Annotated in this window: 97 protein-coding genes, 1 tRNA gene, 3 rRNA genes and 1 pseudogene (1 of these 102 only partly in view); 23 read left to right on the top strand and 79 right to left on the bottom strand. The window is 55.0% G+C overall.

Annotated features, from left to right (window positions below):
* Nucleotides 1-200, top strand: partial view of a helix-turn-helix domain-containing protein gene (locus L384_RS00490; protein WP_022651570.1) — the 3' portion only. 154 nt of this gene lie to the left of the window's left edge; the window shows 200 of its 354 coding nt (coding positions 155-354); its start codon lies off the left edge, out of view; the stop codon is at nucleotides 198-200.
* A gap of 102 nt (nucleotides 201-302) precedes the next feature.
* Here L384_RS00490 and guaA read toward each other — a convergent pair whose 3' ends face one another.
* Complete coding sequence (gene guaA / locus L384_RS00485; protein WP_003860599.1) at nucleotides 303-1,880, bottom strand: glutamine-hydrolyzing GMP synthase; 1,578 nt, start codon at nucleotides 1,878-1,880, stop codon at nucleotides 303-305.
* Between the two features lie 67 nt (nucleotides 1,881-1,947).
* Nucleotides 1,948-3,414 carry an IMP dehydrogenase gene (gene guaB, locus L384_RS00480; protein WP_003860601.1) on the bottom strand — a complete coding sequence of 489 codons (1,467 nt, stop codon included), beginning with the start codon at nucleotides 3,412-3,414 and terminating at the stop codon, nucleotides 1,948-1,950.
* Nucleotides 3,415-3,573: 159 nt separating this feature from the next.
* Between guaB and xseA the strand changes: the two genes are divergently transcribed.
* From xseA to L384_RS00465, 3 genes are read left to right on the top strand one after another with little or no spacing between them, the layout of a single operon-like run.
* Nucleotides 3,574-4,947: an exodeoxyribonuclease VII large subunit gene (xseA, locus tag L384_RS00475; RefSeq protein ID WP_023325045.1), complete on the top strand. Its 1,374-nt coding sequence runs from the start codon at nucleotides 3,574-3,576 to the stop codon at nucleotides 4,945-4,947.
* 58 nt (nucleotides 4,948-5,005) lie between these two features.
* A complete protein-coding gene (locus tag L384_RS00470) occupies nucleotides 5,006-6,025 on the top strand; it encodes a M4 family metallopeptidase (protein ID WP_023325046.1) in 1,020 nt (339 codons plus the stop codon).
* Nucleotides 6,025-6,375: a protealysin inhibitor emfourin gene (locus L384_RS00465; protein WP_003860606.1), complete on the top strand. Its 351-nt coding sequence runs from the start codon at nucleotides 6,025-6,027 to the stop codon at nucleotides 6,373-6,375. Before L384_RS00470 ends, L384_RS00465 begins: the two co-directional genes overlap by 1 nt.
* Here the strand turns inward: L384_RS00465 and L384_RS00460 are convergent.
* The 33 genes and pseudogenes from L384_RS00460 to L384_RS00320 all read right to left on the bottom strand — a co-directional run bounded on the left by L384_RS00460 (nucleotide 6,372) and on the right by L384_RS00320 (nucleotide 42,679).
* Nucleotides 6,372-6,593, bottom strand: a complete 222-nt coding sequence (locus tag L384_RS00460; RefSeq protein ID WP_003860607.1) for a zinc ribbon domain-containing protein — start codon at nucleotides 6,591-6,593, stop codon at nucleotides 6,372-6,374. The two genes, L384_RS00465 and L384_RS00460, sit on opposite strands and share 4 nt — an antisense overlap.
* A gap of 58 nt (nucleotides 6,594-6,651) precedes the next feature.
* Nucleotides 6,652-8,193, bottom strand: coding sequence for a peptide MFS transporter (locus L384_RS00455; protein ID WP_023314644.1), 1,542 nt, complete (start codon nucleotides 8,191-8,193; stop codon nucleotides 6,652-6,654).
* 471 nt (nucleotides 8,194-8,664) lie between these two features.
* The gene (locus L384_RS00450) at nucleotides 8,665-9,192 is read right to left on the bottom strand and encodes a hypothetical protein (RefSeq protein ID WP_023325047.1); all 528 of its coding nucleotides are present in this window, start codon (nucleotides 9,190-9,192) and stop codon (nucleotides 8,665-8,667) included.
* Nucleotides 9,193-9,571: 379 nt separating this feature from the next.
* Complete coding sequence (locus L384_RS21565) at nucleotides 9,572-10,132, bottom strand: hypothetical protein (protein WP_023325048.1); 561 nt, start codon at nucleotides 10,130-10,132, stop codon at nucleotides 9,572-9,574.
* Nucleotides 10,133-10,151: 19 nt separating this feature from the next.
* Nucleotides 10,152-10,487, bottom strand: coding sequence for an STAS-like domain-containing protein (locus L384_RS00445; RefSeq protein ID WP_023325049.1), 336 nt, complete (start codon nucleotides 10,485-10,487; stop codon nucleotides 10,152-10,154).
* Between the two features lies 1 nt (nucleotide 10,488).
* The gene (locus L384_RS00440; RefSeq protein ID WP_023325050.1) at nucleotides 10,489-11,418 is read right to left on the bottom strand and encodes a hypothetical protein; all 930 of its coding nucleotides are present in this window, start codon (nucleotides 11,416-11,418) and stop codon (nucleotides 10,489-10,491) included.
* 601 nt (nucleotides 11,419-12,019) lie between these two features.
* Nucleotides 12,020-12,346 carry a hypothetical protein gene (locus L384_RS0121450; protein WP_023325051.1) on the bottom strand — a complete coding sequence of 109 codons (327 nt, stop codon included), beginning with the start codon at nucleotides 12,344-12,346 and terminating at the stop codon, nucleotides 12,020-12,022.
* 235 nt (nucleotides 12,347-12,581) lie between these two features.
* Nucleotides 12,582-13,367: a hypothetical protein gene (locus tag L384_RS00435; RefSeq protein WP_023325053.1), complete on the bottom strand. Its 786-nt coding sequence runs from the start codon at nucleotides 13,365-13,367 to the stop codon at nucleotides 12,582-12,584.
* Entirely contained in the window at nucleotides 13,364-13,537 is a 174-nt protein-coding gene (locus L384_RS22675; protein ID WP_014830800.1) for a hypothetical protein, read from the bottom strand. Before L384_RS22675 ends, L384_RS00435 begins: the two co-directional genes overlap by 4 nt.
* Nucleotides 13,538-13,949: 412 nt before the next feature.
* Nucleotides 13,950-15,713 carry a DNA primase family protein gene (locus tag L384_RS00430; RefSeq protein ID WP_023325054.1) on the bottom strand — a complete coding sequence of 588 codons (1,764 nt, stop codon included), beginning with the start codon at nucleotides 15,711-15,713 and terminating at the stop codon, nucleotides 13,950-13,952.
* Nucleotides 15,710-16,024: a DUF4222 domain-containing protein gene (locus L384_RS00425; protein WP_023325055.1), complete on the bottom strand. Its 315-nt coding sequence runs from the start codon at nucleotides 16,022-16,024 to the stop codon at nucleotides 15,710-15,712. Before L384_RS00425 ends, L384_RS00430 begins: the two co-directional genes overlap by 4 nt.
* Before the next feature lie 10 nt (nucleotides 16,025-16,034).
* Nucleotides 16,035-16,238 carry a hypothetical protein gene (locus L384_RS00420; protein WP_023325056.1) on the bottom strand — a complete coding sequence of 68 codons (204 nt, stop codon included), beginning with the start codon at nucleotides 16,236-16,238 and terminating at the stop codon, nucleotides 16,035-16,037.
* Between the two features lie 115 nt (nucleotides 16,239-16,353).
* Complete coding sequence (locus tag L384_RS00415; protein ID WP_023299399.1) at nucleotides 16,354-17,229, bottom strand: tyrosine-type recombinase/integrase; 876 nt, start codon at nucleotides 17,227-17,229, stop codon at nucleotides 16,354-16,356.
* Nucleotides 17,222-17,467 (bottom strand): host cell division inhibitor Icd-like protein, encoded by a 246-nt coding sequence (locus L384_RS22720; RefSeq protein WP_020802552.1) that lies wholly within the window; start codon nucleotides 17,465-17,467, stop codon nucleotides 17,222-17,224. Before L384_RS22720 ends, L384_RS00415 begins: the two co-directional genes overlap by 8 nt.
* Nucleotides 17,468-17,514: 47 nt before the next feature.
* Nucleotides 17,515-17,826: pseudogene (locus tag L384_RS22680) on the bottom strand (ash family protein); the annotation flags it as partial.
* Nucleotides 17,827-17,906: 80 nt separating this feature from the next.
* Complete coding sequence (locus tag L384_RS00405) at nucleotides 17,907-18,533, bottom strand: BRO-N domain-containing protein (RefSeq protein WP_023325058.1); 627 nt, start codon at nucleotides 18,531-18,533, stop codon at nucleotides 17,907-17,909.
* Nucleotides 18,534-18,573: 40 nt separating this feature from the next.
* The gene (locus L384_RS00400) at nucleotides 18,574-18,789 is read right to left on the bottom strand and encodes a helix-turn-helix transcriptional regulator (protein ID WP_023325059.1); all 216 of its coding nucleotides are present in this window, start codon (nucleotides 18,787-18,789) and stop codon (nucleotides 18,574-18,576) included.
* A gap of 667 nt (nucleotides 18,790-19,456) precedes the next feature.
* Complete coding sequence (locus L384_RS00395; protein WP_023325060.1) at nucleotides 19,457-20,107, bottom strand: hypothetical protein; 651 nt, start codon at nucleotides 20,105-20,107, stop codon at nucleotides 19,457-19,459.
* Nucleotides 20,108-20,142: 35 nt separating this feature from the next.
* On the bottom strand, nucleotides 20,143-21,366 hold the full coding sequence (locus L384_RS00390) for a tyrosine-type recombinase/integrase (RefSeq protein WP_023325061.1): 1,224 nt from the start codon (nucleotides 21,364-21,366) through the stop codon (nucleotides 20,143-20,145).
* Nucleotides 21,367-21,579: 213 nt separating this feature from the next.
* Nucleotides 21,580-23,052: a ribosome biogenesis GTPase Der gene (gene der / locus L384_RS00385; RefSeq protein ID WP_003860611.1), complete on the bottom strand. Its 1,473-nt coding sequence runs from the start codon at nucleotides 23,050-23,052 to the stop codon at nucleotides 21,580-21,582.
* A 112-nt stretch (nucleotides 23,053-23,164) separates the two neighbouring features.
* Nucleotides 23,165-24,343 (bottom strand): outer membrane protein assembly factor BamB, encoded by a 1,179-nt coding sequence (gene bamB / locus L384_RS00380; protein ID WP_003860612.1) that lies wholly within the window; start codon nucleotides 24,341-24,343, stop codon nucleotides 23,165-23,167.
* A gap of 10 nt (nucleotides 24,344-24,353) precedes the next feature.
* The gene (locus tag L384_RS00375; protein WP_003860614.1) at nucleotides 24,354-24,974 is read right to left on the bottom strand and encodes a YfgM family protein; all 621 of its coding nucleotides are present in this window, start codon (nucleotides 24,972-24,974) and stop codon (nucleotides 24,354-24,356) included.
* 13 nt (nucleotides 24,975-24,987) lie between these two features.
* Nucleotides 24,988-26,262, bottom strand: coding sequence for a histidine--tRNA ligase (gene hisS, locus L384_RS00370; protein WP_022649001.1), 1,275 nt, complete (start codon nucleotides 26,260-26,262; stop codon nucleotides 24,988-24,990).
* 81 nt (nucleotides 26,263-26,343) lie between these two features.
* Complete coding sequence (gene ispG, locus L384_RS00365; RefSeq protein WP_003860619.1) at nucleotides 26,344-27,462, bottom strand: flavodoxin-dependent (E)-4-hydroxy-3-methylbut-2-enyl-diphosphate synthase; 1,119 nt, start codon at nucleotides 27,460-27,462, stop codon at nucleotides 26,344-26,346.
* Nucleotides 27,463-27,488: 26 nt separating this feature from the next.
* Nucleotides 27,489-28,496, bottom strand: coding sequence for a cytoskeleton protein RodZ (gene rodZ / locus L384_RS00360; RefSeq protein WP_023325062.1), 1,008 nt, complete (start codon nucleotides 28,494-28,496; stop codon nucleotides 27,489-27,491).
* Nucleotides 28,497-28,787: 291 nt separating this feature from the next.
* Complete coding sequence (locus L384_RS00355; RefSeq protein ID WP_003860623.1) at nucleotides 28,788-29,954, bottom strand: dual-specificity RNA methyltransferase RlmN; 1,167 nt, start codon at nucleotides 29,952-29,954, stop codon at nucleotides 28,788-28,790.
* A 147-nt stretch (nucleotides 29,955-30,101) separates the two neighbouring features.
* Complete coding sequence (gene ndk / locus L384_RS00350; RefSeq protein ID WP_003860625.1) at nucleotides 30,102-30,533, bottom strand: nucleoside-diphosphate kinase; 432 nt, start codon at nucleotides 30,531-30,533, stop codon at nucleotides 30,102-30,104.
* 124 nt (nucleotides 30,534-30,657) lie between these two features.
* Nucleotides 30,658-31,533 (bottom strand): 4Fe-4S binding protein, encoded by an 876-nt coding sequence (locus L384_RS00345; protein WP_023325063.1) that lies wholly within the window; start codon nucleotides 31,531-31,533, stop codon nucleotides 30,658-30,660.
* Nucleotides 31,533-32,312 carry a dimethyl sulfoxide reductase anchor subunit family protein gene (locus L384_RS00340; RefSeq protein ID WP_023325064.1) on the bottom strand — a complete coding sequence of 260 codons (780 nt, stop codon included), beginning with the start codon at nucleotides 32,310-32,312 and terminating at the stop codon, nucleotides 31,533-31,535. Before L384_RS00340 ends, L384_RS00345 begins: the two co-directional genes overlap by 1 nt.
* Nucleotides 32,305-32,934, bottom strand: a complete 630-nt coding sequence (locus L384_RS00335) for a DMSO/selenate family reductase complex B subunit (RefSeq protein WP_003860631.1) — start codon at nucleotides 32,932-32,934, stop codon at nucleotides 32,305-32,307. Before L384_RS00335 ends, L384_RS00340 begins: the two co-directional genes overlap by 8 nt.
* Nucleotides 32,931-35,309 (bottom strand): DMSO/selenate family reductase complex A subunit, encoded by a 2,379-nt coding sequence (locus tag L384_RS00330; RefSeq protein ID WP_023325065.1) that lies wholly within the window; start codon nucleotides 35,307-35,309, stop codon nucleotides 32,931-32,933. Before L384_RS00330 ends, L384_RS00335 begins: the two co-directional genes overlap by 4 nt.
* Before the next feature lie 88 nt (nucleotides 35,310-35,397).
* The gene (gene pbpC / locus L384_RS00325; RefSeq protein ID WP_023325066.1) at nucleotides 35,398-37,725 is read right to left on the bottom strand and encodes a peptidoglycan glycosyltransferase PbpC; all 2,328 of its coding nucleotides are present in this window, start codon (nucleotides 37,723-37,725) and stop codon (nucleotides 35,398-35,400) included.
* Between the two features lies 1 nt (nucleotide 37,726).
* On the bottom strand, nucleotides 37,727-42,679 hold the full coding sequence (locus L384_RS00320; protein WP_023325067.1) for an alpha-2-macroglobulin family protein: 4,953 nt from the start codon (nucleotides 42,677-42,679) through the stop codon (nucleotides 37,727-37,729).
* A gap of 286 nt (nucleotides 42,680-42,965) precedes the next feature.
* Between L384_RS00320 and L384_RS00315 the strand changes: the two genes are divergently transcribed.
* The 4 genes from L384_RS00315 to L384_RS00300 all read left to right on the top strand — a co-directional run bounded on the left by L384_RS00315 (nucleotide 42,966) and on the right by L384_RS00300 (nucleotide 47,595).
* Nucleotides 42,966-44,510 (top strand): PTS transporter subunit EIIC, encoded by a 1,545-nt coding sequence (locus L384_RS00315; RefSeq protein WP_003860637.1) that lies wholly within the window; start codon nucleotides 42,966-42,968, stop codon nucleotides 44,508-44,510.
* Nucleotides 44,511-44,522: 12 nt separating this feature from the next.
* Nucleotides 44,523-45,890 carry a 6-phospho-alpha-glucosidase gene (locus L384_RS00310; RefSeq protein WP_023325068.1) on the top strand — a complete coding sequence of 456 codons (1,368 nt, stop codon included), beginning with the start codon at nucleotides 44,523-44,525 and terminating at the stop codon, nucleotides 45,888-45,890.
* Between the two features lie 89 nt (nucleotides 45,891-45,979).
* The gene (gene sseA, locus L384_RS00305; RefSeq protein ID WP_003860641.1) at nucleotides 45,980-46,825 is read left to right on the top strand and encodes a 3-mercaptopyruvate sulfurtransferase; all 846 of its coding nucleotides are present in this window, start codon (nucleotides 45,980-45,982) and stop codon (nucleotides 46,823-46,825) included.
* Nucleotides 46,825-47,595: a MurR/RpiR family transcriptional regulator gene (locus tag L384_RS00300; protein ID WP_003860643.1), complete on the top strand. Its 771-nt coding sequence runs from the start codon at nucleotides 46,825-46,827 to the stop codon at nucleotides 47,593-47,595. Before sseA ends, L384_RS00300 begins: the two co-directional genes overlap by 1 nt.
* 17 nt (nucleotides 47,596-47,612) lie before the next feature.
* On the opposite strand, the gene sseB is transcribed toward L384_RS00300, so the two are convergent.
* The 11 genes from sseB to trmJ form a co-directional block, all read right to left on the bottom strand.
* Complete coding sequence (sseB, locus tag L384_RS00295) at nucleotides 47,613-48,389, bottom strand: enhanced serine sensitivity protein SseB (RefSeq protein WP_023325069.1); 777 nt, start codon at nucleotides 48,387-48,389, stop codon at nucleotides 47,613-47,615.
* A 78-nt stretch (nucleotides 48,390-48,467) separates the two neighbouring features.
* Complete coding sequence (gene pepB / locus L384_RS00290; RefSeq protein ID WP_023325070.1) at nucleotides 48,468-49,754, bottom strand: aminopeptidase PepB; 1,287 nt, start codon at nucleotides 49,752-49,754, stop codon at nucleotides 48,468-48,470.
* 60 nt (nucleotides 49,755-49,814) lie between these two features.
* Nucleotides 49,815-50,015, bottom strand: coding sequence for a Fe-S cluster assembly protein IscX (iscX, locus tag L384_RS00285; protein WP_003860650.1), 201 nt, complete (start codon nucleotides 50,013-50,015; stop codon nucleotides 49,815-49,817).
* A 1-nt stretch (nucleotide 50,016) separates the two neighbouring features.
* A complete protein-coding gene (gene fdx / locus L384_RS00280) occupies nucleotides 50,017-50,352 on the bottom strand; it encodes an ISC system 2Fe-2S type ferredoxin (protein WP_003860652.1) in 336 nt (111 codons plus the stop codon).
* A 1-nt stretch (nucleotide 50,353) separates the two neighbouring features.
* Complete coding sequence (gene hscA, locus L384_RS00275; RefSeq protein WP_023325071.1) at nucleotides 50,354-52,204, bottom strand: Fe-S protein assembly chaperone HscA; 1,851 nt, start codon at nucleotides 52,202-52,204, stop codon at nucleotides 50,354-50,356.
* Nucleotides 52,205-52,218: 14 nt separating this feature from the next.
* On the bottom strand, nucleotides 52,219-52,734 hold the full coding sequence (gene hscB, locus L384_RS00270; RefSeq protein WP_023325072.1) for a co-chaperone HscB: 516 nt from the start codon (nucleotides 52,732-52,734) through the stop codon (nucleotides 52,219-52,221).
* A gap of 76 nt (nucleotides 52,735-52,810) precedes the next feature.
* Nucleotides 52,811-53,134, bottom strand: a complete 324-nt coding sequence (iscA, locus tag L384_RS00265; RefSeq protein WP_003860659.1) for an iron-sulfur cluster assembly protein IscA — start codon at nucleotides 53,132-53,134, stop codon at nucleotides 52,811-52,813.
* Nucleotides 53,135-53,147: 13 nt separating this feature from the next.
* Nucleotides 53,148-53,534: a Fe-S cluster assembly scaffold IscU gene (gene iscU, locus L384_RS00260; protein WP_003860661.1), complete on the bottom strand. Its 387-nt coding sequence runs from the start codon at nucleotides 53,532-53,534 to the stop codon at nucleotides 53,148-53,150.
* Nucleotides 53,535-53,558: 24 nt separating this feature from the next.
* Nucleotides 53,559-54,773, bottom strand: coding sequence for a cysteine desulfurase (gene iscS, locus L384_RS00255; protein ID WP_003860663.1), 1,215 nt, complete (start codon nucleotides 54,771-54,773; stop codon nucleotides 53,559-53,561).
* A 117-nt stretch (nucleotides 54,774-54,890) separates the two neighbouring features.
* Complete coding sequence (gene iscR, locus L384_RS00250; RefSeq protein WP_003860665.1) at nucleotides 54,891-55,382, bottom strand: Fe-S cluster assembly transcriptional regulator IscR; 492 nt, start codon at nucleotides 55,380-55,382, stop codon at nucleotides 54,891-54,893.
* Nucleotides 55,383-55,598: 216 nt separating this feature from the next.
* Nucleotides 55,599-56,324: a tRNA (cytosine(32)/uridine(32)-2'-O)-methyltransferase TrmJ gene (gene trmJ, locus L384_RS00245; protein ID WP_003860666.1), complete on the bottom strand. Its 726-nt coding sequence runs from the start codon at nucleotides 56,322-56,324 to the stop codon at nucleotides 55,599-55,601.
* 132 nt (nucleotides 56,325-56,456) lie between these two features.
* Between trmJ and suhB the strand changes: the two genes are divergently transcribed.
* Nucleotides 56,457-57,260, top strand: a complete 804-nt coding sequence (suhB, locus tag L384_RS00240; protein ID WP_003860668.1) for an inositol-1-monophosphatase — start codon at nucleotides 56,457-56,459, stop codon at nucleotides 57,258-57,260.
* A gap of 61 nt (nucleotides 57,261-57,321) precedes the next feature.
* Here suhB and L384_RS00235 read toward each other — a convergent pair whose 3' ends face one another.
* A complete protein-coding gene (locus L384_RS00235; RefSeq protein ID WP_023314655.1) occupies nucleotides 57,322-58,302 on the bottom strand; it encodes a nickel/cobalt transporter in 981 nt (326 codons plus the stop codon).
* Complete coding sequence (locus tag L384_RS00230) at nucleotides 58,293-58,931, bottom strand: DUF1007 family protein (protein ID WP_022651599.1); 639 nt, start codon at nucleotides 58,929-58,931, stop codon at nucleotides 58,293-58,295. Before L384_RS00230 ends, L384_RS00235 begins: the two co-directional genes overlap by 10 nt.
* Nucleotides 58,932-59,056: 125 nt before the next feature.
* Here L384_RS00230 and csiE point away from each other — a divergent pair, with 125 nt between their 5' ends.
* Complete coding sequence (csiE, locus tag L384_RS00225; protein ID WP_023325073.1) at nucleotides 59,057-60,334, top strand: stationary phase inducible protein CsiE; 1,278 nt, start codon at nucleotides 59,057-59,059, stop codon at nucleotides 60,332-60,334.
* Here csiE and L384_RS00220 read toward each other — a convergent pair whose 3' ends face one another.
* A complete protein-coding gene (locus L384_RS00220; protein WP_003860673.1) occupies nucleotides 60,335-61,474 on the bottom strand; it encodes a 3-phenylpropionate MFS transporter in 1,140 nt (379 codons plus the stop codon).
* A gap of 172 nt (nucleotides 61,475-61,646) precedes the next feature.
* Between L384_RS00220 and L384_RS00215 the strand changes: the two genes are divergently transcribed.
* Nucleotides 61,647-62,069 (top strand): DoxX family protein, encoded by a 423-nt coding sequence (locus L384_RS00215; RefSeq protein ID WP_003860675.1) that lies wholly within the window; start codon nucleotides 61,647-61,649, stop codon nucleotides 62,067-62,069.
* Between the two features lie 53 nt (nucleotides 62,070-62,122).
* Here L384_RS00215 and glyA read toward each other — a convergent pair whose 3' ends face one another.
* Nucleotides 62,123-63,376, bottom strand: coding sequence for a serine hydroxymethyltransferase (glyA, locus tag L384_RS00210; RefSeq protein WP_003860678.1), 1,254 nt, complete (start codon nucleotides 63,374-63,376; stop codon nucleotides 62,123-62,125).
* Nucleotides 63,377-63,680: 304 nt separating this feature from the next.
* Here glyA and hmpA point away from each other — a divergent pair, with 304 nt between their 5' ends.
* On the top strand, nucleotides 63,681-64,871 hold the full coding sequence (hmpA, locus tag L384_RS00205; RefSeq protein ID WP_023325074.1) for an NO-inducible flavohemoprotein: 1,191 nt from the start codon (nucleotides 63,681-63,683) through the stop codon (nucleotides 64,869-64,871).
* Between the two features lie 76 nt (nucleotides 64,872-64,947).
* On the opposite strand, the gene glnB is transcribed toward hmpA, so the two are convergent.
* The 5 genes from glnB to purL all read right to left on the bottom strand — a co-directional run bounded on the left by glnB (nucleotide 64,948) and on the right by purL (nucleotide 73,303).
* On the bottom strand, nucleotides 64,948-65,286 hold the full coding sequence (glnB, locus tag L384_RS00200; RefSeq protein ID WP_003860685.1) for a nitrogen regulatory protein P-II: 339 nt from the start codon (nucleotides 65,284-65,286) through the stop codon (nucleotides 64,948-64,950).
* An 80-nt stretch (nucleotides 65,287-65,366) separates the two neighbouring features.
* Entirely contained in the window at nucleotides 65,367-66,704 is a 1,338-nt protein-coding gene (glrR, locus tag L384_RS00195) for a two-component system response regulator GlrR (RefSeq protein WP_003860687.1), read from the bottom strand.
* Nucleotides 66,701-67,453, bottom strand: coding sequence for a two-component system QseEF-associated lipoprotein QseG (gene qseG / locus L384_RS00190; protein ID WP_003860689.1), 753 nt, complete (start codon nucleotides 67,451-67,453; stop codon nucleotides 66,701-66,703). The genes glrR and qseG overlap by 4 nt, the downstream gene beginning before the upstream one ends.
* The gene (qseE, locus tag L384_RS00185) at nucleotides 67,450-68,883 is read right to left on the bottom strand and encodes a two component system sensor histidine kinase QseE/GlrK (RefSeq protein ID WP_032610263.1); all 1,434 of its coding nucleotides are present in this window, start codon (nucleotides 68,881-68,883) and stop codon (nucleotides 67,450-67,452) included. Before qseE ends, qseG begins: the two co-directional genes overlap by 4 nt.
* Before the next feature lie 532 nt (nucleotides 68,884-69,415).
* The gene (gene purL / locus L384_RS00180; RefSeq protein WP_023325076.1) at nucleotides 69,416-73,303 is read right to left on the bottom strand and encodes a phosphoribosylformylglycinamidine synthase; all 3,888 of its coding nucleotides are present in this window, start codon (nucleotides 73,301-73,303) and stop codon (nucleotides 69,416-69,418) included.
* 267 nt (nucleotides 73,304-73,570) lie between these two features.
* On the opposite strand from purL, the gene mltF reads away from it, so the two are divergent.
* Nucleotides 73,571-75,121, top strand: coding sequence for a membrane-bound lytic murein transglycosylase MltF (gene mltF, locus L384_RS00175; RefSeq protein WP_023325077.1), 1,551 nt, complete (start codon nucleotides 73,571-73,573; stop codon nucleotides 75,119-75,121).
* On the opposite strand, the gene tadA is transcribed toward mltF, so the two are convergent.
* The 4 genes from tadA to murQ are packed head-to-tail and all read right to left on the bottom strand — an operon-like array spanning nucleotide 75,009 to nucleotide 78,482.
* The gene (gene tadA, locus L384_RS00170) at nucleotides 75,009-75,548 is read right to left on the bottom strand and encodes a tRNA adenosine(34) deaminase TadA (RefSeq protein ID WP_022651606.1); all 540 of its coding nucleotides are present in this window, start codon (nucleotides 75,546-75,548) and stop codon (nucleotides 75,009-75,011) included. The genes mltF and tadA overlap by 113 nt on opposite strands.
* A 24-nt stretch (nucleotides 75,549-75,572) precedes the next feature.
* Complete coding sequence (gene yfhb / locus L384_RS00165; protein ID WP_003860696.1) at nucleotides 75,573-76,208, bottom strand: phosphatidylglycerophosphatase C; 636 nt, start codon at nucleotides 76,206-76,208, stop codon at nucleotides 75,573-75,575.
* A 3-nt stretch (nucleotides 76,209-76,211) separates the two neighbouring features.
* The gene (locus L384_RS00160; RefSeq protein ID WP_023325078.1) at nucleotides 76,212-77,576 is read right to left on the bottom strand and encodes a PTS transporter subunit EIIC; all 1,365 of its coding nucleotides are present in this window, start codon (nucleotides 77,574-77,576) and stop codon (nucleotides 76,212-76,214) included.
* 9 nt (nucleotides 77,577-77,585) lie between these two features.
* Nucleotides 77,586-78,482: an N-acetylmuramic acid 6-phosphate etherase gene (gene murQ, locus L384_RS00155; RefSeq protein ID WP_003860700.1), complete on the bottom strand. Its 897-nt coding sequence runs from the start codon at nucleotides 78,480-78,482 to the stop codon at nucleotides 77,586-77,588.
* A 118-nt stretch (nucleotides 78,483-78,600) separates the two neighbouring features.
* On the opposite strand from murQ, the gene L384_RS00150 reads away from it, so the two are divergent.
* Complete coding sequence (locus L384_RS00150; protein WP_003860702.1) at nucleotides 78,601-79,449, top strand: MurR/RpiR family transcriptional regulator; 849 nt, start codon at nucleotides 78,601-78,603, stop codon at nucleotides 79,447-79,449.
* 56 nt (nucleotides 79,450-79,505) lie between these two features.
* Nucleotides 79,506-79,766, top strand: coding sequence for a YfhL family 4Fe-4S dicluster ferredoxin (locus tag L384_RS00145; RefSeq protein ID WP_003860704.1), 261 nt, complete (start codon nucleotides 79,506-79,508; stop codon nucleotides 79,764-79,766).
* Here the strand turns inward: L384_RS00145 and acpS are convergent.
* From acpS to rpoE, 11 genes are all read right to left on the bottom strand, one after another.
* Nucleotides 79,763-80,143 carry a holo-ACP synthase gene (gene acpS / locus L384_RS00140; RefSeq protein WP_003860706.1) on the bottom strand — a complete coding sequence of 127 codons (381 nt, stop codon included), beginning with the start codon at nucleotides 80,141-80,143 and terminating at the stop codon, nucleotides 79,763-79,765. The genes L384_RS00145 and acpS overlap by 4 nt on opposite strands.
* A complete protein-coding gene (pdxJ, locus tag L384_RS00135; protein ID WP_003860707.1) occupies nucleotides 80,143-80,874 on the bottom strand; it encodes a pyridoxine 5'-phosphate synthase in 732 nt (243 codons plus the stop codon). Before pdxJ ends, acpS begins: the two co-directional genes overlap by 1 nt.
* Before the next feature lie 75 nt (nucleotides 80,875-80,949).
* Nucleotides 80,950-81,657, bottom strand: coding sequence for a DNA repair protein RecO (gene recO, locus L384_RS00130; RefSeq protein ID WP_003860708.1), 708 nt, complete (start codon nucleotides 81,655-81,657; stop codon nucleotides 80,950-80,952).
* Between the two features lie 17 nt (nucleotides 81,658-81,674).
* Complete coding sequence (gene era, locus L384_RS00125; protein WP_003860709.1) at nucleotides 81,675-82,580, bottom strand: GTPase Era; 906 nt, start codon at nucleotides 82,578-82,580, stop codon at nucleotides 81,675-81,677.
* Nucleotides 82,577-83,257 (bottom strand): ribonuclease III, encoded by a 681-nt coding sequence (gene rnc, locus L384_RS00120; protein ID WP_003860711.1) that lies wholly within the window; start codon nucleotides 83,255-83,257, stop codon nucleotides 82,577-82,579. Before rnc ends, era begins: the two co-directional genes overlap by 4 nt.
* Nucleotides 83,258-83,480: 223 nt before the next feature.
* Nucleotides 83,481-84,455: a signal peptidase I gene (gene lepB, locus L384_RS00115; RefSeq protein WP_003860712.1), complete on the bottom strand. Its 975-nt coding sequence runs from the start codon at nucleotides 84,453-84,455 to the stop codon at nucleotides 83,481-83,483.
* Nucleotides 84,456-84,470: 15 nt separating this feature from the next.
* Nucleotides 84,471-86,276 carry a translation elongation factor 4 gene (gene lepA / locus L384_RS00110; protein ID WP_003860714.1) on the bottom strand — a complete coding sequence of 602 codons (1,806 nt, stop codon included), beginning with the start codon at nucleotides 86,274-86,276 and terminating at the stop codon, nucleotides 84,471-84,473.
* Between the two features lie 185 nt (nucleotides 86,277-86,461).
* Nucleotides 86,462-86,938 carry a SoxR-reducing system protein RseC gene (rseC, locus tag L384_RS00105; RefSeq protein WP_023325079.1) on the bottom strand — a complete coding sequence of 159 codons (477 nt, stop codon included), beginning with the start codon at nucleotides 86,936-86,938 and terminating at the stop codon, nucleotides 86,462-86,464.
* Nucleotides 86,935-87,888, bottom strand: coding sequence for a sigma-E factor regulatory protein RseB (gene rseB, locus L384_RS00100; protein WP_003860717.1), 954 nt, complete (start codon nucleotides 87,886-87,888; stop codon nucleotides 86,935-86,937). The genes rseC and rseB overlap by 4 nt, the downstream gene beginning before the upstream one ends.
* Nucleotides 87,888-88,538, bottom strand: a complete 651-nt coding sequence (rseA, locus tag L384_RS00095) for an anti-sigma-E factor RseA (RefSeq protein WP_003860719.1) — start codon at nucleotides 88,536-88,538, stop codon at nucleotides 87,888-87,890. Before rseA ends, rseB begins: the two co-directional genes overlap by 1 nt.
* A gap of 31 nt (nucleotides 88,539-88,569) precedes the next feature.
* A complete protein-coding gene (rpoE, locus tag L384_RS00090; RefSeq protein ID WP_006176728.1) occupies nucleotides 88,570-89,145 on the bottom strand; it encodes an RNA polymerase sigma factor RpoE in 576 nt (191 codons plus the stop codon).
* Between the two features lie 425 nt (nucleotides 89,146-89,570).
* On the opposite strand from rpoE, the gene nadB reads away from it, so the two are divergent.
* Nucleotides 89,571-91,190 carry an L-aspartate oxidase gene (gene nadB / locus L384_RS00085; protein WP_022651669.1) on the top strand — a complete coding sequence of 540 codons (1,620 nt, stop codon included), beginning with the start codon at nucleotides 89,571-89,573 and terminating at the stop codon, nucleotides 91,188-91,190.
* On the opposite strand, the gene L384_RS00080 is transcribed toward nadB, so the two are convergent.
* Nucleotides 91,175-91,912 (bottom strand): tRNA(1)(Val) (adenine(37)-N(6))-methyltransferase TrmN, encoded by a 738-nt coding sequence (locus L384_RS00080; protein ID WP_003860724.1) that lies wholly within the window; start codon nucleotides 91,910-91,912, stop codon nucleotides 91,175-91,177. The two genes, nadB and L384_RS00080, sit on opposite strands and share 16 nt — an antisense overlap.
* A 132-nt stretch (nucleotides 91,913-92,044) precedes the next feature.
* Here L384_RS00080 and srmB point away from each other — a divergent pair, with 132 nt between their 5' ends.
* Nucleotides 92,045-93,373 (top strand): ATP-dependent RNA helicase SrmB, encoded by a 1,329-nt coding sequence (gene srmB, locus L384_RS00075; RefSeq protein ID WP_003860725.1) that lies wholly within the window; start codon nucleotides 92,045-92,047, stop codon nucleotides 93,371-93,373.
* A 52-nt stretch (nucleotides 93,374-93,425) separates the two neighbouring features.
* Here srmB and grcA read toward each other — a convergent pair whose 3' ends face one another.
* Nucleotides 93,426-93,809, bottom strand: a complete 384-nt coding sequence (gene grcA, locus L384_RS00070) for an autonomous glycyl radical cofactor GrcA (protein WP_003860727.1) — start codon at nucleotides 93,807-93,809, stop codon at nucleotides 93,426-93,428.
* A 315-nt stretch (nucleotides 93,810-94,124) separates the two neighbouring features.
* Between grcA and ung the strand changes: the two genes are divergently transcribed.
* A complete protein-coding gene (gene ung, locus L384_RS00065) occupies nucleotides 94,125-94,814 on the top strand; it encodes a uracil-DNA glycosylase (RefSeq protein ID WP_003860729.1) in 690 nt (229 codons plus the stop codon).
* A 39-nt stretch (nucleotides 94,815-94,853) separates the two neighbouring features.
* Here the strand turns inward: ung and L384_RS00060 are convergent, their stop codons facing one another.
* Nucleotides 94,854-95,939, bottom strand: coding sequence for a tRNA/rRNA methyltransferase (locus L384_RS00060; protein WP_022651671.1), 1,086 nt, complete (start codon nucleotides 95,937-95,939; stop codon nucleotides 94,854-94,856).
* Nucleotides 95,940-96,143: 204 nt separating this feature from the next.
* Here L384_RS00060 and trxC point away from each other — a divergent pair, with 204 nt between their 5' ends.
* The 5 genes from trxC to L384_RS00035 all read left to right on the top strand — a co-directional run bounded on the left by trxC (nucleotide 96,144) and on the right by L384_RS00035 (nucleotide 101,866).
* Complete coding sequence (gene trxC / locus L384_RS00055; RefSeq protein WP_003860733.1) at nucleotides 96,144-96,563, top strand: thioredoxin TrxC; 420 nt, start codon at nucleotides 96,144-96,146, stop codon at nucleotides 96,561-96,563.
* A gap of 70 nt (nucleotides 96,564-96,633) precedes the next feature.
* On the top strand, nucleotides 96,634-97,332 hold the full coding sequence (gene tapT / locus L384_RS00050) for a tRNA-uridine aminocarboxypropyltransferase (RefSeq protein ID WP_003860734.1): 699 nt from the start codon (nucleotides 96,634-96,636) through the stop codon (nucleotides 97,330-97,332).
* A 35-nt stretch (nucleotides 97,333-97,367) separates the two neighbouring features.
* Nucleotides 97,368-100,031, top strand: a complete 2,664-nt coding sequence (gene pat, locus L384_RS00045) for a bifunctional acetate--CoA ligase family protein/GNAT family N-acetyltransferase (protein WP_023325080.1) — start codon at nucleotides 97,368-97,370, stop codon at nucleotides 100,029-100,031.
* Between the two features lie 109 nt (nucleotides 100,032-100,140).
* Complete coding sequence (gene pssA / locus L384_RS00040; RefSeq protein WP_023325081.1) at nucleotides 100,141-101,496, top strand: CDP-diacylglycerol--serine O-phosphatidyltransferase; 1,356 nt, start codon at nucleotides 100,141-100,143, stop codon at nucleotides 101,494-101,496.
* A 46-nt stretch (nucleotides 101,497-101,542) separates the two neighbouring features.
* Entirely contained in the window at nucleotides 101,543-101,866 is a 324-nt protein-coding gene (locus L384_RS00035; protein WP_003860739.1) for a YfiM family lipoprotein, read from the top strand.
* Here L384_RS00035 and L384_RS00030 read toward each other — a convergent pair.
* The 6 genes from L384_RS00030 to L384_RS00010 form a co-directional block, all read right to left on the bottom strand.
* Nucleotides 101,863-103,170 carry an MFS family transporter gene (locus L384_RS00030; RefSeq protein ID WP_023325082.1) on the bottom strand — a complete coding sequence of 436 codons (1,308 nt, stop codon included), beginning with the start codon at nucleotides 103,168-103,170 and terminating at the stop codon, nucleotides 101,863-101,865. The two genes, L384_RS00035 and L384_RS00030, sit on opposite strands and share 4 nt — an antisense overlap.
* A 151-nt stretch (nucleotides 103,171-103,321) precedes the next feature.
* Nucleotides 103,322-103,774 (bottom strand): DUF4385 domain-containing protein, encoded by a 453-nt coding sequence (locus L384_RS0121465; RefSeq protein WP_006811623.1) that lies wholly within the window; start codon nucleotides 103,772-103,774, stop codon nucleotides 103,322-103,324.
* 128 nt (nucleotides 103,775-103,902) lie between these two features.
* Nucleotides 103,903-104,018 (bottom strand): 5S ribosomal RNA (gene rrf, locus L384_RS00025).
* Between the two features lie 188 nt (nucleotides 104,019-104,206).
* Nucleotides 104,207-107,110 (bottom strand): 23S ribosomal RNA (locus L384_RS00020).
* 182 nt (nucleotides 107,111-107,292) lie between these two features.
* Nucleotides 107,293-107,368: transfer RNA gene (locus L384_RS00015), tRNA-Glu, on the bottom strand.
* An 84-nt stretch (nucleotides 107,369-107,452) separates the two neighbouring features.
* Nucleotides 107,453-108,901 (bottom strand): 16S ribosomal RNA (locus tag L384_RS00010); the annotation flags it as partial.

Raw genomic sequence — 108,901 nt, forward strand, 5'->3', positions numbered from 1 at the left:
AATATATTCGCGCGCAAAAGCTGCAAAAATCGGTTGAGCGCTTAGCCCACAGCGATGAACCGATTCTGAACGTGGCGATCGCGCTGGGCTTTGACTCTCAGCAGTCCTTCAATCGCAGCTTTAAGCGTCAGTATGGTCAGGCGCCAGGGGCATGGCGACGCAGTATCGGCTGCCGTGGATCCCGGCAGATGAGCCAGTAGCTCACGTCCCGTTCGGATATCAGCTACAAAAGAAAAACCCTCTGTAAACAGAGGGTTTTATCAGTTTTACCTGCTTATAACTTCGCAGGAAAGGTTATGGGCTTACTCCCACTCGATCGTCGCCGGTGGCTTGCCGCTGATGTCATACACGACACGCGATATGCCATTGACTTCATTGATTATTCTGTTAGACACGCGGCCTAAGAAGTCATACGGCAGGTGCGCCCAGTGCGCGGTCATGAAGTCGATGGTTTCCACCGCACGCAGGGAAACAACCCAGTCGTACTTACGGCCATCGCCCATCACGCCGACGGAGCGTACCGGCAGGAACACGGTGAACGCCTGGCTCACTTTGTTGTACAGGTCAGCTTTGTGCAGCTCTTCGATGAAGATCGCGTCCGCGCGACGCAGCAGGTCGCAGTACTCTTTCTTCACTTCGCCCAGCACGCGTACGCCGAGGCCCGGGCCCGGGAATGGGTGACGGTAGAGCATGTCGTACGGCAGCCCCAGCTCCAGACCGATTTTACGCACTTCGTCTTTGAACAGCTCACGCAGCGGTTCCACCAGACCCATCTTCATCTCTTTCGGCAGGCCGCCCACGTTGTGGTGAGATTTGATAACGTGCGCTTTACCGGTTGCGGAGGCCGCAGACTCGATCACGTCAGGGTAGATAGTGCCCTGCGCCAGCCATTTCACGTCTTCCAGCTTCAGCGCTTCTTCGTCGAACACTTCCACGAACACGCGACCGATGATCTTACGTTTCGCTTCCGGATCGTTCTCGCCTTTCAGCGCGTCCAGGAAACGCTGCTCGCCTTCCACGTGAACGATGTTCAGACCGAAGTGGTCGCCAAACATGTCCATAACCTGCTTCGCTTCGTTCAGGCGCAGCAGGCCGTTATCCACGAAGACACAGGTCAGGTTTTTGCCGATGGCGCGGTGCAGCAGCATCGCGGTCACAGAGGAGTCCACGCCACCGGAGAGGCCGAGGATCACTTTGTCATCGCCAACCTGCTGGCGGATACGCTCCACGGCGTCGTCGATGATTTTTGCCGGGGTCCACAGGGCTTCACACTGGCAGATGTCACGCACGAAGCGCTCCAGCATGCGCATACCCTGACGGGTATGGGTCACTTCCGGGTGGAACTGCACGCCGTAGAAACGTTTTTCTTCGTTCGCCATGATGGCGAACGGGCAGCTTTCGGTGCTGGCAACGGTCACGAAGTCGGACGGGATAGCGGTGACTTTGTCGCCGTGGCTCATCCACACGTCCAGCAGCGGCTTGCCGTCTGCGGTCAGGGAGTCTTCGATACCGCGCACCAGCGCGCTGTCGGTGACAACTTCAACCTGTGCGTAGCCGAACTCACGCTCGTTAGAGCCTTCTACGTGGCCGCCCAGCTGCATCGCCATGGTCTGCATACCGTAGCAAACGCCGAACACCGGTACGCCCGCTTCGAACACGTACTGCGGCGCGCGCGGGCTGTTCTCCTCGGTGGTGCTTTCCGGGCCGCCGGACAGGATGATGCCGCTTGGATTGAATTCGCGAATCTGTGCTTCCGTGACATCCCACGCCCACAGCTCACAGTAAACGCCCAGCTCACGCACGCGGCGCGCCACCAGCTGAGTGTACTGAGAACCAAAGTCCAGGATGAGAATGCGATGTTTATGAATGTTTTCCGTCATTGACGCTAATTCCGAGGCAAGTGAAACAAAACAAAGCGCCCGGCATTGAGCCGGGCGCGGAAATTTATCAGGAGCCCAGACGGTAGTTCGGGGACTCTTTGGTGATCGTCACGTCGTGAACGTGGCTCTCCTGGATACCCGCACCGCTGATGCGTACGAATTCCGCTTTGGTACGCAGCAGGTCAATGGTACCACAGCCGGTCAGACCCATACAGGAGCGCAGGCCGCCCATCTGCTGGTGAATGATCTCTTTCAGGCGGCCTTTATACGCCACGCGACCTTCGATACCTTCCGGTACCAGTTTGTCAGCAGCGTTATCGGTCTGGAAGTAACGGTCGGAGGAACCTTTGGACATCGCGCCCAGGGAGCCCATACCGCGGTAGGATTTATAAGAACGCCCCTGGTAGAGTTCGATTTCACCCGGAGATTCTTCGGTACCGGCCAGCATGGAGCCCACCATCACGGCTGCGGCACCTGCGGCGATCGCTTTGGCGATGTCGCCAGAGAAGCGGATACCGCCGTCCGCGATAACCGGAATACCGGTGCCTTCCAGCGCTTCAACCGCGTCAGAAACCGCCGTGATCTGTGGCACGCCTACGCCAGTGACGATACGGGTGGTACAGATAGAGCCAGGGCCGATACCCACTTTCACCGCGCTGCAACCCGCTTCCGCCAGCGCGCGAGCGCCTGCGCCTGTTGCCACGTTACCGCCGATAATCTGGAGATCCGGGTATTTAGCACGGGTTTCACGAATACGTTGCAGAACGCCTTCGGAGTGGCCGTGGGAGGAGTCAATCAGCAGCACGTCAACGCCCGCGGCAACCAGCGCGTCAACGCGCTCTTCGTTACCTGCGCCCGCGCCAACCGCAGCGCCGACGCGCAGACGGCCATGCTCGTCTTTACAGGCGTTCGGTTTACGTTCTGCTTTCTGGAAATCTTTAACGGTGATCATGCCGCGCAGGTGGAAGTTCGCGTCCACAACCAGCGCTTTCTCAACGCGTTTTTCGTGCATTTTCGCCAGCACCACGTCGCGGGTTTCGCCTTCACGCACGGTCACCAGACGCTCTTTTGGCGTCATGTAGACGCTTACAGGCTGGTTCAGGTCAGTCACGAAACGCACGTCACGACCGGTAATGATGCCGACCAGTTCGTTGTCTTCAGTGACTACCGGGTAGCCTGCAAAGCCGTTACGCTCGGTCAGGGCTTTCACTTCGTGCAGCGTGGTGGTTGGCAGAACGGTCTGAGGATCGGACACGATACCGGATTCATGCTTCTTCACGCGGCGAACTTCTTCCGCCTGACGCTCGATAGACATGTTTTTGTGGATAAAGCCAATGCCGCCTTCCTGTGCCAGGGCGATAGCCAGACGCGCTTCAGTCACGGTGTCCATTGCTGCGGAGAGCATAGGAATGTTCAGACGAATGGTTTTCGTCAACTGCGTGCTGAGGTCGGCAGTATTCGGCAGAACGGTGGAGTGAGCGGGAACGAGGAGGACGTCGTCAAACGTCAGTGCTTCTTTAGCAATACGTAGCATGGGCAATATCTCTGACCTGGGTGGTTAAATATTGCCGTGGCATTATACAGAGCGTAACCGATTGCATCCACACTTTTTTGAAAAAAATGCTTGCGCTCACCTCTCAGCAGGTTACTATCGACTGAATAACTTGCTGATTTAGAATTTGATCCCGCTCACATGTTATCCTCTCAATCCCCCTCAATCTATACTGTCAGCCGCCTTAATCAGACGGTGCGTTTGCTTCTTGAGCAGGAAATGGGACAGGTCTGGATCAGCGGTGAAATCTCTAACTTCACGCAGCCTGCTTCCGGCCACTGGTACTTTACGCTGAAAGACGACACCGCTCAGGTGCGCTGCGCGATGTTCCGCAACAGCAACCGTCGCGTGACGTTCCGTCCTCAGCATGGCCAGCAGGTTCTGGTTCGCGCCATCATTACCCTGTATGAGCCGCGCGGCGATTATCAGATTATCGTCGAGAGCATGCAGCCCGCCGGTGAAGGCTTGCTGCAACAGAAGTACGAGCAGCTAAAAGCCATGCTTTCGGCTGAGGGATTGTTCGACCAGCAGTTTAAAAAACCCCTTCCCTCACCAGCCCACTGCGTTGGGGTTATCACGTCGAAAACCGGTGCGGCCCTGCACGATATTTTGCACGTCCTTAAGCGCCGTGACCCTTCCCTGCCCGTCATTATCTACCCGACTGCCGTTCAGGGTGACGATGCGCCGGGGCAGATCGTGCGCGCCATTGAGCTGGCGAATGCGCGTCAGGAGTGTGATGTCCTGATCGTCGGGCGCGGCGGCGGCTCGCTGGAAGACCTGTGGAGCTTTAACGACGAGCGCGTGGCGCGGGCAATCTTTGCCAGCCTTATCCCGGTGGTAAGCGCCGTCGGCCATGAAACGGATGTGACGATAGCGGATTTTGTCGCGGATTTACGCGCGCCCACGCCGTCCGCGGCGGCAGAGGTAGTCAGTCGTAACCAGCAGGAGCTGCTGCGTCAGATCCAGAACGGGCAGCAGCGCCTGGAGATGGCGATGGACTACTTCCTCGCCAACCGTACCCGCCGCTTTACCCAGCTTCACCATCGTCTGCAACAGCAGCATCCGCAATTGCGTCTGGCGCGTCAGCAAACCGTGCTGGAACGTCTGCGTCAGCGGATGAACTTCGCGCTGGATAACCAGCTTAAGCGGGCGGTATCGCGCCAGCAGCGCATGACGCAGCGTCTGAACCAGCAGAATCCACAGCCGAAGGTTTATCGCGCACAAACGCGTATCCAGCAGCTTGAGTATCGCCTCGCGGAAAATATCCGCTCACGCCTGAGCGCCACCCGCGAGCGTTTTGGCAATGCGGTCACCCATCTGGAAGCCGTCAGCCCGCTCTCCACGCTGGCTCGCGGCTATAGTGTGACCACCGCGACGGACGGCAAAGTGCTGAAACAAACGAAACAGGTTAAAGCCGGGGATGTGCTCACCACCCGGCTTTCTGACGGCTGGGTCGAGAGTGAGGTAAAAGAGATCAAACCGGTGAAAAAAACGCGCCAGCGTAAAAGCGGATAAATCTTCGCCGGTTACAAACTATACTGCTGCTATTGCCTTTTTTAATAAGGAGAGCAGCATGCCCCATCTTCATAGCGTCATCCCTCCGTATATTCTTCGTCGTATTATCGAAAGCGGTTCAGAGCCCCAGCAGCGCTGCGCCCGTCAGACATTAACCCATGTGCAAACCCTGATGGCGCATATGCCGGGTAAACCCGCCGCGCCGCATGTGAATAAAGCCGGTCAGCTTGAGCGTGACATCTACGATGCGAAACAGACCCAGGAGCTGCCGGGTAGCCAGGTGCGCTATGAAGGCCAGCCCTCCAACGGCGATGTGGCGGTGGATGAAGCGTACGATTATCTGGGGATCACCCATGATTTCTTCTGGAAGGAGTATCAGCGGGATTCGCTCGATAATAAGGGGCTGATCCTGACCGGCACCGTGCATTACGGCCGTGAGTATCAAAACGCCTTCTGGAACGGCCAGCAGATGGTCTTTGGCGATGGCGACGGGGAAATCTTCAACCGCTTCACCATTGCCATCGACGTGGTGGCGCATGAGCTGAGCCACGGTGTGACGGAGACCGAAGCCGGGCTCATTTACTTTGAACAATCTGGCGCGCTGAACGAGTCGTTATCCGACGTGTTTGGTTCGCTGGTGAAGCAATACTATCTTAAGCAAACCGCCGACCAGGCAGACTGGCTGATTGGCGAAGGGCTGCTGGCAGCGGGGATTAACGGCAAAGGGCTGCGCTCAATGTCTGAACCCGGCACCGCCTACGACGATCCCCTCCTTGGCAAAGACCCGCAGCCCGCGCACATGAAAGATTTTATCAAAACGCGCGAGGATAACGGCGGCGTACACCTTAACTCTGGCATCCCCAACCGGGCGTTTTACCTGGCCGCAACGGCAATCGGTGGCTACGCCTGGGAAAAAGCGGGTTATGCCTGGTACGACACGGTTTGCGATCGCAACCTGGCGCAGGATGCGGATTTTGACGCTTTCGCAAAACTGACGATCGCCCACGGCGAGAAACGCTCCGGTAGCGACGTTGGGGCGGCCATTAAACAAGCCTGGGAACAGGTGGGAGTACTGTAATGCAGGTACCGGAACTGACGGATGACGCCGTGGTTGAGCTGGCCCGGGAAGGCGGCGTCGCCTTTATTCCTAAGCTGAGCGGTCAGCGCACGATCGCCCTCTCCACGCTCAACGAGGCGCAGCGTCAGCGCGTGGTGAATATTCTGGAACAGGCTATCCCGCGCGGACAGCCACCGGGCCAGGCGTCGTCTCCGGGCAGCGGCGATCAGCGCTATTTTCGCATTCAGATAATCTGGACCCGGCACAATCAGGCGCAGTATACCGATATTATTGTGCTGGTTCCGGAGCAGGAAGCGCCGGAATCGCTGATCGAGCTATGGCAAAAAGGAGAAGGCTGCGTGTGCGATTAAGCCCCAGCCCTGACGAACTCGACGCGTTTTTTTGAGATCAGCCCGTGGCCGTTCTGACAGAAGTAATCCACCGCGCCGCAGGCCTTAAGTACCTGAAGCGGCTGATGGCAGTCAGGGCAGCGCGCTTCGAGGGGAATATCTTTATTGCAGCTGTCGCAGTGCGCGATACCGTTTTGCGGCTCGAGCGCTGCGTGGCAATCCGGACAGGTAATCGACATGCTCTCTCCTGTTGAGTTGGGCCGGGGCAGGACAACTGCCCCGGCAGACTGAATGGTATCAGGCTTCGGTAGCCGGTTTAGTTTGCGCATTTTCCAGCATGCGACGTACCGGAACAATGAGGACGAACAGCACCGCAGCACAAATCAGCAGCGCGATGGAGCAACGGGCAAAGAGGTCTGGCAGCATATCCAGCTGGTCGGCCTTCACGTGACCGCCAATCAGCCCCGCAGCCAGGTTACCCAGTGCACTGGCGCAGAACCACAGGCCCATCATCTGGCCGCGCATTCTTTCCGGCGCCAGCAGGGTCATGGTCGCCAGACCAATCGGACTCAGGCACAGTTCCCCGAGCGTCAGCATCAGGATACTGCCCACCAGCCAGAACGGAGAAACCCCTGCCCCACCATTGCTCAGTACGTTCTGCGCCGCCAGCATCATCAGGCCAAAGCCCGCCGCTGCACACAGAATACCGATCACGAACTTGGTGATGCTGCTCGGACGAATGTTTTTGCTCGCCAGCTTCGGCCATGCCCAGCTAAATACCGGGGCCAGCAGAATGATGAACAGGGCATTAATCGACTGGAACCACACCGCCGGGATCTCAAAATCACCGATCATGCGGTTAGTGTAGTCGTTGGCGAACAGGTTGAAGGAGGTTGGCTTCTGCTCGAACGCGGACCAGAAGAACGCGGCGGAGACCAGCAGAATAAAGCACACCAGCAGCCTTGCGCGCTCTTTGCGATTCAGCCCGGCGAAGATGAACAGATAGATGAAGTAGAGCGCGACGGAGGCGGCAATCACATACACCAGCACGCTGGCGACCGCGACCGGATTAATCACAATCACGCCCTGGGCAATCAACGTAACGATGATTGCAACACCCACAGCCAGCGCCAGCAGCCAGGCGCCCACGCCGTTACGTTTCACTACCGGACTGTTCCAGGTGGAGTCCAGACCGACTTCGCTGTCGTAACGCTTCATGGCCGGAACGGCAAACACGCGGAAGATAATCAGGGCGACCAGCATCCCGATACCACCGATACCAAAGCCCCAGTGCCAGCCGTGGGTTTTAATCAGCCAGCCGGAAATCAGAGGGGCAATGAACGAGCCCATGTTGATGCCCATATAGAACAGCGAGAAACCGCCGTCACGACGCGCATCGCCCTTTTTGTACAGTGTCCCCACCATGACCGAGATACAGGTCTTGAACAGGCCGGAGCCGAGCACGATAAACATCAGGCCGATGAAGAACAGGTTGTCGCCCATGATGGCCGACAGGGCAATCGACAGGTGCCCAAGCGCAATCAAAATCGAACCGTACCAGACGGCCCGCTGCTGGCCGAGCCAGTTATCCGCCAGCCAGCCGCCCGGCAGCGCGGCGAGGTACATGGTGCCGGCAAAAATACCGACAATCGCCGAGGCGTTTTCACGCGCCAGGCCCATTCCGCCGTCATACACGGTGGCGGCCATAAACAGGATCAGTAGCGGGCGAATACCGTAAAACGAGAAACGCTCCCACATCTCGGTGAAGAACAGAGAACCGAGCGGATAAGGATGGCCGAAGAAGGTTCGGCTCTCTTTTTGATTAACAGAGGATTGCATAATTCTCCCGAAAAGGTATGTGTCGTGCTTGTAAACACCAGCATGTACGCCGAACGGTTACGTATCCGATCGATTTTTTACATGCGGCGAAATGTTGGTTAACCATTTGATAACCAGGCGCTAGTTTTGTCTAGTACCGAACCCTGGACTTTAAGACGAAAATTCGACGATTGTCTACTTTCTTAGATATAAACATGGTTCAAAGCGAATAGTGATTGACATCACACAGGGAAGGCGGGCCTTTTGAATGAGCGAAAAAAAAACCGCGACAGGCGCGGGTTTTAGTGAGATCGGTAAGGATTATTTGCTTTTCTTAATGTGAAAGAGGGAAACCAAAATAACTAATTGTTTTTAAAGGTTTTTGTATTTAAACTTAGTCTTTTGTGTACACTCTTGTGTACACAAATAGAACAACTAGCCAATGGCTTGATGAGTCCTTGTTAACCGATGACACCATCTGTAGCTCAAACTTCAAAGCATGAAATCAGGGCGATGGGTTGAAATGCAAGCAGAGACTTTTTCAATTAATTTAAGACAATATTCGATAAAGGCATCATCAACTTTCACCAGCCCATCAATGCCGGACACATCACCCTCTTCGAAAACAGGTACATTTGGTGTTTCCACCACAAAAGGTAATGAGCTAATTTTACCTAGCAAGAGCCTATAACTTGCTCCATCACCATGTTTTAAGGCGTTGATAGCAAGATAACAATTATGGAAATCCTCCTTCAATGCAACTTGCCCTACTTGTTCAAGTATTAACTCTGCTTCTCTGTAACCGTTTTTGGCACCCAACCCCCGCTGTAAATGAGCTTCAAAAATTGAAAACAACCCAACCGCATGAATCATCTTCTGGAGATTGAGCGCCTGGAGATTTTTGACAGGCGGTGTCGATCCGGTTTCCGACAACTCATCGACGGTTCTTTCATAGGCTTCGTTTATCGCGTTTAACGAAAAATAGGTGCACCTATAAGCCAGTTCATAAAAATGATGCATGTTTCAAGTCCTTAAATGTTAGTCGAAGCTTTCGAGCCGAATGAAATTATATAAATAAGTTCAACAAACTTGAATGTAGAAAGCAACGATAACTTAGAGCGCGTATAGCCAAAAATCCCTTTGACGGTGCCGGTGGGTGACAACTTTTGACAACTCAATCAGATCACCAACTTCTAAGCAAACCAGAACAGCGACCTGAAAGAGGCGATAATAGGAGTGAATACCACAATTTAACTCATTGACTTAACTAACAATATAAAATCAAATCTTTCAGGCACCCCCATTTCATTGAAAGATTGTCTACTTAATGTCGTTATTAATTTAGACATAAAAAACCGAAAGAAATATCAAGCAAGTTTAAAACACAAACATCATATTTTTAATCGTACGACTTCGAACAATAATGGCAATAAGGTTCAAAATGCTCTAAATAATAAGGGAAATACTTAACTTTGGAGTATGGAGGGTGCGTTTTTTCAAATTCACTATACAAATTCCCAATGAATTTTAAAGATGAATCAACAATCAATTGGCATTTTTCATGTTTTTCTTCCAAGGTCATGTTTTTTTTGTTTTCAACATACAAAGTTGCATCATCCTGGAAGCTTGCAGCCAAGGCATAATCAATACAGATATCTCTCCGCTCCAAATTTCCTATGAAATTAAGAATTTGCGACATTTTTGAACCAAAGGAAATTGTAAATGCTCTGGAGGTCATAATGAAATCATCATCCGCATCATCTTTAGATGACCAGTATTTAATAGCAATCTCAACTGATTCATTGCTTAGTTTAAGTACATGGTCAACCAAAGCTTTACTTTCGGACCTGGTCGCTATTTTTTTTGCATTATGGTAAACGACCTTCCACCCAATAAAAACCAACAAAATACTGCCAATACTGAAAATCCATGTATTGCTTTGAATTTCAGAAAAATCCATCTCAAATATTCCCTTTCAATTACCTGTTTTCAGTATCAGCTTCAGAAATAAATTTCTTAATCTGAATTTCATAAATTGGGGTTCTGGCTATAATTTTTAATTTTCTCAGCAACTCTTCTTTATTATAATGCTCGATGCGAACTAAACCGCCAAAAGCTTCCTCAAAGAAAGATGAGCCAATTACCAAAGCTATGCCATTGAAATCAACGGTAACAACAGCCTCACGCCCTTGATTCTTCCGTAACTCAGGTAATAGCCTCTCCTTACGAAAGCGTGTCCCATTGTTTGGGCCGTCATGCTCATCTCTGCCAAAAGGAGTTCTGGAGAATTCTTTTGCAACATTAATGTATGACATATCAACCTCGCTTCGGTGCTAACGTCCAATGTATTATTGTACCAGGTATACTCGGTTTAAGTGTAGACATAACCGGATCTTTCCCCTTAGTTTCAGAATCTAGCACATATAGTGAACTCTGAGTGAAAACCATCAGTTTTTCGTGCCTTGTTTTTGCCATAGCGACTGGCCTCTTGATGTCCTCCGAGCCATTACCCCTGCCGGGCTTTCTGTAGCGCGAGTTACCTGAGGTTAATGCCTCGACCACCTGGTTCTGTTCGAGTACAAACTGTGTTGTGCTATCCAGTTTTTCGTTCGTGTAAGACGTGGCTATTCCCATACCTAAGTCACAGATAATGAATACAACTCTGTCACCTTTAGGATCAAACCAGGAACATTGCCACCATCGTTTGCCTCCCATCATTTCGGTGATGATCTGAAGTTCTGGGGTTTCATAAGCATGGTTCTTAACGTTTAGCATTGCCTCGTTAATCCCCATCATCAGCATCGTTTCTTGATCGATGTCTAATAACGCTTTCTCTTTAAGCATCTGCATCGTTGTTGCAAGAGCCTCCTCCGGATCAACAGAGGATTGGAAGTAACGCTTTTGAGCCACAAGAGCATTAAGTTTGTCCAAATTGTTAGCAAGCAATGCTTTTGCTAAACCAGTACTCACTATCCACCTGTACCCCTCAGGGTTATCATCCTTTTTTGGTTGAATGATACGAGGTATGGCCTTACCTTCAAGTACAAAATATGCTCTGTTGATTACAGCAAAAAGAAGCACGGAAGCAGCTGCACTTGCAAATTTTACATCAGACAAATCAATTGTTAATGGGTCAGTACTGAAATGCAATTTGTTGATAACATTCCCAATAAAACTTAGTGATTTGCTCCGAGAAGCTTCATCATTTATACAAAATTTTAAGGGTGCTTTTTCAATATTTGACATCGGGATGCCATCTCAGTAAATGCTATCTAAAGCACACCATATCATTTATAACAAAAAAAATCATAAGCTTATGTCAGAAAACGCAAGGAATTCTTATGTTTAGTGATACTCACAACAGAATTTGTTGCGGTATAATGTTGAACACATTGCAGCAACTGTAACTTAGAGCGCGTTCTGCCAAAAATCCCTTGACGGTGTCGGTGGGTGACAACTTTTGACAACTCAATCTGAACGCCAGCGTCCGGGCAAACCAGCACAGCGATCTGAAAGAGGCTCGAGGATGGTTGCAAGGTGGGGTGCTTAACACCTCCCCTTCCCGAGTTCGTGTACCTGAAGTTTTCTAAAGCGGTAGCGGTTGACACTTTACCCCTAGTTTTCCCTAGTAAGGCATAACAAACCATAACAGGCTGACACCTGCCCTGCTTCGCATCAGGATTAACAAAAGCTAACAGCCAAGGCTCAACAAATCTCAACGCCAGCCCTTTACACTTCTGCTATAGCTGCTGTTCGTAGGCGTTAGGATCCGTTAGGTTGGGTTGACACTTTTCCCTGTTTTTCACGAAAAAGTGTCAAGTTAAAGGAGTTAGGTTTGGCCGGGGGTTTACAGTTTTTCACCTGACAGCAGACAGAGTGCCTTTAATCCTGTTTCGCTCCAGTCATCCTGATTGTCGGGATGCATTGCGGCTACATAGGCCAGCTCGGAACGCAGGAAACGCAGACCACCAGCCATGTGATCTTTGCCATAGAAGCTGTGGGTTTCTTCATCCAGACGGAAGAGAGTCAGCAGTTGTTCATCGGGCTCGTGCTGAACATCAAAACCCAGCTCAGCGGCTGCTGCCTCTATTCGTTGGCCAGCATTAATATCAGCTGGCAGCTCTTTCCCGCCGTCATGCTCCCATACCCACGCGGCGGCCTGCGCCCACGTCATTGCATTGTGATGATCACCAGCACCAGCACCAGCACCAGCACCAGCACCAGCACCAGCACCAGCAGAATTTTGTTTAGCCTGCGATGCTTCGACATCCACTTTATCGCCTGAAATTACAATTTCACCGCGGGCTATCCAGCCGTAAACAGTTTGCCGGCTGACGCCCATATGCCTGGCGTAGGCTGATTTACTTAACAGCATCCTGTGTTTCCCTCCGGGCAGAAAAAAGCCGCCCTCAGGCGGCCTGCTTCTCTTCTGAATGTGTCTGCCGCTGGCTGCCTTTGAGCATCACGTTGACATGTTCGCTTAACTGGTCAAGGCCGGTCATGCGTGGCTGTACGTCTGATGGATCGTCGTTCTTCCCGTAGACGAGATTGTTATACCAGGTTCGGACAGCTGTAATTTGTGCGACGTCCTTCCTTACCGCGTCGACCAGATCGGCAACCGCGTTAATCACCAGCCCGTTCTCTGATGCAATACGGGAGAAGCCGAGACGTTTTAGCTGTTCCGTATCGAGTCCCGAACACACAGCGTGCGCCCTTAGTAAGGCGTCCGCCAGCTCCTGATGCTTTCCACTGTGCATCGACAGCAGCATTTTTTCCTGACTGCGGCGATCCAGTCGGGCGAATGCCAGGCGCATTTCGCTGTCACGCATGAATCCCTGAACATCATCAGATGCCAGTGGACTAACCGGAGCGAGCTTGTTCTTCAGGTAATCGAGAATGTTTGCGGCCTGCTCGCTTACGGCTGCCATCCCGCGGGTAAAGTCTTTGAGCGTGTCCGGGTTCCGGGCTTCACCTGCCCTGCGGTTTTTTGCCTGTTCGTTCAGATCCGGATCGTTGCGGATAACGTTCAGCAAATCCGCCTCGGCTTCGGCCTGCTGCGCCGTTGTCCTCAGGCTGGTGAGTTCGCCCGCCATGCCACGGAATAAAGCGGCCATCTGAGTATTTGGCGCAACAACCTTACCGGCATAACCTGCCAGCTCGATGCTGTGTTTCCCTATTTTGATTGAGTAGCTCACTGGCCAGCCTCCATTTTTGATAGCCCTGCATCAAATACCTTGCGTGCAACAGCATGGATTGACGGCGCGATCCCCATGCCCGACTTCTGGCGCTCCCTCTCCTGGATGGTTTTCAGAGCCTGAATCTGCTCCCCGTTCAGCAGAACGGGCTTAACGTTAACCTTGCTCATAATGCCCCCTGTTATAGCGACTGTTAAAGTTCCATTAATCGCAACAATCAATTTATCAGTTGCGATTTATGAAACGATATTAATGAAATAGCAGGGGTCCGCAACGTGAAAAGAGTGGATGCGTTTTAAAGATTTTGCCCTCAAGGTGTTCATGGTGTTCATAAAGGCGATAAATTACAGACAAAACAATACATTAACCCATGAACACCGGTTACATACAGGGTTTACAAGTGTTCATGGTGTTCATATTTCTGTTTACTTAATGAGCACAGAGTTAAAGTGACCTATGAACACTATGAATACCCTATGAATACCTTACACAAAGGTGTTCATAGTCAATCTTATTGATTCAATTGAACTTTACCCAATCAATGAACACTATGAACACCTTTCGCCATATTTAGCTAAACATTCATCTTTTTTCCTCAGGTAACGGGTGCGCCTGCGGCAGCCAGTCCTCCGCACTCTCTGAAAGTTCGACGTTCGTCACCACGCCGCGGGTCTTTCTCTCCTTGCGGTACTCGTGATTAAACTCCCGCATGGCGCTTTCCATTCCCTCAGAGAATTTATTCAGCGTCAGCGGCTTCTCGAAACCGTTCGCCTCAAGAAACGTCAGATAAGCGTGATAGAGGTAAATGCGGGGGCGATGAGGCGGATTACGATTGCCCACCAGCATTCCCACGCAATCAGCCAGGCGCTCCAGATGCGCACAGAAGGCGTACAGGGGATCCGTTTTCTGCTTCACCTCCAACGCTTCTTCGCTGTTCCGTTGCTCCAGCAACAGCGCCCGCGCTTTTTCCGGGTTCGCAAAGTTCGCCAGCAGCCGGCGAACAACCACCGGAATTTCAGCGGATATCTTTTCTGCCAGTTCGGGATCCTTATCCTCTTCGCTGACGCGCCGGTTAAACTGGAAAATTACGCGGCGCCGGGAAACGCCGCCGGCACGCTCGGTGAAAATCATCGGCGTGTTGTTCGTGGCCACAACCACCGCCCGCAGAACGGCGGTGTACTGGTGCTCGTGTTTCGGGTCTATCTCCACGGCATCCCCGCCGGTTATCGCTTTTATCCCGGTGCCCTCTCCTGAATATTTGGGCTGATCAGGAAGCGTTATCATGCTCTTGCCGACGAACTGCGCCCGCCCGCGCGCGCTGTCGAGCGCCGCCATGTTCCCGCTGGCGGTGTTATGCGCGCCGGCCAGCATCGTGGCGATGTGGGTAAAGACGCTTTTCCCGCTGCCGCCCTCCCCGGTTATCTCGAGGAAGAGCTGCCAGTCGTACCGGTTTGCCAGCACCATAAAGAGCGCCGCAGCGATGCGCTGCATCTTAATTGCGTCTCTATCTGATGCGTAACTTAGCCACTTATGGAAGTTCGGCGCGTGGTCGCGGAGGTTTTCGCCCGGCACCGCCGGTGTGTAGGTCACGCCGTTGTGGTTGGTCAGCCAGTTATCCTGGCTGTGTTCGGAGAAAACGCCGGTTTCCATATCGTAGACGCCATTAGCAAAGGGGATCAGGCTGCGCCGCGGCTCCCCCATTACCGGGATAACGATTTTCAGGGCGTCGATAACGTTGTTGATCGCGCGCTTGCTGAAGTTGGTTTTGTTCTCGTTGTAGATAGACACCATTTCGCGGCTCAGCTCGAGCAGTGACGTTTTCTCCCAGATGCCCGCGCGGTAGACGTACACGCCTTCGCTGTTTTCATTGATCGCAATGCCGGTGTAACGCGCGGCCAGTATGAGCGCCTTTTCGTTATCAGCCAGGTCGCGAAGGTTTACATCCGTCAGCGGTTTGCCGATCACCATGCTTTTGCCGGCTTCCGCATCGGCTTTGAGGCGCGGCAACTGGGGCGTCCAGTCCTCCAGAAGCTGATAACCTTCAGAGTAGAATTGCGCGCGCTCCACGCCGGCCACCGCCAGCTTTGTCGCGAGAATGGTTATCTGCCGTTCGGTCAGATGCCCGCCGCGGCAAACCCGGGCATAGAGCCGGCCATCATCAACAATGCGGATATTCTCCAGCTCCGCCAGCTGCTTTTTATCCAGCACAACCGGCGGCACCGTGTCGCCAATCGGGTTCATTTCCTGCCATGCTTTGGCGAACGTCCAGGCATCGGCGCCGGCAAAGATGATTGACTCCTCCATGAGATCCGCCGGCTGCTTTTTAAGGTTTGGTGCATTCTTCATTTTCTGTTCCCTCGCTCCCTGATGATTTCCCGCATGACACGAATTCGCTCGATGCCCTGTACCCGCATAATCCGATCGATATCTTTTTCGCCGGCGACCGGCGCGGAAGAAACAAATTCAAATTCCCGCACCAGTCTTTCTGGCGTGCAAAAACAGGGTGAGCTGTACCCCTCGCGGCAATATGTCACTCTGTCGAATCGGTAACTTTCGATAATTACGATGTTGCCCCGACCGTCCTTCCATTTATCGCCCGGCCTGATTTCAGGGTGAGCGCGGCCACCAGCAGCTAAGCCGGAATTTTTAATCGTCATATTTTTTACCTCACGCCGCTGGCGGGATTACCTGATAACCAATTTTCCTCAGAAAGCGCGCGGCACTCTCCACCGTAAAAATGATCTCGTCGTCCATAAGGGGGCGCATCGACTGAAGACCATTTGACGTGTCCACCAGATAGCGGCCGCCGGCCGGGAAACTGAAAACGTTTCTGCCGTCGGCCCGGCGAACCAGATCGTAAACAGGAGTCACAATTTCTCCTCCCCGTCCCTTAATAACTGGCTGGCAAAACAATATCGCGCACTATTTAATTGCTCAGATACGTGATCGGCAAAAGCGCCGAGACGGCAAAACTGGATAACCATTTTCATACAGATACCTCCATGGCCAGACGGGATTGAATGGCGGAGGCCTTGCTGCCTAACTGGAGGTAAGTTCGGGTGATTGCCGGGTTACTGTGCCCGAGCATTTCAGAGGCGACCAGCAAACCCTGTTCGCCGCCGGCGGACATGAGATTAAAGGCGGCAATCTTGCGGCTGGAATAGGCACTCAGCCGCAGACGCGTGTTTACCACTCGGGTAAACCACACCATTACGTTGTGCAGTTTCTTCCAGATCGTCTGGCGGCTCACGCTACCTTCCAGAGACTGGCAACGGTTACTTTCAATCTGGCTGCGGGAAAATACCAGGTCGTCACCGATAAGATTGCGCTCCATGCGTTCACGCAGTCGTTTGATGATGCCCGGCGGCAGCTGTTTGGTATCGTGCTTAACTTCAGCCTTTGCCACCAGCTCAAACACGATCGCCTGTTCTTCTTCCGTCATGCCGGCGGCCAGCTCGTCGCAGCTCACGCTATCCCAGTGCATGTACCCAATGTGATCGCCAGCAAGCCGGGCGGCGTCCTTGCGCTGCTGGCGAACAATCTCGATCCCCTTCCGGGTCGCTCTGGCTTCCGCTGCTTTGGTCTGCTTCGCTACGATAATTGTTGCAATGCCGGTTTCCCAGTTGATGCAGGAGTAACGGAAGTTGCACACGTCGCTGGTACGCCAGCCGGTAACGGTCGCAATATCCCACCAGAGTAAAACCCAGTCCGGCTGGGTCTGCTGGATACGTTCGCGCAGTTTGCGCTGCTCTTCCCGTTCGTAAACGGGCGTCATGGTGCGGGTGCCTTTCGTGGTAGTAGCTTTTACCACGTTACCGCGCAGCTCGCGGGCTTTAGCTGTCAGGGTCTGTAGGTTAAACATGGCTACCTCCCAATTTCGCAACATCCAGTTCAAACGCGCCGCTGCTGTACTGATAAAGCGAACATTCAGAGCGAATTTTGGCGGCAAAGATAAGATCCCAGCGGGAATAAAACTCGCGGGCCTCTTGCTCACTGTCGGCAACGATGCGGATAACAACGGGAGTGCAGGTCCGGCCTTTCGGCGTACCGAGGAAAAGCCAGGTGAATTTGGGCAGTTTTTGGGTTGGGGTAGTAGCCATGTGGCAGCCTCCTTTTGCTTACTGGAGTCACCACCTGAGTTCTCACGCTCATAAAGGGTGGTGACACTGACGGGGGTGAGAATACCGGTGCAAAAGGATACCGGCCAGCCTTTCGGCTGCCCCGCCAGCGCCACCATAGATTCGACGCGGATCTTCCCCGCAGAATGAAGATGTACTGGCTTTACGACACAAAAAAAGACGCTATAGGCGTCTGGTATCGCCTTTTGCTTATCCGGGTTCTCACGCCCGACACCAGATTTTGCTGGTGCTTTTAAAGCATACCCTTCAGTTGAATAACAAGGCAAGGAGTTTTTAGGGTGAGCGAAGCCCTGCCCCAGACGGGCATAATTGTTCTTCATGGCATTAACCTTTTTGAATTGTTTAGTGAGCTGTCGCGACAAACTTATTTTGAGTGCTCTACATCGCAAGAGCACGCAAGTTATTCATGAACCCGATTGTTGTTTCCATCCGTAGCTGGGCGAACCTCAGTGAACGGCTCGTGAACATCTTCACCTAACAGCTCAGGCTGATACTTACGCCACAGTTGAATCTCCTCGCGCTCAAGAGCCTCTTTAGCACCCTTACATTGCTGCAACTTATAACCGCGTTTACTGGCCTCCTGCTGATAGGCTGCCATACGCCGGCTAAAATCGTTCAGGAACACGAACGGCACGCCATAAGAGCCAGTTTTGCGGATTGAGGGAATCACCTCGCGAAATACCCAATTACTGAAACGATGGGCGAATGTGCCTGCCGTAGTAGCTTTGCGGCTACGGGCGATCAGTTTGTAGAAACCAGATTCAGAGACAGCACTATGATTTGGGTTTCCACGAATACCGTAAGTTAAAGTTACGGTATTTCTCTCGTCATCATCCAGAGCCTGCAACGCCATACGCGAATTGGATAATTCCAGCGCCGCGCAAACATCCTTTGCAACGAACCACGGTTCACCATTGAGCTTAACAATGCGAACTTTTAGCCCCTCAAAATTGATAACGGAAATATCATCACTACAGTTTTCAGGGTGAGGGAAGCCCTGACCATTAAGGCCATTATTTGATTTCATACTTTTCCTCGAATCTAATTTACAGAAGTGAAGATCTGACTTAGTTAGCTTTGCGCCGCTCTTCTAGCCAGCGATTAATCTCTAGCGCATCAAAAGCAGTCACGTTGTCACTTAACTTGACGGGACGTGGCAAGATTCCATTTTTGACCCAACGATCAATTGTGGGCATGGATACCCCAAGCAACGCAGGCATACGGAAACGACGGATGTAACCTTCAGTAGGAATAGCTGAGTAAACTTCCTGTTTTTCCAACATTTTTATGCTCCTGTGATAGCTGGTAAGGTTAGATGAAGTTTAATGATTCCTTACGCAGCATTTCCAGCATAAATAGATTCTTTTGAAAGAAATTGGGTTTCTTTTGAAATAATGAATATCTTTTGAAAAACAAGGTGACCGCCGAAAATTTGATCACTGTTATAAAACAGGACATTACAAGTCATACGAACATGATGAGTTATCAACGCTTTACATCTTTTTGTAGGTCTAGGTATCTCTAGGTATCATTTGGTATGTATGCTCATCACATGTAACTCAATGGGTTACATTGGCTGTTAATGACTGTTATTGGCCGTTAATGCCCAGCTATGACTTGCAGTGAGGTTATATGAGAAGACTTAACCTACCAATGCATAACGTCGTATCACTCAACATCACTCAACGTCATCCAACAATATTCAATAGCCCACAACATCATAAAACCGCACAAAACTGCGCGAAACTGCGTACAAGTGCGCTAAGTAATACAGCGGACTAACCATGACATAAAAGGGGAAAGTGGATATCGAGGGGGGGAGATCAGGAAATGAATGAGTTTTTTTGTTGCGGAACAGCTTAGTAAGGCGGATAAATATTGAGTAATGAAAACCGATAAGATGCCCATTTTGTCTTCGTGCAAGTACGCAACGGGCACTCTAACTAAACTCTATTCTGCAGCATACATCGCTAATAGCGCCTGTTTTGCCTTTGCTGCAAATGCCGCTCGGCTTATGCCTTTCGTTGATAAACCTTCAGATTCTAACAATTCCAATACGTCACTATAAATTGCACTTATATTGGGCTTTCCCGAGTTAACATATGAGGATGCCCCGGACTTTTTAACTAAGAGATGGATGAGAACCCCCATCATCTTCATCGTTCCTTCCTGTTCATCTTGTTTACGATGTTGGCCACGTCCACTTCTGTTTGTTTCTTTTATGTAATTTATAAGCTGCAGGCCACCTAAATTACGAGCCTTCTCCTCCCATCCTTTAGTGCCGCGCAAATCATCAATAGCTTCTTTAACTTTTTGAGCGATTACTTCGGGTGTACTTTCTTCAACGAACGGGAAAGCAGCTAAAAAAATGTCTAAGGCGTTACAAGCTTCATCTGTAGTTATTTTTTTATCCCTGTGAACTTTTAGCGCCCTCGCAATTGATTTGCGAGTAAGATCAACATAGTCAGAGTGCTCAGGGGGTACATCACTGAGACGCATTAGTGGATTCAAACCGGCGAGTGCCAATGCCATTTCCTGTGGCGTGATGGATACAGAAGCACATAACCTCTCAATTGGTGATTTCCTCAAGATGTCTTTCATGCTTTACTCCCTTTCACTTTAGATGTCATAACTCCTCAGTTATCCCCTCTTTCCAACGTCACCATTAATTCGGCCCAACACGATAATGCAGCTTTTCTCTCTTCGAAGTACTGGTGCCGGTTATAGATACCTTCAACGCCGGGGATTTTATGGTTTAGGCAACGCTCGGCTATCAAAGGATCAATGCCTAACGCCGCCATTTGAGTGCGCATAGTACGGCGCAAGTCATGAATACTGAACGGCTCGATTCCATGCATTTCCCTCAACACAGACGGCATGACCATATTGAGAGTTGCTCGGCTAATGTGAGTTCTGCTACTGGCTCTCCTGCCGGGTATAAACCAACGGCTGTTTCCAGCAAAAAGTCTTATTTCTTTTATCCACTCGATCACCGGCTGCGCCAATGGTATATCAATCTCATCGCCATTCTTTGCTCTTGAGCCGGGAAGATGCCAGACGCCCTTCTCAAGATCGAACTCAGTCCATTCAGCAGCACATAACTCCATTTTGCGCACACCCAGCGCCAAAATAAGTTTAAAAACTAGCTCATTTTCCCTGCTGATTCCTTGCCCACTACGCAGCGCTTTAAAGAACATTATTAACTCATCACGACTCAATGCCCGCTTTCTTCCCTTCTCCTTTCCCCCAGCATCTTTTGAGCCGAATGATATAGCAGGATTAACATCAATCATGCCTCGAACGACCGCGAAGTCAAACAGGCGTTTGAGCATACGGAGAACGTCATTAGCGACTGTGGGCGACCCACGCTTAAGAACGTCTTGAAGAACACTATCAACGTGGCGTGGGCGAACTTCTTCGACCTTCATTTTTCCAATTAAGGCCACAATATTCTTTTGCAGGCTAGCGAGGAAAAGCTCTGGATGCTTATACGTAGGCTCGATCTGACGAGAGTAATACTCAGCTGCAAGTTCAGAAACGTGGATAGCGTTCTTTTCAGCTTCAATTTTCGCTATCGCTTCAGCCTTGCGTTGTTGCTTCTCTGCAGCCACGTCATGCCCAAGAGCAACACGGGCTGCAAGTTCCTTAGCAATCTCCCTTGCTTTAGCAAGCGAGATAACAGAATAAGAACCAATCATTAAGGTCCGAGGCTTGCCGGCAAGTTTGTATCGAAAACGCCAGAATGGAGTTTTGTCTTCTTTGCGAAAGCGGAGATAAAGTCCTTCGCCATCGGACCTACCCTCGAATCGTTCGCCACTCTTGATCCACGCTCGGATCTGCATATCGGTAAGTTTTGGCATGCACGTATACCTAACAATCTACTGGTACATCAAAAAGTGTACCCAAAAGCGTAAAGGTGTACCCAAAACGACATAACAGCATGCTGGGTACACATCTGTGTACACCTAAAGGATGCACTTTCCTGAACTCTTATGATAGCCCCTGAAAACAAAAAAGCCCGAAATATTCGGGCTTTAGGATGCTTATGATAGCTAGCAATTTACGATGAAAGCTTATTTGCTTTTCTTAATGTGCTTAATCAAACGCTTACGCTTACGCATCTGGTTCGGCGTCAGGGTGTTGCGTTTATTCGCAAACGGGTTTTCCCCTTCCTTGAACTGAATACGGATAGGCGTACCCATCACGTCCAGCGACTTGCGGAAGTAGTTCATCAGGTAGCGTTTGTAGGAGTCCGGCAGATCCTTCACCTGGTTACCGTGGATCACCACGATAGGCGGGTTATATCCCCCGGCGTGAGCATATTTCAGCTTCACGCGACGACCGCGCACCAGCGGCGGCTGGTGGTCTTCAGCAGCCATGTTCATGATACGGGTCAGCATCGCCGTGCTCTGACGGCGGGTAGAGCTGTCATAAGCTTCACGAACGGATTCGAACAGGTTGCCGACACCACTCCCGTGCAGGGCAGAGATAAAGTGAACGCGGGCAAAGTCGATAAAGCCCAGACGGAAGTCCAGCGTCTCTTTCACCTGCTCGCGCACTTCATTGCTCAGGCCGTCCCACTTGTTGACGACGATAACCAGTGAGCGCCCACTATTGAGGATAAAGCCGAGCAGAGAGAGATCCTGATCGGAGATACCTTCACGTGCGTCAATAACCAGCAGCACCACGTTGGCGTCTTCAATCGCCTGAAGGGTCTTGATCACCGAGAATTTTTCCACCACATCGGTGATTTTCCCGCGCTTACGCACCCCTGCGGTGTCGATAAGTACGTACTCACGTTCATCGCGCTGCATTGGAATGTAGATGCTGTCACGCGTTGTGCCTGGCATGTCGTAAACCACCACGCGCTCTTCGCCGAGAATACGGTTAGTAAGCGTAGACTTACCCACGTTTGGGCGACCCACGATAGCCAGCTTGATAGGCAGATCCTGCGGGTTGAAGTCGTCTTCCGGCTCTTCCTCTCCTTCTTCTCCGGCTTCAAACTGCGCCCAGTATTCAGCGTCCTCGTCCACCTCTTCCGGTGGGTTTACTTCATCAACCCACGGCAGCAGAACGGTTTCCAGCAGGCTGGTGACGCCACGGCCATGCGAGGCCGCGATAGGATAGATATCGCCCAGGCCTAAAGACCAGAAATCCGCAATGGCCTGATCGGCATCGATGCCGTCAGTTTTGTTCGCCACCAGGAAGGTTGGCTTTTCGCGTGAACGCAGATGTTTAGCGATAGCAGAATCCGCGGGCATCAGGCCAGCGCGAGCATCCACCATAAACAGAACCACATCTGCTTCTTCGATAGCCAGCAGAGATTGCTCTGCCATGCGGGTTTCTACGCCGTCTTCCGTACCGTCAATACCCCCGGTATCGATACAGATGAACTCGCGTCCTTCCACCTCTGCACGACCGTACTTACGGTCACGCGTCAGCCCCGGGAAATCCGCAACCAGCGCATCACGGGTGCGTGTTAAACGGTTAAAAAGAGTGGATTTTCCAACGTTAGGGCGCCCGACAAGCGCGACCACAGGTACCATGTTTGAAGCCTCATAAAATTCAAAATAACGTCGCTTTCGCAGCGTTTTTAAAAATGTCAAAACGGCTCCTGAGTGAACAGGAGCCGTTTAGTATACTACAACCGCCGTGTAATTAACGCGTGATCGCGTACAGCGTGCCGTCTTTTGCCTGAATCAGAAGTTTGCCGTCAGCCACAACGGGCTCCGTCAGGAAGCCTGAGCTATCCACTTTCTGCTGTGCCACGAAGCGGCCATTCTCTGGATCGATCCAGTGCATATAGCCTTCGCTGTCGCCCACCACCAGGCTGCCGTTATACAGTGCCGGTGCGGTCAGCAGACGGTGCAGCAGATCGCTTTGCGTCCACAGCGTTACGCCACCTTCGGTGCTCAGCGCCAGCAGGCGGTCGTTCTGATCCACCATATAAATACGGTTGCCGTCGACGATGAAATCGTTCACGGAACCCAGCTCACGTTTCCACATGATCTGGCCGCTACGCAGGTCCAGCGCCGTCAGGTTGCCGTTATACGCCAGCGCGTAAACCACACCGTCGACGATAACTGGCGTGGTGTCCACGTCACTCAGACGGTCGATTTCAGTTGAACCGGTCGCCTGGGAAATACGCTGCTGCCAGATCATCTGGCCCTGCTGCATCAGTACCGCACTGACACGGCCGTTGTCACCGCCCACAATGGCGGCACCAAATGCGGTTGCCGGAGCAGATTCACCACGCAGAGACAGCGCTGGCATATCCAGGTTAACCGTCCATTTTACCAGACCATCGGCTTCGTTCAGCGCCTGCAACTGGCCGTTGCTGGTATGGATCAGCACCAGGCCGTCGCTGACAACCGGACGCGACAAGGATTCACCGGCAACGGTGGTCTGCCATGCAACCGAACCGTCGCTGGCATTCAGCGCGTAAACCTGCGCTTTTTCGCTGCCCACATACACGTGACCGCCAGTAACGGTCAGGCCGCCAGAAAGCAGTGCAGGTTTACGGGAGAACCAGCCGTCTTTTTCCGCCAGGTTAATGGACCACACTTCTTTTCCGTCATCAGCGTTCAGCGCTTTAACGGTGCCTTTGCGATCGGCCGCATAGACAACGCCGTCAGCAAATGCCGGGTGCAGGTTGGAATAAAAATCGCCAATACCATCGCCTACGGAAGTGTCCCAGGCGGTAGATGGGGTGAACTGGTTTTCAACCGTCGGCAGCGGGGACATTTTAACAACGTCTTCTTCGCCACTGAACAGTGAACAACCACTCAATAACGTAACAGAAAGCAGTCCTGGCAGAAGTAATTTACGCAATTGCATTGGGTCCCTCTCAGACGGACAAATTATTTATTTTCATCTGCATCATTTCGCTCAGCGCAGGTGAAGCTTTACTATCCACGCCAGCTTGCCACGCTTTACGCGCGCCCGCTTTATCACCCTTACTCAGCAGTGCTTCACCGCGAAGATCGGCAACAATAGCGGCAAAGCCTTCGCCTTTGATGGTATCAAGCGTTTTGAGCGCGTCGTCGGCTTTTTTCTGCTGAACCTGGATACGCGCCAGACGCAGATTGATCACCGCTTTCAGATTATCGTCACTGGCAGCAGCAAGCCCCTGAGACAGTTGCGCAGCGGCTTTGTCCAGTTCGTTTTTATCAACATACTGCTGAGCCACTTCCAGCGCAGCCAGCGCGCCGTAGGTGTTTTTGTTGTCAGCGGCAAATTTCTCCGCAGCCGTCAGCGTTTGCGGCTGATCGGCACGGATTGCGCTAACGGTATTTTCGTAGTTCAGGGACGAACCGCGAGCAGAGTCAGCCTGATGATTGTTCCAGTAACGCCAGCCTACCAGCGCACCAACACCTAAAATAACCCCTACAACCAGTGCCTTGCCGTTTTCAGCAAAGAAGCGTTTAACCGCATCAACCTGGTCGTGTTCGTTCTCGTAAATTTCCACGCAGTCCTTCTCCTTAGCCCAATAGAGTGCGCAAGTGCGCCGCAACGCCATCCTGCGTTACCGTAGTTTGCTCACCAGAGCGCAGGTCTTTAACTACCACTTCGCCGTTGGCCACTTCGGACTCACCCAGCACCAGTGCGATACTTGCGCCCCACTTATCGGCACGAGCAAACTGTTTTTTAAAGTTGCCGCCGCCGTGGTTGGTCATCAGCTTAACGTCCGGCAGCGCATCGCGCACGCGTTCGGCAAGCTGCATTGCCGCAGACTGCGTATCCGCACCTGAGGCCACCAGGTATATATCGACAACAGGATCGGCTTTAAATTCCGGATTAACTGCCTGAACCAGCAAAACAAGTCGCTCAAGGCCCATCGCGAAGCCTACTGCCGGTGCTGCGCGACCACCCAGTTGCTCGACCAGACCGTCATAACGACCGCCAGCACAGACGGTGCCCTGCGAACCGAGGCTGGTGGTGACCCACTCAAATACGGTGCGGTTGTAGTAGTCCAGACCGCGCACCAGACGCTGGTTAACGGTATAAGCAATGCCCGCCGCTTCAAGCAGCTTGCACAGGCCGGCAAAGTGTTCGCGAGAATCCTCATCCAGGTAGTCACCCAGCGCTGGCGCATCGTTCAGCAGCGCCTGTACGTCAGGATTTTTGGAATCGAGTACGCGCAGCGGGTTGCTGTACATACGACGCTTACAGTCTTCGTCGAGCTTCTCTTTGTGCTGTTCCAGGAACGCCACCAGCGCATCGCGATAGTTCGCACGCGCTTCCAGAGAACCGATAGAGTTCAGCTCCAGGGATACGTGTTCAGAAATACCGAGCGCACGCCACCAGCGGGCAGTCAGCATAATCAGTTCAGCATCGATATCTGGTCCTTGCAGACCAAACACTTCCACGCCAAGCTGGTTGAACTGACGGTAGCGGCCTTTTTGCGGACGTTCGTGGCGGAACATCGGGCCGATATACCACAGGCGCTGCTCCTGATTGTACAGGAGACCATGTTCGATGCCGGCGCGTACGCAACCCGCCGTCCCCTCAGGACGCAGGGTCAGGCTGTCGCCGTTGCGGTCCTCAAAGGTATACATCTCTTTTTCAACCACGTCGGTTACTTCGCCGATCGCGCGTTTGAATAACGGGGTCTGCTCTACAATCGGCAAACGAATTTCGCTGTAACCGTAGCTGCCGAGCACCTGCTTCAGTGTGCCTTCAATGCGCTGCCAGATGGCGGTTTCGCCAGGCAGATAATCGTTCATGCCGCGGATGGCTTGAATGTTTTTTGCCACGTTTATTCTCTTTCTATATACAAAAAAGAACCCAAAGAATGGGTTCAATCATACATGGGAAGCAGCCTGCTTCCCATCACGTTATTTTTCAACCTGCTGAACGCTGATGCGCTGCGCTTCGTCCATCATCGTCGCTTTTGCACGAATGCGGGCTTCGAGCTGGTCGATCATGTCACTATTATCCAGACGATCTTTACGAACGCCATCCTCATAGAGACCACTTTTCTTGTTACCGCCGGTCACGCCCAGCGTGGACACCAGCGCTTCACCCGGACCGTTCACCACGCAGCCGATGATGGAAACGTCCATCGGGGTGATGATGTCTTCCAGGCGCTGCTCCAGAGCATTCACGGTGCCAATCACGTCAAACTCCTGACGTGAACAGGTTGGGCAGGCGATGAAGTTGATCCCACGCGCGCGGATACGCAGTGATTTCAGGATGTCGAAACCGACTTTGATCTCTTCCACCGGATCGGCGGCCAGGGAGACGCGTAACGTGTCGCCGATGCCTTCAGAGAGCAGCAGGCCGAGACCAATCGCCGATTTTACCGAACCGCTGCGCAGACCGCCCGCCTCGGTGATGCCAAGATGCAGCGGCTGATCGATCTGTTTTGCCAGCAGACGATACGATTCAACGGCCAGGAAGACGTCAGACGCTTTCACGCTCACTTTGAACTGATCGAAGTTAAGGCGATCCAGGTGATCGACGTGACGCATGGCGGATTCGAGCAGCGCCTGCGGCGTCGGCTCACCGTACTTTTCCTGGAGATCTTTTTCCAGAGAGCCAGCGTTTACGCCGATACGGATTGGAATGTTTTTGTCGCGGGCGCAGTCAACCACCATGCGAATGCGCTCTTCGTTGCCGATGTTGCCTGGGTTAATACGCAGACAATCGACACCGTATTCAGCGACTTTCAGCGCGATACGGTAATCGAAGTGAATATCGGCAACCAGCGGAACACTCACCTGCTGCTTGATCAGTTTGAACGCCTCGGCGGCGTCCATGGTAGGCACAGAGACGCGAACAATGTCCGCGCCGACGCGTTCTAATGCTTTGATTTGATTGACCGTCGCTTCTACATCCGTAGTACGCGTATTGGTCATCGACTGGACGGCGATAGGCGCCCCATCGCCGATTGGCACGTTCCCAACGTAAATCCGTTTCGATTTTCTACGTTGAATAGGAGCCTGGTTATGCATGTAAAATCTCCCGCATTGCCCGTCTGTTACTGTGCTGCTGATTGTTCGGCATTAACGGTAAGACGCGCAACCTGGTTAGTTCTGATAAAGCGGCTCAGATCGACAGGTTTTCCTTGATACTGGATCTGTACCGCTGCCGGTGCGCCGATTTTAAGCTTGTAAGGTGCCTGGCCCGTTAGATTTAACGTGCCATCTTTACGTTGCAGGCCGCTGAACAGCTTTTTACCTGTCGCGTCAGTCACTTCCAGCCAGCAATCAGCCGTAAAATTCATCACCAGCGCATTCGGGTCCACGGCAGGTGCCGCCGTGCCAGCCGGGTCAGTTGGCAGTGACGCCGCGGTGTTCTCTGCCGGTGCCGTTGCCGCAGGGGCGGTATCAACATTGGCCTGAGAAGGTGATACGACCGCGTTCTGATCCTGGGTCTGGGTGGCTGGCGCGGTATTCGCCGTCGCTTCTGGCGTCGCCGCTGGCTCGGTTGCAGGCGTGTTGCTTGCTGCCGACTGAGGTTCGCTGGAGGTCGCCCCTTCGGTGCTCAACGGCACGCTTTGCGCGCCGTTATTACCAGACTGATTAAGCTCAGCGGAGGACTGATCGGCCATGGTGGTGATCTCTTCCTGCTGCGCTTTGTGGTTTTGCCACCACCATGCGCCCGTCAGGCCAACAACCACAAACAGGACCAGCCAGGTAAAGCTCATCAGCCAGCCATCGCGTTTTTTACGACGTTTACCCAGAGAGAAGCTTTGCATCGGCGCAACTTTTGCCGCACGCACAGGCGCCTGCTTCTCCATCATCGGCAGTAATTCGTCTTCAGGGATATGAACCAGTTTGGCGTAAGAACGGATATAACCGCGCAGAAACGTTGAAGCCAGATCGGCGGGTGCCTTATCTTCTTCAATATCGCGAACGGTGGAAACCTTCAGGCACAGGCGTTCTGCAACGGCTTGCTGGCTAAGTCCGAGTTGTTCACGGGCGTTGCGAAGACGAACGCCAGTGGAGAGTGCTGCATTTTGATCGTGAGTGGCTTCAGTATTCATTCGCTACAACTACTGGTACGTGAAAATAAGGGTTCAGGTGCCGGTGAGTCACAATGCCACCCGCACCGCGAAACTTTAGGTCAGTTAACCTGGAACAAACAGTATAAGACTGTCGGGCCGCAGATGACAGCGCTGGCAGGCCTTCACGCTAAACTGTTGTTACGTCGTTACATACTGCCCGAAAGTCGTATGAAACGCACCGTAATTATTAATCAGTCGTGATGATTGTGACTGAATATTCAGTAAATTAATGCTTCACGGCGCAAAAAATGCGCCGTGTCTGCATAATAATCAAACGGTTTTAACCGCGATTGACTCACCCTGCATACGCTTACGCAGCGTACGTTTGGTACGGTCAATAACGTCACCCGCCAGCTGGCCACAGGCTGCGTCGATATCGTCGCCACGCGTTTTACGTACGATGGTGGTGAAACCATACTCCATCAGCACTTTTGAGAAGCGATCGATACGGCTGTTCGAGCTACGGCCATACGGCGCGCCCGGGAACGGGTTCCATGGGATCAGGTTGATCTTGCATGGCGTATCTTTCAGCAGTTCAGCCAGCTCATGTGCATGCTCGGTACCGTCGTTAACATGATCCAGCATCACGTATTCAATGGTCACACGGCCCTGGTTAGCGTTGGATTTCTCCAGGTAACGGCGCACGCCAGCCAGGAAGGTTTCGATATTGTACTTTTTGTTGATCGGCACAATTTCGTCACGGATGGCGTCGTTTGGCGCGTGAAGAGAGATGGCCAGCGCAACGTCAATCATATCGCCCAGTTTGTCCAGCGCAGGCACCACGCCGGAAGTAGAGAGCGTAACGCGGCGCTTGGACAGGCCAAAACCGAAATCGTCGAGCATAATTTCCATCGCCGGAACGACGTTGGTCAGGTTGAGCAGCGGTTCACCCATCCCCATCATCACCACGTTGGTGATTGGACGTGTACCGGTGACTTTCGCCGCGCCCACGATTTTCGCGGCACGCCAGACCTGGCCGATGATTTCCGACACGCGCAGGTTACGGTTAAAGCCCTGCTGCGCCGTAGAGCAGAATTTGCACTCCAGCGCACAGCCCACCTGAGAAGAGACGCACAGCGTGGCGCGATCGTCTTCCGGGATATACACGGTTTCAACGCGCTGATCGCCAACGGCAATGGCCCACTTGATGGTGCCATCTGAAGAGCGCTGCTCTTCCACCACTTCCGGTGCGCGGATTTCAGCCACTTCTTTAAGCTTATTGCGCAGCACTTTGTTGATGTCCGTCATGTCATCAAAGTTGTCGCTGCAATAGTGGTACATCCATTTCATGACCTGATCGGCACGAAACGGCTTCTCGCCCATCTCTTTAAAGAACTCGCGCATCTGCTGACGGTTCAGGTCCAGCAGGTTAATTTTTCCATTTTTATTGGGAACCGCAGGAATGGCGACTTCGGAGGTATTCACTAATTCAGACATAATTTTTTCCGGCCTCGTTGTTACACGTTGTGGCCCTTGGTGGGTTGAAAAGAAACGCCCCGGTAAGCAGTCTGCTCGTCCGGGGCGTTGCATTGTACAAAGTCTGGCGCAGGGATGCCACGTTTGCACGCGGCATTTACGAAATTATTAGCGAGTGCGCGGGCACACTTCGCCTTCAGCGAAGAAGAACGCGATTTCGCGCGCAGCAGATTCAACAGAGTCGGAACCGTGGGTGCCGTTCTCGGTGAAGCTGTCTGCGTAGTCGGCGCGCAGAGTACCTGCCAGTGCGTTGTCCGGGTTGGTTGCACCCAGCAGATCGCGGTGACGCTGTACCGCGTTTTCGCCTTCCAGTACGGATACCACGATTGGGCCAGAAGTCATGAACTCGACCAGACCGTCAAAGAATGGGCGACCTTCGTGCTCAGCGTAGAAACCGCGAGCCTGCTCAACGGTCAGGTGCAGCATTTTGGTGCCAACGATCTTAAACCCTGCTGATTCAAAGCGAGCAAAGATGCTGCCAATAACGTTTTTTGCCACCGCGTTTGGTTTGATGATGGAAAAAGTACGTTCAATAGCCATTGATAACCTCTGTAAAATGTTCTGTTGTTTTTGCATACCTGAGTATGGTGTGGCGCGGATTATAAAGAGCAATAGCGCCATTGCCTATGGTTATGCATAACATTTTTTTAAAATGAGACGAAGATTAGCAACAGCTCGTATTTCGCATACCGCGTTGATGATGAAAACAGAGCGGACACTGCTTTTCATCAGACGTAAATGACCAGAAATGACGGTGGCACGTCAGGCAAACGGCTTCATATGCCGGTATGGTCACGCTTTTCGCTGTTCCTTCTGTTTGCGTCACGTTTATCGCCGCATGCTGGCATACCGCTTCGCAGCCGCCGCACCCCGTACAGCGTCCGGTTTCCACGACCAGTTCAGCGTTCTCAAACCGAATCGCGTTTTCCGTACAACTCCGCCAGCACGCGCCGCAGAGTACGCAGGATTCGGTATCGAGAGTTATCTCTGCCTCGCTAAACGCAGAAAACGCCCTGCGCAGCTCACGCTGACCGGCCACGACGCTACAGACCCGGACATCCTCACGGGGAACGTGCATCAGCGCACGCCGGGCGGTATTAACCTCGTTGACGGGTATATGTTTAAACGCCCACGCCGCTTCACCGCGTCGACGAAGCGCCAGATTCAGCCGGGCAATCGCCAGCAACCAGTCAGGATTCTGCTCCGCGTCGATACTGATAAAACGAACGTGGTACTGCGCGTGCCACAGCAGAAGCTCATTCACCCCTGGTGCACGGTCAGTAAACGGCCCAACAAGCGTATCGCCACTCAGAAAGCGTTTTCGCGGCGTGATGCCGGTGATGGCCCCAGCGGGGCAGACGAACAGGCAGTCACCGCATTCAATACAGCGGCTGTCATCAACCGAGACGCCTGAGTCGGTAAAAGAAAAAGCCTGCACGGGACAGACGTCCGCGCAGGCACAGCAGGAAGAGTGGCGAAAACGACGACGGACGCACGCATGCGTCACGTCCATCGCCGGGGCAAAGGTTAATCCGCCCATCAGCCAATACTGAAGAAAACAAAGCGCAGCATCAGCTCACCCACAATTAGCAAGGCGCTGCCCAACAGCATTGTGCCTCGCGCCGCTTTTAAGCCGCCCGCAGCAAAGCACAGCATACCCGCAACGGATACGCACCAGCTCAGCAGATGAACGGTTCGCAGTTGCTCCAGCATCTGTAGCGGTGCGTGAGGGAACGTCACCACGGTGTGGTCCATAGCCGTAATATCTGCCAGCCAGACGGGCTGCATCACCAGACGCACAAGCACCAGCAGCGTGATAATGACAACCGCCGCACGCACGGTTGACTGGGAACGCGTCCCAACAACCATGCAGGCTGAACCGATAATCCCCACCGAACCGATAAACAGCACCAGAGTGTTAACATGCTGCCATGTCACCACGGATGCGTGCATGTAGATCTGCGCCATGCAGAACACATCCACCAGCCCGACAAGACCTGCCACAACCAGCAGTGGCTTCCAGCCAGGCTTTTTGACAAACATCAGCAGCGTTGCGAGGCCAAGTGCCGCAAGATAAAGACTGGCAAAGATAATCTCACGGCTCAGCCAGGAGCTGGATACGTGGCGCAGCGCGTTAAAAGCATTAAGCGGATAGCCCATGTGCAGCGCGGAGGCAAGCAGCCCCAGGCTCGCCAGCACAAACGCTCCGGCAGCCGGCAGCAGCGCGCTACGTTGCGTGCTTCCGAACGCCAGCCACAGCGTAACGCCAACCGATCCTTGCAGGAACAGCGTAAAAATCAGCAGCGGTAACTCATGCATGACGTTTCCCCTCTTTCTCTGCGCCCTGATGCGCTTTGATCACCAGGTTTGGTTTGGTGATGGAGGAATCAGGCAAGCCTTTCACATCACAGACCGCACCATACTTCGCCCGCAGTTCATCAATCGGCCCGAATTTAATCGCTTCGAGTGGACAGGTTGCCACACAGACGGGCTGCTCTCCCTTCGCCTGGAGATCCACGCAGAAATCACATTTGGACATCTGCCCGGTCTGCTCGTTGAGCTGTGGCGCGCCGTAAGGGCAAGACCACGCGCAGTAGCCGCAGCCGACGCACTTATCAGTATCAACGCGCACAATGCCGTCTCCCGGACGCTTGTGCATCGCCGTGGTCGGACAGTTTTTAGTGCAGATTGGGTCTGCACAGTGGTTACAGGAAATAGAGAGCGTGTAGGCAAACACATTGTTGCTGACGCCGCCCTGCCCGGTTGGGATGAAATTCCCGCCATTGACTTCATAAACGCGACGGAAACGACGTCCGACCTCAAGGTTGTTTTTATCTTTGCACGCCACCTGGCATGCCTTGCAGCCCGAGCAGCGAGAAGAGTCGATATAAAAACCCAGCTGTTTGTCGCTCACCGGTGCGTAATGTTTAAACTGACTCATGCTTTAGCTACCTCCACCAGCATGGTTTGATGGGAATTCCCTTTCGCAAGCGCGGTAATACGGGCGGAACTGAGCACGTTCGCGCAGCCGCCTTTATCGATACCCTGCTCGTCCGGCTGCCACCAGGCGCCTGCCTGCATGGCCACCACGCCTGGAATGATGCGCGGCGTGACCTCCGCCGGGATCTCGCAAATGCCGCGCGCGTTATGAATACGCACGGTATCCCCCTGCGCAATGCCGCGCTTTTGCGCATCCTGCGGGTTGATCCACAGCTTTTGCTGCTGCGCCTCAATTAACCACGGGTTGGCGTACTGGGTGGAGTTAGCGCGGTTTTTCCCTTTCCAGGTGATCAGCTGGAGCGGGAAGGTTTTCGCCAGCTCGTCTTCCGGCCCTTCATGGGCAGGCACGTAGTGCGACAGCGCCGGAATTTCCGGGTGATGCATGTCGTACAGACGCTTCGAGAAGATCTCAATTTTTCCGGACGGCGTCGGGAACGGATGATTCTGCGGATCGCGAATGTTGTCTTCAAAGGCAACGTACGGCGCGCTTTTGAAAAGATGCTGACGCGTCTTCTGTAGCGTCGCGAAGTCCGGCAGGTTTTCATCCGGCATGGACAGCCGCGTCTGCTCCCAGATGTGCTCAATCCACGCTTTTTCGTCACGGCCCTCGCTGAACGCTGGCTCGACGCCAAGCTTAGCAGCGACCTCCCGCAGCCAGTCGTAGTCTGAACGGCGTTCAAATTCAGGTTCAATGAGCTTTTCTGACAGGATCAGATAGCTTGCCGTGCCCCAGGTTTCGCCGATATTCCAGCGTTCCATAAAGCTGGTTTCCGGCAAAAGCAGGTCGGCGTATCTGGCGCTAGGCGTCATAAACAGATCGCTTGCGACGATAAACTCGATTTTCGACTCGTCTTCCAGGACACGGGTTGCCTGATGAAGATCCGGGTTCTGGTTAGCCAGATAATTGCCCGCCAGCGAGAACAGGATGCGGATATTGCTGTCCAGCTTCTCAGCATCCTTCAGGCCATCTTCCGCGGTTACCTTAGAAGCATCATCAGCAGCCTGCACCCAGTTCATGACCGAAATTTTGGCTTTGACCGGGTTGTCCGGCATCTCTGGCCCGGCCGCAAATTTGCGGTTTGCGCAGCCTCCATAGCCTGCTGCCCAGCCGCCTTTCACCCCAACGTTACCCGTCAGCGTGGCCAGTATCGTCGAGCCGCGCGCGGTGCGCTCGCCGCAGTTGTGACGCTGCGGTCCCCAGCCCTGGATCAGCGCGGCGGGTTTGGTGGTTGCGTAGTCGCGCGCCAGCTGACGAATAGTTTGTGCAGGCACGTGAGTGATTTTCTCTGCCCACTCGGGCGTTTTCGCCACGCCATCCTTTGCACCGCTCAGGTAAGCCATCAGGGATTCATTGGCCGGAACGCCTTCTGGCATGGCGTCTTCGTCAAAGCCCAGGGTGTAGCGTTGAATAAAGTCGCGATCGTGCAGATTCTCCGTGACGATCACATACATCATCGCGTCCATCAGGGCGTTGTCCGTGGCAGGAAGCAATGGGATCCACTGATCGGCAAGGGAGGAAACCGTATCGGAATAGCGTGGGTCGACAACAATGAAGCGCGTGCCGTTTTGCTTCATCTTCTGGTAGAAGTGGTTGCTGTGCCCGAAGATGGTTTCCGTCGGGTTATGCCCCCAGAGAATGACCAGTTTGGTGTCCAGCAGCGTGTCCAGAGAGCTGCCGCTGGCGGCGGTGCCATAGGTATACGGCGTTGCCGCCGCCGTGTTACCCATACTGACCGAGTGATAGCTTTCGAGATAGCCGCCGGTTAAGTTGAGCAGACGACGAACCATTTTATCGCCGGAAAAGGTCCCGCCGGACACCGCGGTGCCCACATGAACATAGCGTGACGCAGCACCGTATTTTTGCGTAATAGTTTTTAATTGATTCGCAATAAGGGTGGTGGCTTCATCCCAGGTAATACGTTCGAATTTTCCTTCGCCACGTTTACCCACGCGTTTCATTGGATATTTAAGCCGATCGGGATGATAAACAAATTTCCGATAAGCCCGACCCCGAACGCAGGCGCGCATCACTGGCATCTGCGGATCCAGCGCGTTATCCGGTCGCGTTGAAATTCGGGTCACAACGCCATCACTGACGTGAGCACGAATATCACACTTGCCGCCGCAGTCAAACGTACTACAGGTTTGCACCACTTTTTCTTCAGGCGTAGCGTCTGAAACCGCCGCGTCCTGTGCCTGTACTTTGCCGGTTTTGACGACAAACGGCAGGGCGGCGAGCGCCGACCCTGCCTGAATAAAATGACGCCGGGATATGGCGGGAATAAGCCCTTCTCCCTGATGTTTATTTTTTTTCATTGCTCGTTCCTTCAAATAAAAACGCATTCTCGTTTTTTTTCAGGAACGAATATTGATAATTATCAAGCTAACTCTTGAGGAGTAACACTTAGCGATCTAATTCAAAATTCACCGTCACCGTTTGTCCTGTTTCATCTAATACAATTAATTGATATTTACCAGGCAAATATAATTGCAGTGAATAATTCTTCTGATGCCCGTCCAGCGGTTCGCCATTCAAAAACCACCATCGTTGCCCCTCCCCGCCGCTGGTTAAAACGTTGAGGGTAATATTTTTCTCACCTGGAAGACGTTTAATTACCGCCCCTTCTCTGACGCCTGACAACATCAGCGGCGCCGCATTATGGTTATCCAGCGGAGGGCAAATTGCTGAACGGGCGGGGAGACGAGCAGCCCGTTTTTCGGCAGCAGGCAGCCAGGGCTCCAGCGGCAGCGGCCAGACATCCAGCACTTTTTCTGTCGCATCAGGACAATCCGCCGCAACGCGTTTGCCTTCTTTATCCAGCCAGACCGGGAAACGGATCCCGCGAATACCTTCCTGTTCCGGCAGCAGCAGCGTAGGCGGTTCACTGCCTTCCAGCAGCCAGGTTGACAGCCGACGCCGACAGTTTTCGCTCCCTTCAGGCAGGGACTGGCCCCCCGGCCAGCAAATCACGCCCCGTCCTACGCTTGCGGGACGCGGATCGCGCGGCAGGCGCGCTTCATCCACCATCGAGCGGGACTGAAGCATGTTATTGACCTGATTCAGGAGCGGTACCGCGCTGGCGAAACCAAACTGCCCGGCAACGGGCGTGCCGTCCGGGCGTCCGGTCCAGATTCCGATGACATAGCGGGCATTCAGGCCGATGGCCCAGGCATCCCGGTAGCCATAGCTGGTGCCCGTTTTCCACGCCAGCGGCGCAACCTGGGGCAGCGCACTGTCCGGCAGGGGCTGTGCTTCATTAGCGAGAATGCGACGAATAATCCACGCCGCCCCCTGCGATAACAGCGGACCTTCGATCAGCGGATCGCCCGGCTGTAAACGCAGCCGGCCCGCCTTACCCTGACGCGCAAAGGCGCTATAGGCGGCAGCGATATCAGCCAGGCGTGCGCCTGCGCCCCCCAGGATCAGAGAGAGGTTGGGCTGTGCCCCCGCAGGCAGAATGAGCGGTAATCCCGCGTTGCTCAGCATTCCGGCAAAACGTTTTGGGCCGTACGCTTCCAGAACCTGCACCGCAGGCAGGTTGAGGGAACGCACCAGGGCTTCGCTCATACTGACCGGCCCATGGAAGCCGCTGTCAAAGTTGCCGGGACGATAATCCCCCGTTTTTCTTGGAACATCCTGTAATAACGAAGCGGGATGGATCAGACCATCGTCCAGCGCCATGCCATAGATGAATGGTTTGAGAACCGATCCCGGCGATCGGATCGCATTGACCATATCTACGTGGCTGAAACGGCTGTCATCATTGATATCTACCGAGCCTACCCAGCCACGCACTTTCATGGATGTATGATCCACGACGATCATCGCCAGCGAACTGCGGGCGGGCAGGCGTGATTTCCAGTTCATTGCCAGCTCTTCAAGCTGTCGTTGCAATGCTGCATCCAGCGTGGTGACTATTTTTGTGTCACGACTTTTACTCAGCATCATGCGGGAAAAGAGCGGCGCCAGCTGCGGCATCTGCCGGGGGGCCAGCCAGACCGGCTCTTCACGGGACTCTTTCACCTGCTTCTCAGACCAGACGCCCTGAGTCAGCATGCGGTCGAGTACTTTGTTCCGCGCCGCTTCGGCACGTTCCGGCCAGCGGTCCGGGCGCAGACGGCTGGGTGCTTGTGGTAGTACAGCCAGCAGCGCCGCGTCGGAATAGCTCAGCTGAGACGGCGGTTTGCCAAGGTAAGTCCAGCTTGCCGCGCCCACGCCCTGCAACGTGCCGCCAAACGGGGCACGGTTCAGATACAGCGTCAGGATTTCACGCTTGGAGAGATGCCACTCCAGCTGCATCGCCCGCCACAGCTGACGAATTTTACCGCCAAAGGTTCGCGGATGCGGATCCAGAAGGCGTGCCACCTGCATGGTAAGCGTGCTCCCGCCAGAAACCACTCTCCCGGAGGTGAGATCCTGCCAGGCGGCACGCACTACAGAAAGCGGATTGACGCCCGGGTGATCCCAGAACCAGCGATCTTCATACTGGATCAGCGCCTCGAGATAGCGTGGGGAAACCTCTTTAATGGTAACCGGATAGCGCCAGATGCCTTCGCTGTCGGCAAAACGCCACAACGGAACACCCTGCTCATCCACCACCACTCGCGCAGGGTTGACCTCTTTCAGGGGCAACGGCCACACGCGGTCAGCGACGACAATCAGCCCCCCTGAAACGAGAAGCGCTCCCGCCAGCCACAGCCAGCGGGAGCGAATCAGGCGTGCTATCCGCATCTTACGGAACAACGATCAGCGGGCCACTGGCCGCCCCCGTTGCCCGCCACTGCGGAACGTACATGGACTCGACCATCGGAACAGGCACCTGGTAGGTTCCCGGCGTAACGGCACGGGCCAGGTAAACCAGCGTGACCGGCTGACCTTCATTGACCGGCACCGCGGCCACAAAGCGATCGTCGCGGAATTCCATGTGCTGAATATCAGACTGTTGCATCTGATTCAGCAGGTTTTGCACTTCACTGCCGCTGTCCTGCAAGCTGGCGCTGCTGCTCGCCAGATTCTGGTTTTCCAGCTCCAGACCTGCCGGGAGCAGATCCACCACCAGCGCATCCGGCACGTTCTGGCTGGCCTTCACTTCCAGCCATACCAGAACCAGTTCACCGCTCTTCAGAGAAGAGAGCGACTTGCTGCTGCCATCTGTCGCCAGGATATGACGTTCAATCTGCAAGACATTCGAGGATGGCTGAGGCGCATACTCCGGATAGCCAGTAGTGTCCAGTCGTACCCACAGCGGCGTAGTGCCGGTATTCGTCATCTGCAACGCACCAATCTGATCGCCGTTCAGGTTTTCTACCTGCGCTTTATCACTGCTCTGGGTCTGTTCAGAGAGGGAGGTCGTTGCCTGCCACGCACCTGACAAGGTTTGCAGTGATCGTCCGGCCAGGAACAGCGCATTGCTCTCCTGGGTAGACAGCCAGCGCTGGCTGAACGCGTCTTCAGATAACGCGTTCAGCAGCCTGTTTTGCGCATCCGGCAGCAGCTTGTACTCTTCCAGCAGGGAGAGCATCAGGGCATTATCACGCAGCTGGCTGCCGTAATCCGCCATCCAGTTTCGGCTGTCGTTACGGGGTGTTTTGAGAGCCAGATCCAGCGCCTGCTGGCTGCGCGGTGCATCCCCCATCAGTTTGAGTGCCATGCCCAGCTGCATCAACGGAAGCCCGGAAGCAGCCTGAGCGTGGCGCTCCCAGATTTCACGCAGCGCACCGAGCGGCGCTTTTTGCTGACGCGCCAGCACCAGCGAAGCATACGCCTGGACAGCAAATTTGCTGGCCTGGGTGTCGTCGCTGTAGCGGATGGACATCATGCCCGGATCCTGTAAATAGCGCAGCAGTCGGCTGTTGGCGTTATTCACCGCCTCGGCAGGCACGCTGTAACCCTGCTCCCCTGCCCGCACCAGGAAGTCCGTGACATAGGCGGTCAGCCAGTACTCTTCCGGGCCGTTTTTATCCCACAAGGCAAAACCGCCATCGTCACGCTGCATTTGCAGCAGACGGGAGATCCCGATATCAATGGCCGCACGGCGTTTATCGTCGGTATCGCCTTTAATGCCCAATGCCTTCAGCTGTGCCGCGTTGGTGTAGAGGGACGGGAACAGGCCGCTGGTGGTCTGCTCAAGACATCCATACGGATAGGCCTGAAGTTCACGTATGTAGCGCGCCAGGTTCAAAGGTGGTTTACCGCTGAGCAACAGCTGCCCCTGTAGCGTGGCAGGCGAGAAACCTTCGATATGCTGTGCTGGCGCACTCCAGGATTCGCCAGGATTCAGCATCGTGCCCGTATTCACGGTTTGCGCCGGGAATGCGGGACGCACGCCAATTTTCCAGCTCTTCTGCTGCGGCGCAAACGTCTCACCTGGGAGCTGAAGGCCCGTCACCTGAGCAGTCACTTGCCCATCGCCATAGCCCTCCAGGGCACGCACCGGTATAAACAGGGTGCTACGTGCGCCAGGCGGCAGCTTAACCGGCTCTGGCTGAGCACCTTCGAGCGACAACTTACCGGCTGCGGTTAACGCAATGTTCAGCGTTTGCGGCTGGTCAGTCAGGTTAGTCAGGTCCAGCGTCAGGCGGGAGGTATCGCCACTTGCGAGGAACCGCGGCGTGTTAAGCTCGGTGATAATCGGAGCCGCCACAATGATTTTGCTTTCGCTGCTGCCGAAATCGTCTTCCGTCCAGGCCTGCGCCATCAGACGCAGTTCACCGTTGAAATCGCCAATCGGCAGCGTGATGGTACCTTCGCCGTTGGCATCAAGCGTAACCGGCTGCGCCTGCTGGGCAATAATGGTGACATGGTTCACCGGTGGCTTACCGCCGCGTTTCAGTTCATCGCCGTCTCCGCCAAAGCGCAGTGCGGCCAGACGTCCCTGACCTTCAATCACCTGGCCGTAAACATCATAGATGTCCGCGCCATAGCGCTTCTGACCGAAGAAAGCTTGCCACGGATCCGGCGTGACGTAGTCGGTAATGTTCAGCACGCCGCTATCGACAGCCGAGACCAGCACGTTCACCTTCTGTGGCACAGCCCCCTCTTTTACGCTGGCTTTCACTTTCACAGAAAGCGTCTGGTTCGGACGCATTTTTTGCGGGTTATCCAGTGCGATGTTCAGGCGACGATTTTCGTCCCCCATTGGCAGATGCAGCAGGCCAACCGCCCGTTTTGGCGTGGCGGATTTTGATTTATCGCCAGGACGAACCACCAGCGTGCTGAGATAGAGATCGTGACGTTTCCAGGCCTTGTCGACCGGGATAGCGAGATCCAGACCGTTAGCCGGTACGTCGATCTCTTTCCACCACAGCGGCCCTTCACTGGACTCGATCATCGCATAGCCCTTGCCTGCGGCCGGCGCGGCGATGTGCAGTTGGATGGTATCGCCTGGCTGATAGGATGGCTTATCCAGTTTCAGCGTCACGCGGTCAGGGCGCGCGGCCCCGGTGCCGTCGCTGTTATCCTGCCAGCTGTAGCCTGCCCAGAAGCGCACGCTGCTGACCATGTCATCAGGGGCTTTCACTTCCAGACGGTATGAGCCCCACTCCACCGGGAAGGTGACTTTACCGGTTTCATCGGCCTTGAGGTTTAGCTCCTGCTCGCCCTCAACCAGATCTTTTTGATCAAACTGAGACTGCCAGCCCTCACTCTCGGACCAGTTCCAGAAGTAGTCACGACGCTCGCGAATCAGTCGTACCTGTAATCCGGAAACGGCCTTTTTGGCTCCGCTGGCATCGGCATAGACGATGTCGAAGCTGGCGTTGCCGTTCTCGTCGACGATCGGCTGGTTGACGGTAGTATCGGTGCGGTAGTCGTAAACCGCCTTGCTGGCGAACTGAGGGCGAATACCCGGCAGCTCAGCCGCCGGCCAGATAGCCTGCTCAGCGCGTCGCGTTACCGGACGCCCACCTGATTCCAGCAGGCTGGCCTGCAAAATCAGTTGCAGCGGCGAGTGCGCCTCTTTCCACTGGCTTTCGGTGGTAACCTGTCCGCGCCCCTGTTCGTCCAGCGTAAGCTGCACTTCATCCAGGCTGCGGCTCAGGTTCTCCTCGGCAATATCACCGAACTGGAAGCCAGGCAGCGCAGGCACCGCGTCACGTAGCGGACGCAGGAAAAGCTGGCCTTGCAGAGAATTGCCGTTAGCTGGCGCGCCGTACAGGTAATAGCCCACAACGTTAAAGTCCACATCCTCCTGCGGGGAAACCGGCGTTTTTTGCCCGGTCAGATTCAGCGCCATACGCTCAGGCATAAAATCTTCGACGTGGAAATCCCACATGCGCTGCTGGTTATCCCCCGTATTCGCGCGAATATGCCACATGCCGGTCTGGGCGCCGCTATCAAGCGAATAGTTGAAGCGATAAAGGCCATTCTCAGGTTGCACAACGACCGTACGCGCCACCTGTCCGTCCGGACGCAGCACGTCAAGTTTTACCGGCTGCTCGGGAAGCGGTTTGCCATCGCTGTCGCGAAGCAGGCCGTTAAGGATCACCGTTTCACCCGGACGATAGAGATCGCGCGGGCCAAACATAAAGAACTGTTTGCTGTAACCCGGGTTACCGGCGATATCAAACTCCGCCAGATCCAGCGCCGGAAGTTTGAGGTCAAGAAGCGTGGTCTGGCCATCTTTACTGGCAAGGATCAGCGCGGCTTCTTTATCGGTTTCCAGTTTCGCATGACCATCGGCGTCGCTGTTCGCCTCGGCCAGAGTCTGCCCTTTATCGTTCAGAAGGGTAATGGTCACGCCTGACTGCGCCGCACCGTTTTCAAGACTCTGGGTGAAGATGTCCAGGCGGTTATGATAACGGTGAGCGGACAGCCCAATATCACTTAAGGTAAAGAGCGTCGCGGCGTTACTGTAGTTATAGTGACCAGCCTGATTCATCACGGCGATATAGACGCCAGACTGCTGGAGCGGCTTAATATCTTTAAGCGGCAGGAGCAGTTTTTCACGCGTGTTGCGCGCCGGGTTGAGGTCGAAACGGCCGGTGTAGACCAGTTCCGCCATCTTCAGCAGGTTGTCAGATTCCCAGTTGGTCAGCGAGTTACGGTACTCCCACTGGCTGACAAACGAGGCCAGCGACTCCGGCTTAACGCGGTAGAAGTTCACGTCCACATTGTTGACGTTGAGCGCCATCACCGGCAACCCTTCCACCACTTTACCCGGCAGCAGCGATCCGCGGCTGGCGAATCCGACCGTCGGTTCAACATCCCGGGTGGTGATCGCTTTTTCATAGTCAATGCCGAATGTCGCTTTGTTCAGCGCCAGCAAATCACGTTCGACGGTGACAACCAGATTACGATTCGGCTCCAGATGGCGCAGGCGCAGCTCTTTCAGATTGGGGGCCAGTTCCCAGGCGCCGTCCACTTTGCCGCTTTTTTTATCCACCACATGTACCGTTTTCGCAAAATCCTGGCTGGGATCCAGCGGTACAGAGAAGGTCAGAACCAGCGTCGCGGCGCCGTCGAGTTGCACTTCCGAGGCATCCAGCAGCGTCAACGCCTTACCCTGACTCTGCGCGGCCAGCTTAGCCAGCTTTTCAGGATCCGGTGTCGCCGGGGTTTTCTTTTCTGATGCAGTAGACGCTGCGGGGGCAGCGGCCTGAGGTTTGTCGTCGCTGTTATCACAGCCGACAAGCGTAAAGGTGGTGAGCAGCGCGAGAGAGATCGCAGCTAAGCGAAACGGTTTCATCCTGTGTCCCTGGCCTGAGGGGCCTGTTGGTCATCGTCCGGATAAGTATTATCCGCAAGTTTCGTTAATACAAAAAGTCCAATTTTATAATCTGGAAAGCACCTCGCAGAATGGCATCACGCCGCTACGCCGTGATGGAACCGCGATCACAGCGCATAACGTTACATGTTACCTTTCACGTCATTTGTTTTTAAAACAAGAAGATAGCTGGATAAGCTCGCATCAGGCCTGCTAGTTTTATGACCATGACGCACCCTGAGTGCGCGGTTCAATAAGAGAGAAAGCCATGAAACGAGCCGTGAACGCCCTACAAAATTTCGGAAAATCACTTTACGGACCTGTACTTATCTTACCCATCGTAGGCCTGTTTATCGCCTTTGGGAATGTGCTGGGTAACGGCAATCTGGCCGAGTACCTGCCGTTTCTTGGCCACCCGCTGATCCAGAGTGTCGGCCAGCTGATCGCCAAGTCTGCCGTGTCGGTGCTGGTCAACCTGGCGCTGGTGTTTGCCGTTGGTATCCCCATTGGACTGGCAACCCGAGACAAAGGCTACGCGGCGCTGATTGGGCTGGTAACTTTTATCGTGTTTATCAATGCCATGAACGTGACGTTACAGCTTCAGGGGGAACTGGCCCCTGCGGAACAGATGAAAGCCGCCGGACAAAGCATGGTGCTGGGCGTCCAGGTGCTGGAAATGGGCGTTTTCGCCGGGATCCTGACCGGGGCGCTCTCCGGTTATCTGTACAACAAATATTCCGGTGTCCAGTTTAACGGCGCGATGGCGATTTACTCCGGCCACTGCTTTGTCGCGATTGTAATGCTGCCTGTCTCTATGCTGCTCGGCGTGATCATGAGCGAACTCTGGCCGTACGCACAGCATGGAATAAGCGCCCTGGCGCTGGCGATCAAAGGGTCCGGTCCGTTTGGCGTGGCGATCTACGGTTTCCTTGAACGCATTCTGGTGCCGACGGGCCTGCATCATCTGGTCTATACGCCGTTCCTGTATACCGAACTGGGCGGTACGCAGGAGGTGTGCGGTACGGCTTACCAGGGCGCGCGCAATATCTACTTCGCCGAGATGGCCTGCCCGGACGTGAAGCAGCTCAGCAGTACCGTGGTGTGGGATGCGCGCGGCATCAGCAAAATGTTTGGCCTGCCTGCCGCGGCGCTGGCGATGTATATGACCGCCAGGCCAGAGCGTAAAGCGGCGGCGAAAGCGATTCTGATCCCGGCGGCGCTGACCTCGCTGCTGGTCGGCGTAACCGAGCCGATTGAGTTCTCCTTCCTGTTTGTCGCCCCGCTGCTGTTCGTGGTGCATGCGGTGCTGACCGGTATCGGCATGATGCTGTTCTCGCTGTTTGGCGTTCACGCCATCGGCGCCAACGGGATTATCGATTTCATCCTCTACAACCTGCCGCTCGGCACGGAGAAGTCCAACTGGCCCATGTACATCGTGGTCGGGCTGATCATGTTCACTCTTTATTTCGTGGTATTCCGCTTCCTGATCCTGCGCTTCAACATGAAAACGCCGGGGCGTGAAGATGAGGACCAGGAGACACGCCTTTACAGCAAGCAGGAGTACCAGGCGAAGGGCAATAACGACGGGCTGGGCGAATCGATCGTTGTGGGTCTGGGCGGTCGGGAAAACATAGAGGTGGTGGATAACTGCTACACCCGCTTACGCGTCACGGTGAAGGACGTCGCCATCATCGACGAACCGCGCCTGAAAGCGACCGGCGCGAAAGGGATTATCAAACAAGGTAACAACGTTCAGGTGGTCTACGGGCTGCATGTCAAAAAAATGCGAGAAGCCGTTGAGACGTTTCTCTGAAAGGAGCTAAAGATGTTTACACCCCCATTTATTCTGTCGATTGCCGGCGGCGGTAGCACTTACACGCCAGGTATTGTGAAAAGCCTCATGGTGCGTCTGCACGATTTCCCTCTGGCAGAGATCCGCCTGTATGACATTGACGCGGCGCGCCAGAACACCATCGCGCCCGTGGTGGAGAAGGTTATTCGCGACCACAGCCAGAGCATCAAATTTACCGTCACCAGTGACCCGGAAGTGGCCTTTAGCGGCGCGCATTTTGTCTTCGCCCAGATGCGCGTCGGGCAGTACAAAATGCGTGAACAGGATGAGAAGATCCCGCTGCGTCACGGCGTGGTGGGCCAGGAAACCTGCGGCCCCGGCGGGCTGGCCTACGGCCTGCGCACGATCCTGCCGATGGTGGAGCTTATCGATCTGGTCGATCGCTACGCGCACGAGAAAGCCTGGATCGTGAACTACTCCAACCCGGCGGCGATCGTCGCGGAAGGCGTGCGCCGCCTGCGTCCGAACGCGAGGGTGCTGAACATCTGCGATATGCCGGTTGCCGCGATGCGCAATATGGGTGCCATTCTGGGCGTGGATCGTCATAAACTGGAAGTGGACTACTTCGGCCTGAACCACTTCGGCTGGTTTACCCGCGTGCTGGTGGACGGCGAAGACAAGCTCCCGGAGTTGCGTAAGCATATCGCGAAGTTTGGCCTGCTGACGGAAGATGCCGCAAAAACCGACCCGCAGCACTCGGATCCATCGTGGGTGAAAACCTGGCGCAACATCAAGCCGATTATGGATAACTTCCCGGAGTACCTGCCGAACCCGTATCTACAGTACTACCTGATGCCGAACCAGATTGTGGAGCATCAAAACCCGGACTATACCCGCGCCAACGAAGTGATGAACGGGCGCGAGAAAAAGCTGTTCGCCGCCGCCGAAGAGTACCAGCGCAGCGGGATCTTACCGGACGCCTTCCACGTAGGTGTTCACGGCGAATTTATCGTCGATGTCGCCTGCTCGCTGGCATTCAACCTGCGCCAACGCCATCTGGTGATGGTGGAAAACCGCGGGGCGATTACCAACCTGCCGTACGATGCGGTGGTGGAAGTGCCTGCCTATATCACTTCCGAAGGGCCGGAGCCTGTCCGCGTGGGTCTGGTGCCGCTGTTCCACCAGACGCTCCTGCAACAGCAGCTGGCCTCTGAACAGCTGCTGGTTGAGGCAACCATCGAAGGCAGCTACGAGAAAGCGTTGCAGGCGTTCACTCTGAACCGCACCGTGCCGACCATGGAGCACGCGAAAGCGATTCTGGATGAGATGATCGAAGCCAACCGCGACTACTGGCCTGCGCTGCAAAAGGCCTGGCAGGACGGTGAAGCGGTGAAAAAATAGGGGCTTGCTCGCGAGTTGAACGTGGTGAGCTTGTCGGTGTCAGAAAAAACACCGACAATCCTTTTTTACGGAAAAGAATGGAGGCAACCATGTCCACCTCATATTTTGTCGCTGCCGACTGGCTGATTGAGCACGGCGACGACCCGGAAGTTCAGATTATCGACGCGCGCATGGCCCCTCCGGGCCAGGAGCATCGTGACGTTCCCGCTGAATACCGGGCAGGGCACCTGCCTGGCGCGGTATTTTTTGATATCGAAGCCCTCTCCGATCACACCTCTTCCCTGCCGCACATGCTGCCTCGCCCGGAAGCGTTTTCCGTGGCGATGCGCGAGCTGGGCATCAGCAAAGATAAACATCTTGTTGTTTACGATGAAGGTAATCTGTTTTCCGCGCCGCGAGCGTGGTGGATGCTGAAAAACTTCGGCGTGGAAAAGGTATCGATTCTGGCGGGCGGACTTGCAGGCTGGAAGCGCGACGAACTACCGCTTCAGCAGGGTGACGTCACGCTGCCGGAAGGGGAATTTGATGCCACGTTTGACGCTAACGTGGTCAAGCGCCTGACCGACGTGCTGGTCGTGAGCCACGAAAACACGGCGCAAATCGTCGATGCGCGTCCCGCTCCACGTTTCAACGCAGAAGCGGACGAGCCGCGACCGGGACTGAAACGCGGCCATATCCCGGGGGCGCTGAACGTGCCGTGGGGCGATCTGGTGTTTGAAGGCGAGCTGAAAACCACCGATGAATTGCGTGCCATTTTTGAACGTCAGGGCGTGGATTTGCATCGTCCGGTTATTGCCAGCTGCGGCTCCGGCGTAACGGCCTGCGTGGTGATCCTGGCGCTGGCAACCCTTGACGCAAATGACGTGACCCTGTACGACGGCGCCTGGAGTGAATGGGGTGCACGAGACGATCTGCCGGTTGAACCGGCGAAATAATGGATAACCGCCTGGCAACGCTGTTAACGCGCGGGTCGTCGCTGACCCGCGCGGAGTATCGCGTCCTCGCCCACCTCACTGAGCATCCATTGCTGGTGGGCAACATCACGGTGCGCGAGCTGGCGCAGGCGACATTTGTCTCTACCGCGACGATTATGCGGCTGTGCCAGAAGCTGGGGTTTAGCGGCTTTAGCGAGTTTATCTGGCACTGCAAGCAGCTGCTTTCTGACACGCCGCATATCACCGTACAGCCTGAGCAACATGCGGAAATGCCCGCGCTTTTTACCCGGTTCGTTGCCAACTATCAGCAGACCTTCCAGTGGGTCACTCAGGACAAACGCCAGCAGTTTGCCAGCCTGCTGCGCCAGAAAGAGAGCTTCTTTCTCTACGGTGCCGGGTTTTCGTACCTTTTTGCCGAGTACCTGACCAAGAAGTTGCAGGTGCTGGGAAAAACGGCCTTCATCTCCGGGGCGGGAGACAGCCGGAATATTTTTCTCAGCAACGCCGCGCGCTATCAGGTGTTTATTGCCGTTTCACGCAGCGGCGAAACGGAGCAGGTACTGGATAAAGCGCGGATCGCCAAAAACGTCGGCATGACGATCGTCGCGTTTACCCGCGCGTCGGCCAATACGCTGGCGGGTATGGCGGACGTGCATTTTGCTCTCTATGACGAAGCGGTACATTTCGCCGCCGAAGCCGCAGGTGTGACGTCGTTTGAGTCGAATCTGGTGCTGCTGATGGATTTACTGCTGCTGGAAGCAACGGGGTGAAGATCACCCCGCCGTAATCAGATAATGCGGTTGGTCTTGAGATCGCGCAGGAAGCCACCCCAGCGACGCTCGTAGAACGGAGTGATGTGCTCGGTAATAAAGTGGCTGATCCCCTTCTCACCTTTCTTCACCTGACAGATATCAATCGGCTCATCGCCCGGCAGGGTGTCGGTCGCCACGCTTCCCGCCGCCTGGATGATCTCGTCGATATCGCCGTCGGCCTCAATCCCTATCAGCAGAACAGGCTTTTCGTCAGCGCTCTCTTTGATGGAGCAGAGAAACGCGCGTTTTACCGGCTTGATGGTTTTAAACAGCGTGGTCAGGGAGTCAATCATCTGCGCGGGCGGCTCGGCCACTTCAGACAGCAGCAGCGTTTCGCCCCCTTCCAGCACCTCCTGAGTGCTGAGCGGGTTGCCCTCGTCACCAATCAGGTGGCTGATTTCGCGCGGAGTAAACTCTTTCCCGGTCGGCAGTTTGGCGTTGAGGAACAGCGTCTGCCCCAGGGTCATTTCGAACAACGTGCGCACCGGCATCACCACGAACGCCTGTTCGTCTTCTACCGCTTCCTGCAAGGCCTCGAGCGAAGTAAAGAACGGGATCACCGACGTGCCGTCGTCTTTCTCCCAGTGCAGCAGATCCAGCGCGCTGTCTTCGACAACCTGCTCCCCTTCCGCTGCGGTGCCCGGCACCCAGACGGTGGATTCCAGCAGCGTGCGGAAAAAGGCCGGACGGTGGGCGGGCTCGGTCGCCGCCTGCTCCAACAGGGTTTCTAATTCGTTTTTGGTTTCTGACATAACAATTCCAGATGTCGAATTTCCCCCTCACCCCTGCCCTCTCCCATGGGGAGAGGGTTAGGGTGAGGGCAAAGAGCATTACTCAGCCGTCAGCAGGTTCGCTACGGTACGCACGCCCAGACCGGTCGCACCCGCAGACCACTGCTCAACCGCCGCTTTACGGTAGGTTGCGGAGCAGTCAATGTGCAGCCAGCCTTCATGGTAGTTCTCAACGAAGTGAGACAGGAAGCCTGCTGCGGTGCTTGCCCCCGCCGGGTACGCTGCGCTCGCGGTGTTGTTCAGCTCGGCGAAGTTAGACGGCAGCTGGCTGCGGTGGAACTCGGCCAGCGGCAGACGCCAGAACGGTTCGTTTTCCGCCGCCGCGCTGGCCAGCAGGCGAGCGGCCAGCTTGTCGTCGAAGCTGAACAGGGCGTGATAGTCGTTACCCAGGGCAGTTTTCGCCGCGCCAGTCAGGGTCGCCATGTCGATAATCAGCTCCGGCTTCTGCGCAGAGGCGTCGATCAGGCCATCGGCCAGCACCAGACGGCCTTCGGCGTCGGTGTTCATCACCTCAACGTTTTTACCGTTGCGGTAGCGAATGATGTCACCCAGCTTGAAGGCGTTGCCGCTCACCATGTTATCCGCGCAGCACAGGTAGAGCTTCACGCGCTTGTTCAGGCCGCGGGTGATAGCGAAGGCCAGCGCGCCGGTAATGGTCGCCGCGCCGCCCATGTCGGACTTCATGGAGTCCATGAATGCGCTCTGCTTCAGGCTGTAGCCGCCGGTGTCGAAGGTGATGCCTTTCCCGACCAGACAGGCAAAGACCGGCGCTTCTTTGTCGCCGGTTGGGTTGTAGTCCAGCGCCAGCAGGACCGGAGGACGCTCTGAGCCACGGCCCACGGTGTGGATACCCATGTAGTTCTGCTCGCGCAGGTCTTCCCCTTTAGTGATGCGGTAGGACATCTTTTCGCCCGCCACACCGCACAGCAGGTCAACGGCGCGCTGCGCCAGCTGTTCCGGCCCCAGCTCTTCCGCCGGTGCGTTAATGGTGTCGCGCACCCAGTCGATAATGTTCAGGCGGCTTTCCAGCTCTTTCTGACCGGCTTCGTCGAGGTTCGCCCACTCAATTTGACGGGTGCCTTTCGGCCCTTTGTAGCCTGCCCAGAACGCCCAGCTGCGGTCGGTGTCCCAACCTTCCCCTTCCAGCGACACATGCTTAATGCCAAGACCGTCAATCTTACGCGCGGCGCGCTGGATCAGGCCCAAATCATCGTTGCCCGTCAGGTGCAGGGTAATGCCGTCGTTATTAATGCTGTAGGTGGCTTTCTCGCCCCAGCGCGCGTCGGCAGGCTGATTCGAGAGCGTAATCTTCATCGCTTCGGTCATTTTATTTTTCCTTATTAGCAACTAGCAAACGGGCCGCCTGAAGGCAGCCCGTTTTGTTATTTATTCTGCTTCATCTAACCAGACTAACAGAATCGCCTCCAGAATTTTTTCATTGGATGCGTTGGGATCGTCGTCGAAATCCTCTAAATCGCAGATCCACTGATGCATGTCGGTGAATCGTACGGTCTTCGGATCGAGATCCGGGTTCGCGTCGTAGAGCGCTTCGCCGATTTCACGGCTGTCTGTCCACTTCAGTCCCATATTAATGCTCGCGTGCGTGGTTGATGGTGTAGCGTGGGAACTCCACGACCAGATCTTCATCGGTCACCGCGGCCTGGCAGCTTAAGCGGCTGTCTGGCTCCAGACCCCATGCTTTATCCAGCATGTCGTCTTCGTCTTCGGTGCTCTCGGCGAGAGAGTCGAAACCTTCACGCACGATGCAGTGGCAGGTGGTGCAGGCACAGGATTTTTCACAGGCGTGTTCCACTTCGATACCTGCACGCAGGGCTACATCGAGAATGGTTTCACCGGTCTTCGCTTCCAGAACAGCGCCATCCGGACAGAGGTCCGCATGAGGCAAAATTACAATCTTTGGCATATTAAACCTCGTCCACGGACTGGCCTTTCAGCGCGACGCGGACAGATTTGTCCATGCGGCGAGCAGCGAAGTCCTGGGTTTGTTTATCAACGTTTTTAATGGCTTCTTCTATCGCGTCAGCGTCATTGCCTTCGGCCACGGCGCTTAAGCGCGCGGCAGCGTCGTCAATCACCTGGCGCTCAGCGGCGCTTAACAGCGCGGCGTCGGCAGCGAGCGCGCCGTTCAGGCTTTCCAGCACGCGTGCGGCTTCAACTTTTTGTTCCGCCAGCATACGCGCCTTCACATCCTGCTCGGCGTAGCTCATTGAGTCCTGAATCATGGAGGCGATTTCGCCATCGGTCAGGCCGTAGGACGGCTTAACCTGAATAGACGACTCGATACCGGTCGATTTTTCCATCGCCGTGACGCTCAGCAGGCCGTCCGCATCCACCTGGAAGGTGACGCGAATATGCGCCCCGCCCGCAGGCAGCGCTGGAATTCCGCGCAGCGCAAAGCGCGCGAGAGAGCGGCAGTCCTGCACCAGCTCACGCTCGCCCTGCATCACGTGGATGGACATCGCGGTCTGGCCGTCTTTGAAGGTGGTGAACTCCTGCGCGCGCGCCACCGGAATGGTGGTGTTACGCGGAATGACTTTCTCCACCAGGCCGCCCATGGTTTCTAAACCCAGAGACAGCGGGATGACGTCCAGCAGCAGCATTTCGCTGTCCGGCTTGTTGCCGACCAGGTTATCGGCCTGGATAGCGGCGCCGACGGCAACCACTTTGTCCGGGTCGATAGAGGTCAACGGCGTGCGGCCAAAGAATTCCCCCACGCGCTCGCGTACCAGCGGCACGCGGGTTGAGCCGCCAACCATGACCACTTCCAGCACCTCGTTAGCCTCAACGCCTGCATCCTTCAATGCGCGACGGCAGGCCAGCAGGGTACGCTTAACCAGAGGCGCAATCAGTTCGCTGAACCGATCGCGGGTAATCTCACCCTGCCAGCCTGCGACGTTCACGCTGACGGACTGTGCATCGCTCAGGGCGATTTTGGCGTCGATGGCCGCATCCAGCAGTTCACGCTGCACGTGCGCATCGCTGCGATCGCTGATGCCCGCCTGCTCGCGGATGTAATCTGCCAGCAGATGGTCGAAGTCATCGCCGCCGAGCGCGGAATCTCCGCCGGTCGCCAGCACTTCGAACACGCCGCGACTCAGGCGCAGGATAGAAATATCAAAGGTGCCGCCGCCCAGATCGTAGACCGCGATCACCCCTTCCTGACCGGAGTCGAGGCCGTAGGCAATCGCCGCCGCCGTCGGTTCGTTCAGCAGACGCAGCACGTGCAGGCCCGCCAGACGCGCGGCGTCTTTGGTGCCCTGACGCTGTGCATCGTCGAAATAGGCCGGAACGGTGATCACCACGCCGTCCAGATCGCCGCCGAGCGTCGCCGTGGCGCGTGCCGCCAGCGCTTTAAGGATGTCAGCAGAAACGCGAATCGGGTTCAGCAAACCGGCTGACGTCGCGATCATCGGCAGGCCGTTTTCGCTGGCCTGTAGCTGATACGGCAGATGCGGGTAACGGGTCTGGATATCAGCCAGCGAGCGGCCCATCATGCGCTTAACCGAGCTGATGGTATTGGCCGGATCGCGCGCGGCGTTAGCGCGGGCATCAACCCCGACCGCGTGACCCTGCTGTTGGTAGTGGACTACAGAAGGCAGCAGATGGCGCCCCTGCTCGTCAGCCAGCGTTTCCGCCTGGCCGCTGCGCACGGTCGCCACGAGGGAATTGGTGGTGCCCAGGTCAATACCGACCGCCAGACGACGCTGGTGCGGTGCGGCACTTAAGCCAGGCTCACTAATTTGTAATAAGGCCATAATTGCTTCCGAAATTAAAAATCGAGCAGCTTTTCTTCGAGTTGTTCAGCACTGCTTCGCAGTTTATCGAGAAAACGGAGTTTGCGCACAGTGTCTGCCGCCACGTCCCAGGTCTCGTTGTTCAGTTGCTCCACCATCTGCTGATGGCGGGTATCGAACATACCCTTTACGCGCGTGATAAAGCTTTCCAGGCGCGCTTCGTCTTTAGCCTGTTCAATTTCATCCAGCTCTTCGCGCAGCTCCAGTTGTTCCATCAGAAAGGCGGTGTCGCGCACGGTATGCTGTTCGCTCGCCAGATCGAAACCGTGAAGCGAGAGCAGATATTCTGCACGCGCCAGCGGATGACGCAGCGTTTGCCAGGCCTGGTTGATGGTGGCGGAGTGTGATACCGCAGCCAGTTGCTCTGCCTGCGTCCCGCTGGCGAATTTATCCGGATGGTACTGACGCTGGAGATCCTGAAAACGGACCGTCAGCACCTGGAGATCGATCGGGTATTGAGCGGGTAGTCCGAAGAGAGTGAAGTAATCCATAACAATCTCAGGGGTAGCCTGTTAGAACAAACCCCACGCGTAGCAAAGCCACGGTGGGGTTTCGGATGACGCGCGGTTAAACGTGGAAGCTTTCGCCGCAACCACACTCGTCTTTGACGTTCGGGTTCGTGAATTTGAACCCTTCGTTCAGGCCTTCTTTTACGAAGTCCAGCTGAGTGCCGTTGAGGAATTGCAGGCTTTTGCCATCGACCACCACCTTCACGCCCTTGTCTTCAAACACGGTGTCATCAGACGCCGGTTCGTCAACAAACTCCAGTACGTAAGCCATACCAGAACAGCCGGAGGTACGTACGCCCAGTCGCAGGCCAAAGCCTTTACCACGGTTCGCCAGAAAAGAGCTTACTCGCGCGGCAGCGCTGTCGCTAAGGGTAATCGACATACTCAAACCTCAATTATTTTGCTTCACGTTTGCTTTTGTAATCCGCAATGGCGGCTTTGATCGCGTCTTCTGCCAGAATTGAGCAGTGAATTTTCACCGGCGGCAGTTCGAGTTCTTCAGCAATATCCGTGTTCTTGATTGCCTGTGCTTCGTCCAGAGACTTGCCCTTCACCCATTCGGTGACCAGGGAGCTGGACGCGATAGCAGAACCGCAGCCGTAGGTCTTGAAGCGCGCGTCTTCAATGATACCTTCATTGTTGACTTTGATCTGCAACTTCATCACGTCGCCACATGCTGGTGCACCGACCATGCCGCTACCAACAGATTCGTCGCTGTTGTCAAAAGAGCCAACGTTGCGCGGGTTTTCGTAATGATCGATGACTTTTTCGCTGTATGCCATGATTGAATTCTCCTTATGTACCGATTAGTGATGTGACCATTCAATGCTGTTCAGATCCACGCCCTGCTTGAACATTTCCCACAGTGGAGAAAGGTCGCGCAGACGGCCGATGGAGTTACGAACCAGCTTGATGGTGTAGTCAATCTCTTCTTCGGTAGTAAAACGACCTAAAGAGAAACGGATAGAGCTGTGTGCCAGCTCGTCAGTCATACCCAGCGCGCGCAGCACGTAGGATGGCTCCAGGCTTGCAGAGGTACAGGCAGAGCCGGAAGAAACGGCCAGGTCTTTCAGCGCCATGATCAGCGACTCGCCTTCAACATAGTTGAAGCTGACGTTGAGGATGTTCGGCGCGCCCTGCTCGAGATCGCCGTTCAGATACACTTCTTCCATATCTTTCACGCCGTCCCACAGACGGTTACGCAGCGTGCGCAGGCGTGCCATCTCGGTTTCCATCTCTTCTTTTGCAATGCGGTAGGCTTCGCCCATGCCCACGATCTGGTGAACAGGCAGCGTACCGGAACGCATGCCGCGCTCGTGACCGCCGCCGTGCATCTGTGCTTCGATGCGGATACGTGGCTTACGACGAACGTACAGCGCGCCGATACCTTTCGGACCATAGATTTTGTGACCGGAGAAGGACATCAGGTCCACTTTCAGCTGGCTCAGGTCGATAGGCAGTTTGCCCACGCTCTGGGTCGCGTCCACGTGGTAGATGATACCGCGCGCGCGGCACATTTCGCCGATGGTCGCGATGTCTTGTACCACGCCGATTTCGTTGTTGACGTGCATGATGGAGACCAGAATGGTGTCATCACGCATCGCCGCTTCGAGCTCTTTCAGATCGATAATGCCGTTGCTCTGTGGCGCCAGATAGGTGACTTCGAACCCTTCACGCTCCAGCTGACGGCAGGTGTCCAGCACGGCTTTGTGTTCGGTTTTGCTGGTGATGATGTGCTTGCCTTTTTTCTGATAAAAGTTGGCTGCACCCTTAATCGCCAGGTTGTCGGATTCGGTCGCACCGGAGGTGAAAACAATTTCACGCGGGTCGGCACCGACCAGGTCAGCAATCTGATTACGGGCGATATCAACCGCCTCTTCAGCATGCCAGCCAAAACGGTGTGAACGGGAAGCTGGGTTACCAAAGTTTCCGTCCAGGGTCAGACACTGCATCATTTTCTCGGCAACACGCGGGTCCACCGGCGTGGTTGCGGAGTAATCGAGATAAATCGGTAATTTCATTGCTCTATAAACTCCGTACATCGCTTCAATGCAAGGAATCAGGCAACCGGCTGGATGTACGACCGAGTACGCGGGGTGTGACCACCCCGGCCTGATTCTGAATACTTATCTTTTTAATTACGCGCGCAGTTTAACGTCGATGGCGTCCTGCGTGCGGGTGCTGCGCTGTGAATCCTGACTATGCTGACGCCCAGAGACATCCAGAACTTCCTGGTTATTCACCAGCTCACCGAGGGTGATGTTGTTCAGGAAGCCGGTCAGACGGTCGCTCAGATCGCGCCACAGCGCGTGGGTCAGGCATTTATCGCCGCCCTGACAGCCGCCTTTACCCTGGCAACGGGTCGCGTCAACGGATTCGTCAACCGCGCTAATCACTTCGCCAACCGCAATACTGCCCGCGTCTTTACCCAGCAGATAACCGCCGCCCGGGCCACGAACGCTGGACACCAGTCCATTTTTACGCAGTCTGGAGAACAGCTGTTCCAGGTAAGAGAGGGAGATCCCTTGTCGTTCAGAAATATCAGCCAACGGAACCGGGCCCGCTTCGGAGTTGAGCGCAACGTCCAGCATCGCGGTCACGGCATAACGCCCTTTAGATGTCAGTCTCATGTCTTACTTAACCTCAAACTCGCCCCTGCCCGGGGTTTTTTATTGTAAAATGGGGGTATTGCATAGCAGGGCCAAGTCTGACATTCCTGACTAAATTGGTCAACTATTTACTTGACTGTTTTAGTCAGGTATTTAACCTTCTGTGCCTTCATAATATAGGTGCGGCCTGATGCCCTCACCCCAGCCCTCTCCCACGGGGAGAGGGGGAAATCGACACTACGCTTTGTTCTTCTGCTCAATCGACGCCAGAATCCCGCGCAGAATGTTCAGCTCCTGGCTTTCCGGGCGGGCGCGGGTGAACATACGGCGCAGCTTGTTCATCACCTGACCCGGGTGGCCTTCACGGATAAAGCCGGTTGAGAGCAGCGTCTGCTCCAGATGACCGTAGAAGCGCTCCAGATCGTCCACCAGCGGGTAGGCCGTCTCTTCTTTAGGTTCGACCGGTTTCTCCTGCGTCGCCAGCCATGCCATGCGCACTTCGTAGGCAATGACCTGCACCGCCATCGCCAGGTTCAGCGAGCTGTATTCCGGATTGGCGGCAATCGCCACGTGGTAGTGACACTTCTGTAGTTCCTCGTTGGTCAGGCCAACGCGTTCACGACCAAACACCAGCGCAACCGGCGCCTGTTCCGCTTCTGAGATACTTTTCAGGCCGCATTCGCGCGGGTCCAGCATCGGCCAGGGCAGCGTACGGGAGCGCGCGCTGGTCCCCACCACCAGACTGCAACCGGCCAGGGCTTCGTCCAGGGTGTCCACGATCTGCGCATTCCCGATCACGTCGCTGGCGCCGGCCGCCAGAGCAATAGCCTGAGAGTCTGGTTTCACCAGCGGATTAACCAGCCACAGGTTCGTTAAGCCCATGGTTTTCATAGCGCGGGCCACAGAGCCCATGTTGCCGGTGTGCGATGTTTCGACCAGCACGATTCGAATGTTTTGCAGCATAATTTTTAGATGTCTGGATTCAGTGTCTGAAGAATATTCGGGCATATTATCATAAACGAGAGACATAATCCGATCCCGCTGCTATACTCTGCGCCGATTTTCCTGTTCTTTAACATCCAGTGAGAGAGACCGATGCATCCGATGCTGACCATCGCCGTGCGCGCAGCGCGCAAGGCGGGTAATGTAATTGCCAAACACTACGAAACCCCAGACTCCGTAGAAACCAGCCAGAAAGGCAGCAATGATTTCGTGACTAACGTCGATAAAGCCGCAGAAGCGATTATTATCGAAACGATCCGCAAATCTTACCCGCAGCACACCATCATCACCGAAGAAAGCGGTGAACATGAAGGTACCGATCAGGATGTTCAATGGGTTATCGATCCACTGGATGGCACCACCAACTTCGTTAAACGCCTGCCACACTTCTCTGTGTCTATTGCAGTACGCATCAAAGGCCGTACTGAAGTCGCCGTTGTTTACGATCCAATGCGTAACGAACTGTTCACCGCAACCCGCGGTCAGGGCGCGCAGCTGAACGGCTACCGTCTGCGTTGCAGCAATGCACGCGATCTGGACGGCACGATTCTGGCGACTGGCTTCCCGTTCAAGGCGAAGCAGCACGCAACCACCTATATGAATATCCTGGGCAAGCTGTTCACCGAATGCGCGGACTTCCGTCGCACTGGCTCTGCTGCACTGGATCTGGCCTACGTGGCGACCGGCCGCGTTGACGGTTACTTTGAGCTGTCACTGAAGCCGTGGGACTTCGCGGCGGGCGAGCTGATCGCACGTGAAGCTGGCGCGATTGTTTGCGACTTCACCGGCGGCCATAACTATATGTCTACCGGCAACATCGTTGCAGGTAACCCGCGCGTTGTTAAAGCCATGCTGGCAAACATGCGTGATGAACTGAGCGATGCGCTGAAGCGTTAATTCAGTCTGTTAAGCCCGGTGGCGCTACGCTTACCGGGCCTACAACACGCCTCAGATACGGCTAGAAAGGCCGCAACCCCCTTCCCACCGGCACCGCGCTCATCCACATCGTGACCGCAGCCACCAGCAGAATCACCCCGCCCGCCAACGCAAGCGTCGTCCAGCCAACCTGTCGCCACAATACCGGCGTTTTATTGCCGCTGAGTTTTACCGCCAGCTGACGGAAGCTGTGCACCAGCAAGGCTAACGAAGAGATCGTCAGAGACGTTCCCGCCGCCATCGCCAGCGCCGAGAGCATGCCCCAGCCAAATACGCCTGTCACTTTGCTGAACAACAGCACCATGATTGCGCCCGAGCACGGACGCATCCCCATTGAGAGCACAATCATCAGACGCGCACGCCAGTCGTCACCATTCTGTAATTGTTCCTGCGTCGGCAGATGCTGATGCCCGCACCCGCAGTTTTCATGGTGAACGTGATGCGGCGTAAAGGCTTTGAATTTTGGTTTTTGCAGCAACGCGCGCAATTTTTTCAGCGCCCGCCAGCAGAGGATCAACCCCAGCACGCCTACCAGCGCGTAACTCCCCTTCTCCAGCCAGAAGCTGCTCATATGCAGCTGGCGAGCCGGCAGCTGTAGCAGCGAGAGGACGACCACGACCAGCGCAATCGCCACCCCGCCCTGAAGTAAAGAAGAAGCCAGCGTCAGGCCGATACTCGATTTCAGCTTCGACGGATGCGTGGCAAGCCAGGTCGTGATGACAATTTTGCCGTGCCCCGGTCCCAGGGCATGCAGCACGCCATAGATAAAGCTGAACGCCAGAAGAGCGCCGCCCGCTTTGGTCGGATTTTCCGCCACGGCTTTCAGCAGCACGCTCATCTGCTGATTAACTTCCCGCTGCCAGAGGACGCTTTTCACCATCACCTGCGGCCATGCCTGCCACAGCCAGAGCGCGCCGCCAACCGCTAACAACAAAAAGAGCGCCAGAGGCCAGAGGTGCAGCCAGCGACGCGGCTTACTGACGGGAGAGGAGATCACTGACATTGTAACGTCACCTCCTGCGCGAACTGTTTACCCAGCTCCATGTCCTCAGGCGGGGCATCTGCTTTATCCAGCGAGATCGCAAAGTTCAGCGTCTCTTCGCTGGGTTTAGGGGTGTGCACGCCAATTTTGCAGCTTTTTTGCAGCGCGTCCGGCAGCCGTACGTCGCTGTCTTTGTCATAGCGCATATCGACATAGTAGGTAGGGTCAAAAGTGGAAAAGCGGTACGTTTGCCCGGCCAGCGGCTGAGGATGCGCCAGCGGAAGCACGAACGTAAGCACCGCCTGATGACCTTCGCGGGTCATGCCGTACTCCGTGGGACGGTTAAGAAATTTCACCTTTTGTCCGTTGTGCCAGAACTCGGTGAAGTAGTGCTGACCCAGCACGTTGGCCATCACCTCCGCCGCCAGCTTTTTCCAGATCTCATCGCCGGGCTTTGCGTTTCCGGCATCGTACAGCAGGTCGGCGGAGGTGATTTCATCCATCGTCCAGTGCATCTTCAGGCCACTGAGCTGTGTGCCGTCCGTCACCAGTTCGGTTTTCAGGCTGATAAAACTGTGAGGATGTGCGCCGGCGGCGAAAGTGAAAACCGCCAAAAATAACGCTACCGCGCTTTGTTTAACTATTTGCATCTGTTCCTCACGTCAAAAATTCTGTGATGTTCGCCAGCAATCCTGAGTGAAAGGCCTGCCGGTGCGCTTTTCAGCGCCCATCCTTTAGCTATTCTTATCAAACATTCACACTGGATACCCGACAGATGATGACGACGCTTGAAATTCCATCTGTGCTTTCCAGTTCGCAGCGCCGCTGCCAGGTGCTTTTGATGCTTTACCTGCCCGATGCTGCCGTCACCGCACAGAGCATAATCGCTGCCAACGGCGTGGACGACGTCATGGCACGGCAAGATATAGCCGAGACGCGCGATGAAATCCAGCGCTATCATCGGCTTGATATCGTCACGCACCATGATGGCTGCTACCGAATTGAGGGTACCGCCCTGAATCAACGTTTGTGCCTGCTGCACTGGCTGCGCAGGGCGCTTCGGCTGTGTCCACATTTTGTCGCCCAACAGTTTACTCCTGCCTTAAAAACCGCGCTCAAACAGCACGGCATTGCCCGCCCGCTTTATGACGATGCGAACCTTCGGGCGCTTATCAACTTTTGCGCGCGCAAGCTTCAGCGCCAGTTTGAGTCCCGCGACGTACAATTTTTACAGCTCTATCTGCAATATTGTCTGATTCAGCATCATCTGGGCAATACGCCGGAGTTTTCGCCCGTTCAGCGCAGCTGGACGCAGTCCCGAGGGGAATACTTTACGGCGCAGGAAATTGTCCGCCACTGGAAACGGCGCGTCCCGCAGGGAACGCACAGCGATGAACAGCTGTTCCTGGCGCTGCTGTTTATGATGCTTCGCACACCCGACCCGGTGATGGATAAACACCAGCAGGATCAGCGCCTGCGTCGCGCCATCGTGCGTATGATTGCCCGCTTCCGGGCACAAACCGGGATGAACTTCAGCGATGAGCAAGGTCTGACCGATCAGCTTTATATCCATCTGGCTCAGGCGCTGGACCGCTCCTTGTTTGACATCGGCATCGACAACAGTCTGCCGGAAGAGATCCACCGTTTATACCCCCGGCTTCTGCGCACCACTAAAGAGGCGCTGTTTGAGCTGGAAGCCGAATTTGGTCTGCGATTCTCCGGTGAAGAGATGGCTCTGGTGGCGGTGATTTTTGGTGCCTGGCTGATGCAGGAGACCGATCTGCATGAAAAACAGGTGGTCCTGTTAACGGGGGAAAATAAAGCCTGTGAAGAGTTAATTGAGCAGCAGCTTCGCGAGCTGACGCTGCTGCCGCTCAATATTCGTTATCTTAGCCTGGAGGCGTTTAAGAAGGAGGGCGCGCCCCGCGAAGCGGCGCTGGTTATTACGCCTTATCCAACCGCCCTGCCGCTGTTCTCGCCGCCGCTCATTCATGCCGTTGAGACCCTGAACACGCAGCAGCAGGAACACATTCGCGTAATGCTCGAATCGTAGTTACGTGCGAGCAGCGACTTTAGGGCGAATAACGATGGCCGGTAAAGCGACCAGCGCCATCACCCAGAACACACCGTGCCCCAGGTGCTGATAGAGGAAACCGGCAAATACGGTCATCACCGCAATACTGCCGCCCATCGCCACCGCTGAATAGACCGCCTGAAGACGAATAACGTCCCCACCCTCTCGCGCCGCGATGTAGCGCATCGCCGCCAGATGGCAGACGGTGAAGGTTCCGCAGTGCAGAATTTGCGCCACAATCAGCCACGGCAGCTCCGTCGTCCAGCCCATGATGCCCCAGCGCGCCACGCCGCACACGGCGGAAAGCAGCAGCAGGTCACGCGCCCCGAAACGACGGAACAGTTTTTGGCTCAGCGCGAAGATAATAACCTCCGCCACCACGCCGAGCGACCACAGGTAGCCTACCGCAGAAGCCGAGTAACCCGCCCCCTGCCAGTAGATGGCGCTGAAGCCATAATAGGCCGCATGCGCCCCCTGAAGCAGACAGACGCAGGCCAGGAAACGCCAGCTTTGCGCCACCAGCGAGCGCCAGGCGGGCCAGCCGGCGCTCTCCTGATGGCGGCTTTCGCCCTGCGGCATCACCGACGGACGCAGCAACATACCGAGCAGCATTGAGGCGATGCCGAGCGTTAGCAGCGCCAGAATGGCACGATAGTCATAGAGGCTGACCAGTTTCCCGACCAGCGCAGAGCCGATCACGAAGGCAATCGATCCCCACAGGCGCACGCGGCCATAGTCCATGGTGATCTGCTTTTGCCAGGTGTTCGCCAGGGCATCCGTCAGCGGCACCAGCGGGGAGAAGAACAGATTAAAGCCAACCATTACCACCATCAGCCAGGCAAACTGGTGGCTAACCCAGAAGCAGGCTGCAAAGACCAGCGTCAGCAGGGCCAGAATTCGCACCGCTTTAATCAGTAAGGAGGGATCGCTGACGCGGGGCGCAATCAGCAGACTACCCAGGAAGCGTGCCACCAGCCCCGCGCCCAGCAGGATGCCAATGGTCTCTGGCGTCAGACCAATTCCCTTGAGCCAGACGCTCCAGAAAGGCAGAAAAATACCGTAACTAAAGAAATAGGTGAAATAGCTGAGCGCCAGCCAGCGCGTGGAATGCAAGACCATGAATCCCTCCCGAAATGGAGGCGATAGTCTGGCGTTAATCCCTGACTTTAGCAAGTCGTTAGCGCGCTATAAATTAACTAAAAATTAACATCATCACCAGCCGGACAGCGTATGGCGAGAGCGGTAAAACTGTATTACGTTTATAAGACATCGCCTGAAGAGGTCGTTTGCCATGAACAGCTTACGTTATTTCGATTTCGGCTCCTCTCGTTCTCTCCTGCTTTTAATTGCCCGCATTGCTATCGTGGTCCTGTTTATTATTTTCGGTTATCCCAAGCTGACGGGGTTTAGCGGCACCGTTCAGTATATGACGTCGCTCGGCGCCCCCATGCCCATGCTGGCCGCGATTATTGCGGTGGTGATGGAAGTCCCCGCCGCGATTCTAATCGTGCTGGGCTTTTTCACCCGCCCTCTCGCGGTGATCTTTGTCTTCTATACGCTGGGAACGGCGGTGATTGGTCACCACTACTGGGATATGACGGGCGATGCGGTCCTGCCAAATATGATTAACTTCTACAAAAATGTGAGTATCGCTGGCGCATTTATTTTGCTGGCGATTACCGGGCCGGGGGCCATCTCCCTCGATCGACGTTAGCCCATAAAAAAAGGCCGCATGAGCGGCCTTTTTCAGTTCTGCAACGCAGAGAATTATGCGTACACCGGGAAGCGTGCGCAGATGTCCAGCACTTTACCTTTAACGCGCTCGATAACCGCGTCGTCATTGATGTTGTCCAGAACGTCACACATCCAGCCCGCCAGCTCTTTTACTTCCGCTTCTTTAAAGCCACGACGAGTTACGGCCGGAGAACCGATACGGATACCGGAGGTCACGAACGGGCTCTTCGGATCGTTTGGCACGCTGTTTTTGTTCACGGTGATGTTGGCGCGGCCGAGGGCTGCGTCAGCTTCTTTACCGGTCAGGTTCTTATCAACCAGGTCCAGCAGGAACAGGTGGTTTTCAGTCCCGCCAGAGACCACTTTGTAGCCACGATTCAGGAACACTTCCACCATCGCTTTGGCGTTTTTAGCAACCTGCTGCTGATAAACCTTGAACTCTGGCTCCATCGCTTCTTTCAGCGCGACGGCTTTCGCGGCGATAACGTGCATCAGCGGGCCGCCCTGGGCGCTTGGGAACACGGCGGAGTTCAGCTTTTTGTACAGCTCTTCGTCACCGCCTTTCGCCAGGATCAGCCCACCGCGTGGACCCGCCAGGGTTTTGTGGGTGGTGGTGGTCACAACGTGCGCATGTGGAACCGGGTTCGGGTAAACGCCAGCGGCAATCAGACCGGCAACGTGCGCCATGTCGACGAACAGGTACGCGCCGATGCTGTCAGCGATTTCACGCATTTTTGCCCAGTCAACGATGCCGGAGTAAGCAGAGAAGCCACCGATGATCATCTTCGGCTTGTGCTCTTTGGCCTGCTTCGCCATGTCTTCGTAGTCAATTTTACCGGACTCATCAATACCGTAAGGGATGATGTTGTACAGTTTACCAGAGAAGTTAACCGGGGAGCCGTGAGTCAGGTGGCCGCCCTGCGCCAGGTTCATACCCAGAACGGTATCGCCCGGCTGCAACAGCGCGGTATAAACAGCGAAGTTAGCCTGAGAGCCAGAGTGCGGCTGGACGTTCGCGTAGTCAGCGCCAAAGAGTTCTTTCGCACGGTCAATAGCCAGCTGCTCAACGATATCAACGTATTCGCAACCGCCGTAGTAGCGCTTGCCCGGATAACCTTCAGCATATTTGTTGGTCAGCTGAGAACCCTGCGCCTGCATCACGCGCGGGCTGGTGTAGTTTTCGGAGGCGATCAGTTCGATGTGCTCTTCCTGACGTACTTTTTCCTGCTCCATAGCCTGCCACAGTTCGGCATCATAATCGGCAATGTTCATTTCACGCTTTAACATCCGCATCTCCTGACTCAGCTAACAAGTAAATTTTTGGCCTGAAAAGGCAGTCCTGTTGGACGACGGGCAACAGTATAACTGAATAGTTCTGCGATAACAGGTCTTGACAAACGATTTTACGCAAACGTTTACCTCCACGCCACGCAAGGGTTTGAGCAATAAAGCTCTCACCATTTTCAACGGATTTCTTTTCAGCTTTGTGATGCATATTTTTCACGATGCAAAGAACCATTTACATTGCAGGGGTATTTTTATAAGATGCATATAAAATACATCATTAAAGTAACATCAGAAGGAAGCTGCTATGCTCGACGCCCAAACCATCGCTACCGTGAAAGCCACAATCCCCCTGCTGGTTGAAACGGGTCCTAAACTGACCGCCCATTTCTACGATCGCATGTTCGCGCATAACCCGGAGCTCAAAGAGATTTTCAACATGAGCAACCAGCGTAACGGCGATCAGCGCGAAGCGCTGTTTAACGCTATTGCCGCCTATGCCAGCAACATCGAAAACCTGCCGGCTCTGCTGCCTGCGGTGGAAAAAATCGCGCAGAAGCACACCAGCTTCCAGATCAAACCTGAGCAGTACAACATCGTCGGCAGTCACCTGCTGGCGACCCTGGACGAAATGTTCAGCCCGGGCCAGGAAGTACTGGATGCCTGGGGGAAGGCCTATGGCGTACTTGCAAACGTATTCATCAACCGTGAAGCACAGATCTACAGCGAAAACGCCAGCAAGAATGGCGGCTGGGAAGGCACGCGCGCCTTCCGCATCGTTGAGAAAACCCCGCGCAGCGCACTGATCACCAGCTTTGAGTTTGAGCCAGTTGATGGTCAGCCAGTTGCCGATTACCAGCCGGGCCAGTATTTGGGCGTCTGGCTGAAGCCTGAAGGCTTCCCGCATCAGGAGATTCGCCAGTACTCCCTGACCCGCAAGCCAGACGGCAAAGGCTATCGCATTGCGGTTAAACGTGAGGAAGGTGGTCAGGTATCCAACTGGCTCCATAACGAAGCCAGCGTGGGCGACGTGGTCCATCTGGCGGCACCGGCGGGCGATTTCTTTATGGCCGTTGAAACGAATACCCCGGTGACGCTTATCTCCGCAGGCGTGGGTCAGACGCCAATGCTGGCGATGCTGGATACGCTGGCGAAAGCAAACCACAGCGCGCAGGTTAACTGGTTCCACGCGGCGGAGAACGGTGATGTTCACGCCTTTGCGGACGAAGTGAAAGCGCTGGGAGCGGGTCTGCCACACTTTACCGCGCATACCTGGTATCGTTTACCCACGGAAGCCGACCGCGCAGCGGCTCGTTTCGACAGCGAAGGCCTGATGAATTTAGGGCAGCATGAAGGGGCGTTCAGCGCACCGGGGATGCAGTTCTACGTTTGTGGGCCGGTAGCGTTTATGCAGTATGCCGCGAAGCAGCTGGTAGACCTGGGCGTGAATAAAGACAACATTCATTACGAATGTTTCGGCCCGCATAAAGTGCTGTAATGCAAAAAGCCCCTCAACGAGGGGCTTTTTTTTCGCCGGGTGGCAGCTGCGCCTTACCCGGCCTACCAAATCTTTTTTAAATCGCCGCGTCGTCTTCTTCGCCGGTACGGATACGGATCACGCGCGCCACGTCAAAGACGAAGATTTTCCCGTCGCCAATTTTACCGGTCTGCGCCGTGCGGATGATGGTATCCACACAGGTATCGACGATATCATCGCTTACCACGATCTCGATTTTCACTTTCGGCAGAAAGTCCACCATGTACTCTGCGCCACGGTATAGCTCGGTGTGGCCCTTCTGACGACCAAAACCTTTCACTTCAGTTACGGTCATCCCGGTGATGCCTACTTCTGCCAGCGCTTCACGTACATCATCCAGTTTGAAAGGTTTAATAATCGCATCAATCTTTTTCATGGTGGGTCCTTAAACTCTTGCCAGTAAGCAGCCTCGTAATCGGTTGCTCACAGTATCATATTCAGGCGAATTTTGCGGTATTACTCTTTAAAATCGTTCGCTTCCAGCTCATGGCGTGAGAGCAATTTATAAAACTCGGTACGGTTACGCCCGGCCATGCGCGCCGCGTGGGTCACGTTGCCTTTGGTGATTTGCAGCAGCTTGCGCAGATAGTTCAGCTCGAACTGGTTTCGCGCTTCCGCAAACGTCGGTAAGGCCGTGTTTTCCCCCTCGAGCGCCTGCTCCACCAGCGCATCGCTGATCACCGGCGATGACGTCAGCGCCACGCACTGCTCAATCACGTTCACCAGCTGGCGTACGTTGCCCGGCCAGCTTGCTGTCATCAGGCGTTTCATCGCATCGGTGGAGAACGCGCGCACGAATGGTTTGTGGCGGTCAGCGGCCTGGCGCAAAAGGTGATTTGCCAGCAGCGGGATATCTTCCGCACGCTCGGCCAGCGCCGGGATTTTCAGGTTGACGACATTCAGTCGATAGTAGAGATCTTCGCGGAACTCGTTGCGCGCCATCACCTTGGGCAAATCGCGATGGGTAGCGGAAATAATGCGCACGTTGATATCGATATCGCGGTTGCTGCCAAGCGGACGCACTTTCCGCTCCTGCAACACGCGCAGCAGTTTGACCTGCAACGGCGCGGGCATATCGCCAATTTCATCAAGGAACAGCGTGCCCCCCTCAGCCGCCTGGAACAGCCCTTCACGGCTGCTCACCGCGCCGGTAAAGGCGCCGCGGGCATGGCCGAAGAGCTCAGACTCAAGCAGTTGTTCCGGCAGCGCGCCACAGTTGATGGCAATAAAGGCATTTTTACTGCGTGGGCTGGCGTTGTGGATCGCCTGGGCCAGGATCTCTTTCCCGGTCCCGCTCTGGCCGTTGATCAGCACGCTAACGTCGGATTGCGCCACCATCCGCGCCTGTTCCAGCAGGCGCAGCATCACAGGGCTACGCGTCACGATGGATTCACGCCAGCCGTCGTCGCCGGATGGCGCCGCGTGCTCAAGAGCGCTGTCGATCGCTTTATAGAGGGCGTCTTTATCCACCGGTTTGGTGAGGAAGCTGAATACCCCCTGCTGCGTCGCGGCCACCGCATCAGGAATAGATCCGTGAGCGGTGAGGATAATCACCGGCATCCCGGGCTGCTGCTTCTGGATCTCCGTGAACAGTTGCAGGCCATCCATTTCATCCATGCGCAAATCGCTGATCACCAGATCGATTTTCTCGCGGCTGAGCACTTTCAGCCCCTCCTGCCCGCTTTCAGCGGTGACCACGCTGTAGCCTTCGCTGACCAGACGCATCCCCAGCAGCTTTAAAAGCCCGGGATCGTCATCCACCAGTAACAGATGGGCAGGTTTACGGCTTGTCATGGCTTCACATCCTCTTGTTTCGGCGTCTCACTGTCTGGCGTCGTGGCAGAGTTGCCTTTCGACCCATCGGGCAGATAGCTGCCTGCCGGCTTACGCGTCGAGAGCTGTCTTTCGATATCGGTCAGATTTTCGAGCTTGCGGGTGGTGGTTTCCAGCTGCTCGCGCAGCGACTCCTGCTGCTGGCGAAGCGCATCAAGCTCGCTGTCGCTTGACTGCTGCAATTTGCTGTAGCGGAAACGCTCTTCGGACAGCTGTAATTGCAGGGTTTGTCCGTCCCGCCAGAGCTGATAAACCGGGCGCACCTGGGGGGGAATATTGATCACGTAAGTATCCAGCCGCGTCACGTTGGCGCGGCGTTCGACAGGCGTGATTCTGGCATCCGCCATCACGATCCCGCGTTTAAACGCGTCCTGCCAGGTATCGTCCATCAGCATCGCCGCCTGGGCACGGGCCTCGGCGGGCGCCAGTCGCTGGGCGCAGTCTATTCCGCGCAGCCAGAACAGCGGATTGGATTCAACATCACGCCCCGACAGGCTCCAGATATCATCGCAACGTGTTGAAAGGAAATCGGCCAGCTGTTTTTGCGGCCATTTATCTTCCTGTTTGTGGCTAATCGCACTTTTTGGTGCATGGGTTACACAGCCGGCCAGCAGTAAGCAGGGCAGGCTGAGGCGCACATTTTTGCTGGAAAACACCGCGCGCAGTGCGCGGTAAAAGACGTGTGACATACTCACCAGGTTGTTATTCATTTCATTGATTTTTCCGGCTCAAGAGGCAGTTCGATACGAAAACAGACATCGGCGCGTTCATCACTCACGATGTTAAGCTCACCCTGCATGCGTCGTATGCAGTCGCGGGCAATACTCAGCCCCAGACCACTTCCTTTTACCGCACCTTTTCGCTGATGACTCCCCTGGAAGAAGGGCTCAAAGATCATCGTTTTTTCATCATCCGGAATCGGGCTTCCCGTATTCGCTACGTCAATAAATACCCGCGAACCGTTGTTATTGCTTCTGATATAAATGGTACCGGATTCAGTACCATAGTGCACCGCATTGGAATAAAGATTATCCAGTACGCTCATTAGGAGCATCGGCTCTGCCAGGCAGGATGGCGCATTGAGATCCACCTGGGTATGCATCATTTTAGCTCTTGCTGGCAGGCTATGGGCGGAGATCACCATGTCCACCAGCGGTTCAATCTCAACGCTTTCAAGCACCACAGCACCATCCGCCAGCTTGCGGTTATAGTCCAGCAGTTGTTCAATAAGTTTTTGTAAATTGCGGCTACTGGCATCCAGAATCGCCACGATCTCTTTTTGCTCAGGGGATAACGGCCCCGCCACTTCGTCTGCCAGCAGCTCCGTGCCTTCACGCATACTGGCCAGCGGTGTTTTGAGTTCGTGTGAGATATGGCGCAGGAACTGGTGACGCTGCGATTCCAGCCACGCCAGGCGTTCAGAAAGCCAGATGATGCGCTGACCGACCGAGCGCAGCTCGCGCGGGCCTTTAAAAACAACCGTATCCCCGAGAGATTTGCCCTCCCCCAGGCGGTTAATCATCCGCTGGATCCCCTTTACCGGGCCGATGATCATGCGGGTAAAGAGCAGTACCAGCCCCAGGCTGACGAGGAACAGCACCAGCGCCTGCCAGCCGAAGAACTGGCCGCGCTCGGCAATCTCCTGCTGGAGTTGTTGACCACGGGAAAAGATAACCGTACGGGTGGACTGCACCATCTCCGTATTGGCGTTCGCGAAGGCTTCAAGTCGGGCGGCGGCGGCGGCATCAGGACCGCTGTTTTTGCACTGGAGCTGCGCCAGATCGTTCAGATCCTGACGCAGCGCCTGATAGAGTTTGTCATCCGGCAAGACTCCGGCATGGGCATCCAGCATTTCGCTGTAGCGTTTACGCTGGTTCTGATAGACCCTCTCCAGCGTACGGTCGTCCAGCACGCAGTACTGGCGATAGCTACGCTCCATCTCCAGCGCGGCGTTGGTCATTGCCTCGCTACGGCGGGCATCAATAAGCGTGGTGCGGTTAGTCAGGGCCGCCTGGGCACTTAACGCATTCAGGCTTTGCCATGCCTGCCACGCCAGAACCAGCAAAGGTAGCAGGATCAGCAGGAAGGCCATCATAACGAGCTGTCGCAGGGAGCGAGGGAAAGCGGGCCAGCGTTTCAACACATTACTCTCATCATCCGGGTTTGAGGAGAGCGTAACTGAGTCTGCCCTTCAGATACAACAAAGCCGGGTAAAAACCCGGCTTTGTCATGGAATAAGGCGGTGCCTAACTCGACGTTTCGCCCTGGCCTGATAAAGCATTGCAATAATCAGTAGTTGGACGGCAGGCACCTTTTTGTGCGTCATTCGAAGTTTATGTAGCACGTCCCGAAGGGGCTGACATAAGAAGGTGAATGAGCCACTGGCTACTATTATGCAACATGCGTGCCAGATTGCAAACTTTGATACTATCCTTATGATTAATAATTGTTTTATTATTAAAATGCATTGATTGTCAGGTGAATGATTTCCAGGCTAAGTGTCGCTATTAAGCAACACCTTAATGGAAACCTGTCCTGCCATAGATAAATCAACAATTTATATGTCTCTTATTGGAGACACTCAATCCAGAGGATTGTCGCAATTTTGCGACAGGTACAAAAAAGCCCGGTGGCGCTCGCGCTTACCGGGCCTACAGTCAGGGCGTTGAAACTTAACCCAGTTGTTTACGCGCGTTGCGGAAAATGCGCATCCACGGGCTGTCCTCGCCCCAGTTTTCCGGGTGCCAGGAGTTGCTCACGGTGCGGAAGACACGCTCCGGGTGCGGCATCATGATGGTCACCCGACCGCTTTCGCTGGTGACCGCGGTAATGCCATTTGCCGAACCGTTCGGGTTAGCCGGATAGGTTTCGGTGACCTTGCCGAAGTTATCAACAAAGCGCAGCGCTACCAGTCCTTTGCTTTCAAGCTGAGCCAGGTGCGCCGCATCACGCATTTCAACCTGACCTTCGCCGTGCGAAACCGCGATTGGCATCTGCGAACCCACCATTCCCTGCAACAGCAGAGACGGGCTTTGGGTTACTTCTACCAGGCTGAAGCGCGCTTCGAAGCGGTCAGACTGGTTACGCACAAAGCGCGGCCAGGCTTCGCTGCCCGGGATCAACTCGCGCAGGTTAGACATCATCTGACAGCCGTTACACACACCCAGCGCCAGCGTCTGCGGACGATGGAAGAAGGTTTCGAACTCGTCACGCACGCGGCTGTTGAACAGAATAGACTTCGCCCAGCCTTCGCCCGCGCCCAGCACGTCACCGTAGGAGAACCCTCCGCAGGCAACCAGCGCCTGGAAATCATCCAGCCCGGTACGCCCGGCCAGCAGGTCGCTCATGTGGACGTCGATGGCATCAAAGCCCGCGCGGTGGAAGGCCGCAGCCATCTCAACGTGGGAGTTAACGCCCTGCTCGCGCAGCACCGCCACTTTCGGACGCGCACCGGTCGCAATGTACGGCGCGGCAATGTCTTCGTTTATGTCGAAGCTGAGCTTCACGTTCAGGCCAGGATCGTTGTCGTTCGCCTTCGCGTTGTGTTCCTGATCGGCGCATTCCGGGTTGTCACGCAGCCGCTGCATCTGCCAGGTGGTTTCCGCCCACCACATGCGCAGCGTGGTGCGGCTTTCGCTGAACACCGCGTGGCCGTCGGCTTCAATCACGAAACGGTCGCCCTGCACCGCTTTACCGAGATAGTGTACGCAGTCTGCCAGACCGTGCTGCGCCAGAATCGCTTCTACCGCGTCGCGATCTGCGGCGCGTACCTGAATGACCGCGCCAAGCTCTTCGTTAAACAGCGCCGCCAGGCGGTCTTCGCCAAGCGTAGCAATGTTTGCTTCAACGCCGCAGTGACCGGTGAAGGCCATCTCTGCCAGCGTCACCAGCAGGCCACCATCGGAACGGTCGTGGTAGGCCAGCAGCTTACGCTGCGCCACCAGCGCCTGAATTGCGTCGTAGAAGCCTTTCAGCTGGGCGACGTCGCGCACGTCGGCTGGCTTATCGCCGAGCTGGCGGTAAACCTGCGCCAGCGCGGTGGCGCCCAGGGCGTTATGGCCTATGCCGAGGTCAATCAACAGCAGGGCGTTATCTTCAGTGGAAAGCTGCGGCGTAACGGTATGACGTACGTCTTCCACGCGCGCAAACGCGGTGATCACCAGCGACAGCGGAGAGGTCATCTCGCGCTGCTCGTTACCTTCCTGCCAGCGGGTTTTCATCGACATGGAGTCTTTACCCACCGGAATGGTCAGGCCGAGCGCAGGACACAGCTCTTCGCCCACAGCTTTCACCGCTTCGTACAGGCCTGCATCTTCACCCGGGTGACCGGCGGCGGCCATCCAGTTCGCGGAGAGCTTGATGCGTTTAATGTCGCCAATCTGCGTCGCCGCGATGTTGGTCAGCGCTTCACCAACGGCCAGTCGCGCAGAGGCGGCGAAGTCCAGCAGCGCCACTGGGGTGCGTTCGCCTAGCGCCATCGCTTCGCCGTAGTAGCTGTCGAGGCTCGCGGTGGTCACGGCGCAGTTCGCCACCGGGATCTGCCACGGGCCAACCATCTGATCGCGGGATACCATACCGGTAACGGTACGGTCGCCAATGGTGACCAGGAAGGTTTTCTCAGCCACAGCAGGCAGGTGCAGCACGCGATTAACGGCTTCTGCCACGGTGATGCCCTGGCGATCCAGCGCTTTGCCCGCCGCTTTACGGGTTGTTACGTCCCGGGTCATCTTCGGCGTTTTACCGAGCAGCACGTCGAGCGGCAGATCGATAGGCTGGTTGTCGAAATGGGTGTCGCTCAGAGTCAGGTGCTGCTCTTCGGTTGCTTCACCGATGACGGCATACGGCGCGCGCTCGCGGCGGCACAGCTCGTCAAACAGCGGCAGCTGGTCGGCCGCAACCGCCAGCACGTAGCGCTCCTGGGATTCGTTACACCAGATTTCCAGCGGGCTCATGCCAGGCTCATCGCTCAGGATATCGCGCAGGTTGAAACGACCACCGCGGCCGCCGTCGCTCACCAGCTCCGGCATGGCGTTGGACAGACCGCCCGCTCCCACGTCGTGGATAAAGAGAATCGGGTTAGCATCGCCCAGCTGCCAGCAGCGGTCGATTACTTCCTGACAGCGACGCTCCATCTCAGGGTTGTCACGCTGCACGGACGCGAAGTCAAGATCCGCATCAGACTGACCGGAGGCCATCGAAGAGGCCGCACCGCCACCCAGACCGATATTCATCGCCGGGCCGCCGAGCACGATCAGCTTCGCGCCGACGACGATCTCGCCTTTTTGCACGTGATCGGCACGGATGTTGCCGATCCCGCCCGCCAGCATGATCGGTTTGTGGTAGCCGCGCAGCTCTTCGCCGTTGTGGCTGTCCACTTTCTCTTCATAGGTACGGAAGTAACCGTTCAGCGCCGGACGACCAAATTCGTTGTTAAACGCCGCGCCGCCCAGCGGGCCTTCGGTCATGATATCCAGCGCGGTCACGATGCGCTCTGGCTTGCCGAAATCTTCTTCCCACGGCTGTTCAAAGCCCGGGATACGCAGGTTGGAGACGGAGAAACCGACCAGACCCGCTTTTGGTTTCGCGCCGCGACCGGTCGCCCCTTCGTCACGGATTTCACCGCCGGAGCCGGTCGCCGCACCCGGCCATGGGGAGATCGCCGTCGGGTGGTTGTGGGTTTCCACTTTCATCAGGATATGCGCGGGCTCCTGATGGAAGTCATAGCGCCCTGCTTCGCGATCGGCGAAGAAGCGGCCCACCTCGGAACCTTCCATCACCGCGGCGTTGTCTTTATAGGCAGACAGCACGTGGTCAGGGGTTTGCTCCATGGTGTTTTTGATCATTTTGAACAGCGACTTCGGCTGCTGTTCGCCGTCGATAATCCAGTCGGCGTTGAAAATCTTGTGGCGGCAGTGCTCGGAGTTGGCCTGCGCGAACATATACAGTTCGATGTCGTTCGGGTTGCGATTCAGCTTAACGAATGCATCCTGAAGGTAGTCGATTTCATCCTCTGCGAGTGCCAGACCAAGACGCAGGTTTGCGTCGATCAGCGCCTGACGCCCCTGCCCCAGCAGATCCACGCTCTGTACCGGCGCAGGCTGATGGTGGGAGAACAGTTTCTGCGCATCATCCAGAGAGTCAAACACGCTCTCCATCATGCGGTCGTGCAGTTCAGCCGCAACCGCCTGCCACTGCGCGTCGCTCAGGGTAGAGGCTTCCACGTAGTACGCCACACCGCGCTCCAGACGGTTAATCTGGTTCAGGCCGCAGTTGTGAGCGATGTCTGTTGCTTTGGAAGACCAGGGGGAGATGGTGCCAGGGCGTGGCGTGGCGAGGATTAATTTGCCGGTCGGCGTATGGCTGCTCAGGCTTGGGCCATATTTAAGCAGACGTTCCAGCTGTACGCGCTCCTCTGCATTCAGGGGGGCATTCAGGTCAGCAAAATGGACATACTCAGCGTAAATATTGCTTACCGGAAGGTCGGCCGCCTGAAAACGTGCCAGCAGTTTGGTAATACGGAAGGCAGACAGTGCAGGCGAACCACGCAGAATTTCCATCATAAGTCTCTCGTCTTCGAAGCGCCGGGGCGCTTACAGTGTGCGCAAGGGGGGAAAACGGGCGTCATTATAGAGAATCCTGAGCGCCGACGAAACCGTTTGCGTCGAAATAAAATCAACCTTTATGTTTAACAATAGATGTGACCTGTCTCTCTAATTGGTTGCCAACTGGCGCTACTTTGCGCAAAATGCCGCTCAATCAATGGCAAACTCTACTCTTAACATGACTACAGCACACTGAGGCAACCGGCGTCGCAGAGAATTAACTAATTGAAAAAATTAAAGATTAATTATCTGCTCATCGGCATTGTTACGTTGCTGCTGGCAGTGGCCCTCTGGCCGTCTATCCCCTGGTTCGGCAAGGCCGAAAACCGTATCGCCGCCATTCAGGAGCGGGGGGAGTTGCGCGTCAGTACCCTCTCCTCCCCGCTTATTTACGACGATATCAACGGTAAAACCATCGGTCTTGATTACGAACTGGCACAGCTGTTTGCGGACTATCTGGGCGTGAAGCTGAAAGTTACCGTGCGGCAGAACATCAACCAGCTGTTTGATGATTTGGACCATGACCGTGCCGATATTCTCGCCGCAGGTCTGGTGTACAACAGCGAACGCAGCAAAAACTATCAGCCGGGCCCGACCTACTACTCCGTGTCGCAGCAGGTGGTTTATCGTGTGGGTAGCCTGCGCCCGCGCTCACTGGCCGACATCACCGACCAGCAATTGACCATTGCGCCAGGCCATGTGGTGATTGACGATCTGCGGGCGTTGAAAGAGAAAAAATACCCTAACCTCAGCTGGACGGTCGATCCTAAACTCGGCACGACCGAATTGCTGGAGCAGGTAAAAGATAAAAAGCTGGCCTATACCATTGCTGATTCGGTGGCGATCAGTCTTTTCCAGCGCGTTCATCCTGAAATCGCCGTGGCGCTGGATGTGACCGACGAACAGCCGGTGACCTGGTTTACCCAGCTGGACGACGATCAAACCGTCTCTGCGGCCATGCTCGATTTCTTTAATTCCATCAATGAAGACGGCACCCTGGCGCGTCTGGAAGAGAAATATCTCGGTCACGGGGACGATTTTGATTACGTTGACACCCGCACCTTCCTGCGCGCGGTGGACAGCGTGCTGCCGGACCTGCAACCGCTGTTTGAGAAGTACGCCCAGGAGATTGACTGGAAGCTGCTGGCGGCAATTTCCTACCAGGAATCGCACTGGGATGCTCAGGCCACCTCCCCCACGGGCGTGCGCGGGTTGATGATGCTCACCAAAAATACCGCCCAGAGCCTCGGCATCAGCGACCGGACCGATGCGGAACAGAGCATCAGCGGCGGCGCGCAGTATTTACAGGATATGATGGCGAAAGTGCCGGAGACGGTCCCGGAAGGGGAGCGGATCTGGTTTGCGCTAGCCGCCTATAACATGGGGTATGCGCATATGCTCGACGCGCGGGCGCTGACGGCGAAAACCAAAGGTAACCCGGACAGTTGGTCAGATGTAAAACAGCGCCTGCCGCTGCTTGGCCAGAAACAGCGGTACCAGAAGCTGACGTATGGCTATGCGCGCGGCCATGAAGCGTATGCCTACGTGGAAAATATTCGTAAGTATCAGATAAGCCTGGTGGGATATCTGCTGGAGAAAGAAAAAGAGGCGGCCGAGGCGCAACAGCTGGCTGAAAGCTATCCGGTGGTCGCACCGGAAGAGCTTAATCACCCTGTGGTTTCAATTCTGCCTTTTGTTGCTTTTTCTGCTGCCGACGCATTCGAAAAAAGTCACTTAACAGACCCGAACATTCTGGTGCAAGTACCCCGCCGATAGTTTTCACCTGGTGGTTCATCCCCGGATGCCCAAGTACGTCCATCAGTGAACCAGCAGCGCCCGTCTTTTCATCCCGCGCGCCAAACACCAGCGTACCGATTCGGCTGTGCACCATCGCCCCGGAGCACATTACGCACGGCTCAAGGGTGACATACAGGGTGGTATCAAGCAGACGATAGTTTTGCAGCACCAGTCCGCCCTGACGCAGCGCCATAATTTCAGCATGCGCGGTAGGATCGTGACGGCCAATCGGACGGTTCCACCCTTCCCCAATCACCTGATTGTTATGGACCAGTACCGCGCCCACGGGCACTTCGCCCTCTTCCCAGGCGCGCTGAGCCAGCGCCAGCGCATGGCGCATCCAGTATTCATGATTGTGTTCAGGGTTGGACAAGGGCTGATACTCCAGTCGAAAAGCGGGCGGCATTATACACAGCCGGTACAGATAAGACTATTCGAGTTGCTGAAGTTCGCCCAGAGGCGTGACGCGCCAGCGGTGCTGGCAAAAATAGAGCAGCGGGTTGTCCTGCTTGCTGTCGCTGTAGCCGCTGTACAGACGCAGCGGCGTACCGATGCGTTTCTCCAGCTGCACCACTTTTTCATGTCCGAGGCAGCGCAGGGTGAGCACCCAGCCGCCGTAGCCGCGCGCGATCTGAGTGGCGATAAGATTTACGCGCGGCAGCCAGGGCGTATCAAAATAGACTTGCTCCACCAGCGTCTGCGGGGAGCCAGTAATCAGCCAGATATCGGCATCATTGGCGTCGAGATAGCTGGTCAGGCGCGCCTGTACCACGGGAAACGCGGCGACGTGCCCGCGAAACCAGTGCGCAAAATCCTGTTCGAGCTGCTTGAGGCGCGCTTCGCTATGACCAAACGTGCATCCCCAGAGCAGCAGGCTCATCGGCCAGCGCGCTGCACGGCCTTTCACCAGCAGCGCGATGCCAATAACGGGTAACAGGGGTAATACCAGCAACGCGTTAAGGGGCTGGCGCCGTAGCAGGTAGCGCATAAAGGTGCCGAACATATCCTGCTGATGCAGCGTTCCATCCAGATCAAAAAAGACAACGCGACGCTCGTGACTGGCCAAACCTTACTCCTCTGGGTCGTTGAATCCTAACAGCCAGGTAAACAGGAACCCGGCGATCACCGCTACCAGATAGCCTAACAGATAGAGCATCACTTTTCCGGTCACGATGGTTAATGCCAGCGGTAACCCGGAGATCCCGAAGGTAATGACGGTCGCCACTTTCCAGTAGCTGATTAACGCCCCGCCCACCGCCCCACCGAGACAGGCGGCCAGGAACGGCTTACCCAGCGGCAAGGTCACGCCGAAAATCAGCGGCTCGCCGATACCGAGCAACCCGACCGGCAGCGCCCCTTTAATGACCTTTTTTAAACGCGCGTTGCGGGTTTTCATCAGCACCGCGATGGCCGCGCCGACCTGCCCAACGCCAGCCATCGACAGGATCGGCAGCAGGGCGTTATAGCCGTGCGCCTGTACCAGTTCGACGTGAATCGGCACCAGCCCCTGATGCAGACCGGTCAGCACTAACGGCAGGAAGGTCCCGGACAGCACGGCCCCCACCAGCAGCCCGCCGCGATCGATCGCCAGAGACGCGCCGTGGGCGATGGCTTCAGAGATCGCGCCGCCTAACGGTTGCAGCGCCACAATCGCCACGCTCCCGGTAATCAATGTGGTCAGCAGCGGGTTGAGGATCAGTTCAATCGAGCCTGGCAGCAACTCGCGTAGCTTTTTCTCAATCCAGCACATCAGAATGACCACCAGCAGCACGGCAATCACCCCACCGCGGCCAGGCTGAAGCGCCTCGCCAAACAGCGTAATCTGCGCCAGCTGCGGGCTGGAGAGGATACCCGCCATTACGCCGCCCATCGCCAGCGAGCCGCCGAACACTTTGGCCGTGTTCACCCCCACCAGAATATTCATGATGGCAAACACCGCGCTGCCGAAAATCGCCAGAATACCCAGCAGGTTCGGATACTGGGTGGCGAAATTCCCGACAATATCCGGACGCTTGAGGATATTGATAATCCCGGTGATCAGCCCCGACGCGATAAACGCCGGGATAAGAGGAATAAAGACGTTTGCCAGCTGGCGCAGCGCATCGCTCATGGGGGCTTTGTATTTGGCTTTCGCCTGCGCTTTGGTGCGTTCCGCGTCGTCAAAGGCGGGAGCCGTTTCACCGCCCGTCATCAGGGCGCGCATGGCATCAACCACCTGCGCCGCTTTGCCCGGACCGACAATCAGCTGGTGCTGTTGCCCCTGTTTAACGTACCCGCTCACGCCGGGGAGCTGCTTCAGGCGCGTTAAATCAAGCTTTTCGTCGTTGTACACCTCGACGCGTACACGCGTCATGCAGTTTTCCAGACGCTGAATATTTTTTTCCCCACCGATCCCAAGCAGGATGTCGCTGGCGAGCGCTGCTGTTTTGTCCATAAACGCCTCTTATTGATGTTCTAATGCCGCCCGTAAAAACCCGTGATGGGCTTCAAGCCTGGCTCTGGCCGCGGCTGCATCCAGCCCGGTTAATATCATCAGAATGGCGGGTTTTACATCGTGATCGGTCTGCTGAAGCACCTTTTCCGCCTCTTCACGACTGGCGCCTGTCGCTTCCATCACCATGCGGCAGGCTCTGTCCACCAGCTTGACGTTGGTGGCCTGCATATCCACCATCAGGTTTTGGTAGACCTTGCCAAATTTCACCATCGCGCCGGTGGAGATCATATTGAGCACCAGCTTCTGTGCGGTTCCGGATTTCAGGCGCGTGGAGCCGGTGAGCGCTTCCGGCCCGACGACCGGAGAGATGGCAATGGCGGCCACCTGCGCAATCGGCGAACCCGGGTTACAGGAGATGGCCACCGTGGTACATCCCGTCTGTCTGGCGTATTCCAGCCCACCAATGACGTACGGCGTACGACCAGAAGCCGCCAGCCCGACGACCAGATCCTGCGCGGTCAGGTTCAGCGCCCTGAGATCGTCCTCCCCAAGCTGTTTATTATCTTCTGCCCCTTCCACCGCTTTCAGCAGCGCGCCGGGGCCACCGGCAATCAGGCCAACGACCAGACCGTGCGGAACGCCAAACGTCGGGGGACATTCTGAGGCATCCAGCACACCGAGGCGCCCACTGGTACCCGCCCCCATATAAATAATGCGTCCTCCTGCTTTCAGAGCGTCGGCAGCGGCGTCTACGGCTTTCGCCACCTCGGGCAATGTCTCTTTGACTGCCAGCGCGACGAGGGTATCCTGTTGATTAAAGCGGTTTACCAGCTCCAGCGTGGACAGTGCATCAAGATCCATGGTTTGCGGGTTACGCGTTTCAGAAACAAGAGAGCCTAGATTCATGTTATTTACCTCTGGAATTTTTAATTCATAATAAACGCACTATAATGGAATATAAAATTCATTCAGGCGAGCATAATTCGTATTTGCGCGGGTAATCACATTTTCGCCAGGAGACCGTATGAACTGTTTAATTCGTATTCGCCAGCGCTACGCAGGGTTTGCCCAGAGTGACAAAAAGCTGGCGGATTATTTACTTTCCCAGCCCGATCGCGCGCGACACCTCAGCTCCCAGCAGCTGGCAGGCGAAGCCGGGGTGAGCCAGTCGAGCGTGGTGAAATTTGCCCAAAAGATAGGCTATAAAGGCTTTCCGGCGCTAAAACTGGCGATCAGTGAAGCACTGGTAAGCAACCCTAATCCGCAGTCAATGCCGGTGCATAACCAGATCCGCGGCGACGATCCGATGCGTCTGGTCGGCGAAAAGCTGATCAAAGAGAACGTGGCGGCAATGCATGCCACGCTGGATGTGAACACGGAAGAGAAGCTGCTGGAAAGCGTAGCCATGCTTCGCGACGCGCGGCGTATTGTATTGACCGGGATCGGTGCGTCCGGACTGGTTGCGCGTAACTTTGGCTGGAAGCTGACAAAAATCGGCTATAACGCCATCGTTGAACAGGATATGCACGCGCTGCTGGCGACCGTGCAGGCCATGGATCCTGACGATTTACTGCTGGCCATCTCCTATTCCGGCGAGCGCCGTGAAATTAATATGGCTACCGACGAAGCCCTGCGCGTAGGAGGAAAAATTCTGGCCATTACTGGCTTCAGCCCGAATGCGCTCCAGCAGCGGGCCACCCGCTGTCTGTATACCATCGCCGAGGAACAGGCCACTCGCAGCGCGGCGATTTCGTCGACAAGTGCGCAGATGATGCTAACGGACCTGCTGTTTATGGCGCTGGTTCAGCAGGATCTGGAGCGTGCGCCAGAGCGTATTCGTCACAGCGAAGAGCTGGTAAAAAAACTGGTTTGAACAACGAATGAGCGTATAATGCCCGCCCTGTTTGTGATGTTTCTGAGAATTTCCTGATGGCGCTGTTAATCACCAAAAAATGCATCAACTGCGATATGTGCGAACCCGAATGCCCGAACGAGGCGATTTCGATGGGCGACAGCATTTATGAGATTAACAGCGACCGCTGCACCGAGTGCATTGGCCACTATGAGACGCCGACCTGCCAGAAGGTGTGCCCCATTCCCAATACGATCTTAAAAGATCCGGCACATGTCGAGAACGAAGAACAGCTGTGGGATAAGTTTGTCCTGATGCACCATGCGGACAAAATTTAACCTTCGATAATCACCGTCGCACAGGCGTAGTGGCGTTCATCTGCAAGCGTTACGTGCATGTGCGCCACGCCCAGCTTTTCCGCCAGCTTAAGCGCCTCGCCCCATAAACGCAGACGTGGCTTACCCAGCTCATCGTTAAACACTTCAAACTGGTTAAACGCCAGGCCGTTACGAATGCCCGTGCCGAACGCTTTCGCCGCCGCCTCTTTTACCGCGAAACGCTTTGCCAGAAAGCGCACCGGCTGCTGATGCGCCTCCCAGATAGCCCATTCGTTATCGCTCAGCACGCGTCTTGCGAGGCGATCGCCGCTCCGGGCGATCACCGCTTCAATGCGGGCTATTTCAACGATGTCGGTGCCTAAGCCCAGAATAGCCATTACTGACGCGCTTCCAGCATCAGGCGCTTCATCTCGGAAACCGCTTCTTTCAGGCCGCTCATCACCGCACGGCCAATGATAGCGTGGCCGATGTTCAGCTCGTGCATTTCCGGCAGGGCAGCGATGGCTTTTACGTTGTGATAGGTCAGGCCGTGACCGGCGTTAACCTTCAGTCCCAGGCTCGCGGCGTAGGTTGCCGCTTTGGCGATCCGCTCCAGCTCTTTCGCCTGCGCTGCGTCGTTTTCAGCATCGGCATAGCAGCCGGTGTGAATTTCAATATACGGCGCGCCCACGTCGGCAGCGGCTTTAATCTGGGTGAAATCGGCGTCGATAAACAGTGAAACCAGGATACCGGCATCCGCCAGGCGTTTGCAGGCATCGCGCATTTTGTCGAGCTGCCCGGCCACATCCAGACCGCCTTCGGTGGTCACTTCCTGTCGTTTTTCCGGCACCAGGCAGCAGAAATGCGGCTTCGTATCGCAGGCAATCGTCAGCATCTCTTCCGTTACTGCCATCTCCAGATTCATGCGGGTATCCAGCGTCTGGCGCAGGATACGCACGTCGCGATCGGTGATGTGGCGACGGTCTTCACGCAGATGGACGGTAATGCCGTCCGCCCCAGCCTGCTCGGCGATAAACGCCGCCTGAACCGGATCCGGATACGCCGTGCCGCGCGCGTTGCGCAGGGTGGCAATGTGATCGATGTTGACGCCTAACAGTAATTCAGCCATGACAATCCTCGGTATTTTTGTTCATTTACCTTCTCCCTCTCCCTCCGGGAGAGGGCTGGGGTGAGGGGTAAAACATTAGCGTTTCGGCATAAACTGCCTGAATAATTCGCGGCTCTTTAAAGGTTTGCCCCCAAGATACGGCTTGAGCGCAATTCGGGTAAAGCGTTTTGCCGCACGCAGGGTGTCGGCGTCCGGGAACTCGCGTTCATACAGTGCTCTGAGCTGGCGCCCGGTAAAGGTGCTGTTATCGACGACGACACTGGCAATAAAGCCCTTTTCCTCACGATAGCGATAGGTCATGGTATCTTCTACCTCGTCCCCACTCCCCGCGCAGTGCAGAAAATCAACACCGTATCCAAGGTGACCGAGCAGCGCCAGCTCGAAACGACGCAGCACAGGCTCAGGAGTGCCGGTTGCGCCAGCGAGCGACTGGATACAGTGCAGGTAATCAAAGAAAAGTTCAGAGAAGCGGGTCTCATGTTCAAGCACCCGTGAGATGAGTTCGTTGACGTACAAACCGCTGTAGAGCGTGATACCAGAAAGAGGAAGCGCGAGGGAAACGGCTTCAGCACTGCGCAGGGTTTTGACTTCCCCTCGCCCGCCAAAGCGGACCAGCAGTGGGGTGAAAGGCTGCAAGGCACCTTTGAGATTAGAACGTCTGGAACGTGCGCCTTTGGCAACAAGGCGCACGCGACCGGACTCTTCCGTGAAGACGTCCAGCATCAGGCTGGTTTCGCTCCAGGGACGACTATGCAGGACAAAGGCGCGCTGCCATCCATCCATATGCTCGTCGTCTTAGGTTACTGATCTTCGCCGTAACCGAGGCTGCGCAGCGCACGCTCATCATCGGCCCAGCCAGATTTCACTTTCACCCACAGTTCCAGGTGAACCGGTGCTTCAAACATGTCCTGCATGTCTTTACGGGCTTCGATTCCGATAGTTTTGATCTTGGCACCTTTATTACCGATCACCATCTTCTTCTGCCCTTCACGCTCAACGAGGATCAGACCGTTAATATCGTAACCGCCGCGCTCGTTGCTCTGGAAACGCTCGATCTCCACCGTCACAGAGTACGGCAGTTCAGCGCCCAGGAAACGCATCAGCTTCTCACGGATGATTTCAGACGCCATAAAACGCTGAGAGCGATCGGTGATGTAGTCCTCAGGGAAGTGATGAGTCGCTTCCGGCAGATGCTTGCGCACGATGCCCGCGATGGTATCAACGTTCAGACCCGTCTCCGCAGACAGCGGGACGATGTCCAGGAAGTTCATCTGGCTGCCCAGCCATTGCAGGTGCGGCAGCAGATCGGCTTTTTCCTGCACATTGTCCACTTTATTGACCGCAAGGATCACCGGCGTTTTGCCGTCGCGCAGCTTGTTCAGGACCATTTCGTCGTCCGGCGTCCAGCGGGTGCCTTCCACAACGAAAATCACCAGCTCTACGTCGCCAATGGAGCTGCTCGCCGCCTTGTTCATCAGACGGTTGATGGCGCGCTTCTCTTCCATGTGCAGGCCCGGGGTATCGACGTAAATCGCCTGATACGCGCCTTCAGTATGGATACCGACGATGCGGTGACGCGTGGTCTGCGCCTTACGCGAGGTGATAGAAATCTTCTGCCCAAGCAGATTATTCAGCAGGGTGGATTTGCCAACGTTCGGACGTCCGACGATGGCAATAAATCCGCAATAGGTTTTGTCGATGCTCATTCCAGCTCCAGCATTTTTAACGCCTGTTCGGCGGCAGCCTGTTCAGCCTTACGACGGCTTGAACCCGTGCCGACCACCGGTTCACTCAGGCCACTGACCTGGCAATGGATGGTAAATTCCTGATCGTGCGCTTCGCCACGTACCTGCACCACCAGATAGGATGGCAGCGGCAGATGACGACCCTGCAAATATTCTTGCAGACGCGTTTTAGGATCTTTTTGTTTATCGCCCGGGCTGATTTCGTCCAGGCGGGTCTGATACCAGTTCAGGATCAGCTTTTCTACGGTCTGTATATCGCTGTCCAGGAACACGCCACCGATCAATGCCTCGACCGTATCGGCAAGGATGGATTCACGACGGAAACCACCACTTTTCAGCTCACCTGGCCCCAGACGCAGACATTCACCCAGCTCAAACTCGCGTGCGATTTCAGCGAGGGTATTGCCGCGCACCAGCGTGGCGCGCATGCGGCTCATATCACCTTCGTCCACACGCGGAAAACGATGATAAAGCGCATTTGCAATCACGAAACTTAAAATAGAGTCGCCTAAAAACTCGAGACGCTCATTATGTTTGCTGCTGGCACTGCGATGGGTTAATGCCTGTTGCAACAACTCCTGATGATGAAAAGTGTAGCCCAGCTTCCGTTGAAGCCGATTAATTACGATGGGGTTCATGCGATACCAATAAATGAATGCGTCAAAAATGCAGCACACGAAACCGACCTGAGAAAACCAACGCGGTTTCGTGTGCCGTGGCACCTTTGCAGGGCCAACCTTAAACTTCGGGGGAATATTCTATACACAACGACAGGGGATGTCGTTAGTTCAAAGAGATTTATCGCTGAAATAATTCACGTAGCGGCGAATAAAAGCCGCTACGTGTTATTTTTGACGAAAATTAATGAATTCCGCCAATACGATTCAGGCGAACGCCGGTCGGCCACTCGCCTTCCTGCTTCTCAAAACTCATCCAGATAGCGGTTGCTTTACCGACCAGATTCGCTTCCGGCACAAAGCCCCAGTAACGGCTGTCCGCAGAGTTATCGCGGTTGTCACCCATCATGAAGTAATGTCCCGGCGGCACAATCCAGGTCGCCAGCTGTTGGCCTGGCTGCTGGTAGTACATTGCCAGTTGATCCTGTGCGATTGGCACGGTCAGAATGCGGTGAGTGACATCGCCCAGCGTCTCTTTCCGTTCAACCAGACGAATACCGTTCTCTTTGGTTTCACCTTTTGGCACCTGGAAGAATCCGCTGGTCGCTTCACCGCCGTTACGGCGGGCAAAGGTCTGCACAAAATCACTTGGCTCAACGTTGGAGTAAGTGACTGGCAGCGCATTTTCACATGCAGTTCCAGAGCTACAGCCTGGCTGAATGGTCACCTCTTTCGCCACCGGATCGTAGGTCACTTTATCGCCCGGCAGACCTACCGCGCGTTTAATATAATCCAGCCGTGGATCTTCCGGATATTTAAACACCACGATGTCGCCACGTTTCGGATGACCCGTTTCGATCAGCGTTTTCTGGTAGATCGGATCTTTGATGCCATAGGCAAACTTCTCAACCAGAATGAAATCACCGATCAGCAGCGTTGGCATCATCGATCCTGACGGGATCTGGAACGGTTCATAGATAAAAGAACGCACCACCAGCACAATCGCCAGCACCGGGAATACCGATGCCCCTGTTTCCAGCCAGCCCGGTTTTGGGCCGACTTTTTTCAGGGTTTTCGCGTCCAGCGCATCGCCCGTGGCTGCCTGCGCGGCAGCCTGACGTTCACGGCGTTTTGGGGCGAAGATAAACTTATCCAGGCACCACAACAGACCTGTCACCAGGGTAGCGATGACCAGGATCAGGGCAAACATGTTCGCCATGCCAACTCCTTAAGGTTATTTACCGTTACCGTCTTTACCAACATGAAGGATGGCAAGGAATGCTTCCTGCGGCAGCTCAACGTTACCGACCTGCTTCATACGCTTCTTACCTTCTTTCTGCTTCTGCAACAGCTTTTTCTTACGGCTGACGTCGCCGCCATAGCACTTAGCCAGAACGTTTTTACGCAGCTGCTTCACGGTTGAACGGGCAATGATGTGGTTACCAATGGCCGCCTGAATCGCAATGTCAAACTGCTGACGCGGGATGAGATCTTTCATCTTCTCAACCAGCTCACGACCACGGTACGGTGCGTTATCGTTGTGGGTGATCAGCGCCAGGGCATCAACACGCTCGCCGTTGATCAGTACATCCACGCGAACCATGTTCGAGGCCTGGAAGCGTTTGAAGTTGTAGTCCAGCGACGCATAGCCACGGGAGGTAGACTTCAGACGGTCGAAGAAGTCGAGCACTACTTCCGCCATCGGAATTTCATAGGTCAGCGCCACCTGGTTACCGTGGTAAACCATGTTGGTCTGCACGCCACGCTTCTCAATACACAGGGTGATCACGTTGCCGAGGAACTCCTGCGGCAGCAGCATGTGACACTCTGCGATAGGCTCGCGCAGTTCCTGAATATTATTCAGCGGCGGGAGCTTGGACGGGCTGTCGACGTAGATCACCTCTTTCGACGTGGTTTCTACTTCGTAGACAACCGTCGGGGCGGTGGTGATCAGATCCAGATCGTATTCACGCTCCAGACGTTCCTGAATGATCTCCATGTGCAGCAGACCGAGGAAGCCACAGCGGAAGCCGAAGCCCAGCGCCGTTGAGCTTTCTGGCTCGTAGAACAGGGAGGCATCGTTGAGGCTCAGCTTTCCGAGCGCATCGCGGAAGTTTTCGTAATCGTCAGAGCTGACCGGGAACAGACCCGCATAAACCTGCGGTTTCACCTTTTTGAAGCCTGGCAGCGCTTTATCTGCCGGGTTACGTGCACCGGTCAGGGTATCACCCACCGGCGCGCCGAGGATGTCTTTAATGGCACAGACCAGCCAGCCCACTTCGCCGCATTTCAGCTCGGTACGGTCAACCTGTTTTGGCGTGAAGATGCCCAGACGGTCAGCGTTGTAGACCTGGCCGGTGCTCATGACCTTGATTTTGTCGCCTTTACGCATGGTGCCGTTTTTAATACGCACCAGCGAAACAACGCCGAGGTAGTTATCAAACCAGGAGTCGATGATCAGCGCCTGTAGCGGCGCATCCGGGTCACCTTCCGGCGGCGGAATATCACGCACCAGACGTTCCAGTACATCCGGAACACCGACGCCGGTTTTCGCCGAGCAGCGCACTGCATCGGTCGCATCAATACCGACGATGTCTTCAATCTCTTCCGCTACGCGCTCAGGATCGGCGGCTGGCAGGTCGATTTTATTCAGAACCGGCACCACTTCGAGATCCATTTCCATGGCGGTGTAGCAGTTTGCCAGCGTCTGGGCCTCTACGCCCTGTCCGGCATCCACCACCAGCAGCGCGCCTTCGCAGGCCGCCAGCGAGCGTGACACTTCATAAGAGAAGTCAACGTGCCCTGGGGTGTCGATAAAGTTCAGCTGATAGGTTTCACCATCGGAAGCTTTATAGTCGAGCGTCACGCTCTGCGCTTTGATGGTAATACCGCGTTCGCGTTCCAGGTCCATGGAGTCCAGAACCTGGGCTGCCATTTCACGATCAGACAGGCCACCGCAAATCTGGATAATACGGTCAGACAGCGTCGACTTACCGTGGTCAATGTGAGCAATGATCGAAAAGTTACGTATGTTCTTCATATAGTTAAATAATTATGCCTTACGAATTCCTGGAGGCCGCTGTTCTTAGCCTGACGTTTTTCAGTGCGAAAACGCAGCATTCTACACTACATCCTCGTCAGCTGGAACTGCACTTAGAGCCAGGTATAGCGCGAAGAGACGGCGTTTTCTTTATTGCGATGTAAATAATAATAAAGCCCGGCAGATCACCGGGCCTCAGAAGAGAGCGTCTCAACACGAAGTTGGTCGGGTGCCAGTGCAACGCTGAGGATAACGGGCTGCCACGCTTCCCGGGCGGCAAGCCTTGGGGAAACGCCTTTAGCAAGCCAGAACCCGCCCACGCCGCCCAACGCGGCCCCGCACATGGCGGCCAAATCTGTGCCGAACAGCATCTGGAAAACCCCGCCCATCACGAACAGGCCTGCGAGCGGAGAAAGGTAAACCAGCATGGCGGAAGTGAGCAGGCTACCTTCAGCGATGCCGAGCTCCACTTTTTGCCCTGCCACCAGCGGCTGAGCGCTCGGCACAGTAATAGTGTGCGACGTTTGCGGCCCCAGCTTATTCAACACGCGGCTGCCGCAACCGGCTCGCGAAGCGCAACTGCTGCATGATGCTTTAACGTCACAGCTAACAAGCGCTACGCCATCATGCCAGGATACGACCGTGGCCCACTCTTTAATCATTGCGCAGCCCTGAATTTAATGCTGTCTGAAATACGTTTTGCCGTTGGCGGCGGTAATTCACCGACAATGGTAATTTCCGCATTATCGCGCACCGTCGTGCTGACCGTCCGGCGACCGGTACGGAGCATCTGTTCGGAACTGTTCGCCGTAGCGCGATTAATATTCACCGAGAAGCTAAACAGCCCATCGGAATAGAGTCGCGACTCAACCGGAGTTTCGATAGTGGGCAGCTGGCGACGACTGCTGGAAACTTCGCTGAACCCTTGCGGGATCCAGGATGGTACCCAGTTAAAATTGACAGAATCGCCGGCAGGCACGGAAAGCAAAGGCGGCAGGCTGGCTTTGGCCAGATTCTGCATGCTGTTGCCGACCTGACTGTTTACGTCAAAGGAGATCACACGGAACTGCTCCAGCGTTTCACCGTCGCGATCGAGCAGATCAACGCGCATCGGCAGCTTCGTCTCTGCGTCAATCCAGACGATATAGCTGTAACGCGTCCCATCCCGCGCAACAACGCGGATCACTTCGCACAGCCTGTCGGCAATACGCGTTCGCCCCACCGAGATAAAATCATAGTAGGGGGCGAGACGTTTAAAATCGGTGTAAATGAGCGACGGCAGGGAGTCAACGATGTAGTCACCATTGAGCGTAAACGGCTCAAGGCCAGGCTCGAAATAGCTGATTTCGTTCCCACGCTGGACCACTTCCCGACGCGGGCCATCCATCTGTAAAAGCTGGGCGAGCGGCTGGTTATCAAGGCGGGCGTGGCGATAGCGTAACGATTCGACACCCTGCTTATTGATGCTGATAAATGCCAACTCGTAATTGAGTGACTGGCTGGCCAGATTCATTTGCTGCAACAACGCCCCGGATGAAACATCAGCCGAGGCGTTAGCAGAGAAGAACAGGCTACCCGCCATCAAAGACATGGCGAACCAAAGTTGCTTCATTACTGCGATTGCGTTCCTAAAGTTTGGTTTCCTGGCACCTGCACAGCAGCCTGCTGGGTTTGGGCCTGCTCAAACTGAAGCTGCTCGGAGTGCAGACGGCGCTGCAACTCGTAATCCTGCAACATCGCATTAATGCGACGGCGCTGCTCCTGTACCTGCTGTTGCTGTCCGCCGCTTGCGGAGGCATCTGCCGGTACGCCCAGGCTAACCGGGCTGGCTTTACCCATCATCGGCAGCGTATTAAACACTGGCGCTTCAGGTTGCTGATTGGCTTCAGACTGAGTGTTATAGTGCTGGACCCCAACGATAACTGCAAGCGATACGCACGCAGCGACCCCCATCTGGGTGAGCTGGCTGGCCCATGGACGCACCTTGTGCCAGAACGGCATTTTCTGCCACTGGTGAGGTGCAGGCTGCGCTTCAGGAATCAGCGGCGTGGTCTGATGAACAGGTTCGTTCTCAATGGCCGCCATAACGCGTGCTGAGATATCGAAATGGAGAACCTCACTGGTATCACCGCGCAGCGTGTCGCGGATAAGATGATAGCTCTCCCAGGTCTGTTGCATTTCGGGAGAATGAGACAACTCATCGAGCAGCTCATTATCCAGCGTTTCACCATCCATTAAAGCGGAAAGTTTTTCTTTCTGCATGCCTAATACCTTTTCCAGTATCCCGCTATCGTCAACGCCTGATAAGCGGTTGAACTTTATTATCAATGGCTTCTCGCGCACGGAAAATTCGTGAACGAACCGTGCCGACCGGACAATCCATGATGGCGGCTATCTCTTCATAGCTTAGGCCATCCAGCTCCCGTAACGTAATTGCCATGCGTAAATCTTCCGGGAGCGACTCGATCGTGCGAAAAACGATTTGTCTCAGTTCTTCTGACAACATTAAGTTCTCAGGGTTCGAAATTTCTTTCAGCGCGCCGCCACTTTCGAAGTTTTCTGCGTCGATAGCGTCAACATCACTTGAAGGCGGACGCCGGCCCTGAGCAACCAAATAATTCTTAGCCGTATTGACTGCAATACGATACAGCCAGGTATAAAAAGCACTATCCCCCCGGAATGAATCCAGCGCGCGATAGGCCTTAATAAAAGACTCTTGTACAACATCAGGAACATCGCCTGACGGTACATAGCGGGAAACCAGACTCGCTACCTTATGCTGGTAGCGCACCACCAGTAGGTTAAAAGCTTTCTGATCTCCCTTCTGGACCCGTTCAACCAGGACCTGGTCCGTTAACTGCTCGCTCATCCGAGGTAATGTCTCCCCAAACCAAATTCCACGCGTTATCGAAACGCCACTCTAACAACATTGCACTTTGAGCAAGCACCGAATTAGAGTGACTGTTCTTCAATAAGTTCCGTAACGCTTTTGTTTTTGTTCATCGCGCCGCAGACCATTCATTTTCTCTCATTATAAGTCTGTTCACGATACGCACCCGCTTTCTGACAAGAATCATTAACTTTATCGTCAGAAGAGTAACGCAACACAGGCTTTATTTCACCACAAAATCTGAAGCTAACGATCTGCTTCGCAAAATATTTCCGGCCATTTAGCGCAGATTTAACCTCCGGGATTCCGTTTAGTCATTGCAACACATCTCAAAAAAAACGTGCGATATCTCGCATCGCAATGCTATTCTCCCCACACCATGTTTAGTAAATTAAACAAACATCATGAACACGACGCCTGAACTTCATTGTGATGTACTGATCATTGGCAGCGGTGCTGCCGGCCTCTCCCTCGCACTGCGCCTGGCGGAACATCAGAACGTAATCGTGCTGAGTAAAGGGCCGATGAGCGAAGGTTCCACCTTCTATGCACAAGGCGGTATTGCCGCGGTGTTTGATGAAACGGATAGCATTGCCTCGCACGTAGAAGACACCCTGATTGCCGGTGCCGGGATCGTGGATGAGCATGCCGCAGAGTTTGTCGCCAGCAATGCCCGCCACTGCGTGCAATGGCTTATCGATCAGGGCGTGCTGTTTGATACGCAGGTTCAGCCTAATGGTGAAGAGAGCTATCACCTGACCCGTGAAGGCGGGCACAGCCACCGCCGTATTCTGCACGCTGCTGATGCAACGGGAAAAGCGGTTGAAACCACGCTGGTCAGCAAAGCCCTCAGCCATCCCAATATTCGGGTACTGGAGCGCAGCAACGCCGTCGACCTGATTATTTCCGATAAAATTGGCCTGCCCGGCACGCGCCGTGTTGTCGGCGCATGGGTGTGGAATCGGAATAAAGAGAAGGTGGAAACCTGCCAGGCAAAAGCCGTTGTGCTGGCCACCGGCGGCGCCTCCAAGGTTTACCAGTACACGACTAACCCGGATATCGCCTCCGGAGACGGTATCGCCATGGCCTGGCGCGCAGGTTGCCGCGTGGCGAATCTGGAGTTTAACCAGTTCCATCCTACCGCCCTGTTCCATCCGCAGGCGCGTAACTTCCTGTTAACTGAAGCGTTGCGTGGCGAAGGCGCGTATCTGAAGCGTCCGGACGGTTCCAGGTTTATGCCGGACTTCGACCCCCGAGGTGAACTGGCACCGCGGGATATCGTGGCCCGCGCCATTGACCACGAGATGAAGCGGCTTGGCGTGGACTGTATGTATCTGGACATTAGCCATAAACCGGCAGACTTTATTCGCCAGCACTTCCCGATGATTTATGAAAAGCTGCTGAGTCTGGGTATTGATCTAACCCGCGATCCGGTGCCGATTGTACCTGCCGCCCACTATACCTGTGGCGGGGTGATGGTTGACGATCATGGTCGTACCGACGTGGATGGTTTGTATGCGATCGGCGAGGTCAGCTATACCGGCCTGCATGGTGCGAATCGCATGGCCTCAAACTCGCTGCTGGAGTGTCTGGTGTATGGGTGGTCGGCTGCGGAAGATATTACCAAACGCATGCCCTATGCACGTCCGACAACACACTTGCCGGCATGGGATGAAAGTCGGGTAGAAAACCCGGACGAACTGGTGGTTATCCAGCATAACTGGCACGAGCTGCGGCTTTTCATGTGGGATTATGTCGGGATTGTACGCACAACGAAGCGTCTGGAACGCGCGTTACGCCGCATCATGATGTTGCAGCAGGAAATTGATGAATATTACGCCAACTTCCGCGTTTCCAATAATCTGCTGGAGCTGCGCAACCTTGTGCAGGTTGCCGAGCTGATTGTGCGCTGTGCAATGATGCGCAAAGAGAGCCGTGGCCTGCATTATACGCTGGACTATCCCGAACCGCTTGAAACGTCCGGGCCGTCGGTGTTGACGCCGCAGGTTCACATAAAAAGATAAAAGGCCTGGGTCAGAGCTGTGTAATCTTCGGAATAACGCTGGTCTGGCCCACGAATGACCATCCTGTCGATAAAGCACTCGCCCTCTTTCGGCGAGAGTGCCAGCAACACGCGGTGCGGTAAGCGTCCTTCCGTATCCGAAATATCGGTACGAAGACGCAGATTCCAGCCGATCTCATGTGCGATCTCAATGAAGGTATTACCCGTGCTTTCAGGCAAGACCACGCAGAAAAATCCCTCTTCCGAGATGAGCTCCGCCGCACTGGTCAGTAGCGCCTTGTGATCGAGCGAGCCGGTGTAACGTGCCTGCTCGCGTTCCGGCGTGCCACATTCCACGCCTGGCGTGAAATACGGCGGATTGCTGACAATCAAATCGTAACGCGCGGTCTGCTCCGGCGCCCAGGTCAGGACATCGGCGCATTCTACCCTGATGCGTTCTGCCCACGGAGAGTCGGCAGCGTTTTCACTTGCCTGCCGGGCCGCCTGAGGATCAAGCTCAACGGCATCAATCGTGACGTGTTCTTCCGTTCGCTGCGCCAGCATCAGCGCCTGAAGTCCGCTGCCCGTACCAATATCCAGAATGCGTTTTACACCTGCGACAGGAGCCCATGCCCCCAGTAAAATACCGTCTGTACCGACTTTCATCGCACAACGATCGTGCGCCACAAAAAACTGTTTAAACGTAAAACCATCGCGGCGCAACTGCGCTTTGAGTTGAGACATGTCAGGGCAACCTTCTGAGTGAAACTGGAGTAGCATAGGGGAAAGCGAAGTGGTCGAAAAGCGATATCCATACAAACAGATGAAGATTACAGCCGTAACGTCTATAATCAGCGCCCCACACAGAGGTAGAACATGACTGTAACGACTTTTTCCGAACTTGAACTCGATGAAAGCCTGCTCAATGCCCTTGAGAGCAAAGGCTTTACACGCCCGACCGCCATTCAGGCCGCGGCCATTCCGCCTGCGCTTGAGGGCCGCGATGTGCTCGGTTCTGCGCCAACCGGCACGGGGAAGACAGCAGCCTACTTGCTGCCTGTGTTGCAGCATTTGCTCGACTTTCCGCGTAAAAAATCAGGCCCGCCGCGCATTTTGATCCTGACCCCGACCCGTGAACTGGCGATGCAGGTTGCCGAACACGCGCGTGAGCTGGCGGCGAACACCCATCTGGATATCGCGACCATCACCGGCGGCGTAGCGTATATGAACCACGCCGAAGTGTTCAGCGAAAACCAGGATATCGTTGTCGCGACGACAGGCCGTCTGCTGCAATACATAAAAGAAGAGAACTTCGACTGCCGCGCAGTGGAAACGCTGATTCTCGATGAAGCTGACCGCATGCTGGACATGGGCTTTGCCCAGGACATCGAACACATCGCGGGTGAAACGCGCTGGCGTAACCAGACAATGCTGTTCTCGGCAACCCTTGAAGGGGATGCCATTAAAGATTTCGCCGAACGTCTGCTGGAAGATCCGGTGGAAGTGTCCGCTACGCCATCGACCCGTGAGCGTAAGAAGATCCACCAGTGGTACTACCGCGCAGATAACCTTGAGCATAAGGTTGAGTTGTTGAAACACCTGCTGAAGCAGGAAGAGGCAACCCGTACCATCGTATTCGTACGCAAACGTGAGCGCGTGCATGAACTGGCAGAAATGCTGCGCAATGCCGGTATCAACAACTGCTATCTCGAAGGTGAAATGGCGCAGGTTAAGCGTACCGAAGGGATTAAGCGCCTGACCGATGGCCGCGTGAATGTGCTGGTTGCCACCGACGTTGCCGCGCGCGGGATCGACATCCCGGACGTGAGCCACGTGATCAACTTTGATATGCCGCGCAGCGGTGATACTTACCTGCACCGTATTGGTCGTACCGGCCGTGCGGGCCGCAAAGGTATTGCTATCTCTCTGGTAGAAGCGCACGACCATTTGCTGCTACAGAAAATTGGCCGCTACGTTGAGGAGCCGCTGAAAGCTCGCGTGATTGACGGACTTCGTCCGACCACACGTGCGCCGAGTGAAAAAATGACGGGTAAACCGTCCAAGAAAGCGCTCGCGAAACGTGCTGAGAGAAAAGAGAAAGAAAAAGAGAAGCCGCGCGTTAAACAGCGCCACCGCGATACCAAAAATATTGGTAAGCGCCGTAAGCCAAGCTCTGCTGCGTCAGAGACAAAAACGGAAGAGTAAAAAAAAGCCGGGACATTCCCGGCTTTTTTATTCCACCCCCAAAGCTGAAACCTTACAGGCTTTCAGTAAAGGTACGTGCGATAACGTCGCGCTGCTGTTCCGGGGTCAGAGAGTTGAAACGCACCGCATAGCCAGACACACGGATGGTCAGCTGCGGGTATTTTTCCGGGTGCTCAACGGCATCCATCAGCGTTTCGCGACGCAGGACGTTAACGTTCAGGTGCTGACCACCTTCCACGCGTACTTCTGGCTGCACTTGCATTGGAATTTCACGGTATTCAATTTCGCCCAGTTTGCTCACCGGAACGATTTCGTCTTCCGCAAAACCTGCTTTCGCTACTACACAGCGCGCTTCGTTTTTCTCGCTGTCCAGCAGCCAGAAAGAGTTCAGCAGATCGTCATTTGCAGCTTTAGTAATCTGGATACCTGTAATCATGTGTTGCCTCCCTTAGGCTACATTAACTGATGCTGGCCTTTTGCGGCCAATTGGTAAAACCATTGTTTGTTGTGTGTATATATAACATTCAGTCCCGGGTGATTTATTGATTTAAATCAACAAAACCACCAACCACACAAAGAGTGTGGTCTGTATTTTTTGTTTTAGATCAATTTTAAAGGTTTACCAATTCAACTTATCCTGCCTGGTTTTCAACATAAATTGAGTCACTTAGCCTGCTTTTCCGCGGGTAATTTTGCTCATTGGTGTTTAACAGGTAAGCTAGACACAGAATGAGATTCGCAGGAGAGCGAGATGACAACACCTTTAACCTGGCATGACGTGCTGGCTGAAGAGAAGCAGCAGCCCTATTTTATAAATACCCTCAGTACCGTTGCGGCTGAACGGCAGGCCGGCCAGACAATTTATCCGCCGCAGAAAGATGTGTTTAACGCCTTCCGCTACACCGAACTGAGCGATGTAAAGGTGGTTATCCTGGGGCAGGATCCATACCACGGCCCCGGGCAGGCTCACGGACTGGCATTTTCCGTACGTCCGGGCGTGGCCATCCCCCCTTCTCTGTTGAATATGTATAAAGAGCTGGAAGGAACGATTCCGGGTTTCACCCGCCCTAATCACGGTTATCTGGAAAGCTGGGCGCGCCAGGGCGTGCTGTTGCTGAATACCGTATTAACTGTCCGGGCGGGTCAGGCACACTCCCACGCCAGTCTGGGATGGGAAACCTTTACCGATAAGGTTATCAGCCTGATCAATGAGCATCGTGAAGGCGTCGTGTTTTTACTCTGGGGTTCGCATGCCCAAAAGAAAGGGGCGATTATCGATCGTCAGCGTCATCACGTGCTGAAGGCGCCGCACCCGTCGCCGCTGTCTGCGCATCGTGGTTTCTTTGGCAGTAATCATTTTGTTCTGACGAATGAGTGGCTGGAAAAGCGTGGCGAAAAGCCGATTGACTGGATGCCTGTGTTACCGGCAGAGAGCGAGTAGGGTTTGAATGTGCCGGGTCAGGCCCGGCACATAAAAGGCTTATGCCTTGTTCTGACGCCACCATTCCGCCAGCAGCACGCCGGTCGCAACGGATACGTTCAGGCTTTCAACGTTGCCAGTGCCGTCGATAGAGACGCTCAGGTCAGCGCTGGAGAGTGCCGCATCAGACAGACCATCGCGCTCCTGACCTAACACCAGCACCATTTTGCGCGGCAACGTCGCTTTAAACAACGGCGTAGCGGCACGGCTTGAGGTGGTGACAATGGTGTAGCCCGCTTTACGGAATTGCTCCAGGGCTTCCAGCACGCTGTCGCCGGTGATCGGCTGAACGTGCTCTGCACCACCTTCCGCAGTACGAATCGCCGCACCGGATTCCAGCAGCGCGGCATCCTGCAACAGAACGCCTTTCACGCCAAAGTGCGCGCAGCTACGCATCATAGCGCCCAGGTTATGCGGGTTACCCACATCTTCCAGCGCCAGTACGCAGTCATCGGCATCCGCCTGGCTAACCCACTGCTGCACGGTAGTGCCGTTACGTTTTTTGATCAGGAAGCAGACGCCGCCGTGGTGTTCTGTACCGGACGCTTTTGTCAGCTCGGCATCGTCAACCACGTGGTAGGCTTTGCGGTTCGCCGCCATCCAGCGCAGCGCTTCTTTAAAGCGCGGGGTCACGCTCTGGATAAACCATGCACGAACGATACACTCCGGGCGGCTCTGGAACAGGGCCTGACAGGCGTTCTCACCGTAGACACGGGTCTCTTCCGCACGCTGACGACGCAGCACTTCCGGATCGATAAAGCTTTTTCCGCTGATACCGCCGTGATCGGCTTTTTCGGTCGTCTCTTCACCGGGCGCGCGAGAAACGGTACGCCATGGCGATCCACCGTCGCGGACAAAATCATCGCGTTTGCGATCGTCACGCTTACGGTCATCACGTTTGCGGTCATCGCCGCGGTTATTTCTGTCATCGCGGGCGGGGCGACGGCCACCGTCTGCACGAGAAGACGCCGGACGCCCGCCACCTTTTCCGGTACGCGGATTTTGGGTGCGTTTATCAGAGTCATCATCACTGCGGACATACATCACTTTGACCTTGCCGCTTTTGTTTTTCATTTCGTCGTTCATGCTTTTCTCCACCAGCGCTGCGCGAAGCGCGCAGATTACCCGATGTGCAAGCTCATAGCCATAATTTCGTACAAAAGCCTGTGACTATTGTTCCCATTGAATAAAACGCGTTGTCGTTTCATACAGGCTCACTGATAATATGTAACATATCAGAAACATTATCGGCGTTCTGCCGTTGTTCCACGGCTCTATCAGAGGTTAGTTATGAATACCGTATGTGCCAACTGTCAGGCTTTAAACCGCATTCCGGACGATCGGATGGATGACGGTGCGAAATGCGGGCGTTGTGGCCACGAATTATTTGATGGCGATGTCATTAACGCGACGGGTGCTACGCTGGACAAACTCCTCAAGGACGATCTGCCTGTTGTGGTCGATTTCTGGGCACCGTGGTGCGGCCCCTGCCGTAACTTTGCGCCCATCTTCGAAGACGTGGCTGAAGAGCGCAGCGGGAAAATGCGTTTTGTCAAAGTGAATACCGAAGCGGAACGTGAACTCAGCGCCCGTTTTCGCATTCGCAGCATTCCAACCATTATGATTTTCAAAAATGGTGAAGTGATCGACATGCTCAATGGTGCAGTACCAAAAGCGCCTTTCGACAGCTGGTTAAACGAATCCCTGTAACATTCGCGGGGCATATCTTGTGCCCCGTTCTCTCCTCTGCGAAAATGGGGTTTTTCCTGCCTTTTCGCCCATGACTGATAACGCTGTACTTCAATTACGCGCCGAGCGCCTTGCGCGCGCCACCCGCCCTTTTCTGGCCCGAGGCAATCGTATTCGCCGCTGCCAGCGCTGCCTTTTACCGCTGAAAGTGTGTCTGTGCGAAACGCTTGCGCCGAGCGAGGCGAAAAGCCGCTTTTGTCTGGTCATGTTCGATACCGAACCGATGAAGCCCAGCAACACAGGGCGTTTGATCGCCGATATTCTACCCAACACCGCAGCGTTTCAGTGGTCGCGCACTGAGCCACCTCAGGCTCTGCTCGACCTGGTGGCAAGCCCGGACTATCAGCCCATGGTCGTTTTCCCGGCATCATATGCAGGCGAACAACGTCAGGTACTTACGGCGCCACCATCCGGTAAGCCGCCGCTGTTTATTATGCTCGACGGCACCTGGACCGAAGCAAGAAAGATGTTTCGCAAAAGCCCTTATCTTGATGCGCTGCCGGTGATTTCCGTCGATCTGTCGCGTGTTTCGGCCTATCGCTTGCGTGAAGCGCATGCCGACGGTCAATATTGCACCGCTGAAGTCGCCATAGCGCTACTGGATCTGGCGGGCGATACCCAGGCGGCCGGCGCGCTGGGCAGTCACTTCTCCTGCTTCCGCGAACGTTATCTTGCGGGAAAAACCGTTCATAAGGGTAGTGTCACAGCAACTGAGGCAGAAAGCGTTTAAAATCATCAGGTCGCTTGCATTCACAGGAGGCCTGCATGAGCCAGAGAGGGTTAGAAGCGCTACTCCGTCCGAAATCCATTGCCGTTATTGGCGCCTCGATGAAACCGGACCGCGCAGGGTATCTGATGATGCGCAATCTGCTGGCTGGCGGATTTAACGGCCCGGTCATGCCCGTTACGCCCGCTTATAAGGCGGTACAGGGGGTGCTGGCGTGGCCGGACGTGCAAAGTTTACCGTTTGTTCCCGACCTCGCCGTGCTCTGTACGCATGCGAAACGAAACCTCGAATTGCTTGAGTCGCTCGGTCAGAAAGGCTGTAAAACCTGCATTATTCTTTCCTCGCCTCCTGAACAGCAGCCCGAACTGCTGGCCTGCGCCAGCCGCTACCAGATGCGCATTCTTGGTCCAAATAGCCTCGGTCTGCTTGCGCCCTGGCAAGGGCTGAATGCCAGTTTTTCCCCGGTTCCGATCCGTAAAGGCAAACTGGCCTTTATTTCGCAGTCGGCTGCGGTATCCAATACCATCCTCGACTGGGCGCAGCAGCGTGAGATGGGCTTTTCCTATTTCATTGCCCTCGGCGACAGCCTGGACATTGACGTCGATGAGCTGTTGGATTTCCTGGCGCGTGACAGCAAAACCAGCGCTATCCTGCTCTACCTTGAACACCTGAGCGACGCCCGTCGTTTTGTGTCGGCGTCGCGTAGCGCATCACGTAATAAACCGATTCTGGTCATCAAAAGCGGGCGCAGCCCCGCGGCTCAGCGCCTGCTACATTCCCGTTCCGGGATGGATCCCGCATGGGATGCAGCGATCCAGCGCGCCGGTTTATTGCGGGTACAGGATACGCACGAGCTTTTTTCCGCCGTCGAAACGTTAAGCCACATGCGCCCCCTGCGCGGTGAAAAGCTGATGATTGTCAGCAACGGTGCAGCTCCCGCCGCCCTGGCGCTGGACGAGCTCTGGCTACGCAACGGCAAGCTGGCCACGCTGGGTGAAGAGACGCTCCGGCGCCTGCGGGATGCGTTACCGGGAAGCGTTGTTCCCGATAATCCCCTCGATTTGCGCGATGATGCCAGCAGCGATCGTTACATTAAGGCGATCACGATTTTGCTGGATAGCCAGGACTTTGATGCGCTGATGATTATCCATTCGCCCAGCGCGGTTGCGCCAGGCAGCGAAAGTGCGCGTGCGCTGATTGAGGCGGTCCGAAACCATCCCCGCGGTAAATACGTTACCCTGCTGACCAACTGGTGCGGCGAATTCTCCTCGCAGGAGGCACGGCGTCTGTTTAGTGAAGCCGGGTTGCCAACCTACCGTACCCCAGAGGGCACCATTACCGCGTTTATGCATATGGTTGAATACCGCCGCAACCAGAAGCAGCTGCGTGAAACGCCTGCCCTGCCGGGCAATCTCACCGCAAATTCGGTGGATGTGCACAGGCTTTTGCAGCAGGCCATCGAAGAGGGCGCCACTTCTCTTGATACACATGAGGTACAACCCATTCTTGGCAGTTATGGAATGCAAACCCTGCCCACCTGGATTGCCGGCGACAGCGCTGAGGCGGTACATATTGCTGAGCAGATTGGTTATCCGGTCGCGCTGAAGCTGCGCTCTCCCGATATTCCGCACAAATCGGATGTGCAGGGCGTCATGCTGTATCTGCGCACCGCGACAGAAGTACAACAGGCCGCGGATGCCATTATCGATCGCGTAAAAATGACGTGGCCACAGGCCAGGATCCACGGCCTGCTGGTGCAGAGCATGGCCAACCGTGCAGGTGCGCAGGAGCTGCGCGTGGTTGTCGAACACGATCCGGTTTTTGGTCCGCTCATTATGCTGGGTGAAGGCGGCGTTGAGTGGCGGCCAGAAGAACAGGCGGTTGTCGCGCTTCCCCCTCTGAACATGAACCTGGCGCGTTATTTAATTATTCAGGCCATCAAAAGCAAAAAAATCCGCGGGAGAAGCGCTCTGCGGCCGCTTGATATCGCCGGATTAAGCCAGTTTCTGGTGAAGGTCTCCAACCTCATTGTTGACTGTGCGGAGATCCAGCGCCTGGATATTCACCCCCTTCTTGCCTCCGGAAATGAATTTACAGCCCTGGACGTGACGCTGGATATTGCGCCCTATATCGGTGACCCGGAAAGCCGTCTCGCCATTCGTCCTTATCCTCTTCATCTGGAAGAGTGGGTGGAGATGAAAAATGGGGAGCGGGCGCTGTTTCGCCCTATCCTGCCGGAAGACGAGCCGCTGCTGCGGGCGTTCATCTCGCAGGTGACGAAGGAAGATTTGTACTATCGCTATTTCAGCGAAATCAATGAATTTACCCACGACGATTTAGCCAATATGACCCAGATCGACTACGATCGAGAAATGGCGATTGTGGCGGTCCGCCGTTCCGGAGCGGGAGAGGAGATCCTCGGCGTGACGCGCGCTATTTCCGACCCGGATAACGTGGATGCCGAGTTTGCCGTACTGGTGCGTTCCGATCTTAAGGGTTTGGGGTTGGGCAGACGGCTGCTCGAAAAACTCATTGGTTATACGCGCGATCACGGATTGTCACGCCTGAATGGCATTACTATGCCAAACAATCGGGGTATGGTGACCCTGGCGCGGAAGCTCGGTTTTGACGTTGATATCCAGCTGGATGAAGGCATTGTCTCTCTGTCCCTCAGCCTGACTTCGACGGATAAACAAGAGTAAGCTGCTGGAAATGTTACCCACTTTTACCGGCACTGGGGTATCATTGTCCGCTTATGTTGTTTGCCTGGTACAGACAACCCTTCAATGAACAGAGAAGAAACGCACTGTGATGTTGTCAAAATTTAAGCGTAATAAACATCAACAACACCTTGCTCAACTACCGAAGATTTCTCAGTCAGTTGATGATGTAGAGTTCTTTTATGCTCCCGCTCATTTCCGGGAGACGCTTCTTGAAAAGATTGCCAGCGCTACGCGACGTATTTGCATTGTGGCGCTCTATCTTGAACAAGATGAAGGTGGGCGTGCGATCCTGAACGCGCTCTATGAAGCGAAACGTCAGCGTCCGGAACTGGATGTTCGCGTGCTGGTTGACTGGCACCGTGCTCAGCGTGGCCGTATTGGTGCGGCTGCCTCGAATACCAATGCTGACTGGTATTGCCGCACGGCCCAGGAAAATCCGGGTATTGATATCCCGGTGTATGGCGTACCGGTGAATACCCGTGAAGCGCTTGGCGTTCTTCATTTTAAAGGATTTATCATTGATGACAGCGTCCTTTATAGCGGCGCCAGCCTGAATGATGTGTATCTCCATCAGCTCGATAAATACCGCTACGATCGCTACCATCTGATCCGCAATCCGCAGATGGCTGACATCATGTTCAACTGGGTTGATAAAAACCTGGTTCATGGTCGGGGTGTGCACCGTCTTGACGATCCTCATCGCCCGAAAAGCCCGGAAATCAAAAACGACGTTCGCTCCTTCCGCCAGGAACTGCGCGATGCGGTTTATCGTTTTCAGGGTGATGCCAGTAATGAAGAACTGTCCGTTACGCCCCTGGTAGGCCTGGGGAAATCCAGCCTGCTGAACAAGACCATCTTTCATTTGATGCCGTGCGCTGAACATAAGCTCACCATCTGCACCCCTTACTTTAACCTTCCCGCCGTTCTGGTGCGTAATATCATTCAGCTGCTGCGTGATGGTAAAAAGGTGGAAATCATTGTCGGGGATAAAACGGCAAATGACTTTTTCATTCCGGAAGATCAGCCTTTCAAGATCATCGGCGCACTGCCTTATCTCTATGAGATTAACCTGCGCCGCTTCCTGAGCCGTTTACAGTACTATGTGAACACGGACCAGCTGGTTGTGCGTCTCTGGAAAGATGAAGACAACAGCTATCACCTCAAAGGGATGTGGGTGGATGACGAGTGGATGCTGCTGACCGGTAATAACCTGAACCCACGCGCCTGGCGTCTGGATCTGGAAAACGCCATCCTTATTCATGATCCTCACCATGCGTTAGCCGCGAAACGCGATCGTGAGCTGGAGCTTATACGCACGCATACCACCGTGGTTCGTCATTATCGCGATCTGCAAAGCATCGCTGATTATCCGGTGAAAGTTCGCAAGCTGATTCGCCGTCTACGTCGGATCCGTATCGACCGCCTCATCAGCCGCATTCTGTAATACACGAGCCCTGTCATCGACGGGGCTTTTTTTATGGAGTCTGTTAATGCGTACGCCTTTCCTGATAATCCCTCTTTTCCTGACCGGTTGCAGCCATATGGCTAATGATAACTGGTCGGGTCAGGATAAAGCTCAACACTTTCTGGCGTCTGCAATGTTGTCCGCTGCGGGTAATGAGTATGCGCTGCACCAGGGGTATAGCCGGGATCGAAGTGCCACAATGGGGCTCATGTTCTCCATTAGCCTGGGGGCATCAAAAGAACTTTGGGATAGCCGCCCCTCGGGAAGCGGCTGGAGCTGGAAAGATTTTGCCTGGGACGTAGCCGGGGCAACAACCGGCTACGCCGTCTGGCAGATGGCGCATTATTAAAGGCGAATCCCTTTTCCTTTACGATGCAGCATCAGGGAGACAATAAACGCCAGCGCCCCCATGATGGTGACATACCAGAAGAAGGTCGTTTCACTGCCCCATGACTTTAGGGATAGCGCGACATATTCTGCCGAACCGCCAAACAGGGCGTTAGCGACCGCATAAGAGAGGCCTACGCCCAGCGCCCTCACCTGTGCGGGAAACATTTCCGCTTTCAAAATGCCACTGATTGCCGTGTAAAAACTAATAATAATAAGTGCCACCATAATCAAAGCGAAAGCGGCATACGGAGAGGTTGTATGCTGTAGCGCCGTCAAAAGCGGAACAGTCCCCAGGGTGAGCATGCCACCAAAGATCAGCATGGAGGTGCGGCGACCTATTTTGTCCGACAGCGCGCCAACAATCGGCTGTATGAGCATAAAGACCAGTAACGCCACCGTCATGACGACGCTCGCAACGTTAGCATGCATGCCCGTGGTGTTGACCAGATATTTTTGCATATAGGTGGTGAAGGTATAGAAGCTTAGCGAGCCTGCGGCGGTAAAGCCTAGTACCATCAAAAATGCTTTGCGGTTACGCCACAGCCCTTTCATCGAACCGGCTTCTTTCAGCGCCCTGACCTCCTGTTGGGAGGTTTCATCAAGCTGACGGCGTAACCACAGCGCCACAACCGCCAGGGCGGCCCCCAGGGCAAACGGTATGCGCCAGCCCCAGGCGCGTAAATCTTCATCGCTAAGGATTTGTTGAAGGAGCACCACAACCAGTAACGCCAGTAGCTGTCCGCCAATGAGGGTTACATACTGGAATGATGCATAGAAACCTTTGCGCCCTTCAACAGCCACTTCGCTCATGTATGTCGCGCTGGTGCCGTATTCGCCACCCACTGACAGCCCCTGGAACAGACGTGCCAGCAGCAACAACGCCGGTGCCCATGTTCCGATAGTGTCATATCCGGGAAGGCAGGCAATCACCAGCGAGCCGACGCACATCATGCATACGGAGATGAGCATGGATGTCTTGCGCCCTTTCCTGTCCGCGATCCTGCCGAACAGCCATCCGCCAATGGGACGCATCAGGAACCCGGCGGCAAAAACGCCTGCGGTTTGCAGAAGCTGCGTTGTGGTGTTCCCTGATGGGAAAAAGATATGCGCAAAGTAGAGTGAACAGAATGAATAGACGTAAAAATCAAACCACTCTACAAGGTTCCCCGATGAAGCTCCAACGATTGCCCAAACCCGACGGCGAGTATCCTTGCCTGCTAAACTTGTGTTATCCGTATCTGCACTGGCTACGGTTTCTGTCATTTTAAAATCCCCTGTCTCACATTGCGGGCCATTGCCCACAAACAGTAAAACCGGATTTAAAACGAATCGTTAGGTAAATAAAATGTTTCCAATATGTTTCATTGGATTTTGTGAACTCGATCAGGTATCGAATTATTAGCGGACGTAGTAATTATCCCCACGCTTGCTGGTGAGCCTTTTTTCGCTGCAAATAATCTTCATCGGCACGAATTTTATCCCACCACGTTTTGAATACCGCAGCGGCCTCTGCTTTTACTGGATCGTGATCGAGGGGTTTGACCTGGCGCTTCTCATCATACTTTTTTCCGCCTTTATGATTGGCGTATCGCCGGGCACGGGTGTATCCCATCTGTATGAATTTACGCGCCATATCCATACCTACAAAATCGTTATTCCTGCGGTACTCTTCAAAGAGGGCGTAGATCTCTTCTGCCGAACGCGCTGCGACTTCAGCATTTTTATAACGCCAGTGTGGAAGGATTTCGCTTTTATAAGGCTCGACCATCAATACGCCCTGCTCACCCCGGCCCACCTGATACCGTTCGGGATGTTCGCGAAAATTAATATTGGCAAAATCTTGTTGATAATCAAAGGGACGAGTCAAAGCGGCACCATTGTTAAAATTGTTTTAACAATTGTAGGCCGGATAAGGGGAAGCCGCCATCCAGCATGTTTTCCGCGCCCAAAGCAAAAAACCCCGTACCTTACGGTACGGGGTTTTTCTTGTTTGATGCCTGGCAGTTCCCTACTCTCACATGGGGAGACCCCACACTACCATCGGCGCTACGGCGTTTCACTTCTGAGTTCGGCATGGGGTCAGGTGGGACCACCGCGCTACAGCCGCCAGGCAAATTCTTGTGCTCTGTCCTGTGTCTTTCGCACTGATACTGCGTTGGCTGCTCTCGTAAAGTCAGTCACATACCTCAGTATGCTCCTTCCTTTCCTTCGTTTGCCGCCTTGTCTCAGCGCAAAATCCTTCGGACTCTGAATCTAAGCTGAAAATTTCGTCTCTTCGCCAAAACACCTTCGGCGTTGTAAGGTTAAGCCTCACGGTTCATTAGTATCGGTTAGCTCAACGCATCGCTGCGCTTACACACCCGACCTATCAACGTCGTCGTCTTCAACGTTCCTTCAGGAGACTTAAAGTCTCAGGGAGAACTCATCTCGGGGCAAGTTTCGTGCTTAGATGCTTTCAGCACTTATCTCTTCCGCATTTAGCTACCGGGCAGTGCCATTGGCATGACAACCCGAACACCAGTGATGCGTCCACTCCGGTCCTCTCGTACTAGGAGCAGCCCCCCTCAATTCTCCAGCGCCCACGGCAGATAGGGACCGAACTGTCTCACGACGTTCTAAACCCAGCTCGCGTACCACTTTAAATGGCGAACAGCCATACCCTTGGGACCTACTTCAGCCCCAGGATGTGATGAGCCGACATCGAGGTGCCAAACACCGCCGTCGATATGAACTCTTGGGCGGTATCAGCCTGTTATCCCCGGAGTACCTTTTATCCGTTGAGCGATGGCCCTTCCATTCAGAACCACCGGATCACTATGACCTGCTTTCGCACCTGCTCGCGCCGTCACGCTCGCAGTCAAGCTGGCTTATGCCATTGCACTAACCTCCTGATGTCCGACCAGGATTAGCCAACCTTCGTGCTCCTCCGTTACTCTTTGGGAGGAGACCGCCCCAGTCAAACTACCCACCAGACACTGTCCGCAACCCGGATCACGGGTCTACGTTAGAACACCAGCCATTAAAGGGTGGTATTTCAAGGATGGCTCCACGCAGACTGGCGTCCACGCTTCAAAGCCTCCCACCTATCCTACACATCAAGGACCAGTGTTCAGTGTCAAGCTATAGTAAAGGTTCACGGGGTCTTTCCGTCTTGCCGCGGGTACACTGCATCTTCACAGCGAGTTCAATTTCACTGAGTCTCGGGTGGAGACAGCCTGGCCATCATTACGCCATTCGTGCAGGTCGGAACTTACCCGACAAGGAATTTCGCTACCTTAGGACCGTTATAGTTACGGCCGCCGTTTACCGGGGCTTCGATCAAGAGCTTCGCGTTGCCGCTAACCCCATCAATTAACCTTCCGGCACCGGGCAGGCGTCACACCGTATACGTCCACTTTCGTGTTTGCACAGTGCTGTGTTTTTAATAAACAGTTGCAGCCAGCTGGTATCTTCGACTGATTTCAGCTCCGTCCGCAGGGACTTCACCTACCTATCAGCGTGCCTTCTCCCGAAGTTACGGCACCATTTTGCCTAGTTCCTTCACCCGAGTTCTCTCAAGCGCCTTGGTATTCTCTACCTGACCACCTGTGTCGGTTTGGGGTACGATTTCGTGTTACCTGATGCTTAGAGGCTTTTCCTGGAAGCAGGGCATTTATCACTTCAGCACCGTAGTGCCTCGTCATCACACCTCAGCGTTAAAAGGTACCGGATTTACCTGGAACCTCCGCCTACATGCTTAAACCGGGACAACCGTCGCCCGGCTGACATAGCCTTCTCCGTCCCCCCTTCGCAGTAACACCAAGTACAGGAATATTAACCTGTTTCCCATCGACTACGCCTTTCGGCCTCGCCTTAGGGGTCGACTCACCCTGCCCCGATTAACGTTGGACAGGAACCCTTGGTCTTCCGGCGAGCGGGCTTTTCACCCGCTTTATCGTTACTTATGTCAGCATTCGCACTTCTGATACCTCCAGCATGCCTCACAGCACACCTTCAACGGCTTACAGAACGCTCCCCTACCCAACAACACATAAGTGTCGCTGCCGCAGCTTCGGTGCATGGTTTAGCCCCGTTACATCTTCCGCGCAGGCCGACTCGACCAGTGAGCTATTACGCTTTCTTTAAATGATGGCTGCTTCTAAGCCAACATCCTGGCTGTCTGTGCCTTCCCACATCGTTTCCCACTTAACCATGACTTTGGGACCTTAGCTGGCGGTCTGGGTTGTTTCCCTCTTCACGACGGACGTTAGCACCCGCCGTGTGTCTCCCGTGATAACATTCTTCGGTATTCGTAGTTTGCATCGGGTTGGTAAGCCGGGATGGCCCCCTAGCCGAAACAGTGCTCTACCCCCGAAGATGAGTTCACGAGGCGCTACCTAAATAGCTTTCGGGGAGAACCAGCTATCTCCCGGTTTGATTGGCCTTTCACCCCCAGCCACAGGTCATCCGCTAATTTTTCAACATTAGTCGGTTCGGTCCTCCAGTTAGTGTTACCCAACCTTCAACCTGCCCATGGCTAGATCACCGGGTTTCGGGTCTATACCCTGCAACTTAACGCCCAGTTAAGACTCGGTTTCCCTTCGGCTCCCCTATACGGTTAACCTTGCTACAGAATATAAGTCGCTGACCCATTATACAAAAGGTACGCAGTCACACCCGAAGGTGCTCCCACTGCTTGTACGTACACGGTTTCAGGTTCTTTTTCACTCCCCTCGCCGGGGTTCTTTTCGCCTTTCCCTCACGGTACTGGTTCACTATCGGTCAGTCAGGAGTATTTAGCCTTGGAGGATGGTCCCCCCATATTCAGACAGGATACCACGTGTCCCGCCCTACTCTTCGAGTTCACAGCAAGTGTGCTTTCGTGTACGGGACTATCACCCTGTACCGTCGGACTTTCCAGACCGTTCCACTAACACACAAGCTGATTCAGACTCCGGGCTGCTCCCCGTTCGCTCGCCGCTACTGGGGGAATCTCGGTTGATTTCTTTTCCTCGGGGTACTTAGATGTTTCAGTTCCCCCGGTTCGCCTCGTTAACCTATGTATTCAGTTAACGATAGTGTGTCGAAACACACTGGGTTTCCCCATTCGGACATCGCCGGGTCAAAGGTTCATATCACCTCGCCGGCGCTTTTCGCAGATTAGCACGTCCTTCATCGCCTCTGACTGCCAGGGCATCCACCGTGTACGCTTAGTCGCTTAACCTCACAACCCGAAGATGTTTCACTTCCGATTGCGAAAATTTGAGAGACTCGAACACACATGAGCTGTGTGTCGTTTCAATTTTCAGCTTGATCCAGATTATTAAAGAGCAAATATCTCAAACGTGACTCGTAAGTCAGTTTTGAGATATGACGGCAGGTGACTTTCACTCACGAACCAGCAAGTGGCGTCCCCTAGGGGATTCGAACCCCTGTTACCGCCGTGAAAGGGCGGTGTCCTGGGCCTCTAGACGAAGGGGACGTACAGTCTCAATCGCAAGACGCCTTGCTATTTACTTTTCATCAGACAATCTGTGTGGACACTACAAAGGCAGGTTCTTTAAGGTAAGGAGGTGATCCAACCGCAGGTTCCCCTACGGTTACCTTGTTACGACTTCACCCCAGTCATGAATCACAAAGTGGTAAGCGCCCTCCCGAAGGTTAAGCTACCTACTTCTTTTGCAACCCACTCCCATGGTGTGACGGGCGGTGTGTACAAGGCCCGGGAACGTATTCACCGTGGCATTCTGATCCACGATTACTAGCGATTCCGACTTCATGGAGTCGAGTTGCAGACTCCAATCCGGACTACGACGCACTTTATGAGGTCCGCTTGCTCTCGCGAGGTCGCTTCTCTTTGTATGCGCCATTGTAGCACGTGTGTAGCCCTACTCGTAAGGGCCATGATGACTTGACGTCATCCCCACCTTCCTCCAGTTTATCACTGGCAGTCTCCTTTGAGTTCCCGGCCTGACCGCTGGCAACAAAGGATAAGGGTTGCGCTCGTTGCGGGACTTAACCCAACATTTCACAACACGAGCTGACGACAGCCATGCAGCACCTGTCTCAGAGTTCCCGAAGGCACCAATCCATCTCTGGAAAGTTCTCTGGATGTCAAGAGTAGGTAAGGTTCTTCGCGTTGCATCGAATTAAACCACATGCTCCACCGCTTGTGCGGGCCCCCGTCAATTCATTTGAGTTTTAACCTTGCGGCCGTACTCCCCAGGCGGTCGACTTAACGCGTTAGCTCCGGAAGCCACGCCTCAAGGGCACAACCTCCAAATCGACATCGTTTACGGCGTGGACTACCAGGGTATCTAATCCTGTTTGCTCCCCACGCTTTCGCACCTGAGCGTCAGTCTTTGTCCAGGGGGCCGCCTTCGCCACCGGTATTCCTCCAGATCTCTACGCATTTCACCGCTACACCTGGAATTCTACCCCCCTCTACAAGACTCTAGCCTGCCAGTTTCGAATGCAGTTCCCAGGTTGAGCCCGGGGATTTCACATCCGACTTGACAGACCGCCTGCGTGCGCTTTACGCCCAGTAATTCCGATTAACGCTTGCACCCTCCGTATTACCGCGGCTGCTGGCACGGAGTTAGCCGGTGCTTCTTCTGCGGGTAACGTCAATCGACAAGGTTATTAACCTTATCGCCTTCCTCCCCGCTGAAAGTACTTTACAACCCGAAGGCCTTCTTCATACACGCGGCATGGCTGCATCAGGCTTGCGCCCATTGTGCAATATTCCCCACTGCTGCCTCCCGTAGGAGTCTGGACCGTGTCTCAGTTCCAGTGTGGCTGGTCATCCTCTCAGACCAGCTAGGGATCGTCGCCTAGGTGAGCCGTTACCCCACCTACTAGCTAATCCCATCTGGGCACATCCGATGGCAAGAGGCCCGAAGGTCCCCCTCTTTGGTCTTGCGACGTTATGCGGTATTAGCTACCGTTTCCAGTAGTTATCCCCCTCCATCAGGCAGTTTCCCAGACATTACTCACCCGTCCGCCACTCGTCAGC

Origin of the sequence: Enterobacter sp. MGH 38, from assembly GCF_000492855.1 — a bacterium.
Lineage (GTDB): Bacteria > Pseudomonadota > Gammaproteobacteria > Enterobacterales > Enterobacteriaceae > Enterobacter > Enterobacter hormaechei_C.

Excerpts from the sequence above, each read along its gene's own strand:
- L384_RS00460 (WP_003860607.1), bottom strand. The coding sequence starts at position 6,593 with ATGTCGATTACCTGTCCGGATTGCCACGCAGCGCTCGAGCCGCAAAAC.
- csiE (WP_023325073.1), top strand. The coding sequence starts at position 59,057 with ATGATGACGACGCTTGAAATTCCATCTGTGCTTTCCAGTTCGCAGCGC.
- L384_RS00415 (WP_023299399.1), bottom strand. The coding sequence starts at position 17,229 with ATGTTTAACCTACAGACCCTGACAGCTAAAGCCCGCGAGCTGCGCGGT.
- hscB (WP_023325072.1), bottom strand. The coding sequence starts at position 52,734 with ATGGATTACTTCACTCTCTTCGGACTACCCGCTCAATACCCGATCGAT.
- L384_RS00405 (WP_023325058.1), bottom strand. The coding sequence starts at position 18,533 with ATGAAATCAAATAATGGCCTTAATGGTCAGGGCTTCCCTCACCCTGAA.
- L384_RS00465 (WP_003860606.1), top strand. The coding sequence starts at position 6,025 with ATGCAGGTACCGGAACTGACGGATGACGCCGTGGTTGAGCTGGCCCGG.
- fdx (WP_003860652.1), bottom strand. The coding sequence starts at position 50,352 with ATGCCAAAGATTGTAATTTTGCCTCATGCGGACCTCTGTCCGGATGGC.
- L384_RS00320 (WP_023325067.1), bottom strand. The coding sequence starts at position 42,679 with ATGAAACCGTTTCGCTTAGCTGCGATCTCTCTCGCGCTGCTCACCACC.
- L384_RS00445 (WP_023325049.1), bottom strand. The coding sequence starts at position 10,487 with ATGTCATACATTAATGTTGCAAAAGAATTCTCCAGAACTCCTTTTGGC.
- era (WP_003860709.1), bottom strand. The coding sequence starts at position 82,580 with ATGAGCATCGACAAAACCTATTGCGGATTTATTGCCATCGTCGGACGT.
- L384_RS00425 (WP_023325055.1), bottom strand. The coding sequence starts at position 16,024 with ATGACGATTAAAAATTCCGGCTTAGCTGCTGGTGGCCGCGCTCACCCT.
- hscA (WP_023325071.1), bottom strand. The coding sequence starts at position 52,204 with ATGGCCTTATTACAAATTAGTGAGCCTGGCTTAAGTGCCGCACCGCAC.
- lepA (WP_003860714.1), bottom strand. The coding sequence starts at position 86,276 with ATGAAGAACATACGTAACTTTTCGATCATTGCTCACATTGACCACGGT.
- L384_RS0121450 (WP_023325051.1), bottom strand. The coding sequence starts at position 12,346 with ATGACGTGGGCGCAGGCCGCCGCGTGGGTATGGGAGCATGACGGCGGG.
- trmJ (WP_003860666.1), bottom strand. The coding sequence starts at position 56,324 with ATGCTGCAAAACATTCGAATCGTGCTGGTCGAAACATCGCACACCGGC.
- L384_RS00215 (WP_003860675.1), top strand. The coding sequence starts at position 61,647 with ATGAACAGCTTACGTTATTTCGATTTCGGCTCCTCTCGTTCTCTCCTG.
- hmpA (WP_023325074.1), top strand. The coding sequence starts at position 63,681 with ATGCTCGACGCCCAAACCATCGCTACCGTGAAAGCCACAATCCCCCTG.
- iscA (WP_003860659.1), bottom strand. The coding sequence starts at position 53,134 with ATGTCGATTACCCTTAGCGACAGCGCTGCCGCGCGAGTAAGCTCTTTT.
- trxC (WP_003860733.1), top strand. The coding sequence starts at position 96,144 with ATGAATACCGTATGTGCCAACTGTCAGGCTTTAAACCGCATTCCGGAC.
- sseB (WP_023325069.1), bottom strand. The coding sequence starts at position 48,389 with ATGTCAGAAACCAAAAACGAATTAGAAACCCTGTTGGAGCAGGCGGCG.
- L384_RS00355 (WP_003860623.1), bottom strand. The coding sequence starts at position 29,954 with ATGTCTGAATTAGTGAATACCTCCGAAGTCGCCATTCCTGCGGTTCCC.
- L384_RS00335 (WP_003860631.1), bottom strand. The coding sequence starts at position 32,934 with ATGAGTCAGTTTAAACATTACGCACCGGTGAGCGACAAACAGCTGGGT.
- iscS (WP_003860663.1), bottom strand. The coding sequence starts at position 54,773 with ATGAAATTACCGATTTATCTCGATTACTCCGCAACCACGCCGGTGGAC.
- grcA (WP_003860727.1), bottom strand. The coding sequence starts at position 93,809 with ATGATTACAGGTATCCAGATTACTAAAGCTGCAAATGACGATCTGCTG.
- pat (WP_023325080.1), top strand. The coding sequence starts at position 97,368 with ATGAGCCAGAGAGGGTTAGAAGCGCTACTCCGTCCGAAATCCATTGCC.
- L384_RS00230 (WP_022651599.1), bottom strand. The coding sequence starts at position 58,931 with ATGCAAATAGTTAAACAAAGCGCGGTAGCGTTATTTTTGGCGGTTTTC.
- acpS (WP_003860706.1), bottom strand. The coding sequence starts at position 80,143 with ATGGCTATTCTGGGCTTAGGCACCGACATCGTTGAAATAGCCCGCATT.
- rnc (WP_003860711.1), bottom strand. The coding sequence starts at position 83,257 with ATGAACCCCATCGTAATTAATCGGCTTCAACGGAAGCTGGGCTACACT.
- lepB (WP_003860712.1), bottom strand. The coding sequence starts at position 84,455 with ATGGCGAACATGTTTGCCCTGATCCTGGTCATCGCTACCCTGGTGACA.
- L384_RS00400 (WP_023325059.1), bottom strand. The coding sequence starts at position 18,789 with ATGTTGGAAAAACAGGAAGTTTACTCAGCTATTCCTACTGAAGGTTAC.
- L384_RS00150 (WP_003860702.1), top strand. The coding sequence starts at position 78,601 with ATGAACTGTTTAATTCGTATTCGCCAGCGCTACGCAGGGTTTGCCCAG.
- der (WP_003860611.1), bottom strand. The coding sequence starts at position 23,052 with ATGGTACCTGTGGTCGCGCTTGTCGGGCGCCCTAACGTTGGAAAATCC.
- ndk (WP_003860625.1), bottom strand. The coding sequence starts at position 30,533 with ATGGCTATTGAACGTACTTTTTCCATCATCAAACCAAACGCGGTGGCA.
- rseA (WP_003860719.1), bottom strand. The coding sequence starts at position 88,538 with ATGCAGAAAGAAAAACTTTCCGCTTTAATGGATGGTGAAACGCTGGAT.
- L384_RS00390 (WP_023325061.1), bottom strand. The coding sequence starts at position 21,366 with ATGCCAAAACTTACCGATATGCAGATCCGAGCGTGGATCAAGAGTGGC.
- qseG (WP_003860689.1), bottom strand. The coding sequence starts at position 67,453 with ATGAATAACAACCTGGTGAGTATGTCACACGTCTTTTACCGCGCACTG.
- tapT (WP_003860734.1), top strand. The coding sequence starts at position 96,634 with ATGACTGATAACGCTGTACTTCAATTACGCGCCGAGCGCCTTGCGCGC.
- nadB (WP_022651669.1), top strand. The coding sequence starts at position 89,571 with ATGAACACGACGCCTGAACTTCATTGTGATGTACTGATCATTGGCAGC.
- glyA (WP_003860678.1), bottom strand. The coding sequence starts at position 63,376 with ATGTTAAAGCGTGAAATGAACATTGCCGATTATGATGCCGAACTGTGG.
- L384_RS00345 (WP_023325063.1), bottom strand. The coding sequence starts at position 31,533 with ATGGGCGGATTAACCTTTGCCCCGGCGATGGACGTGACGCATGCGTGC.
- L384_RS00470 (WP_023325046.1), top strand. The coding sequence starts at position 5,006 with ATGCCCCATCTTCATAGCGTCATCCCTCCGTATATTCTTCGTCGTATT.
- guaA (WP_003860599.1), bottom strand. The coding sequence starts at position 1,880 with ATGACGGAAAACATTCATAAACATCGCATTCTCATCCTGGACTTTGGT.
- L384_RS00440 (WP_023325050.1), bottom strand. The coding sequence starts at position 11,418 with ATGTCAAATATTGAAAAAGCACCCTTAAAATTTTGTATAAATGATGAA.
- L384_RS00220 (WP_003860673.1), bottom strand. The coding sequence starts at position 61,474 with ATGGTCTTGCATTCCACGCGCTGGCTGGCGCTCAGCTATTTCACCTAT.
- L384_RS00080 (WP_003860724.1), bottom strand. The coding sequence starts at position 91,912 with ATGTCTCAACTCAAAGCGCAGTTGCGCCGCGATGGTTTTACGTTTAAA.
- L384_RS00395 (WP_023325060.1), bottom strand. The coding sequence starts at position 20,107 with ATGAAAGACATCTTGAGGAAATCACCAATTGAGAGGTTATGTGCTTCT.
- pepB (WP_023325070.1), bottom strand. The coding sequence starts at position 49,754 with ATGACCGAAGCGATGAAGATTACGCTCTCGAATCAGCCTGCCGACGCG.
- srmB (WP_003860725.1), top strand. The coding sequence starts at position 92,045 with ATGACTGTAACGACTTTTTCCGAACTTGAACTCGATGAAAGCCTGCTC.
- ispG (WP_003860619.1), bottom strand. The coding sequence starts at position 27,462 with ATGCATAACCAGGCTCCTATTCAACGTAGAAAATCGAAACGGATTTAC.
- glnB (WP_003860685.1), bottom strand. The coding sequence starts at position 65,286 with ATGAAAAAGATTGATGCGATTATTAAACCTTTCAAACTGGATGATGTA.
- L384_RS00160 (WP_023325078.1), bottom strand. The coding sequence starts at position 77,576 with ATGGACAAAACAGCAGCGCTCGCCAGCGACATCCTGCTTGGGATCGGT.
- glrR (WP_003860687.1), bottom strand. The coding sequence starts at position 66,704 with ATGACAAGCCGTAAACCTGCCCATCTGTTACTGGTGGATGACGATCCC.
- iscX (WP_003860650.1), bottom strand. The coding sequence starts at position 50,015 with ATGGGACTGAAGTGGACAGACAGCCGTGAAATCGGCGAAGCGCTCTAC.
- xseA (WP_023325045.1), top strand. The coding sequence starts at position 3,574 with ATGTTATCCTCTCAATCCCCCTCAATCTATACTGTCAGCCGCCTTAAT.
- iscR (WP_003860665.1), bottom strand. The coding sequence starts at position 55,382 with ATGAGACTGACATCTAAAGGGCGTTATGCCGTGACCGCGATGCTGGAC.
- rseC (WP_023325079.1), bottom strand. The coding sequence starts at position 86,938 with ATGATTAAAGAGTGGGCCACGGTCGTATCCTGGCATGATGGCGTAGCG.
- L384_RS00030 (WP_023325082.1), bottom strand. The coding sequence starts at position 103,170 with ATGACAGAAACCGTAGCCAGTGCAGATACGGATAACACAAGTTTAGCA.
- guaB (WP_003860601.1), bottom strand. The coding sequence starts at position 3,414 with ATGCTACGTATTGCTAAAGAAGCACTGACGTTTGACGACGTCCTCCTC.
- L384_RS00315 (WP_003860637.1), top strand. The coding sequence starts at position 42,966 with ATGAAACGAGCCGTGAACGCCCTACAAAATTTCGGAAAATCACTTTAC.
- rpoE (WP_006176728.1), bottom strand. The coding sequence starts at position 89,145 with ATGAGCGAGCAGTTAACGGACCAGGTCCTGGTTGAACGGGTCCAGAAG.
- purL (WP_023325076.1), bottom strand. The coding sequence starts at position 73,303 with ATGATGGAAATTCTGCGTGGTTCGCCTGCACTGTCTGCCTTCCGTATT.
- rodZ (WP_023325062.1), bottom strand. The coding sequence starts at position 28,496 with ATGAATACTGAAGCCACTCACGATCAAAATGCAGCACTCTCCACTGGC.
- L384_RS00235 (WP_023314655.1), bottom strand. The coding sequence starts at position 58,302 with ATGTCAGTGATCTCCTCTCCCGTCAGTAAGCCGCGTCGCTGGCTGCAC.
- L384_RS22720 (WP_020802552.1), bottom strand. The coding sequence starts at position 17,467 with ATGGCTACTACCCCAACCCAAAAACTGCCCAAATTCACCTGGCTTTTC.
- pbpC (WP_023325066.1), bottom strand. The coding sequence starts at position 37,725 with ATGCGGATAGCACGCCTGATTCGCTCCCGCTGGCTGTGGCTGGCGGGA.
- suhB (WP_003860668.1), top strand. The coding sequence starts at position 56,457 with ATGCATCCGATGCTGACCATCGCCGTGCGCGCAGCGCGCAAGGCGGGT.
- L384_RS00330 (WP_023325065.1), bottom strand. The coding sequence starts at position 35,309 with ATGAAAAAAAATAAACATCAGGGAGAAGGGCTTATTCCCGCCATATCC.
- ung (WP_003860729.1), top strand. The coding sequence starts at position 94,125 with ATGACAACACCTTTAACCTGGCATGACGTGCTGGCTGAAGAGAAGCAG.
- rseB (WP_003860717.1), bottom strand. The coding sequence starts at position 87,888 with ATGAAGCAACTTTGGTTCGCCATGTCTTTGATGGCGGGTAGCCTGTTC.
- L384_RS00455 (WP_023314644.1), bottom strand. The coding sequence starts at position 8,193 with ATGCAATCCTCTGTTAATCAAAAAGAGAGCCGAACCTTCTTCGGCCAT.
- L384_RS21565 (WP_023325048.1), bottom strand. The coding sequence starts at position 10,132 with ATGGATTTTTCTGAAATTCAAAGCAATACATGGATTTTCAGTATTGGC.
- bamB (WP_003860612.1), bottom strand. The coding sequence starts at position 24,343 with ATGCAATTGCGTAAATTACTTCTGCCAGGACTGCTTTCTGTTACGTTA.
- L384_RS00340 (WP_023325064.1), bottom strand. The coding sequence starts at position 32,312 with ATGCATGAGTTACCGCTGCTGATTTTTACGCTGTTCCTGCAAGGATCG.
- pssA (WP_023325081.1), top strand. The coding sequence starts at position 100,141 with ATGTTGTCAAAATTTAAGCGTAATAAACATCAACAACACCTTGCTCAA.
- tadA (WP_022651606.1), bottom strand. The coding sequence starts at position 75,548 with ATGCCGCCCGCTTTTCGACTGGAGTATCAGCCCTTGTCCAACCCTGAA.
- L384_RS22675 (WP_014830800.1), bottom strand. The coding sequence starts at position 13,537 with ATGAGCAAGGTTAACGTTAAGCCCGTTCTGCTGAACGGGGAGCAGATT.
- pdxJ (WP_003860707.1), bottom strand. The coding sequence starts at position 80,874 with ATGGCTGAATTACTGTTAGGCGTCAACATCGATCACATTGCCACCCTG.
- L384_RS00035 (WP_003860739.1), top strand. The coding sequence starts at position 101,543 with ATGCGTACGCCTTTCCTGATAATCCCTCTTTTCCTGACCGGTTGCAGC.
- L384_RS00310 (WP_023325068.1), top strand. The coding sequence starts at position 44,523 with ATGTTTACACCCCCATTTATTCTGTCGATTGCCGGCGGCGGTAGCACT.
- L384_RS00145 (WP_003860704.1), top strand. The coding sequence starts at position 79,506 with ATGGCGCTGTTAATCACCAAAAAATGCATCAACTGCGATATGTGCGAA.
- murQ (WP_003860700.1), bottom strand. The coding sequence starts at position 78,482 with ATGAATCTAGGCTCTCTTGTTTCTGAAACGCGTAACCCGCAAACCATG.
- iscU (WP_003860661.1), bottom strand. The coding sequence starts at position 53,534 with ATGGCATACAGCGAAAAAGTCATCGATCATTACGAAAACCCGCGCAAC.
- L384_RS00450 (WP_023325047.1), bottom strand. The coding sequence starts at position 9,192 with ATGCATCATTTTTATGAACTGGCTTATAGGTGCACCTATTTTTCGTTA.
- L384_RS00300 (WP_003860643.1), top strand. The coding sequence starts at position 46,825 with ATGGATAACCGCCTGGCAACGCTGTTAACGCGCGGGTCGTCGCTGACC.
- sseA (WP_003860641.1), top strand. The coding sequence starts at position 45,980 with ATGTCCACCTCATATTTTGTCGCTGCCGACTGGCTGATTGAGCACGGC.
- recO (WP_003860708.1), bottom strand. The coding sequence starts at position 81,657 with ATGGATGGATGGCAGCGCGCCTTTGTCCTGCATAGTCGTCCCTGGAGC.
- L384_RS00060 (WP_022651671.1), bottom strand. The coding sequence starts at position 95,939 with ATGAACGACGAAATGAAAAACAAAAGCGGCAAGGTCAAAGTGATGTAT.
- L384_RS00430 (WP_023325054.1), bottom strand. The coding sequence starts at position 15,713 with ATGAAGAATGCACCAAACCTTAAAAAGCAGCCGGCGGATCTCATGGAG.